The organism is Catonella massiliensis, assembly GCF_016651435.1.
GTDB lineage: Bacteria > Bacillota > Clostridia > Lachnospirales > Lachnospiraceae > Catonella > Catonella massiliensis.
The window spans coordinates 576714-692056 of record NZ_JAEPRJ010000001.1 but is presented as its reverse complement, the minus strand read 5'-3'; the positions used below and the strand labels follow the sequence as shown (position 1 = coordinate 692056).

Genomic DNA, 115343 nt, shown 5'->3' with positions numbered 1-115343 from the left:
CGTATCCATAACCTGCTTTGGCTCCACAAGCTTTGACTTAAACTTAACTACTGTCTTTGTCCTATTATCCGGAAGCGCCTCACCTTTTAGAGGATCCATCTTTAATTCAAGCAAGTGTCCTACCAGCTTATCTGCATTATCTCTTATAGCGTACACTTCGTACTCAATTCCTGAGTTATTTTCGAAAAGCGGTGAAGAAGGATTTACCAGCCTTTGATGATTCTGTGCATCCGCACTTACTACCTTATCAAAGGTAAGATTTGTTTTAAGTGTTTTTATGGTTGTGTCATTTAAGCCTGTTATCTTGTAGCCTGTCTCCAGACCCTTTCTATTTGCTTTTACATCATTGTCAAAGATAAAGGTATCGTAAATGTAGTAAGTATTAGTATCTGCATTTTCTCTTACAAAGTTTGCACTCCACTCGGTTTCAAATGCAGCCCTTCTTATCTTGACACCTGAATTCTCCTCAAGTCTTCTATCAGCTTCATTTTCAGTCTCTCCAGGTTCAAGCTCGTATATTTTGGCTATCTTTTCTAACTTTTTCTTACCGATTTTGGCAACTGCAGGGAGCTTGACTCTTTCATTCACTCCGCCCCAGCCTATGATGGCATCGTTCTTAAATTCATAATAGTTGTCCTGAAGGGTTAATTCATTAGTAACTATGGTAAGTCTTGTCTTTTTAGTCACGCTTGGGATGGTATACTCATCATTATCAGTACCGACAGGATTAACGTTATGTTTAGTTTCTGACCAATCTCCTTTAGTTTCATCCCATACCTGATAGTAGCTCTCTTTTCTTGTCTGAGCAATGTTTCCGATAGTTGAATTAGCAAGCTTGTCTTTAACAGTTACCGTCCCAAGGTTTGCATCAGGCTCATTGAACACAATGCTCCAGGTAATGCTTTTGTTATCTGCTGATGTAAGACCTTCCTTCTTTCCAAAAGGAATGAGCTTTACCCCTGCTTCATTAGTCTTACTTTCTAATTTTCCATCCTTGTATAGCTCTGCGCTATTTTTATAAACCTTGCCATACTTGTATTCATCATTTGATATATTGGTACTGAATTTAATTACTGCCCTTCCTATGTTAGGAGCTTGTACATCAGATGTCTTTATTGTGTATTTAAGCACCTTGTCTGTATAGCTATCCGGAGTTACTGTCTGTCCATTGATAGTCAGGGAGCCACTCTTATACTCACCAACCTTTGAAAGGTCGTCACTAAATACATAGTCCTTAAGGCTTAGCTGATAATTAACTGAGCCAAGTATTTTTTTATCGACGGTTACTGTCCAGTCCACAGTTCCGTTAGGAATGTTTAGTTCAGCTTTTTTCTCAGTCCTTAGGTCTTCCTTGGTATCATCTACGTCAACTTCGTAGTCTGAGATCTTTACCTTACTATTACCTGCAGGAGCCTCTAGTTTGTTGACATCTACTCTTAGCTTAACTACTGCTTTTATCTCAATCTCATCCTGGTCAAACATAACAGGATCAGCTTCTGAGAAATCAAATCTAACCTTAACCTTACCTTGTGCGTCTGTCACAAAAGAAGTCTTACATATATTCTTACCTCTAATTTCAACGGGACTTAGAACAATGTCGGGCTTAGTGTACTCTTCTTTACTAAGAACTCCATTAGGCAGTATAAACGGTGCACCAAGTTCATATTCTACATACGAATTATCGGTTATATGATGTGTAGCATTTTTATCAAATTTGAACTTGTCCTTGATTGTAGCCGTTATATCAGTGGTCAAATCTACTTTATTATTACCAGTCTGCGTGATTTCCTGTCCATTTTGGAAAAATACCATGCTGTGGGATAGAACGGCCGGAGTATTGGTTACATTATCCGTTGCAGGAGGAGCCGCACTTACATATGAAGGCACGCTAAGTCCTGATAAAACTAATCCGATTATAAGTATGAAGCTTAAAAAACTACCTCTATATTTTTTCCACATAAAATTCTCCTCTAGTTATCATAGTAAGTCATATTATAGTGATACAGATTGTAGACTTCTTAAGCTGCATCTTCATAAAGACTTGTTTTTTAGCAAAAATACATAAATATCATAATTATATATCGGATGATAATCCAAAGTAATTAATACTATCTATTGTTTTTCTCAATATTTTGCATATTTGTACATTTACTTTTTTTATGATTGTTATATAATTAGGTTGAGAATTTTTACTTTATTTTGTTCAGACCAGAAAGGAAATATTATGTCTTTTGATGGAACAGTGGTGGCAGGCATAACCTATGAGCTTCGCACCTGCCTTACCGGTGGTTATATTACAAAAATAGCACAGCCTGAGAAGGATGCCCTCGTGCTTACAGTTAAAAATAACAGAACTCAATATAGACTTTTTTTATCTGCAAATGCTTCTCTTCCTCTTGCATACATTACAGAGGAGAGCCGCAAGTCACCTATGACAGCTCCAAACTTTTGCATGCTTCTTAGGAAACATCTTGGAAGTGCTAAAATACTAGACGTCTCACAGCCGGGGCTTGAGAGAATAATAAGAATTAAGACCGAGCATTTGGATGAGATGGGCGACCTCTCAGTGAAACAGTTAGTCATAGAGCTAATGGGAAAATACAGCAATATCATCCTCCTTGATGATGAAGAAAAGGTAATAGACAGTATAAAGCATGTATCCCTTCTTGTTAGCTCAGTCAGGGAGATACTGCCGGGAAGAAGCTACTTTGTGCCTGAGCAGGAGGGTAGGATAAACCCCTTTGATGCTGATTATGACTACTTTGTAAATGTGATAGCAAAGAAGCCAAATGCCATAGGAAAGGCGATTTATACCTCACTTACGGGCTTCTCACCTCAGATAGCTAATGAAATCTGCTCTCTTTCAGGGCTTGATGCAGACCAGCCTACAGCCTCACTTAACGCAGAGAATGTAGATGAGCTTTTTAAGAATTTTAGTAAATTTATAAGTCTCATCCAAAACGGTGAATTCACCCCTACAATATACTATGGTAATAACCTCGAGCCTAAAGCCTTTGCTGCTTTTTCTCTCAGCATTTATGAGAATATGGAAAGCAAGACCTTTTCCAGTCTTTCATCCCTTCTTGAGGAGTTCTACAATTCAAAGGATAAGAATGACAGAATAAGGCAAAAATCAGCAGACCTAAGAAAGCTCATAACCAACGCCATATCAAGGACTGCTAACAAGCTTGATATATTTGCTAAGCAGCTTAGAGATACCGAAAATAGAGATAAATTCAGGATATACGGAGAACTGATAACTACCTACGGCTATCAGGCAAAGGAGGGAGATAAGGTGCTTACCTGTACCGATTACTATTCAGGTAAGGAAGTTAATATAAGCCTTGATACCACCATCCCTGTGATGGCAAATGCCAAGAAATACTTTGATAAATATGCCCGTCTTAAAAGAACTTATGAGGCTGTGATTTCACAGCAAGAGGAGGCCGAGGCTGAGTTAAGCCACTTAGAGTCAATCAAGATGTCACTTGAATTAGCAGAAAATGAGGAAGACCTTGCAGAAATCAGGAAAGAGCTTGAAAGTGCAGGCTATGCCAAGAAAACAGGAATAAACTCTAAAAAGGGTAAGGCAAAAGAAGCTAAGGGAACTCCACTTCACTTTGTATCAAGCGATGGTTTTGACATCTATGTAGGGAAGAATAATATACAAAATGATTATCTTACCTTTAAGTTAGCCACAAACAATGACTGGTGGTTCCATGCTAAAAAATGTGCAGGCTCTCATGTCCTCCTTGTGACAAATGGCAGGGAGGTTCCTGACAGAGCCTTTGAAGAGGCGGGAAAGCTTGCCCTTCACTACTCAAGTGTAAATACCTCATCCTCTCTAAAAGGTGACGGAACTAAGCATGACGTGGACTATGTACAGAAAAAAGAGATAAAGAAACCAAACGGCGCAAAGCCCGGCTTTGTAGTTTACTACACCAATTACTCTCTAACAACTGATTCTGATATATCAGAACTTAGACAGATATAGGAGGCAGATATGATAATAGCAGATATGCACACACATTCAGATTTTTCGGGAGATTCGGAAACCCCTATGGAAAAACAGGCTGAAAAAGCCGTTAAACTAGGTCTGAAACATTATTGTTTTACCGACCATGAAGACCTGTATTACCCTGAGGTTCAGGATGAAAATGGTAATCCCGTCAATATTTTTAAGTTAGACATTCCTACTTATACAGCAAAGATAAAAGAGGTAAAAACTGCGTTTGAGGGAAAATTGAACATCCTTACAGGCATTGAGCTTGGACTCTGTGAAAAGGCCTTACCTGAATACGAAGAGTTATTAAAGGAATATAATTTTGACTTTGTCATTGGCTCCATTCACCTGATAGACGGAATGGATCCTTATTATCCAAATTTTTGGCTATACCACGACAGTAAAAAGGCTGTGCAGAGATATTTTACTATAATGCTTGAAATGATAAACAAGTTCACCGACTTTGATACCCTAGGTCATCTTGATTATATCTTTAGATACATAAGGGATGAGGCAGGGAACCCCGGCGAATCCCACTATGCATACAGGGAATATGCCAGTCTCATAGATCCGATACTTAAGAGGGTAATCGAGCTTGATAAGGCTCTTGAGGTAAATACTGCAGGATATAAATACGGTCTTGGAGTGCCTAACCCACAGCCCGAGGTTCTTAAACGCTACATAAAGCTAGGTGGCACAAAAATAACCATAGGCTCAGATGGCCACAAACCTGAACATCTTGCCTATGATTTTAATAAATGTGAAGCCCTCTTAAAAGAACTGGGCTTTGACGGATATTATATTTTTGAAAATAGAAAGCCTATCAAAATTAGCTTCTGATAATTCTACCACCGCAGACAACTTCACCTGCCTCGTTGTAGACTACCAAGGTCTGCCCCGGGGCAGATGCTCTTTGCGGCTCTAGAAACTCTGCCACCACCCTCTCTCCATCAAAGGAGAGCTTACAGTCACCACCCTTGTGGTTATATCTTATCTTTGCCATATAGGTCTTGTTTAGCGCTTCAATTTCTTCTTTGGTTTCAGCCATAAAGTTAACTCTTTCAGCCACTACTCTAGTGCTAAAGAGACCTTCATTGTCAGAAAGAACCACCTCGTTAGTCTCAGGTCTTATTTCCTTTACAAACATAGGCTTGCCAAAGGTGATACCGAGGCCTTTTCTCTGACCTACAGTATAATGAACTATTCCTCTATGCTCTCCCAAAACCTTGCCACTCACATCTATAAAGTTGCCCTTTTTAGCCACTATTCCATATTCATTTTCAAGATAGGCTGCATAATCTCCATCAGGTATGAAGCAAATCTCCATACTGTCAGGCTTTGAGGCTACCTCTATTCCTGCCTTTTCTGCTATCCTCCTAACCTCGCTCTTTTCATAATCTCCTATAGGAAGCAGGGTTTTCTTTAACTGTTCCTGAGTAAGGTTACAAAGAGCATAGGTCTGGTCCTTTGCAGCCGTATGTGAGTTCGCTATGGAATATCTCCCATTTGGAAGTTCTCTTATCTTGGCATAATGGCCTGTAGCCACATAGTCTGCTCCAAAAATTTGGGCCCCCTTAAAGAGAGCCTCCCACTTTACCATTCTGTTACAAAGTGTGCAGGGATTTGGCGTTTGCCCATTTTTATACGAATCTGCAAAATAATCCATTACATTGTCTCGGAATTTCCCTCTTACATCAACTATCTCATAAGGTATGCCAAGATGGCTGGCAACCCTTGCCGCATCTTCCTTTGCCTTGCTTCCAAGACAGCCTCCGTTTACCGTATCGATAGCTCCTTCTGTCCATATATCCATCGTAACTCCGTAGACCTCGTAGCCCTCTTCCTTTAATAGATAGGCAGCTACAGATGAATCCACTCCTCCAGACATTCCAACTACTACTTTCTTTGACATATTACTCCTTTATCTTCTATTACATACCGGACTGGTATTCTTATCTACACCTTTTTCCTCTATCAGATGCTTGCCATCTCTTGCAAGCTCAGATATCATCAGGTTGTTTACTGCCTGATTTATACTATCCGATATCCTCTTCCATACAAATTTGGTTATACAGGTATCAGCACCCTCACAAAAGTCGCCTGAGCCATCTATTTCCGCACAGTCAACCGGGTTTAGGTCTCCTTCAAGAGCCCTAAGCACCTCGCCTACGGATATATCTTCTGCCGGCCTTGCAAGCACATAGCCTCCCTGGGCACCTCTTAGACTGTTGACAATCCCTGCCTTTTTAAGCATGGCAATCAGCCTCTCAAGATAATTCTCCGAAATACACTGTCTTGCAGCTATGCTGCTAACTGACGAAGCCTCATCATGCATAGCTATATCAAGCACGGCCTTGAGCCCGTACCTGCCTTTAGTAGAAATCTTCATTTAAATCTCCTATTTTTCACAGGTTCTCCCTGCTATATAAATATCAATAATGCTATGTTTCTTATAAATCCTGACTTAAAAAAGCGGTTCTTAATAAGGCTCACCCTTCTTCCTATAAATCCCCTGTCCTTAAGCTTTACAAATTCCTTAGTTATCCTTTTCTTATCAGGAGGGAGGCTGTCTCCAAAGTATGAGAGAAACTCCTCTGCCTGTTCTATATTCTGGTATATCCTCTGCCTTATTTCCTTAAGTTTGCTGATTCTGCTTATAAAATACGAGCCAAAAGTCTCTCCACCTACTACATTGCCTCCATGCTGCCTGTAGTATTCGGTAAAGCCCTTAACTTCTCCTACTCTCCCAAGTCCTGCAGCAATTAGTCCAAACCACCAGTCGTGCATCTTAGCCTTTTTATGTGGCAGAAGTCCCTTTTCTTCAGCTTTTAGTTCAGCATCCACCAAAGCCTTGTTAACCATAACAGTTCCCCCTATGAATTTATTTTCCATAAGGAGGTAATTAAGGGCTATCTTAGTATTGTCAACCTTTTCTGCCTTAAAATAAGAATCTGCCGTCACTTTAAGGTTTCTATCCGTAATTGCCACATCGGAAAACACAAGGGCAGGTCTCCCCCCTTCTATTTCCTTTATTTTAGCAAGTGAGCGGCTTAGTTTGTCCTCCACCCACACATCATCCTGGTCAGAAAAACAAAAGTACTCTGCCTCAGGCGCAAGCTCTGCCTTAACCCTCTTAGTTCCATTAAAGAAATTCCCTGCTGCCCCAAGGTTCTCTCTGTTCTTTTCAAAATATATCTTGTCAGGATAGCTTCTCACAAACTCCTTAACTATATTCTCGGTATTATCCTTAGAGCCGTCATCAAAGATGAAAAGCTTCCAGTCCTTACAGTCACCCGCTATTATAGAGCCAATCTGCTCTTTGATGTATTTTTCGCCGTTATACACACCCATTATTATTGCAATCATTTAAAATAATCCTTATTCATACAGAATTTAAGCACCAGCTTCTTTGGCAGCCTGTCATAGTTCTTGCCAAACTTATAACCTATCAGCTTGGCACCGCTGTGAAATACAAGCTTAGGAAGCAGATAAAACTTCCCCTTCCTTAATAGGTGGAGGGCGGTATCCTTTACAAGCCTGCCACCTTCCTTATATGAGGATACCTTTGAAAATACTTCTCTATACTCCCTGTGAGAAGCTCCCAGGTCAAAGTTCCTGCTAAACTGCTGCCACAGGCTGTATTCGTGGTAGTGAACCACCCTTGCATCTGCCTTATATACCACCTTGTAGCCAAGCTCCATAACCTTAGCCGCCATCAGCATATCTTCGTTAAACACCGTAGGATGTACAAAACCTCCTGCTTCCTCATAAATCTGCTTTTTGTAGGCAGCGCAGACATCTGAGCAAAACCAGGCCTTTATCCCCATAGTCTCTATATCTGACTTACTTTTCACCCTGTCTTTGTCAGGGTAATTATATTCTCTGGTGTATCTTTCTATCTCTCCGGCCTTTTCATCAGTTTCCTGTCTGGCATAGGATATTGCAACCTTTTCGTCATTAAAGGCTGAAAGCAGGTTAGAAAAAAGCCTGCCATCTTTAGGTCTTGCATCCTGCGTCATACAGACAAAAATATCAGACTCAGACATCTTAGCCCCAAGTCTTCTGGTAGCACCATGGTCAAATTCCGACTTCTTGATATGGGTTACCTTTACAGGCAGTATCTCCTCATATTCCTTTTTCCAGAATTTTTCTTCTGTGTTGATTATATAAATATTATCAGGCCTTAAGGTCTGGATGAGAATTCCCTTAAGTAGAGCCTTTAGCTCTTCTCCCGGTTTGTAGGTAGGTATAATAATATCAAAGGTCATAATTATTCTTCTTTCTCAGTTTTAACTTGGGTAATATAGGGTTGCTTCCCTATGATACTGTATTGCCATAGCTTCTCTTCTTACAGGTAAGCTTGTAGCCTACTAACTGTCTTTTATTCTCGTACCATAAAGTATAACAAATAGAAAACTGTCTGTAAACAGTTACAGGGCAAAACTCTATTAACCTATATATTTACTATGTTTACTTTTATTTTGTTATTATTCTTTGTTAAAATTTCCTATAGCAATTATTCAATATGTGTGATATTGTTAAATTGTGTTCAATTTAATAATGTATTTGATTAATACGGAGGAAAAATTATGTCAATTAGAGAAGCTTTATTAAAAAGAAGATCTGTATATGCACTGAACAAGGTTCTTCCTGTTTCTGAAGACGAAGTAATAAAAGCAATAGAAGAAACTGTATCCCTTGTACCCGATGCTTTTGACTGCAAGAGTCAGAGAGTTGTCGTAGCACTTGGAGAGAAACAGAATAAGCTCTGGGATGCTGTATACGATGCATTTGAAGGAAAGGTTCCAAGGGAGAAAATCGATAGTTTCAAGGCAGGAGCAGGAACTGTGCTTTATTTTACTGATGAGACAGTGACAAAGGGGCTTATGGATGCTTATCCTGCTTATTCATCTAACTTCCCGGTATGGAACGGTCAGGCAAATGGAATGCTTCAGATATCAGTTTGGGCAGCTTTAGCTGAACTTGGAGTAGGCGCAAGTCTTCAGCACTATAACCCCGTTATTGATGAGGCTGTAAGAAAGCTCTTTAATGTACCTGATAACTACAAACTAATTGCAGAGATGCCTTTTGGAGGAATTGATGCAGAGCCGAATCCTAAGACTGAAGAAGATATCTCAAACAGAGTGAAAGTTACAAGATAATGATAAGGGTGTAATATCCCTGCTCAACATGGAAAGAGCCACAAAGCATTGCTGCCTTGTGGCTTTTCTTGTTTATAGGGGAAGTTTTGTTGGGCAAAGTTATTAAATATATCTATTATCTCTTGAGGTTGATAAGCTCTTCAAGAATTGAATCAGTTGTTGTGATTGTTCTTGAGTTAGCCTGGAAACCTCTCTGTGTGGTAATCATATCTGTAAACTGTGCTGCAAGGTCTACGTTTGACATCTCAAGCATACCTGTGCTTATCTTGCCGCCTTCTGAGGTAACGTCTTTTCCAACACCGTCAAATCTACCTGAGTTCATAGTCTCTACGAAGTTACTGTTACCTACAGACTCAAGACCTGCAGGGTTCTTGAAGTTTGCAACTGCAATCTGAGCAAGGAGCTTAAGATCTCCGTTGTCATAAGAACCGTAAATCTTACCTGAGCTATCAATGGAAGCACCCTTTAAGGTACCCTTCATCTTACCCTTACCGTTACCGTCTACATCACCCATGGTTGACTCAATCTTAGATGATGTTGAGCTTGCAAACATTGTCATCTGTGAGAAATCAATCTCGATGTTCTTGAATGGGTTAGGTGACTTACCACCGATATTTAAGAACATTTTCTTAATTTTGGCGTTTTCATCAAGACCTGTTGAATCATAAGCAGGATCTGCTCCGTCAGCAGCAAGGCTCTTGAACTTACCTGTAGTTCCGTCAAATACAGCCATAAATGCAAAGTTGTCAGCAAAAGTAAGCTTGCCGTCTGTTATATCAGGTGCACCAACACCACTTAAATCCTGCTTTTCTGTGGTAACATTTGCACCCCAGCCTGTAGCCGTATATTCTGTAGTTCCAGTGTCATTGGTTGTAGCTGTATAAAGTATAGACTTACCATCTTTAAGTATATCCTTAAGCTCTATGTAGTAAGCATTGTCAGATACTGAACTCTGCTTCATATTAAACTTAGCTGTATACTCATATCCTAAGTTGTCATAGAAGTTAGTCTGGAAAGTACGGCCTGCTGAACCTGATGCAAGCTGTGTATCTGTCTTATCTATGTTTCCTGACATATAAGCCGCTGTTGTAGCTTCAGGATCTGTATACATATTTTCAGGTGCCATGATATTAAGGTTAGATACTGGGCCCGGCTTAGTCTTTGTCTTGTCATCAGGATCTACCTGCCATCCCTGAACCTTAGCTCCGTCTGAAGTTGTAAGTGTACCGTCAGCATCTACTGTAAAAGCACCATTCTTTGTAAAATAAGTTCTTCCTGCATTCTTAGTAATAAAGAATGAATCTCCTGTAAGCATACAGTCGAATGCGTTGTTAGTTGCCTGAGAACCGCCTGCTCCTGATATATTCTTAGATATAGCAGAAACTCCTGCACCAAGACCGATCTGCTTTGAGTTAATACCTGCTACATCTGATTCCTTGTTAGGACCTGATGAAGACTGAGTAGTCTGATAGAAAACATCAGAAAATACTACTGAACTGGACTTAAATCCTACTGTATTAACATTTGCAATATTGTTACCAATAACATCCATCTTGGTCTGGTGTACCTTAAGACCTGCAACACCAGAAAAAAGTGATCTCATCATAATAAATGACCTCCATATTAAACTTTTATTGTTTTGATAAGTGTTTCATCTGTCATTCAGAAACAAAAGCCTCCATAAAGGTCCGGCTTTAGCTTATCACAGCTCCATCAATATTTGTGAAAATCTTATCTTCACTATCTCCTACAGCAGTTACTACTGTGTTATTTTTTACATTTACTATAAATGCAAGCTCATCAACTACTATAAGTGATTCTTTGATTCCCTTCTGCCTTGCTCTGTCAGTTCCTTCTGAAAGTCTTAACATCTGTTCATTTGAAAGATTGATATTACGACTGGCAAGTCTCTCATTGGCATGCTTTGAAAACTTGAGTGTTCCTTCGTCTTTTTGAGCCTGACTTAGAAGTACGTCTCTAAAGCTATTTCCCTTAAGGGCAGCCGCATCTTGGTTTTTGTTTTCCTGCTTGCCAAGATATTTACCTCTAATCTGCTCAATGGAGCCCAAACTTCCATTATTTATATTCACATCCTCACCTCCACAAAGATAATATCGGCTAATCTATGTTAAAAGTTAACACCTTTTACCACTACTCCAAAATATTTTTCATAGGAAATATTATTGCAATCTCCTATGAAAAACTCTTGGGTTATTTCTGGCCTCAAAATATTCGTTATTCGTTCATTTTCATAAAGTGACTATATACTCTTGGAGCAGGTAGGACATATTTCCTTATATAATTAAGGAGTAGTTGTTGTATCTGCAGGCTTTGCTGGTTCAGCTGGCTTTGTCGGTTCAGCTGGCTTTGCTGGTTCAACTGGCTTTGTCGGTTCAACAGGCTTTGCTGGCTCTGCCTTCTTTGGAAGATCGCCCTCTGATATAGTTACCGATAGACTGGTATTGCTATGTGTTCCAAAGTCATTGTTAAACTTAACATCTATCTGATAATGTCCCTTCTTTAAGTCCTTAAATGCATCCGGATATACATTTACAATACCGTCTCCGTCAATAGTGAAGTTCTTAGCAGGTATGTCATTGCCGTTTATACTAAGTGCAAGACCTGTAGCCTTTCCCGCGCCTTGTCCCATATGTACCTGAAACTTCATAACTTCAGGGTGGTCTTTATTAAACTTCAAGTCCTTGTTCTCGACCTTAGGAATCACATTGCCCTTTATATAGTCAGGGTTGATGATTGACTGAAGGTCTGATGACGGATAGAGATTGCCGTCTATTGACAGATATGACTTGTTGCCCTTAACAGATACAAAGTCAACCTTTCCGCTTATTGTGGACTCTTTGCCATCAGCATTCTTGGTGGCTACTATTACATCCTGACCAATTAGGCCAAAAGCTTGCGAATTGGTCATTACAGCATTCATGTTCTGCATCTGCTCAAGTGTAGAGTAGGTAGCAAGCTGAGATACCCACTCGGTATTACTCTGTGGCTGCATTGGATCCTGATTCTCCATCTGTGCAACGAGAAGTTTAAGAAACGAATCTTTACCAAGCTTATTAAGCTCATCAGCAGTTTTAGTTTTTTCTATATTGTTGGTCTTGCTAATAACACCATCTATTACCTGTGCCTGAAGACCCTGGTCAGTTCTTGTAGAACTGTAATTAGTATTAAAATCGCTCATATTCTACCTTTCTATAATTATGCACCGAGGTTAATATTGCTTCCTGTGTCTCCATCAGTATAGGCTCTTATAGCATCCTCAGGCGAAGTAAGTGCATAGTCTATTGCATCTTCACCATCAATTGCAAAAGACCTGTTTCTTTTGCCGGAATTCTTTTTGCCTTCTTCACCTGTATTCTTTCCCTGATCGTTGCTTCCAATTCCATTTTCGCTAATCATGACAGAAACCTCTGATACCTTAAGTCCCTGATTTTCAAAATTTAATTTAAGATCTGCAATCTGGCTCTCAAGTGCAGCCTTTGCCTGTGCATTTTCTACCCTAAACTCTGCCTGTAATATACCATTTTTAGAGGATACATTTACTGCTACCTTGCCAAGCATGGCAGGTGTAAGCAGAAATTCAAGACTTGTCCTATCAGGTGCGTGTAAGTTCTTTATCTGGCTTGTAACCTGATTAAGTATGTCTCTTGTTGTAGTTCCCTCAGGAAGTGAGTTGGTTCCTTCAAGCTTTTCTATATTGGCCGCAATATTGTCAAATATATTATGAGCAGGAGCCGAAACTCCTTCTACTGCGGTAGTCTGATTGTTCCCGCGTGAATTAGAACTGCTCTGTTCAAATCCTGACTGAGTATGTGCACCTGCCACCGCATTTTTATCTGCCATAGCAGAAAATGTAGCAAGTTCTTCTGCGCTGCCGGTCTCATCTACTTCCTTGCCGGAAGTCTCATCCTCCTTGGGTGCGGCAGTTTCTACATTCTCGGCCTTTACAAACTTTGTAAGGAGCTCATCTGTTTTAACCGCAACCTCCTCAGGTATGACTATTGTTTGCGGTATCTGCGCTTCATCTGTGACTCCTTCTGTCATTCCGGAAGTCATTTGCCCCATCTCAGCAAGGTGAGCATTTATTATATCAGAAATGTTTCCCAAATCCTTAAATGCCTCATCATTTGTGAGTATAGCTGAAATATCCGTAAGTCCGTTAGCTTCAGTAACAAGACCTTTCCAGCTGTTAATGTCCAGCAAATCTGCAGATGTTAAATTGTTAGTGGCAATATAATCTTTGACTGTAGTTTCATCAATTCCTGTATTATTAGAAATCTGTGTAAACATACTTGCTAGTATTGCCATTAAAGACTTTGCCTTTTCATCCTGCCCTTCACCACTTTTTGTCTCTTCGACAGCCGTTTCAAGCGAACTATCCTTTGTGGTCTTATAACTATCATCTTTCGCCTTATAAGCCTCGTTTTTCTTGTCAGTATTCATCTTGTCATTTGGCTTATTAGTTGTCTGATTGCTATCAGCCTCTACCTTGCTGTCTTCCTTGTAGTACTTTTCAGAGACTATGCTGTTGTTTCCCTTAGACTCCTTGGCACCGCCCTTAGATGCTGATGCAGCACTCTCTTTACCTAAGATGTCAGAGAATGAGCCATCCGCTTTGACGGACTGTACTTTAGCTTTAGAAGAAACCGCCGGTGAAACAGCATTAATCTGAGCTGTTACCATAAAAAATCTCCCTTCTATCCGTTATACACAGGGCATATAATATACCCTACAACTTATATCGGATCAAAGGGAGTAAAACTTAAGTTTATCTTGATTGCATTATTGAAATTTTTTTCGTTATCTTGGCAGCCATATTTGTATCCATCTTAGCCAGTATGGCTCCGGCATCTTTAGTCTTCATATGAAGTAGAATATTGGCAACCAAGTCAAGGTCTCCACCCATACCGTTTAATATGGCTGCTGCTTCCTCCGGCTTCATATTCTTATACATTTCAGCCTGTTCTATAAGCTTCTTTTCAGTATCCTGCTGTTCAACCACCTGCCTGTATATCTCAGCGGCATTATCGGGATCTATAGATTCATAGTATTTCTTGTATTCTTCAGGATCAGGTGCCTTATCGTTAAAGACCACCTCTTTGTCAAACTTATCCTTCTCCTTCTGAAACTGGAGCTGGTTCTCTTCAAAGGTCTTGAGCCTTGCTACCTCAGCCTCCAGCTGGGCAAGGTAATTAGCATTGCCTTTCTTGGTTCCGTTTGCTGCAGCAAGCTCGGCTTCAAGCTCACTTATTCTATCCATTGCCTCAGGAAGATTTTTGTAAGGATAATTATTCTCCTCTGCCGCCTGCTCATCAGGAATATCAGGTAATATCTGATTTATGCCCGGTATGTCTTTAAGCATTGGCCTAAGCACAGTGGAGCCAAAGCCACCCACATCGTACTTTATAAGAAGGGCAAATATAGCAAGCCAAATGGCTACAATGAAAAGCACGATAATGATGGTAAGTATCCTGCTAAATATGCCTTCTTTTTCCTCACTTTTTTTCTTCTTGTCTTTCTTTTTTTCCTTAGACTGGCCTGAATCTTCTACTTCATCCAGATTATCAAGCTCATCCATCTCATCTATATCAGCCATCTATCCTCCATTTTTCTGAATTTACATCAGATCCATACTTATAAGCTACAAGCTCGTCTACCATAGCAGCTTCCTCGTATGCGACTTCTTTTACAAATCTGTTAAAATTCCGTTCTCTAAGCTTTTCCTGAATCTTTCTCTCCTTCATAGCCTCACCCATCTTGTCCTGTTCTATGGCAACCTTGCCGCGAGCCTTTTTTACTTCTATCTTCTGGCGGCTGATAACATCATCCATGCTCTCATAAGCAAGGGTACTCATCCTTATTTTATGGACATTTAGCTTATTTTTACAGGATTCACGCAAGGCTTCCTGATATTCATTTTTTCTTTCATATAACTCTTTAAGCTTGTCCTCTTCCTCATTTAGGTTGATTCTGGCTGCAGCCAAATCCATTTTCTGCTGTTCTTCAAGCTTCATCTTCAGTTCCAGGATGTTTTGCATCCTATACTTAAATTTCGCCATATTTCACCTTATTCTTTAATTGATGTTTCCGGGATGGGATAAAGACTTATTCAGCCTCCGCAAATATTGACCTTAACCCCTCTATCTCATCTTCAAACAAAAACTTTTCATCCGTACTCTGCATTAAAAACGCATTTACTTCCTTAATCTTACTAATGGCAAAATCAATATCAGGGTTAGCTCCTGCTTTGTACGCCCCTATATTGATAAGATCCTCCGCTCCGTTATAGGTAGCCATTACAGTCTTCATCGTACCTGCAAGTCTCTTATGCTCCTTGGTTACAATGGATGACATACATCTGGAGACGCTCTGAAGTACGTCTATAGCAGGATAATGGTTCTTCTGAGCCAAGGCCCTTGAAAGGATGAAGTGCCCATCTAGTATACCTCTTGCGGTATCAGCAATAGGCTCATTCATATCATCACCGTCTACAAGCACTGTGTATAAGCCTGTAATCGAGCCCTTGTCTCCATTTCCCGCTCTTTCAAGGAGCTTAGGCATCTCCGAATACACACTTGGAGGGTATCCTCTGGTTACCGGTGGTTCGCCGCTCGCAAGACCTATCTCTCGCTGAGCCATAGAAAAACGGGTAAGCGAGTCCATCATAAGAAGCACATCCTCACCCTTGTCTCTGAAGAATTCCGCTATCGCAGTAGCTGTCTTTGCAGCCTTCTTTCTGATAAGAGCGGGCTGGTCAGAGGTAGCCACAACAACTACGGAGCGTTTCATACCCTCTTCTCCAAGGTCACGCTCTATAAATTCCCTAACCTCCCTGCCTCGCTCTCCTATGAGGGCGATTACGTTGATGCTTGCCTTGGTATTTCTTGCAAACATACCCATAAGCGTACTCTTGCCTACACCTGAACCGGCAAATATACCCACTCTCTGCCCTTTACCCATGGTAAGGAGAGAATCTACAGCCTTCACTCCAAGAGGTAGAACTTCCTCTATCATCTGTCTTGCAAAAGGATCAGGCGGCATAGCCTCAACAGAGTAGCTGTCCTCTTTCTCAAAGGTCCTATCAGATGCTATAGGCCTTCCCAGTCCGTCTACAGCCATTCCAAGCATATCATAGCCTACTGCAACGTGAAAAGGAGCTCCTGTACTTTCAACAAGGCTCCCTATACCAACACCCTCAACATCTCCATAGGGCATCAGCAAAATACGGTTATCTCTGAATCCAACCACCTCTGCGTAGGTTCCCTTGCCAGATTTATTATTGGAATATATTATACATAAATCATTTATATTGGCACTAGGCCCAAGGGATTCAATTGTAAGCCCTATGAGTCTCGTAACCTTGCCGTACTTTTTTTCCAGTGGCTGGTCTAAAAGGGAATAATACTTATTTACGTTGAACAATACTATTACCCTCCTATCATTTTAATCATCCTTCTTTTTGCCTCCTCCTGCAAGAAGCCTTATGGAATTGACAAGAGTTGTAAGTCTTGTATCAAGTCCGGTATCAATAACGCAGGAGTCAGTCTCTATCTTACAGCTGTTAAGAGGGAGTACCGGATCCGCTATGATTTCGATATTTACACGGTCTCCCACTATCTCTCTTATATAACCCTCTCTAGAGCTAACATATTCGTACTGTTCCTTAGGCACATGAATGACATAAAAACGGCTGGAGTCCGCATTATTTATAGCTGCAACCAGCATATTGTAGATGACGGCCTCATACTCGTTGGCAACTATACCCGTAAGTCTTTCCACGTAGTTAATAACAAGGCCTGCAAATATAGGCTCAAGCCTCTCAACTTCCGCTTCAAATTCTTCCCTAAGCTTTGCCTTTTCATCCTCAATCTCTAAGAGCTTATTCTCATATTCTTCCTTAGCCCTAAGCTGTCCTTCCTTGTAACCTTCCTCAGAGGCAGCTTCTCTAAGGCTTTTCTCCTTTATTTTGGCTTCTTTTACAGCCTGATTCATTATCTGCTTTTTCTGCTCCTCAGCCTCTGCTATAATCTCAGCAGCACGCTTCCTTGCCTCCTCCTCAATCTCCTCAGGAGAAAGCTTTGGCTGTTCTTCTACTGCTATTTCAGGCGAAACTTCAGCCAAAGGCTCTATATTTCTTACTTCAGGCTCATTTGATGCCATTTCTTCCTGTTCTTTAACAAGATTTGAAAAATAAGAACCAACCCTTGAATTAGAGTCTATTACAAAGCTTGCAGCTTCTTCTCTGGCTCTTGAGCCTTTTATAATATTAGACAATTATCTCGTCTCCTCCACCACGTGAAATAATAATTTCTCCTGAATCTTCAAGCTTTCTTATGATGTTAACAATCTTCTGCTGTGCCTCTTCAACATCCTTAACACGCACAGGTCCCATAAATTCCATCTCTTCCTTTATCATAGAAGCAAGGCGCTTTGAAAGGTTGGTGAATATTGCAGTCTGAACCTCTTCGCTTACATTCTTTAGAGAAATTGAGAGGTCGTTGTTGTCAACGTCACGAAGTACACGCTGAATTGACTTGTTGTCAAGCAGCAGGATATCCTCGAATACGAACATCTTCCTGCGGATCTGGTCAGCAAGCTCAGGTTCTTCAATTTCAAGAGTCTCCATAATATGCTTCTCTGTACCACGGTCAACTGTGTTGAGGATTTCAACAATGCTGTCAACACCACCAACAATAGTATAATCCTGGTTGACAAGAGAATTCAGTTTCTTTTCAAGCACATCTTCCACTTCCTTTATAACATCAGGAGAAGTCCTATCCATAGTAGCTATACGCCTTGCAACGTCAGGCTGCTTCTCAGGTGGGAGTGAAGACACTACCGCAGCCGCCTGTGATGTTGGCAGGTAAGAAAGTATGAGTGCTATGGTCTGAGGATGTTCATCCTGTATAAAGCTTAAGAGCTGTGATGCGTCTGCTTTTCTTACAAATTCAAAAGGCCTAACCTGCAAGCTTGCAGTAAGCTTGCCAATAACTGTCTGAGCCTTGTCTGCTCCAAGAGCCTTCTCAAGAAGGTCTCTCGCATAACCGATACCACCTTCTGAGATATACTGCTGAGCCAGACATATTTCATAAAATTCATCTAAGACAGCATCCTTTATATCCGGAGCCACACTTCTTGTATTGGCTATCTCAAGTGTAAGCTCCTCTATTTCTTCATCTTTAAGATACCTAAACACTGATGATGATTTTTCAGGCCCGAGTGCAATCATAAGGATTGCACCCTTTTCAATACCTGTATATTCGCTATAAGTCTTGTTAGACATTATTTACCCCCATTCATCACTCAGCCAGTTACGAAGGAGCTGAGCTGTAGCCTCAGGATTCTCATCAACAAACTTCTCTATCATCTTTCTGGTCTCGGACTTATCAGAGAACTCAATATCGTCAAGTGACTGATTCTCCTTAGTTGTAGCAAGAAGCTGCTCAACAGAAAGTTCAGGTTCAAGTTCGACAACCTCAACAGGTGCAAGTCCCTTAAATACTACAAAGATGAGGAGAGCAACAATGAGAATTGCTAATACTAACATAAGTATGTTGGTAAATGTGAAGAAGCTTCCTCCCTCTTCAGGCTGGAATATAGGTACCTGCCAGGCCAGTATCTGAATATTAGCCTCAGGAACTCCCGTAGCCCTTGATACAAGGGTTATCACATTTGCCGGAACTGTAAGTTCTGTGGCAGCCTGATTGGCAAACATAAACTCATCAAAGGTTGTGCCGTCAAGCTGTCCGTTCTTCTTCATCTCTGCTTCATTGTAGTTCTTATAGGAAATGAGAGTTATAGCAATCGAAGACTCATTAGCCTTGATTGCGCCCATGGCAGCCTCTGTATTGGTTACCTTTTTATTTGGTAAATAGTCGTTTTCGGAGATTGCCACATTGCCCTTGGCGTTTGCGCCATCCTGAACCATGTAGTCTGTCTCACTGTTTGCATCTGTTCCCGGAGTTCCTCCGTTACCGTTGGAATTCTGGGCATCATAGGTATAGTCGTGTGACTTAAGTCCCTGCTCAGCACCCTCAGCAGGTGTATATTCAGTATATACAGAGCTGATTTTATTCATGTCAAATGCAAAATTGGCTGCTACCTTTGCATCATCATAGGCAGGAAGCCCAACGAGCAGCTTGTATATCTCCTCTTTCTTCACTCCGGTAACATTTTTCTCATAATCACTTATTGAGTTAATGCCTCCACTAAATACATCATTATCTGCACCATTAAAAAGCAGATTGCCATTTTGATCTGCTATGGTTATTGCCTTTGTGCTGTCATTACCTACAGCTCCTGCAAGAATATTCGCAATGGTCTTTGCATTCTCCTGCTTAAAATCACTGGTTACGGTAAGAATAACACTTACGGAAGTGTCCTTAGTTTCGGCAAAAAGAGTATTACCTGTTGTCGGTGATGTGATTGAAACAACGGCATTTTCAATATTGTCCATATTTAAGAGAACCTGTTTCAACCAATCCTGTTTATATATATTGGCTTTTAGCTTCTTTTCACTTTCCGTAGTCGAAAAGCTGTTATCAAAAAGTTCATCGATTGACATCCCAATTGACGGAATATCATTCTTAGCTAGCACCAATAAGGCATTAGAATAATCTTTTTCATTTACCGATACTGTCAGTGCATCTGATGATAGATCATAAGAAATCCCGTTATCCGTCAGGAGTTCGGTAATCTTTGCTGTATCAGCGGCTTTCTCAGCCCTGACCAGTGTCGTCATTACCGGTCTTGTGACAAAGTAGGATACCAATATGATTGCAAGAAAGACACCCACGCCCACAGCTATCATCAGTATTCTCTGCACAGGCGAATATTTATTCCAAAATTCTAAGAATCTTGCCGGAATCTTTCTCAATCGTTCTAAAAGCGTATTCATCTACAATCTTCTCCTCAGCAGTATATAAGTTAAATTAGAACTGAAGATTCATTATCTCTCTATATGCACTCATTACTGCATTCCTAATGGCTACCGTATATTGTAGGGAAAGATTAGCTTTTCTCTGAGCCACCATAAGGTCCGCTATGTTGTCTGAATTGCCAAGCGCAAATTTCATTTCTTCCTGTTCCGCTGCGTTAGTGAGGTCATTGGTTTGTTTAACCATGTCAAGAGCTGATTTGAATATACTTTCAAATCCTTCTGTACTTCCCTGTACTATGCCGGCCTCAGAACTCTTAGTATTAACACCGTTAATATTTTTAAGTGGAACTAAACTACCTATTGCAGCAATATCCATTACAATCATCTCCAATATAATATAATTAAATTACGGTAAACTTAGCTGATTACTGGCCTCCGCCCATTTCAAGCGCCTTTAATATCATATTTTTAGTCGCATTGAAAGCGGTTACATTTGCTTCGTAAGATCTTGTAGCATCTATCATATCAGTCATTTCCTGAACTGTATTCACATTAGGATACTCTACATATCCATCTTCATTTGCATCAGGATGTGAAGGATCGTATACTAGCCTTACAGGGCTCTCGGTATCAGTGTATATCTTAGATACCTTTACTCCATTGCCAACTCTTCCTGCAGTCCTAAGAAGAATCTGTGAAAAGCCTGTTACATCTTTTTCAACGAATACTACATTCTTTCTTCTGTATACATGGCCATTTTCGTCTCTTGTAGTATTTATATTAGCAATATTCTGCGCAATTATATCTGTTCTAAGCTGCTGTGCAGTCATACCTGTTGCGCTTATATCCATAGCTCCAAAAACTGACATTTCCTATACCTCTCTTTTTATAATATCTCCAATACTAATTTTACTGGCTGGTTGAAGTCAACGCTATCTTAAGTCTGGAAAACTCCTGTGTCATAGAATCTAAGAGAGTATAATATCTAAGCTGGTTCTCCGCCAGATAAGTATTCTCTGTATGGATGTCTACGTTGTTTCCGTCGGCTCTATAGCTGAGACTTGAATAGTCTGTATAAGCAATGCCGTCAAGTCTGTCGAGGTCTGTGTTAGCAACCCTGCTTCTTAGGTTGCCTCCTCTTATAAGTTCCATTGCAAGATAGGACTCAAACTGCACATCCTTGCGCTTATATCCCGGGGTGTCATTATTGGCGATATTATTCGAAATAATATTATTTCTCATCCAACTGGCATCTGCTGCCTTTCCCAGGACATTGATAAAATTATATGCATCCGATGCAATCATAATCATAACTCCTATACTATATACGTTTATATACCATTAAGGGTAAAATAGCACATGCCAAAAACGCATAGATATAGACATGCTAATTGTACCCTAACATATCTATTATAATATATTTTCTCAAAATTACAACCTAAAATGGAAATTAGTTTTAAAATATACAAAGGGATTTAGCAAAAACCAAATCCCTCTGTACATAAATACCTTATTACTTGTTTTTAACCTTGGTTAATTCATCAAATACTACATCATTAAGCACCTTTATGTAGGTACCCTTCATACCCGAAGACCTCGACTCGATTACTCCCGCACTTTCAAACTTTCTAAGAGCATTTACAATAACCGATCTTGTGATTCCGACTCTATCAGCCACCTTACTTGCAACCAAAACACCCTCGTTGCCGTTTAATTCACTAAGAATATGGGTAATTGCCTCAAGCTCCGAGAAAGAAAGAGTATTTACAGCTGACTTAACAATCTGAATCTTTCTGCTCTCTTCGGCATTTTCTTCATTGACAGACCTCATAATCTCAAGTCCAACTACTGTAGTGCCATATTCTGCAAGGATAATGTCGTCAATGTTGTAAGGTTCTTTTAACTTGTAGATAAACAGTGTTCCAAACCTATCACTGGCTATATCTATAGGAATGATTATAGCCTGATAATCATTAACTTCCTTGAATTCAAAGCCCAAGGTAATGAGGTTAACATTTTCTTTTGTTGACAGGATACTAAGCAGTCTCTCATTAAGGTCACTGTCTATATATGAGCCGACATTGTCCTTGATCAGTTCCTGGATAGCAGGAATGTCATCTCTGTTCTTAATTCCTAAAACCTTTCCCTTTTTGCTGAGTACGATGATATTTGAGTCTAGAATCTCGCTTAACACCCCGCAAATATCATTGAAAACCACCATACGAGAATCATTGTTGTGAAGTAACTTGTTGATTTTTCTGGTCTTATCCAATAACTGAACACTCATTTTGGCCCCTCCTGATGTTCTCTAAAAGAGATAAATTGAAGTTTACCATTCATTCAATATTGTTTTATGAAAATATAAAAACTTCTCATGAAGCAAATTTAGAATGAATATGTTTGTACACAATTATTGTACCACACAATTGTATTAATAATCAAGATAAATTAATTAATTGCTTAAATTATTAATTTATTTGTCCCATCCAAAAGCATTTATTAATATATCTTATAAATTTTTTAGCATTTTAATTCTGCTAAATCACACAATTTTAAGTACTTTAAAGCCCCGAAAATTGCAATTGTCATTCAGAGTGATGGTATTATTTATCCGCGTTTAGGAATCTCTCCCACAACTTTCTGACACTCTTTATTGGCACATACCAGTTTCCCGCCTTTTTCCACAGTATATGAACCACACATAGGACACTTTACCTCGGAAGGCTTCTGCCAGCTGATAAATTCACAGTCAGGACTCTTCTCGCATGAGTAGAAAGGTCTGCCCTTCTTTGTCTTTCTTATAACAACCTCTGAGCCACATATAGGGCAGGCTACGCCAATCTTCTCAAGATAAGGCTTGGTAAATCTGCACTCAGGGAATCCCGGGCAGGCAAGAAACTTACCGTGAGGGCCATATTTTATAACCAGGTTTCTTCCGCAGTTAGGGCAGATTTCATCCGTAACCTCATCCTGAATCTCGATTTTTTCAAGGTTTTCTTCTTCCCTTTTGACCTCCTGCTCCAAATCCGGATAGAAGTTACGTACTATCTCCTTCCACTTGATATCTCCCGCCTCAACCTTATCAAGAAGTCCTTCCATAGTTGCAGTAAAGTTGGTATCTACTATCTCCGGAAATGCTGCTACCATTATTCTATTTACTATAGTGCCGATTTCAGTAATGTAAATTGCCTTGTTTTCCTTAACCACGTACCTTCTTGCAAGAATTGTGGTAATTGTCGGTGCATAGGTACTAGGTCTTCCTATGCCAAGCTCTTCCAAGGTCTTTACAAGCGAAGCCTCGGTAAAGTGTGCCGGAGGCTGAGTAAAATGCTGAATAGCATCAAATTTATCAAATTTAAGCTCAGTCTTTTCATCTATGCTTGCAGATATGCTGTCCTCTTCCTTCTCAAAGTCAGCTTCTACATATACCGACATAAAGCCGTCAAACTTAAGCTTAGATGCCGAAGCCGTAAATATATACTTGCCTGCGGCTATCTTTACACTCTTCATGTCATATACCGCAGGCTTCATTCTGCTTGCTATGAAACGCTTCCAAATCAGGGAATACAGCCTAAACTGGTCTCTTGAAAGAGACTCCTTTACAATAACAGGCGAAAGATCAGTATGTGCAGGTCGTATAGCCTCGTGTGCATCCTGAATCTTCTTGCCTTTATTCCTTGACTCCTGCGTGTCTGCAAGGTACTTACTTCCATAAGCCTTATCTATATATTCTCTGGCAGCCTTGTCAGCTTCCTCCGATATTCTGGTAGAGTCGGTACGCAGATAGGAGATAAGTCCCACAAGCCCCTGTCCTTTAATCTCAACACCTTCATAGAGCTGCTGTGCTATACGCATGGTCTTCTGTGTAGAGAAGTTAAGGCTCTTTGACGCCTCCTGCTGAAGAGTACTGGTTGTAAAAGGAAGAGGTGCCTTTCTCATTCTCTCTGAGTTCTTAATCTCAGTAATCTTGTAAGAAGCCTTCTTAAGCTCCTTCATTATCTTGTCCATCTGGACCTTGGAATTAATAGCCAGCTTACCTGTCTCATCTCCGTAGAACTTGGCAACTACAGGCTTCTTAACTCCCTTAGCTAAAAGGTAAGCGTCTAAAGTCCAGTATTCCTCAGGGATAAAGTCATTTATCTTTTCTTCCCTGTCATATATAAGCTTAAGTGCAGCAGACTGTACTCTTCCTGCTGAAAGTCCTCTCTTTACCTTCTTCCAAAGAAGGGGGCTTATGCTGTAGCCCACCATTCTATCAAGCACACGCCTTGCCTGCTGTGCATCCACAAGGTCCATATCTATATCCCTTGGAGACTTTATAGCATTTTTCACTGCTGTCTTTGTGATTTCATTAAAAGTAATTCTTTTATATTTTCCTTCTTCAAGCTTAAGAGCATTGACAAGATGCCAGGAAATAGCCTCACCTTCACGGTCCGGGTCAGTTGCAAGATAAACTTTGTCAGACTTTTTTACAGCCTTCCTTAGGGTCTGAAGCAAGTCCCCCTTACCCCTTATGGTTATATACTTTGGTTCATAATCATGTTCAACATCGATTCCCATCTGACTCTTAGGTAAATCCCTTACATGTCCCATGGAAGCAATAACTTCATAATTGGTACCAAGGTATTTTTTAATCGTCTTTGCTTTTGCCGGTGATTCAACTATTACCAAATACTTAGACATCCTATTCTTCTTCCTCTCCTTAAATCCTTATCAAAACTTCAGACACCCTATGATACAGGGGTACTTAAACTTCTCTTTAATCAAATTCCATACTTTTTACTCTTGTATCATATATAAGACGGAAGAGCTACAAAGTACTCAAAGCTTGTCCGCCTCACATATCCCTTAAATTCCAGTCTGAGTAGTATAGTAAAAAGCTCTCCTTCATCAAGTCCCGTTTCAGATAAAATTTCAGAAATATGCTTGGGTATCAAACAGAGGGTAGAATACACTATTTTTTCGTTGCTTTCAAGTGTTAAATTTTGAAGGCATTCCTGTTTTGCATTTAAAATGGGGAAATCAAAGTCCTCGAGTATATCATTTACATCGCTTACAAGCTTGGCTCCATACTGAATAAGCTTGTTGGTACCACGGCTTAGAGGCTCCTCACTTCTTCCGGGCAGGGCATATATATTTTTACCCTGCTCAAGCCCCATGTCTGCAGTTATTAAGCTTCCGCTTTTCTCTCTGGCTTCTACCACAAAGACTCCATCGGATAGTCCGCTTATTATGCGGTTTCTTTGTGGAAAATTCGCCCTCACAGGCGCAGTCCCTATAGGAAATTCGGAGATTATTCCTCCTTTTTCAATAATGGACAGATACAGCTCTATGTTGTTTGCAGGATAGCAGATATCTACGCCACAGCCGAGGATTGCATAGGTCTTGCCTTTTTCCCCTTTTAGCGCACCTTTATGTGCAGAGGAGTCAATCCCCAAAGCCATACCGCTCACCACGCTTACTCCATAGTTTGAAAGCTCTTCAGATAACTTTCCTGCATAATATAAGCCTTTCTCAGTAGCATCCCTTGAGCCAACCACGCTTATTATTTTTTCTTCATTTTTTGGTAAGTTACCCTTATAAAATAATCCTATGGGAGCAGAGCATATATTCCTAAGCTTATCAGGATAGTCTTTATTAAAATAATGAGTATACTTTATTCCCTTTTCTACCATGTTTGCATACTTATCTTCTATTTCGGACATATTAGAGAGAAACCTGAGCTTTTCAAGCTGTTTTTCTCCAATCCCTTTTATTTGCCCGTATTTCCCTTTGCTTATGGCAGAGTGAGCCTCAGCTAAGCTCCCAAAATTTGCTTCAAGTATGTCAAGTTTTATCTTGGCTATATGCCCCTCCAAGGAGAGCCAAAACATAAGCAATTCTTCTCTCATCCCCAAAACCTCTCAATCATTTCACGATAGTGGATAGCTTCAGCCACTTCAAACTCACCCACCTCAGCCTTTTGCCTCATATCCGCTATGGTTCTTGCCACCTTAAGTACCCTGTAATATCCTCTAAGGCTTAGATTGATGTTTTTATATGCTTCTTCAAGGAGGGCTTTGGTCTTTTGGTCAATCTTACAGAATTCATCAGTCATCTTAGAATCCATCTGAGAGTTAAAATGTATTGATTCGTGCTTAAATCTCTCCTCCTGTATATCCCTTGCAGCAAGCACTCTTTTCCTTATCTCATCTGAGTTCTCACCAGACTTTTCTTCTTTATTAAAGATGCTGTCAAAGCTTATTCTTTTTACTTCAGCAACTATGTCAAATCTGTCAATCAGCGGTCTGCTCACCCTTGACAGATAGTTCTTTATCTGAACCTCATTGCAACGGCAGAATTTCCTGTCAGGATAGAAGCCGCATTTGCAAGGATTCATTGCGGCCGCAAGCAGAAAATCAGCGGGATATGTGGCTGTTCCACTTATCCTGCCTATGGTTATCTTCTTCTCCTCAAGGGGCTGCCTCAGCACCTCTATGGTCTGGCGGTTAAATTCAGGTAACTCATCTAAAAAAAGGACTCCATTATGTGCAAGACTAATCTCTCCTGCCCTTACTTTGCTTCCTCCTCCAACTAAGGCAGGAAGTGATATAGAATTATGAGGAGACCTAAAAGGCCTGGTTTCTATAAGCCCCCGCCCTTCCTCTAAAAGACCTGATATACTGTATATCTTGGTCACTTCAAGGCTTTCATCCACAGACATAGGAGGCATAATAGATGGAATACGGCTTGCAAGCATACTTTTCCCCGAGCCTGCCTGACCTATCATAAGTATGTTGTGCATCCCACTCACAGCTATTTCTACTGCCCGCTTAATACCCTCTTGTCCATGTACCTCAGAAAAATCGGGCAGCTTCTTATCATCGCTTATGGCTGGTTCTATATCGATGGTTCTACCCTTTTCTACTCTCTTTTGCACAGCCTCAATAGCTTCAAGTAATGAGGCTACACCTATGATTTCAATTCCGTCAACCAGCTTTGCCTCCCTATAGTTTGCCACAGGAAGAACAAACCTCCTAATGCCTGCCTCTTTGGCAGCACTAACCATAGGGAGCACACCTGTAACGGTCTTTATTTCTCCGCTTAGGCTAAGTTCACCTACAAAGGCCGTCTCTAAGAGGTAGTCATTGTCAAGGCTTAGCTGGGCTGCGAGTATGGCCACTGCCACCGCAAGGTCGAACGAAGTCCCGTCTTTTTTAATGTCTGCAGGGGATAAATTTACAAGAATTCTCTTAGGCTCCAAATAAAAGCCCGAATTAAGAACAGCCGCCCTAACCCTTTCTCCCGATTCTCTTACCTGCGTAGACAGAAAACCAACCATATTAAAGGATGGAAGTCCATTCCTTATATCTGCCTCTACGCTAGTAATAATACCGTTGATACCGGATAAGGCAACACTTTTTACACTAGAAAACATAATCTCACTTATTAGTGAATCTTAGAATAGTCAAGTCAATTATAATATCATTTGCGGACTTTGTAAACAAGCAATTGTAGTTTTGTGAATAGGCGAAAGAAATTTCCCCAAAACTTGCTTTCAATAATTTGGCTTTTGAGATTTTGATTATGATTTCATAATAAAACATCTTGCAACTGGTGCCTCATATAGTGTATGATACTTAAATATCACATCTATAAAAGGAGATTACATGTTAAAAACAATCGCAATTGCACTCTTTGTCCTAATGTATGCACTTATGATATTCCTTCCTGCAAAGCGAAGACCATACATTGCCTGCGGGACTGCTGCCATTTTCCTGGCGCTTGGAATACTTCCCATAGGCGACTTGTTTCACACCATAGACTGGAATATCCTTCTTATGATATTTGGTACGGTAATCATAGTGGATTATTTTATCCAGTCCAAGATGCCAAACCTCATAGCAGACCACATACTTAATCTTTCACCAAATGTCATGTGGACTACGATATTTATGTCCCTCTTTGCCGGCATTATCTCAGCCTTTATAGATAATGTGGCTACTGTATATATGGTTGCCCCTGTGGCACTTGCGATATGTAAAAAGCTTAAGATATCTCCGGTTGCTATGATAATCTCAATCGCTGTATCCTCGAACCTTCAGGGTGCGGCTACTCTTGTCGGCGATACTACTTCCATTATGCTAGCAGGTGCTGCCAAGATGGACTTTATGGACTTCTTCATCATGCAGGGTAAGCCCGGTATCTTCTTTGCAGTTGAACTTGGAGCCCTCTTTACCATACCTATTATGATGTTAATTTTCCGTAAGGACACAATGCCTGTATCTTCTGATGAGCATACAGAGGTTAAGGATATGATACCTACCATCGCAATGGTCGGACACATAGTTTTCCTTATAGCTGCTTCCTTCATCCCTAACAAGCCTGAGATAACCAATGGTGTCATCTGTATGGTCTGGGGAGTTGTCTGTGTGGCTTGGGAATACGTCGCAACCAAAGACAAAGAGACTATGATAGAGAATATAAAGAATGTGGATTATGCTACTATGGCACTTCTAGCCGGTCTTTTTACTGTAATAGGAGGTATTCAGGAGCAGGGCATCATCACAGACCTCGCTGATATCATTGTACATGTAGGAGGAGGCAATATCTTCGTTCTCTTTACAATCATAGTGTGGGGCTCAGTTCTTGTATCTGCCTTTGTAGACAATATCCCTTATGTAGCTACCATGCTTCCTGTAATAGCAAGCGTATCGGGTGAGCTTGGCGTTGCCCCATATCTGCTTTTCTTTGGTCTTCTTATAGGTGCTACCCTTGGTGGTAATATAACCCCTATCGGAGCTTCTGCCAATATTGCAGGTATAGGACTTCTTCGCAAGGAAGGCTACGAGGTATCATTTAAGGACTTTATGAAAATAGGTGTTCCTTTCACCTTTGCTGCTGTTGTTGCCGGATATTTATTTATCTGGTTTGTATGGAGATAAGAAATACTGCTTAGTTTATACTTTTGTTAGATAAATATAGCTTCAAATAATAGCCGCTCCTAATAATATTTTCAGGACTCACCAAGGGAATATTATTAGGAGATTTTTATATGATAATTTTGCCATTTTGTATTGCGTTTGTTCATACAACGTGATATAATCGACTAAAATAAGGAGGTAAAGTCTATGGCAAAGACTGCAAATATCAATATCCGCATTGAGCCTGAGACAAAGGCAACCGCAGAAAAACTTTTTTCAAGTTTCGGTATTACCATTACAGATGCTATAAATATTTTTCTTCATAAATCAATAATGGAAGGCGGCCTTCCTTTTGAACTGAAACAGCCTAACTTTAATTCTGAAACTAAGGCTGCAATAAATGAGGCCAAAATGATAATGTCAGGAAAGCTTCCTGCTAAACGTTATAATTCCGTAAATGAATTATTTGATGAACTTAACAGGGAGGACGATTAACTATGCTTAAACTTGTAACTACTGGCACATTTCGTAAAGACTATAAAAGAATTAAAAAGCGTGGTTATGATATTTCACTTCTTGAAACTGTTCTTGAACAACTTTTGTCCGAAAAAAAATTAGAAGAAAAATACCACGACCACGCCTTGGTTGGTAATTATGCAGGTTTTAGAGAATGTCATATCCTCCCAGACTGGCTACTGATATATGCAATAAATAATTCCGAACTTATATTAACCGCATCCAGAACAGGTACACATTCCGATTTATTTGATAAATAAACAATCAATTTCATCTGCATTTACGGAAATGATACATCTTTTAATTCCCCTTTTTCACAAATTCCATCCAATTTTTATATTTTTCAATTGCTTCCAAACTTACAGCCTCTTTGATGTATTCTAATGCAAGTTCTTCCGAATGTGGTGGTGTCAAATTACCGCCCTTCTTAATTATTCACAAAACGCTATTTTCAGAAAAAATCTCCGAATACTTATTGTAAATATCTTTTCTTAAAAAGACTTCTCCCTCATGAGTTATAATATATAATATACAGTTCCCGGTTTCTTTCTCTATAAAGCTATAATCATATTGGCCATTAAGAGCTGTATTGCAAATTGCACTCTCGATACTATTCTCTTCGAAAAAACTATTATATTTTTTCAAAAAAATCCTAACTTCACGAGTGAGCTTAAAAGAATATATATATAAAAACAGTGTCCTTTTCCTTGTTCATTCCTAGTCATCATTGGTTATGACTTTTATCTCTAATTTTAGCGATATTGTCTATACTCTGAGTAATCGCTAAAATTGTCAAAAATATAAACATGAATAAATTATCAGTATTGCGGATTCCAAGTAAATTCATTATTATTAGTGCTATTCCTGTAACAGACACAAATAATTGAAGAAAAGTTATTGCATATAGATATTTTTTACTCATAACTATTATCCTCCTTAATTATCTTTACTCGGTTACCTCCGACTCGGTTTGAACCGAGTAATCATTTTAATTATACTATATCCCACATCTTAATTCAAACTAAGCAAAAAGAGGCCAAGCATAAAGCCTAACCTCTCATCACTATGTCATTTACATAAGCACCTTACTTAAAAAGTCCTTAGTTCTTTCATTCTTAGGGCTTCCAAATATCTCTTCAGGTCTTCCTTCTTCTGCTATGATGCCGCCGTCCATAAAGAGAACCCTGTCGGAGACCTCTCTTGCAAAGCCCATTTCGTGGGTTACTATTACCGTTGTCATACCCTCGCTTACAAGGCTTTTAATAACAGAGAGCACCTCTCCCACCATCTCAGGGTCAAGGGCTGAGGTGGGCTCATCAAAGAGCATTACATCAGGCTCCATTGCAAGGGCTCTTACAATTGCAAGCCTCTGCTTCTGACCACCTGAGAGCTTGTTCGGCTTCTCGTCATATTTTTCAAGAAGCCCTACTCTATTAAGCAGCTCCCTTGCCTTTTCTTTAGCTTCCCTAGGGTTTTTCTTACCAAGTAAGGTGGGAGCAAGAGTGATATTTTCACCAACTGAAAGATGTGGGAAGACATTGAAATGCTGAAATACCATGCCCATATTCTGACGGTGGATATCTATGTTTACCGATTTATCAGTTATATTGGTTCCCTCAAAATATATCTCACCCTTATCAGGCACTTCAAGGAGATTAAGGCAACGAAGAAAGGTAGACTTCCCTCCTCCTGATGGCCCGATTATAGATACTACCTCACCCTTTTTGATATGCTCAGTCACTCCTTTAAGCACCTTAAGGTCTCCAAAGCTTTTATGTAAATTAACAACATCTATTAAATATTCATTATTATTAGCGCTCACCTGCCTTCATCCTCCTTTCAAGTACAGCAACTCCTTTAGAGAGGCTGAATGTAAGTACAAAATATATGATACCGATTATAATAAGCGGTTCCATTGTTAGGAAGGTTGCTCCTGATATGGTCTGGAACTGAGTCATAAGGTCTCCCACAAAGAATACAGACGCAAGAGAGGTTTCCTTAATCATCATAATGAACTCATTGCCAAGAGCAGGAAGAATATATCTTACAGCCTGAGGCAATACTATCTTAAGCATAGTCTGCCTTTTACTAAGTCCAAGCGACCTTGCCGCCTCAGTCTGTCCTTTGTCTACAGCTTCTATACCTGAGCGGATTACCTCGGATACATAGGCGGCCGAGTTCAATATAAGTGCTACAAGTATGCATACAAAGGTGGATGGCTTAAATGACGGAAAAGCTGCCGGTAACATAAACTTAAATATGTAAAGCTGTAAAAGTATAGGTGTCCCTCTGACTATCTCTATATAAGCTGTTACAATAGACCTTATAATTTGGAATCTGTTATTTTTAAGCATAGCCAATACAGAGCCTAATATTGTTCCAAAAAATACGGTTATAAGGCTTAATAGCAGAGTATATCCTGTACCTATTAAAAATAAATTACCATATTTTTCTATCAAAAAAACTATATTCTTAAAAATTCCCATTAATTATTAACCTCTACTCCTAGTGATTTAGCAAGCTCTACAGCCTTATCCTTCCACTGCTTATAAAGCCCCTTATCATTTACTTCTTTAACAATCTGATTTATAGCATTTACGAGTTTGGTCTCACCCTTTGTACAGCCAATAACATTCCCTTTTGATTCATACTCAAACTGAAAATCACTGATAGCAAGCTCTTTGTGAGTGTTAATCATTACCTTTGCAACTGCAAGATCAAGTGTAAGTCCATCAGCCTGACCAGTCATAATCTCCATCGCTCCATTATTTACATCTGCAACAGGAGTGCATTTAGCCTTAGGAAGCTGCGTTGTTGTTAGGTCAAACTGTACTGAGCCATTCTGAGCAAGTACTGTCTTTCCAGCAAAATCATCAGCAGTCTTTAACTTATCTGCATTTTCTTTAAGAATAACAATTCCCTGACCTTCATCCGCATCTGTATTACCAAAAAGGTCTGAAAGCTGCATATTCTTCGCACGATCCTCTGTATAAGCAAGCCCTGCTATTGCCATGTCTACCTGACCAGTGGTAACTGCAGCCTTAATCGCATCAAACTTCATAGGCACAATCTCAAGCTTTACTCCGAGGCTGTCAGCTATATACTGAGCAAGGTCCATATCACAGCCTACATACTTGGTTTCACCGCTGCTTATATCTATAAATTCATTGGGAGCAAAGTCAGGACTGGTTGCACAGGTTATAACTCCTGCCTTAAGAATCTTGTCAAGCTTGTCTCCTTCACCTGTAATATTTGAAAGATCAAGCTTCGTTGCTCCAGACGTATTAGCCGTTGTGCTACTTCCTGCGCCAGCACTTTCTGTAGTTGTGGCACTGCTTATCTTGGCTGTCGATGTTGTAACCGAGCCTGTCTTTGAAGCACTCTTTGCACTGTCTGTCTTAGTAGAGCTTCCTGAACAGGCAGTAAGCATAGTGGCTAAGGTAAGGGTTAAGGCTGCAACAAGTTTAACTGATTTTTTCATAGTGTATCTCCTCTCTGTGAATAAATATTCTTCATTTGCTTTGCGTTATACGGAGATTATAGCACAGTTATATGAATATTTAAAGAGAAATTTTGTATAAATATTCATTAGTTTTAAATAGTTATACTGTGTGATTTTTCAGAATTCCTTAATGATTTTTAAATATATTGGTGGTATAATTATAATAGTAGAATACTTAACTGCACTTTTCCTATATAAATCAGCCTTTGTATAGACGAATTCAGCTAAGTATTAGGCAAATTAGTATTTATAACACAGTCTGAATAACATATAAATACTATATTTAAATAGTACTAAACTAATTTAGGAGGGAATTTATGCTTAATTTTTTTAGTGATGATTGGTTTTCGGATACGGGTTTTACTATTTTTAGCATACTGCCATTTATGTTTGTTATAGTATTTGCAATAATTATTTTTGTAATAATAGCTTCTGCCGTAACCATGCTTCGAACAAAAGCAATAAATGATGCTGCGCCAAGATTAAAATCGCAGGCTAAGATTATATCAAAAAGAACAAGCGTACATGGAATGCAGGGCGGGCATACAACCACCGATTATTTCATTACATTTGAATTTGAAGCGGGCAGCAGACAGGAATTTCAAGTAAACGATTATGAATATGGTACATTAATAGAAGGAGACAGCGGTATTCTTGAACATCAGGGAAGCAGATATTTAGGTTTTGAAAGAAGATATTAACTCCATATTAATTAAACAGTAAAAATCACTCCAGACTATCTCCGGTCGGAGTGATTTTTCTTCTGTTTTTATATTCATTACCCCTGAAAGAACAGATGCTCTATCAGTATCTTAGTGCCAATAAGTATGAGCATGACTCCACCCATTATCTCTGCCTTGGACTTTAGTTTTTCTCCAAATACACTTCCAAGCTTAACTCCAATGAAGCAACAGACAAAGGTAATAAGACCGATGATGGATACCGCAGGAATTATACTTACCTTAAGAAAGGCAAAGGTAACTCCTATGGCGAGGGCATCTATACTGGTTGCAACCGCAAGTGTCAGCATAGTCTTTACATCCATAGAGTCATTTACAACGTCACAGGATTTCGCCTCCTTTATCATATTTATGCCTATGATACCAAGAAGCACAAAGGCTATCCAATGGTCAATGGAGCTAACCACATTCTTAAATCCGCTTCCAAGTAAGAAGCCTATAAGCGGCATCAGTGCCTGAAATACTCCAAAGTAGAGCGAACAGACAAGAGCCTTCTTTATATCCATCTTTTTCATAGCTAAGCACTTACATACGGATACCGCAAAGGCATCCATAGAAAGCCCTACTCCAATAACCAATATATCAACAATATTCATAACTTACCCCTAATATATTTAATACAAGTGCCAAAAGTATAGAAATTCGATGCAAGCTTGCCTGCAAGAGGATTTATTAACTTTTAACAACCACATCACAAGTATAAAAGATAAATATATATGCAATCACCTTGCAAAAATATTAATTATCCTTTGACACCTGCTCTTAGAAGATAAAATGCATAAATATCTTTCCTAAACGGATATTTATGCATTTATTCATCTTAAACTTCAAACAATATATCACTGTATGTCGGTACAGGCCAATAGTCCCTGCCAACAATAACCTCAAGACTGTCAATACTCTCACGAAGCTCTGTCATAGCCGGAGCTACCTTAGTGTTAAATGCTTCAGCCTGCTCCTTGCCCTCAGGAAGCTTCTTTGCATCTATTATCATATTTTCCATCTCATCTGCCTGATTACTAGCGGCAGCAAGAAGTGATGAAACCTTCTTAAGTAAATCTTTTTGCATAGAGCACTCAAGTTCCAAGCCTGTACTTTCCATCTCATTTATCGCCTTTGCAAGTACAGTCTGGTACTTAATGACAGCAGGGATGAAAAGCCTCCTTACCATATCAATCATGGTCTTCGCCTCTATGTTGATGGTCTTTGTGTATTTCTCATACTGAATCTCAGCTCTGGACTCAAGCTCAGTGCGGTTTAACACCTTTTCCTTCGCAAATACTTCTATAGTGTGGTCATCAATGAGTGACGGAATTGCCTCCACCATTGACTTTGTATTAGGAAGTCCACGCCTTGCGGCCTCTTTCACCCATTCCTCTGAATAGCCGTTTCCGTTAAATATGATTCTCCTATGCTCAGTCAGGGTGTCTATGATGAGGTCGTGTACAGCCTGATTGAAGTCCTCTGCCTTTTCAAGCTTGTCAGCCATGTCCCTAAATACACTTGCAACTATAGTATTGAGTACGGTATTTACTCCTGCAATTGACATTGACGAAGCCACCATTCTAAACTCAAACTTATTACCTGTAAATGCAAAAGGAGAGGTTCTGTTTCTATCAGTTGCATCCAAGAAGAGATTTGGCAGGCTGTGTACGCCGATATCAAGCTTCCTTCCCTGCTTGCTCGAAGTAGCTTCTCCAGTCTCTATTATCTGCTCAACAAGGTCTTCAAGCTGGTCTCCAAGGAAAATGGATATAATGGCAGGAGGTGCCTCATCTGCACCAAGCCTATGCTCATTCCCGGGATTTGAAGCTGAAAGCCTTAAAAGTACGGCATTTTCATCCACAGCCTTTATTATAGCGGCAAGCACAAGCATAAACTGCACATTCTCGTGCGGAGTCTTGCCTGGATCCAACATGTTTTTCCCTGTATCGGTCACTATAGACCAGTTATTGTGTTTTCCTGAACCATTTACACCTGCAAAAGGCTTCTCGTGAAGCAGACATTCAAGCCCGTGGCGCTTTGCCACCTTCTTCATTGTTTCCATAACAAGCTGATTGTGGTCAGTGGCAATATTTGCAGTAGTAAATACAGGAGCCATTTCGTGCTGAGCCGGAGCCACCTCATTGTGCTGGGTTTTAGCGTAGATACCAAGCTTCCAACACTCTTCATTAAGCTCCTTCATAAAAAGCTCTATACGTTCAGGAATATTGCCATAGTAGTGATCATCAAGTTCCTGAGTCTTAGGAGGCATAGCTCCAAATAGAGTGCGGCCTGTAAAGAGGAGGTCTTCTCTTTTTAAGTAATCTTCTCTGTCTATAAGGAAATATTCCTGCTCAGGCCCAACTGAACAGCTCACTCCCGTAACATCTTCATCTCCAAAAAGTCTTGCAATCCTTGTAGCCTGCTTGCTTATAGCCTCCATCGAGCGAAGCAGAGGAGTCTTCTCGTCAAGTGCCTCACCTGTATATGAGCAAAATGCTGTAGGTATGCAGAGGGTTACACCTGCTGTATCCTCCTTTAAGAAAGCAGGAGAGGTACAATCCCAGGCTGTATAGCCCCTCGCCTCAAAGGTTGCCCTAAGGCCTCCTGACGGAAAGGACGAGGCATCTGACTCTCCCTTAATAAGCTCCTTGCCTGAGAAGCGCATTATTATCCCGCCCTTGCCCTCAGGCTTTAGGAAGGAGTCATGCTTCTCAGCGGTAATCCCCGTCATAGGCTGGAACCAATGCGAGAAATGGGTAGCCCCTCTTTCCATAGCCCAGGCCTTCATAGCATGTGCTACTGCCCTTGCTATCTTCTCGTTAAGATCTTCGCCGTTATCTATGGTCTTTCTAAGCTCCTTGTATACATCACTTGGGAGCCTGTCTTTCATTACCTCGTCATTAAATACATTTTTTGCGAAATCCCTTGGCAGCGCAAATTTTTCCTCGGACATACTCTTCCTCTTTTCTTATAATACTCCTGATAATTCTCTACTCCAGATACCATTCGTCCTTATTCTCATTCTCTCCGTCTGTCTGTACCATGCCCATGCATTTTTGGAGCACCTTCTCCATCATTATAGAAATGAGGAGGTTGACAGTCACAGGTATAAACAGCATCGCAAGTCCGGCTGAAATATATACCAAAACAAAGCTTCCAAACAACAAAATGATAGAAACAACCGTTGTAAGCAGATGTCTTATCGCCAGATAAAATGACAGTCTAAACAGCCCTGAGAGCTTTAACGAAAACCTTGAAATAAGCGGGAAAATATATATTGCTATAAATGACATAACTATACCGATAACAATGTATAGGTAGCGCATATAGGTAAGGCTGTTTTTTATGTAATTAATAGCAAATTTAACGTCCACATACAGAATCAGTCCTACTACTACAAGAATAAGCCCTACTATGAAGCTTTGCTTAAAATCTCTCTTAAATGCCTTGAAAAATTCTTTGATAGGATAGCTCCTGTCTCGCCTTATTGATTTAACTGTTGAATAATAGAGTGCCGAGGTAGCAGGTCCTATGGTCACAATAGGAATACAGACCAAAACATAGACTATGCTAAGTGCCACTGTATCAAAAAGCTTCCCCATAAAGCGGAAGAAAAAATTGTTCATATTAAATAAATTACCCATAAAAATAACCTCTTTTTCTACTTTGACAATGTCTCACAACTATATAATTATCTATGTATTCGAACGAGATGTCAAGAGAAAAAATGTAGCATTACCAGCTGTTCTTCTCTACGTCTCCCCTAAAGAATAGATTCTCCTTTAAGTTCGGCTTTATCGCCTTTAGTCTTCCTTTGTCAATTAGATAAGTCAGATTCTGCTTTGAACAGCCTAAAATTTCGCAAGCCTTTGCTGTATCAACTATATTATCACCAACAAAACTATACAAATCTTTACCTGAAACATTTATTTTCTTACCTGACTTTAACAATAACCACTTTTCTATTTCAATAGAATCATTAAATGTTATGCTATAACCGCCAACCCCCACTTTTACTGACTTATATACATCCTTATTCTTTAATACTGAAGCTAGTTTCCCATTTGTATCCACAAGTTTCGTTAAATCTATCCGCCTTACAGTATCATCCCCAAATAAACAAATAACATCAGATTCTCCTGACGTAAAACACTCCAGTACATTATCTTCACTTCGCTTTCTAATAGCTAAAGGAACATCTTCATATTCTACTTTCTTGATATAACAATTATCCTGCGAGCATCTTCCCCCGGATAGTTCTAATAATTTCATCTCATCATAGGATTTCATTTTATGATTTTTCAATATGCTTCCGATGTTCTGTCTACCGCTTGGTATCACCCTTCCCTTTACCCAAAGCATGCTGACTTCTTTGGGTATTGTATAAATACTCTTCTCTACATAAGATGAAAATAATAATGGAGCTTCCCATTTGTCTAATTCTCGGTTTAATTCTATAATGAATTCATTACATTTATCATAATAGTATAAATATCCAATCGGGCATTTCATTTTCCATTCTTCATCATAAATCGCATAGGTCTTCATACTTACACCACCTTGAATATATCATTTCCCATATCTTATCTCTGTGTTTATTTGATATAGCTTCTTCTAAATCCTTAAACAAAATATTTCTGTCACTTTCTTTCAAGTGCTTCTTAAAAATGCTTTTCTTATCTTTTATTAGCTTTAAGTTGTCAAATGTTGACCTGCTTCCTATAAAGTTCTGGCATGGCTTATCTTCCATAACATCAAATTTTTCTATCTGCTCTTCGCTGTAACAGCTACATAAAAGCGATAGTCCATGGTCAAATAGCGGTGCGATTCTTAGAGAGTGTTTTCTGCTGTTGCGGAGCACTTCTATATTGGCACCATGCCTGTCTCTGTTTAGGATAAGAAAATCAATGGCTAACATCGTATCTATATATCTCTGCCAGCCGTTTTCTTTGCAAAATTCATAGTGTGAAATCCCCTTTCCTGCATTTATCTGATAATAATCGTCTAAAGCTACTTTAGATTCTCCCTGTGCTTTAAAATCTGCCGAAGCACACAGCCAGGTCTCGTATCTTCTTCCTTCTAATTCAATATCTGCATGAATCAGCTGATATTCCAAATGTTCAATCCCCAGTATAGTAAGCAGTCTATCCACAATAATCTCATTTACACATTCATGTCCAACCACTCCTTTTTCACTGTCAAAATTAGATAGCTTGTAATATATTTTTCTTCCGTCAATTGTTGACTGTGATTTTAAAAAGGTCCCTGCTGTTCCACTTGAATTTCTTGCGTGTGACCACAATAAATATGTCAAATCCTGCTTAGCTGTAATTACTTTATCATCCATACACTCTCACCTCTATTCTTAGCATGATTATACTGTTTTATTTGATGTATGTCAAATAAAATGCTATATATCTTTTGCAAGCATAAGGCTAAAATAAAAAAATCACACCTTAAAGTGGATAAAAAAGTTTATCTCTTCTAAGGTGTGAAATTGTGTAATTGATGTGCGTAGGTTGATAGGCTGTTGCTATGGCATAAAAGCATCTGTTTATCAGCCTTTTTTAGCATCACTGGATTAACTGTTATGCATCTCCTGAATCATCACAAGTCCAATAGTCATCCTTACTGATATTAATTGACCCGCTATTTTTGTCTATGGGGTAAAGTATCAAACTGTCAAAATCGCCTTTAATACGCATAATACCTACAGACTCATTTACAGCTTCTGCTCCTATTGAGGTATCTTTAATACCAGCACGAATAATAGGAACCTCAACAGTATCCTTTTTATCTAAAATGATTTCAACCTTTACATCCCTTAATTGACTATGGAATTCCTCAATATTAATATCACCAATAAACTTCATCTTTGAGCTTAACAGGTTATATTTAATTTCACCATCTATTATTATTTCACTTTGTTCACTAAGCACGCCTTTAATAAAATGTTTTATTGGCTTTTTTAAGGTTACTTCTCTCTTAAGGGGAAACAGAAGGACTCCCGCTACAGCCATTAGGCATATTATTATCCCTAAAATTCTATTTCTAATTGATACCACCTACTTTCTAAAACATCATATGTGCAACAAACCTCGGTGTATGAATTTTTATTTTAATTTTATTAGTTCGCATTGAGGTGCTATAAGCTGTATATGAATCTATACATCTAACAGCCTCAAAACCATTGGAATGTTGGTTTGCAATTGCTTTTGCATTGTCATAGTCTCCTCGTATATCATATGGACCAAAATCAAAACTTCTATTTATTGCATTACCTCTTACATTTAGTGCAAATGTTACAGTATGAGATGCACTCATTCGATTTGTAGACAATGAATATACCCAATTTTTTGAAGACTTATTCCATACAAAAACAAATTTTTGAACCACAACTGTGTTCAGAGTGACTACAGTAGCATTCCCTGTCGAAGATATTTCACTTGGCTTTGGTTTAGCTACTTCCAAGAGTTCATATGGTGTCCAACCTAATATTGGTATAGCCCCTATCCCCTTATAAGCATAAATTTTCACAATTTCTGAAATCCAATTTCTTGCCTCTCTAGTTCTCGGGCTTATTTTATTATAAATATACCCTGTCTGTGTTTTATTAAGATAAGGGTCTTTTCCAATACTCTCAAATATAACATGAGTTTGTTTTTTACCCCCATATGTTGTTTGATATTGCCATACATTATACACACCTTGAAATGTTCTAATGATATCGTCAGCTGGATTATTTGATACTCCATACGCTACAGTCATTCCTTTTTTAGTTCTAAAATCTCTATCACTTTTAAGTAACTCGTTAATACTTTCACTAGATGCCTTTTTCACGCCTAATGATAGTAGCTTTTGCTCGTACTTTGTAATATCATAATCAGTATCACCATCAAACATTCTTTTCAAGCTAACGTCATTTTTCTTATTTCTTAATATTGATAACTTTTCAATTATTCTTTCAGCGGTCATTGCCTCATTATCAGTCAATTCCCTTCCGTAAGCGTCCGCTCTTTGACTCAAAAATACTAAAACCACGAATACCATAAGCACCAAAAAATCTATTTTCTTTTTAAACATCCAATTCTCCCTCCTTTAGCTAGTCAGCAATTATCTACCAAATAGTTCTAACAACCAAGTTCTACTAAGTTTAGAATACATTTAATTCTATAACTAAACTCACTTTTAATTGTTCACGTAACATCATCTTAAGCAAAAAATCACAATTATGTATCTCCGTTTTTATACCTCATTGGAAACATCTTTACCATAATATCTTCACCTCTTATTTGTTTATACTTCTGACTATCCATCAATTGTTACATACTAAGCCATTTGAACTCTGTTGGGTTCGCTCTAATTAGCTCCCTTAACGTAGAATCAAAATTTGCAAATAATAGTAATTCACATATTTACAACAACATTCCAATAATTATTTATATCTAATTTTCTTTACAATTATCTTATTTAACTATATAATATTACTAAAAATATTAAATTTCAAGGGACATCGATGTCCCTTTTTACCGAAGGGAGCTTAATATGTCATATAACCTTAAAGTATTTAGCCAAAAGTTAAGGTCTATAAGAAAGTCATTAATGCTACATAAAGATTATATTGCAGATAAAACCGGCATCAGTATAAAAACCATAGTCCGCCTTGAGAACGGTAAATGCCTGCCTAACCTCGATACATTAGAATTACTTTCGCCTTTGTATAAGACAGACTTGGTTAGCCTATTGGTAGAATGCCATTTTGATGATTATTATACATTTACATCCATAACCAATGAAATAGAAAACAAAATAGATAATCGTGAATTTGATAAGTTAGAGTCAAGTCTGAACCTGTTAAAAGAGTTCTCCTGCTCTATAAGCAATGAGTATTATAAAACCTCTATCTCACAACAAATTATTTTTATAAACGGTATTTTAGAATATAGCAGAAAGGAATACCGTCTGGCACTTGATACCTACATCAAGGCTTTTAGGTTAACGGAACCCGATTTTACTTTAGAAGAATATTCTGGCTGTATTTTATCTGATGCTGAGGTTAGAATACTTATGAATATAGGCTTTACACTTGATAAACTGGAGGGGGCAAAAAAGAGCCTTGATATTATGCTCTTTTGCAAGGACTCTTTAGAAAATAATTCTGCCATGTATCCAAAAATATGCCACAATATAGCCGTTATTTATTCCAAGATGGAAAATTATTCTAAGTCTTTAGAGTACTATAACGAGGGAATAGATTCGTGTAGAAAGTCAAGGAATCCACTCGGTATGGGCTTATTATACTACGGTAAAGGCTATTCAGAATATAAGCTTGGCCTTGATAATTATCTCCACTCATTTAACACATCTATAACGCTTTGCAAGGCATTCGGACATGACGCGGTAAAGGAAATAATTATTTCTAAATGTAAGGAACACTGTGGAATAATCCTTGATTAAGTACTTCTTACCTTAAGTACTCCCTCTATATCATTAAGCGCATTTCTCATTTCATCTGTAACTATAGTATCTATGTCAAAAACAGAGTAGGCATAATCTCCCCTGCTCTTGTTTACAAGCTCCTCAATATTTACATTGTAAGAAGAAAGCACAGTTGTAAACTTAGTTATCATGCTTGGGATATTCTTATGTAATATGGTAATTCGTGAAACACTTGTATGCTTTGCTACCTCACAGTTTGGGTAGTTGACAGAGTTTTTGATACTTCCCTTTTCAAGGTAATCCACAACCTCCTTAACTGCCATAACTGCGCAGTTATCCTCTGATTCCTCAGTGGAGGCTCCAAGGTGAGGTATGGCAATAACACCCTTCATATTAGCTGTTTTTTCATTTGGAAAGTCAGTTACATACTTCTTCACCTTGCCACTGGCAAGTGCTTTTTCGATATCCTCATCATTTACAAGGGCATCTCTTGAAAAGTTTAAGATAACTACACCATCTTTCATAAGACCCAGGCTGTAAACATTTATCATGTGCTTAGTTGCATCCATAAGAGGCACATGTACTGTAATATAGTCACAGGTTCTATATATCTCTTCCACAGTTTTTACATGGATTACATCTCTAGAAAGGCTCCAGGCATGCTCTACAGAGATATAAGGGTCACAACCGTAAACCTCCATTCCAAGTCTCTTTGCTGCATTGGCAACAAGTACTCCTATGGCACCAAGGCCTATTACTCCAAGTTTCTTCCCCTCTATCTCATTGCCTGCAAAGTTTCCTTTTTCCTTTTCTACAAGCTTAGAAAGTCCTTCTGCATCCTTGTTCGCCTGCACCCAGTTAATTCCTCCCACTATATCACGGGCAGCAAGAAGAAGACCTGCTATAACAAGCTCCTTGACCGCATTTGCATTGGCTCCCGGAGTATTGAATACAACTATTCCCTGCTCTGCACATTTATCGAAAGGGATATTGTTAACTCCGGCACCTGCTCTGGCTATGGCAAGGAGATTGTCACCAAGTTCAAGAGACTTCATATCTGCACTTCTTACAAGAACAGCATCTGCCTCACTTAACTCTTCCGTAAATCTGTAATTTTCATCAAGCTCTTTAAGTCCTATGCCTGATATCTTATTTAATGTTTTTATTCTATACATAGTATTCCCCCCTAACAAGCTCCCAGATGCTCATATTTTGTCCTGTAATTTTAATATTTCCACAGATACATTTCAGCTGCACCTATTTAATATTTTTTAAGTCCTAAATATTACAAATATTTCAGCAGTTATCATTTAGACTATAGGTTTTCAGCCTCAAATTTCTTCATAAACTCAACAAGCTTTTCTACTCCCTCTATCGGCATAGCATTGTAGATGCTTGCTCTCATGCCACCAACACTTCTATGTCCTTTAAGGTTTACAAAGCCTACCGCCTGTGCCTCTTTGATAAACTTCGCATCCAGCTCTTCATTACCTGTTACAAAAGGTACATTCATTAAAGAACGGTCTTTTTTTCTGACTGTGCCCTTAAAAAGTTTGCTATTATCAAGAAAATCGTAAAGAATACCAGCTTTTTTCTCATTTTTCTCCTTCATCACACCAAGCCCACCCTGAGCCTTGAGCCATTTAAATACCTTACCGCATACATAGATACCGTAGGCAGGCGGAGTATTGTAAAGTGACTTATTATCTGCATGTATCTTGTACTTCATCATTGTAGGTGTACCGGGAAGTACATCTTCCGTAATCAAATCTTCCCTAATAATCACAATTACAGTTCCTGCAGGTCCAATGTTCTTCTGGACTCCTCCGTAAATGATACCGTATTTGCTTACATCCACAGGCTCGCTTAAAAAGCAGGAGGATACATCAGCTACAAGAGTCTTGCCCTTGGTATTAGGAAGAGTCTTAAACTTGGTTCCGTATATTGTATTATTTTCACATATATATACATAGTCTGCATTGTCCCTTATAGGCAGGTCGCTACAGTCAGGAATGTATGAAAAGGTTTCATCAGCAGAGGACGCCACTGCTACGGCATCACCATATATCTTTGCTTCTTCAAATGCCTTCTTTGCCCACTGACCTGTGATAATGTAGTCAGCTACCTTGTTTTTCATAAGGTTCATAGGAATCATAGCAAACTGGAGTGAAGCTCCGCCCTGCAAGAACAGTACCTTATAGTTATCAGGTATATTCATAAGTTCTCTAAGGTCATCTTCCGCAGTATTTATAATGCTTTCAAAGGCTTTGGAGCGGTGGCTCATCTCCATAACGGACATACCGGTTCCGCCATAATTCATCATTTCTTCCTGACACTCTTTAAGTACTTCCTCGGGAAGTACTGCAGGCCCTGCTGAAAAATTATAAACTCTTTCCATAAATGTTCCTCCTCTATGTATTGTTATTTATTTAACAAATAATATTACAACATTATACTGCTACAAATTTGACGTTATTTATGATACTCCTCTATTTTATCTCCATACTCATTTAGTAGTTGTCTCGAATAAATTTTTTCATTTTTTGAGTCTCTAACTTCTTTCCATAGAATAGCAGCAACTTTTAACTTGTCAGAATAATAGTCGCTAAATTCATCTGAGCAAAAATCCTTTAGGAATTGATTCCATTGACAGGCTGAATTATCATACTTAGCGTAGTCAGACTCGCCATAATATACTTTAAGCATATCTTGAATTGTAAAGTTTAAGTCATTTTCTGCTTTTACTTTTCTCCATGCAGTTGCCATATCAGCATTAAACTTAAATGGATTAATACCCGTTACAGCCGAAAAATACTCTCGAAATTTTTGGTTGAAGGAAAAACCACATTCAAACAATCTCGTGTTTAAGGTTATCGCTTTGGTTTGATTTTTGGTTAATTTCTTTACGGATTTTTCTACTCTATTTCCCTTAAAATATTGTTCTATAATATGATTTAGTTCTTGTTTTGTACATCTGTATTCTAATTCAAGAGACTTACAAATTTCGGCTAGTTCTTCTCGATACCAATAGTATCTACTAAATTCTACAAATGATTTTATATCTCTAAAATTGGGTCTACCTTCCTTCAAATGTCCTCCTCCACAAATTCAACTTTATAGAAAAGAAACAGCCCTACTTTATGCAAGTCTGTTTCTTTGATGTCAATCTCTATTTTTTAGCCTTAGCCTCTTTTTCCTTTACATCTTCCTCAGAGAAAGTCTCCTCAAGAGTAGCGCCAGCTGGCACCATAGGCCATACGCTTTCATTTTTGTCAATTACAACTTCTATGAATACTGGGCCTTTAGCCTTAAGAGCCTTCTTAATAACCTCGTCTACTTCCTCTTTCTTTGTTACCCTGAAAGCCTTTATATTCATTGACTCAGCAAGCTTTACATAGTCAATATCCTGAGAAAGCAGAGTCTGAGAGTATCTCTTGCCGTAGAAGAGAGTCTGCCACTGTCTTACCATACCGAGTACATTGTTGTTAAATACTACTTCAATAATAGGCACATTGTAATGTGCGGCAGTTGCAAGCTCATTCATATTCATACGGAAACAGCCATCTCCCGCAAGGTTGATAACCTGCTTGTTTGGGAGGCCTATCTGTGCTCCGATGGAAGCTCCAAGGCCGTAGCCCATGGTTCCCAGACCACCTGATGTAAGCAGGGTTCTTGGCTTACTATACTTGTAGAACTGTGCAGCCCACATCTGATGCTGTCCTACTTCTGTAGAAATGATGGCGTCACCCTTTGTAAGTCTGTAAAGCTCCTCTATGAAATATGGGCCTGTAAGTTCATTTTCGTGATATCTGAGTGGATATTTTGCCTGCATCTCTGCAATATGCTCCATCCATTCATCATGGGACTGCTTAGTAAGCTTCTTGTTAAGCTCCTTAAGTACATCCTTTACATCACCTTCTATGCTTAGGTCAACCTTAACATTCTTATTTATCTCAGCAGGGTCAATGTCTATATGAAGTATCTTAGCTCTCTTTGCAAAGCTCTTGGTATTGCCTGTAACTCTGTCTGAGAATCTTGCACCAAGTACCACAAGGAGGTCACATTCAGTTACTGAAAAATTGGCTGTCTTGGTTCCATGCATACCTATCATTCCCATATAACGCTTGTCAGTGCCGTCAAATGCTCCCTTTCCCATAAGGGAATCGCAGACAGGGGCATCCATAAGGTCAACCAAGGCCTTTATCTCTTTGTGTGCTTCTGAGATGATGGCACCGCCACCAAGGAAGATGACAGGGCGTTTTGCCTTAGCTATCATTTCTGCTGCCTTATCAAGCTCTTTTTCAGTAAAGCTTTTTTCTTTCTTGGCCTTATCCGCCTTTTTAACATCCTCTTTTTTGTATTCGCATTTATTGGCTGTTACATCCTTGGTTATATCCACAAGCACAGGGCCGGGTCTTCCGCTTGCAGCTATCTTAAATGCTCTTCTTATAGTCTTTGCAAGCTTCTTTACATCCTTTACAATGAAGTTATGCTTTGTAATAGGCATGGTCACGCCTGCTATGTCTACCTCCTGAAAAGAGTCCTTTCCAAGAAGATTGGTGCCTACATTTCCTGTAATTGCTACCATAGGAACAGAATCCATATATGCATTGGCAATACCGGTTACAAGGTTGGTTGCACCCGGACCGCTTGTCGCAAGGCAGACCCCGACCTTACCTGTTGCCCTTGCATATCCGTCAGCCGCATGTGCAGCCCCCTGCTCGTGAGAAGTAAGGATATGCTTTATTTCATCCTGATGGCGGTAAAGCTCATCATAGAGATTTAATACTGCTCCGCCAGGATATCCAAAAATAGTATCTACTCCCTGCTCCTTCAAACATTCAACAAGTATCTGTGATCCATTAAGTTCTGCCATATATTCTCCTTTTCATTTCAATCAAATAAATATATTACTGCATCTTAGGCACTTCAAGTATGGCTCCTCTGTTGCCTGATGTAACCATAGCCTGATATCTCTTAAGATAGCCCGTAACCTCAGCCATTTCCTTCGGCTTCCAATTCTTTCTTCTATTTTCGAGTTCTTCATCTGAAAGCTTTACATTAAGCGTCATTTCAGGGATGTTTATAGAAATAATATCCCCTTCTTCAATGAGTGCTATAGGGCCTCCGACTGCTGCCTCAGGTGAAACATGTCCTATGGAAGCTCCTCTTGACGCACCTGAGAATCTTCCATCAGTTATGAGAGCTACAGTCGAGCCAAGTCCCATACCGGCAATTGCTGAGGTAGGGTTTAACATCTCCCTCATACCGGGACCTCCCTTTGGCCCTTCATATCTGATAACCACTACATCGCCCGGTACTATCTTGCCACCTTTGATTGCTGCTACAGCATCTTCCTCTGACTCAAACACTCTCGCAGGTCCTTCGTGTACCATCATTTCCTCTACAACAGCAGAGCGCTTTACTACACTTCCGTCAGGTGCGATATTTCCCTTAAGTACAGCAAGGCCTCCTGTCTTGCTAAATGGATTGCTCACAGGTCTAATGACCTCTTCGTCCCTGTTGTAAGCATTTTTAATATTCTCGCCTATGGTCTTGCCTGTAACTGTCATACATTCGGTATTGATGAGGCCAATGTCAGCAAGTTCCTTCATCACCGCATATACGCCTCCTGCCTCATTTAGGTCTTCCATATAGGTGTTGCCGGCAGGTGCAAGGTGGCAGAGGTTAGGAGTTTTCTCACTAATTGGGTTTGCAAATGCTATGTCAAAGTCAAAGCCTATCTCGTGAGCGATTGCAGGAAGGTGGAGCATGGAGTTTGTAGAACAGCCAAGTGCCATATCCACTGTAAGTGCGTTGATTATTGCTTCCTTTGTCATTATATCACGAGGCTTTATATCTCTTCTAAACATTTCCATAACTGCCATTCCGGCGTGTTTTGCAAGCTTAATTCTCTCAGAATATACCGCAGGTATGGTGCCATTGCCACGAAGTCCCATTCCAAGTGCCTCTGTAAGGCAGTTCATCGAATTTGCCGTATACATACCTGAGCAGGAGCCACAGGTTGGACAGGCTTTATTTTCATATTCCAGTACATCTTCTTCGCTTAGGTTCCCTGCTGCATAGGCTCCTACTGCTTCAAACATAGAGGAAAGACTGGTTTTGCAGCCCTTCACCTTGCCCGCAAGCATAGGTCCACCTGATACAAAGACCGTAGGCACATTTACCCTTGCAGCCGCCATAAGGAGGCCAGGCACATTTTTATCGCAGTTAGGTATCATAACCAATGCATCAAACTGGTGTGCAAGTGCCATACATTCTGTAGAGTCAGCTATCAAATCTCTTGTTACAAGGGAGTATCTCATACCCACATGTCCCATGGCTATACCATCACAGACTGCAATAGCAGGGAAAACCACAGGCATACCGCCTGCTTCAGCCACTCCAAGCCTAACTGCATCTACTATCTTATCAATATTCATGTGCCCGGGTACTATCTCATTGTATGAGCTTACAATACCTACCATTGGCTTTTTCATTTCCTCGGCAGTAAAGCCGAGTGCATTAAACAAACTTCTTGCCGGTGCCTGCTTCATACCGGCTCTAGCGTTATCACTTTTCATCTATTATATCCTTTCTATCTCTCTGCTATCCAGTCACACAATATCTTAATAATAATGTCTCACATCATTTATCTCTATTGCACTTTAAACATAAGTATCACCTTACTTTGATATCTTATCTGCAATTCTATCTCCCATTTCTTTGCAACCAATTAGTGTCTTTCCCTCACTAAAGATATCACCTGTCCTATAACCCTCTTTAAGCACTGATTTCACTGCATCTTCTATGCTTTCTGCCTCTTTACTTAGTCCAAATGAGTATCTAAGGAGCATAGCTGATGACATTATGGTTGCGATAGGGTTTGCCTTGTCTTTACCTGCTATGTCAGGAGCTGAACCATGGCTTGGCTCATAGAGACCAAATCTTCCTTCTCCAAGGCTTGCAGAAGGGAGCATTCCTAAGGAACCTGTTACCATACTTGCTTCGTCTGAGAGTATATCTCCAAACATATTTTCAGTAAGAATAACATCAAACTGTGCAGGATTGGCTATTAGCTGCATGGCACAGTTGTCAACCAGCATGTTGGTAAGCTTTACTTCCGGGAAGTCCTTTGCAACCTCCGCTACGACCTGTCTCCAAAGCCTTGAAGAATCAAGCACATTTGCCTTATCTACACTGCAAACCTCTTTTCTTCTCCCTTGTGCAGCCTCAAAGGCTCTCCTTGCTACTCTTTCTATCTCATCCTCGGTATATACCAAGGTATCTACTGCCTTCCTTTTTCCTTCTACTACTGTAGTGCTTCTTTCTCCAAAATAGAGTCCTCCGGTCAGCTCTCTGAAGATGACGAAGTCAAAGCCTTTTTCTCCTGTAGACTCCTTTAATGGACAGGAATGTCTTAGTTCATCAAATAAAATCGCAGGTCTTATATTGGCGTAAAGCCCAAGTTCTTTTCTTATCTTAAGTAGTCCTGCTTCAGGGCGCTTTTCAGGCGGCAGCTTGTACCAAGGTGAAGTATCGGTATTGCCTCCAACTGCACCAAGCAAAACCGCATCAGCAGCCTTTGCTGTTTTTACCGCTTCATCTGTAAGAGGGATGCCATACTCATCTATCGAGCAACCACCCATAAGAACCTCATTATAGTTAAACTTATGACCATATAGGGAAGCTATTCTATCAAGCACTTTGACGGCTTCATTCACTATTTCAGGACCAATTCCATCACCTTTTATAAGGGTAATATTAGCTTCCATATATTTTCTTCCTCCTGCTTACAAATGTTTCCCATAATAATACAATATGACCGCCTTAAATGCAAGGGTGTACCATTTATTAAACATAACAGTTTGGAATATTACTTATACTTAGGAATTATGAAACTAATTATTACCAAAAAGATTGTGCTATGCAAGTCTTATAACGCAGATAAATCCCTCTCCTTCTCTTTTCTCAAAATATACTTTCCATCTGTGTAAGACTGCGATTTTTTTGACTATTTTAAGTCCTAAGCCATGGCTTCCGCTACTAGGTTCATTCGCATAGTTTCTGTCATTTAGCTTGTTTAGAACCTCTTCTGACACTCCCTTTCCATCATCTCCTACTTCCAGTAAAATGTGGCTTCTCTTATCCTTATACAGTCTGACTATGATATTGCAGCTATCTTCATTGTGCGCAATCGAATTGTGGACAAGATTAATTAAAACCCTTTCCACCAAATCTTCATTTACCGAAAGTTCAAGATTGTCAAGGCTTTCATCTATTTCTATGTCAAATTGAAAATGTTCATCCTCAATCTGATTTATAAATTCAGTAAGTGTTTTTCTAAGTAATTTGCTAATTATAGCTTTATTCATTTCAAACTTACCAAAGCTAAAATCAAGTTTACTTGACAGATTCATATTTTCAACCAATCTGCGGATGCGAAGTCCCTGTACCTTAATCTGTTGAACGTTCTTAGAGATGTCTGTTCCTGCTTCCGAATCAAGAATCATATCAGTATTCCCTAGAATAATGGCAAGAGGTGTCCTTATATCGTGAGATACACCTGCAATCCACTCTGTCCGTTCCCCTTCCCTGCGCTTTTGGTATTTTTTCTGTTGCAATACGGGAACAATAATTAGAACCAGCGCATTGATAAGCAGTATAAGAGGTGTCATAAGAATAACATTTCTAATATCATTTTTATTATATTCTAAAATATACTTCCATACCTGTTTTTCTTTATCTCCAATCACCAGAATCCCCTGCTTTACTATATAAGTATGAACCGGATATTCATCAAGGTAGTATCTTACAAATTTTACCACATCCTGAATACTATATTTCTTTTGCAATTCTTTAGGTAGTGATTCACTCCAAATAATCTCACCGTCCTTATTTAATAGCATGGCAAATTGGTTATTCTTTACGATTCTTTCTTTTTCTTTATTATCTAAACTGTAATTCCCATCTTCTACACGGATATGTTCTATAAGATTGCTCTCATTCCAGTGATCATCCGGTATATTTAAAACTATAATTACATATATTAAAGTATCCAAAATAAGAAGCACAAATGCCATTAGTATTATGCCTGCGAAAAACTGAAATTTTTCTTTTTTCCTTTGTCTCATCTGTTTTTCTCCAATTTATATCCAAGTCCGCGTACTGTAGTAAGAAATTCAGGCTTTGACGGATCTTTTTCTATCTTTTCTCTTAGATGGCGCATATGAACAATCAATGAACTTTCAAGTCCATAGTTGCCTTCAGGCCATACCGCATTGCATAGTGCATCCATAGTTACAATCTTTCCTCTGTTGCGGTAAAGTACCTGGAGCAAGGCAAGTTCTTTAGATGTAAGTGATACCTCTTTGCCCTCATGCTTTACAACTCCCGCATCAAGGTCCACTAATGCATCCCCGCACCTAAGTATAGCAGTCCCTTCTTCTAGTTTATATGTTCTTCTAAGAACAGCAGCAATCCTAAGAAGTAATTCTTTCGTAAGAAAAGGCTTTGTTATATAGTCATCTGCGCCAAGTCCCAGTCCTCTTAGCCTTGCTGTATCTTCATCTCTTGCAGATAAAAATATAACCGGTATTTCTGATAAATAACCTAACTGACATAGTTTCTCGTATAGTTCAAAGCCATTCCCATCCGGAAGCATCACATCTAACAGAATTAAGTGGTAACTGTTCCTAATGATATTATCCTCTGCCCCCCTACAGTCCTCTGCCACATCTATAGAAGAATAACCTTCTCTTTTTAATATACTTACTACCAGGTCTGCTAGCTTTTTTTCATCATCTACTAACAATATTTTACAAGTTGTCTTATCCATATTTTCACCTCTTATATATAATACATTTACTATACAGCATTTTATATCAATACTCAACGAATCCTGCATTTCTTAATCTAACCTTAATGTTAACGCAATGTTTACATAATCTTCTTAATGTATCCTATCACTCGTAAACATAATACATCTTAAATTTTTTGGAGGTAAGGTTATGAATTATATTCTTGAAACACTTAATCTAAGCAAAAAAAGTGGAAACACATACCGTGTAAAGGAGCTATCAATGCAAGTACCCGTTGGCTCTGTGTATGGTTTTCTTGGTCCTAACGGTGCAGGAAAGAGTACTACTCTTAAAATGATACTAGGGCTCATTCATCCTGACTCAGGCGAAATCAAGGTCTTTAATCAAAAATTAAACTCCTCAAACAAGCTTTCTATCCTTGGCCAAACCGGAAGCCTTATAGAGAACCCGGGAGGATACGGGCACCTTACAGGTCTTGAGAATATGCAAATCATACAAAAACTAAAAGGAGTAAACGAGGATGAAATCGAACGCTCTCTTAAGACAGTCAGGCTCTTTGAGCAACGTGATAAAAAGCTAAAAAACTATTCACTTGGTATGAAACAGAGACTGGGTATTGCTATGGCACTGCTTGGAGGTCCTAAGCTCTTAATATTAGATGAGCCCACCAATGGCCTTGATCCTGCAGGAATACATGAAATCCGAGAACTGATTAGTTCACTGCCAAAAGAAAGGGGTATTACGGTGATTATTTCCAGCCACCTTCTTAGTGAAGTCGAACAGATGGCTGACTATGTTGGCATTATTAATAAAGGAAAAATGCTCTATCAGGGAACTCTTGCCGAATTAGAAACAAAGGGTGAGGGGCTTGAAGATGCCTTCCTTAAGCTTACAGGCGGAAAGGAGTCATTATGACACATATAGTTGAACTTCCAAAATTAGTTCATATTGAATTTATGAAATCCCGTCATAAACATCATTTTCTACTGCTTATTGTAATGTTAGTATTAAATTACTTTCTTCTGTTTAAGGGTATAAAAAATGATGGTCATCAATGGTTGAATGTATTTTATGGAATTCCTTTAGTTAACAGCATTTTACTTTCAGTTTATATGGCAATTTTAGCCAGTCAGACTGTCGATATAGAGAACAAAGGCACTATGTGGAATCTTATATCTACCTTGTGTAGCAAACGCAATATATTTCTGTCTAAAAATCTGTATGGACTTATTCACATTGTATTATTCTGTATCATACAGATGAGTTGTGTAGGTCTTTTAGGCAGGTACCTTGGTTTTCAAGGAAATGTACCTAATTCGGTCATTATGATTACCTTTTTTGCAGAAGTTATAAGTGGCATGATTTTGTTTCAGGTGCAGTGTCTGATTTCTCTCTTGTTTCCAAGCCAGTTTGCAGCACTCTCCATAGGCTTCGGAGGCACCCTCACAGGTTTATTCCTTGCCTTTATAAGCAAGATAGCATGGACTCCTTGGTCAGTTCTAATTTCTCTTAGCTGTGTAAGGATGGATTATGAGGAATCAACCCGTACTACGAATGTATTCTGGGAACTGCCTACAACTACACAGATTGTTGTTGCACTAATTTATCTTCTTTGTACATTTTTGATCGGCCTGTACCTTTTCTCTGCAATAGAACCCGGAGAAGCACTTGGCAGTAGCGGCCGTGTAAGGGCAACACACTCTCTACACAGCAGTATTCCTGCGGAACTAATTAAGTTAAAACGCAATCCTGTATGGATTCCTTTTATTCTGATTCCTGTAATATCTGCCACAATTGGAACAATTAATTTTACACAGAATCAAGGTGTTCTTCATTTTACCTGGGGCGATTTGTGGACACAGCACTCCATTTTCCTAAGTTTCTTTTTCCTTGCGCCGTTAATAGGAGTTGTATGCAGCCTTCAGTGGAGGATGGAGCATCTGGGAAGCAATTGGAACCTCATTTTATCTGTGACATCTCCTTTTAAATTATTTAAGGATAAGTGGGCTGCCACCTCTTTTGTATCTTCGCTGTGTATCATATGGCTGGTAGTTATATATGTCGCTACCGGGAAAATTCTTGGTATTCCTGACAGCATACCTACGTTGTTCTGGAGCAGGATTCTTGCAATGCTTATCTCTGTGATGGCGATTACAGCAGTACAAAATTTGTTGTCACTTATATTACATTCTTTTGCATTACCTGTTGCCATAGCTTTCCTTGGGTGCCTAAGCGGAGTTGCTTTCATTATGAAGGGCTTATATTTTCTGACGCCATATTCTTTACTGATATATGGAGCAGGAAGCACATCAATTACAGAAAATCTTAATCTTCCTATGGTTTTGATTTCGGCTTCTATATGGATTTTCGCTTCCATCGCAGTCGGCATATTATTCATAAAAAACACCGATGTAAGAACGCATGTCTAATTTTTGGTATAAGAAAACCGGCAGAGGATAAAAGCTAATATCTCTGCCGGTATGTGTATGTATTATGAACGCTTGATTTCGTTAAGTGTTCAAATTACATCAAACCTCTATTCAAATGCATCTTTTGCGGTAATCTTAAATCTATCTGCAAATTCATCTATACATTTATCTCAGCCTCAAGTCCCAGCAGAGCCTTATTTTCCTCAAGTATAGGCCTTATAACCTCCTTTAAGAAGTCCTCTACCTGCTCTTTGGAACGGCCTGTGTACTTGGACGGATCCATCTGCTTTTTAAGCTCTTCTAGAGTGATGTTAAAGGATGGTTCGGCTGCAATTAGTTCAAGGAGATTGTTGTCAAGTCCTCTTTCCTTTACATTCCTTCCAGCCTCCATAGACAGGGTTCTTATCTTCTCGTGAAGCTCCTGCCTGTCTCCTCCTCTTTTCACCGCGTCCATCATTATATTCTCAGTAGCCATAAATGGAAGCTCAGCCATTATATGCTTCTCAATCACCTTCTCATAAACTACAAGGCCGTCAGCTACATTCATATACAAATCAAGGATGCCGTCTATAGCAAGGAAGGCCTCAGGTATAGACAGACGCTTGTTGGCAGAATCGTCCAGAGTTCTCTCAAACCACTGGGTAGCCGCAGTTATGTAAGGGTTCATCAAATCGCTCATCACATATCTTGAGAGGGATGCAATACGCTCACTACGCATAGGATTTCTCTTGTAAGCCATAGCAGATGAACCTATCTGGCTCTTTTCAAATGGTTCTTCCACCTCTTTAAGATGCTGCAACAGTCTGATGTCATTTGAGAATTTATGGGCACTTGATGCAATTCCCGCAAGTACATTAAGAACTCTTGAGTCCACCTTTCTTGAATAGGTCTGACCTGATACAGGGTAGCAATCTGCAAATCCCATCTTCTTAGCAATTAACTTATCTATTTTCTTTATCTTCTCTTGGTCTCCATCAAAAAGCTCGAGGAAACTTGCCTGTGTACCTGTAGTTCCTTTTGAACCAAGCAATTTCATGCTGTCTATAAGGTAGCAGATATCATCATAGTCAAGCGTAAGCTCCATAAGCCAAAGTGCGGCCCTCTTTCCTACAGTAGTAGGCTGTGCAGGCTGAAAATGAGTAAAGGCAAGAGTTGGCAGTGCCTTATATTTATCAGCAAAATCAGCAAGTTTACTCATTACATTAACAAGTTTTTTCTTAACGAGTTTTAGGCCCTCAGTCATTATGATAATGTCTGTATTGTCTCCTACATAGCAGGAAGTTGCTCCAAGATGAATGATTCCCTTTGCCTTAGGACATTGTACTCCGTAGGCATAGACATGGCTCATAACATCGTGGCGGACTTCTTTTTCTCTGGCTATGGCTACATCATAGTTGATATCGTTTACATGCTCCTTTAGCTCTGCTATCTGCTCTTCACTGATATTAAGGCCGAGTTCTCTTTCTGCTTCTGCAAGGGCAATCCACAGTCTTCGCCATGTGGTGAATTTCTTATCCTGTGAAAATATGTACTGCATTTCCTTGCTTGCATACCTCCCTGAAAGTGGGCTGATATAACGGTCTGTACTCATATTATCCTCCTGTATGTAGATGGTGTACATTCTAAGCCTGCGGCTTAATTATGTGCTTTCTTGATATTTCGTGAATAATTTTGCTTAAGATACTGAGTGTTCTTGATTGAAAAGCTTACTAAATATAATTGTACTATTCAGTGATTAGCAAATATAATCAAATCACTCGTTACTTTTTAGCTCATCACCCGACAGTTCTATGATATCAGTTAGTTCAGCTTCGGTCAAATTAGTATAGCTTGCAAGTTCTTTAAGTGTAGGTGATGAACCGTTTATTTCTTTCATTTTTTTGGCTGCGTCACTGACAAAGTTTACCTTTGCTACCATAGCGTTTGCTGTACTTTCTATCTCAAGGCTCTCTTCGATAAAGTCCTGCATTGCACTTTCTATTCTGCTTTCAATAAACTCAATTGGCTCTTTTTCATCTTCTAAAGCTTTTAGCTCAGCTAAACCCAATAGTAGTCCTACATTTCCTTCTGCTATCAGCTCCTTAAAATAATCTTCCGTTAGTTCAAATCCCCTCGCTAATTCCACTACTTTATGGAGTTTTCTTTCTATATAGTCTGCCTCAGCCTTTTCATCTCCGCTAAGTATGAGTTTAATAAGCTTTTCTTCTTCTTTTGCAGTCATTTTTTCTATGTCTCTTAATTCTTCCAGATACATATTTAAGAATTCAGAATGGAATTTAAGGTCCTTCCTGTTGTTTTTCTTTTTTATCCTGCTTTTTTTCTCGTAGCCTTCTCTTGCTGCTTCTTCAAGCTGTTCCTTCGCAGCGTTTTCATATTTTTTAACCTCAGCCTCAATCTCTTCTTTAGTTTCAAAACCTTCAATTGTAATATGTGATGCAGTAAGGTATGCAAAAATATGGTCAAACTGAGCATCATCAAGTTCTAAGTCTTCAAAAAATTCTTTTATATCACTTTCGTGAACCTTATTTCCGCTAATCTGCGCCTGAGCCACAAGGTCGGCAAGGCGGGTAGCAAATTCATATTGTTTATCTGCCATTTTTCCTCCAAAGAATCCCTCTATCTTTACGACTTGAGGGATTCACAATTTATATAATGACTTATGCAGTCTCTACAGCATATTTTTTATACTTTTTCTCTGCTGCATTTTTAGTGAGCTTAAATTCCTTGCAAAGCCTTTCTATTATTTTATCCTTTCCCACGCCATATGCTATTCCTGCTGTCACTGTAGTAAGCAGCGATGCCTCTGTCTTCTCCTTATTTGCCTTTTTTTCTGCTTGAGCAATCTTCTTTTCTGCCTTTTCCCTTTCTTCTTCACGAATTTCCTCGACAAACTCTTCCCATTTTGAACTCATAACTCTTCTATCTCCTTTCTCCTTAAAATATTCCAAGCTTTCTGCCAATTCCTTGTTATACATATCCTTTGAATTCTTTTCTTTAAGATCATGTATTAGTTTTCCAACTTCGTCATTTCCTTCATACTCCCCATTAACATATATAATATGCGAACCGTCAAGAAAATTTTTCTGTGTTTCTTTAATTACTCTATCAATACTATAAATAGGAAGTCCCTCTTTAAAATAATCCTTTTCTGTGATAAAAATTACATAGGAGTCCGCTAACTCCTTAAAATCCTGGCCTGCTTGTAACATCCTTGTATCAAGCATACAGCTGTGAAACCTGGCCCTATGTTCATCTGCTCCATCTTTACTCCTTTGGATTTCCACATTGTAACTTTTACCTTCACTATCTTCTGCAAGAATATCAAGTTTAATACTTCTTCCACCTATCTCATTGCTTTTTAAAACTTTCTGCCCTACCACCGATATTACTTTTATATCATTTTTTCTAAGTATAACCTTTAGCAATAGGGATGCTGCAGGTATGTTGTTATCAAATACCTGTGACATCATAATATCATCAAGCAGGGTTAGGTCAGCTAAAATATCCTTAAGTCTTTCTTCATTCAATTTGTTGGGCAAGTCTGCCTCCTTTCTTTATTTTGCAAACTATCCCAATAAAAATGAATCAAATCAAACAAACTGTAATTATTATACACTATTTAACAATAAAGAAAAAGAGGCTTTTATTAACCAAAAAATTGACAGGGAGACAAACAATATCTCCCTGTCAATTTTTATTTCGCCACTATATTAAGTATCTTGCCCTTTACATAAATCACCTTTCTTATAGGCTTTCCATCTATTGCTTTATTCACTGATGCAATCTCAAATGCCTCTTTCATAGCCTCTTCTTCCTCTGCCTCAGCACCGATTTCAATAGTACCTCTTACCTTGCCGTTTACCTGTACGCCTATCTTGACAGTATCTACTACAAGAGCTGCCTCATCATAGGTAGGCCAGGTTTCATAAGCTATTGTACCTGTGTGTCCGAACATCTCCCAGAGTTCCTCTCCAAGATGAGGGCAGATACAAGATATCAGCTTTACAAAGCCTTCAGCGTATTCCATAGGGCATTTACCCTTGGTTACGGAATTCATAAATATCATCATCTGGCTTATAGCTGTATTAAAGCCAAGAGTCTCAAAATCATCTGTTACCTTTTTAACAGTCTGATTGTAGATGAGCTTATGCTCTTCCAGCAGTTCGTTATAGCCCTCTTCTGTGGCTCTTACAAGGTTTTCAGGATTTGAGAAGTAGAAGAATACTCTTCCGAGGAATTTCCTTGAGCCTTCCACACCCTGCTTACTCCAAGGCTTGGATGCCTCAAGAGGTCCCATAAACATTTCATATATTCTAAGTGTATCTGCTCCGTAATCCCTGACTATGTCGCTTGGATTTACCGCATATTCAGGATAACGCTTACCCATTTTGATGCCGTTTGAGCCAAGTATCATTCCCTGATGCACAAGCTTCTTAAATGGCTCTTTAACAGGAGAAAGTCCCTCGTTGTAAAGGAAACGGTTCCAAATCCTTGAATACATAAGGTGTCCCACCGCATGTTCAGGTCCGCCTATGTAAAGGTCTACAGGGAGCCAGTGCTTTAGGAGTTCCTGGTTGGCAAATTCATCATTGTTCTTAGGGTCTATGTAGCGCATATAATACCAGGAACTTCCTGCACTACCTGGCATTGTAGAGGTTTCGCGCTTTCCCTTAATGCCGTTTTTATTGTATTCTTTCCACTGGGTAGCATTTTCAAGAGGTGCTTTGCCATTCTTTCCCTTGTAATCATCAAGCTCAGGAAGCACAAGAGGAAGCTCACTTTCAGGAAGAAGAACCACTCTGCCGTCTTCTGTATGGACTACAGGAATAGGCTCACCCCAATAACGCTGTCTCGCAAATATCCACTCCCTGAAGTGGTAGTTGACTTTCTTTCTTGCCACTCCCATATTAACAAGCTTTTCTGTGATTGCTTCCTTAGCCTCTTCTACAGTAAGTCCGCTAAATTCTTCAGAATTCATAAGCTTGCAGCCCTTGCCAAGATAATCCTGCTTTTCAAAGGCATGCTCACTCACATCACCACCGTCTATTACCTGTATCCTTGGTATATTATGTGCCTCAGAATACTCAAAATCTCTCTGATCGTGGCTTGGAACCGCCATAACAGCTCCTGTACCGTAGCTTGCAAGTACGAAGTCACCTATGTATACAGGGACTTCCTTACCGTTTACAGGATTTATAGCATATATTCCCTCAAGCACACAGCCAGACTTTGTTTTATTTAGTTCAGTTCTGTCCATATCGTTCTTTTTGAGGGTTTCATCTATGTATTTCTGTACTGCTTCTTTATTTTTAATCCTTGGCATAAGGCTCTTAACTGTCTCACCATCAGGGGCAAGCACCATAAAGGTGATACCGTAAATAGTCTCTATACAGGTTGTATAGATGGAGAATTCCCCACCACCGACTATCTTGAAATCAACCTCTACGCCCTCGCTTTTTCCTATCCAGTTTCTCTGCATTTCTTTGGTTGATTCAGGCCAGTCTATCTCGTTAAGGCCTTCCAGCAGCTCTTCAGCAAAGGCAACCTGGTCTATAGCCCACTGCTTCATATTCTTTCTAACCACAGGGAAGCCACCACGCTCACTCTTGCCATCAATTACTTCATCATTGGAAAGCACTGTACCAAGCTCTTCGCACCAGTTTACAGGCATATCCATATATTTTGCATAACCCTTTTCATAGAGCTTCTCAAATATCCACTGAGTCCATTTATAATAATTTTTGTCTGAAGTAGCTATCATCTTTGACCAGTCATAGTCAAAGCCAAGTTCTTTAAGCTGATTTGAAAATGACACTATATTCTTCTCGGTAAAGCCATTTGGGTTATTGCCTGTGCTTACTGCATACTGCTCCGCAGGAAGACCGAATGAATCGTACCCCATTGGATGAAGTACATTGTAGCCCTGCATCCTCTTCATTCTAGATACGATATCTGTAGCTGTATAGCCCTCAGGATGTCCTGCGTGAAGGCCCACTCCCGATGGATAAGGGAACATATCAAGTACATAGTACTTAGGCTTGCTAAAGTCCCAGACATCTGTCTTAAAGGTCTCATTTTTCTCCCAGTATTTCTGCCACTTAGGCTCTATCTCAGCAGGATTATATGGTTTTCTTTCATTATCAGGCATTTTCTTATCTCCTTTTATCTAAACTAATAAAATTGCATACATCTAAGCTAATCATTTTCATTGCTATCTTTTCCCACAAACATACTGATGAGGTCATTTGTTTTTCTTCCTACCCGGTTTCTTTCCCTCTGCCTTTGGGCAATGAATTTGCTTACTTCTTCCTGTCCTTCGGTTAACTTACAACCTACCAGGTTAGCCTTTTCATTTTTATCAACCACCCTTACTACTTCCCCCAAAAGGGTATGGAGTGAAAAGGTATAGTCTTCTTTTTGCTCATTGTATTTTTCAAAATTAAACTGAATCTCTATGGCATCTCCGACATTGACTTCATACTCTTTTTTGACGATGAGTCCGACACCTGTACTGCTTATGTCCTTCACCATAGCATCATGCTGGGCTTTGCTTCCTCTTAGTGCAATATTGCAGTGCTGTCCAAGCCATAGCCTAAAGTAATCTCTTCTGTTAAATCTCTTTCCTTCCACTTCCGACCTGATGATATGCGCCGTTCCGTATAGAGGAAGATTTATCTTATCTACGAATACTTTTTCAAATAAATACGGTTTTTCCTTGTGATTACCTATTAGAAAATAACTGACTCCCTCAGCAGCAAACTTGATTATCTTATCTTCTACTCTTATTGGCTCAACAATCACATAGTCACCTTTTAGAGTCTTTATATAATCCAGGTCCTCCTTCTCTTGAAACTCTAAAACAAAGCTTTCAAACCTGTAAGACTTATCACCCTTTCTGGCTGTCAGGCTTATCATTGCCCCCGGCAGCAGTTCATTTATATTAATAACTCCAGTATTGATTGCATCCATGCCCGATACCTAATTCCTTTCAAATAATAAGTACTGACTCTTCTCTAGTTATTATAACTATCAAAGCCTTATCTGTCTATCTAATTATGGAATTTTCCACATTTTAGTTTTACATCATCTACCTTTGCCACAGTAATAGTATCACTACAGAAATCACCTGTTTTATCCGATAGTATAAATATATGAGTTAATTGTTAGGAGGAATAACGGAGGAAATATGCCATTAGATATATCAAGAGTGCCAAACGGAGGGATTTCAAGCGGAAGGGAATCGGCATCAGTCGCAAAAAGCAGTGAAGTCTCTAAGATAGCTGTTTCAGGGGGCGCAGCGGGTGGAGTAAATTCAGACAGCTTGTCTAAGGGACAGGTATTGTCAGGTCAAGTGACCAACATATCCCCTGGGGAGCTGACCTTAGAGCTTGAAAATGGTCAAACTATGACAGCCAGATATGATAACAACTCTGAGCTTTCCATTGGTGATGTAGCTAAGTTTAGGGTGGTAGACAGCGAAGACGGACATATTATGTTAAAAACTATGCAGACAGGGACTACCCTTGAAAATGTAGTATATAAGGCTCTTGACGCCTCCGGTCTGCCATTTTCCCCTAAAAATGAAGAACTGGTCACAGCTCTCATTAAAAATGAATATCCCGTTAGTAAGCAGATGATAAATGGCATGCTCCAACAATCCCTCAAAAATCCTGAAATATCTATGACTAATCTCGTACTTATGAATAAGGCTGGCTTAGATATAAATCCTGAGTCTACAAAGCTCTTTGAAATGTACAGCAGTGGCAGAACCGAGCTTGCTGCTGCGACCGAGCAAAACTTCAAGGACATGCTTGGAATGATAGAGGGTCTGCTTTCTGATGGAAATATAGAGGGTGGTGCAAAGTTAGCCTCTGACCTCCTTGATATATTCAACATAGGTAAGGAGCCTGATGAGCTGGTACTTTCACTTGTGGCTAATGACGAGGCTAGTCTTCCTACCACAGCTCCTACAAATCTTGCAGAGCTTTTAGACAGTCTTGCAGGAGAGGGAGCTACAGTAACTGACCCTAGTATAATCACTGAGGATGGAGAACCTGTAAATGTCACATTAACAAGCGAAACTCCTATTTCATCCATATTAAATGAAGAACAACGCCTTGAAGTGTTTACCTTGTTTGAAAATGCTGACATAGACGTGGATGCAGCCAAGCTTCAAAACCTCATAAAGGGAGAGCTAAGTCTTAGTGAATTGTCAGACCTCTTAAAAACCCTGCCTGAAACTGACCTTTCAAAGCTTGATAATCTTATGAAGCAGGTAACTGACTTAACAGGAAAGGGACTTCCTGCCACAAATGATATGCTTGCAGGGCTTCTTCCCGAAAGTGCAACCCTTAGTGAGGCAGCTAATCATATTAAAGATATACTAAGTAACACCAATCTTCCTCCTGAGCTTAAGCAGGCGCTTCTTAAGTCAGATGATTTCCACAAAACTCTTAAGATGCTTGTTCATACTGATTGGACTCTGTCTGCGGAGGAGCTGACTGAAAAGGATGCCGTTCTTAATATCTACAAGAGGATGGATGAACAGATAGATAAGCTTAAGACTCTGGCTGACAATACAGCAGGGCAGGCCTCTGCCAAGCTTTCTACTGATTTGGGACAGACCAAACAGAATATGAATTTTATGAATGAAATGAATCAGATGTATAATTTTACGGAACTTCCTATAAGGATGAACGGTCAGACCACAACCGGAGATTTATATGTCTATTCCGACAAGCATAGAAAAAGGGTGGCAGGAGGAAATGGTATATCCTGTCTCCTCCACCTTGACATGAAGAGTCTCGGCGGAATGAACATAAGAATCGAGTTAAATGAGGGCACAGTGTCTACAAGGTTCTTCCTCAATGATGACAGCTCGGGAAAACTTATAACAGACAATCTTTTCGAGCTTGACAGTGCGCTTACAAAGCAGGGATTTAATCCAAAAAGCGAGGTCATAAAGACTACTGATAAAGAAGAGGAAAGAAGGCTGTTGTCCGGTGAATTTAACCCTATAAATGACTTCATCCCTTCTGAGGTTGAAAGCAATAATTTTAGCAGATATACCTTTGATATGAGGGCGTAATTTTATCTAATATGGAATTACCTAGAGATTCACAGCACATAGGCTACACCAACACATTAGCCTATGTGTAATCTCTTGAAATATTTTCCTGTCGCAAAAAAGAACCGGCTTAGGATTTGTCCCAGGCCGGTTCTTTAACTCTAACTACTCTTAACCTCAACTCTTCACTACATAGGCCACATATCGCATTCCACACAGTGTAGTAGCATAAATATTTTATTGTATGAGACTACGAGGTGATATCGCAAAAAGTCCAGATTTAATTACTTTTTCAAAGTTACAACAAATTTTCCAAGTTCCTTTGTACTAAATACAACTGACTTTGTCTTTTTGTCATACTTTGCCTTAATTTTCTTTCCTGTCTTAAGGTTAAGCACATATATACTGCCTTTTTTTGTCTTTCCTGCCTTAAGCGAAACGGTAAGAGCTGAAGCGGTTTTAGTGATATTCTTACCATTTACTACAAGTTTTACCTCATAAAGCCTCTTTCCGTATACCGCCTTAAACCCTGTGTGTTTTTTACTCTTAAGGGCTTTTTTGACTTCTTTCGCATTATTCTTTTTAACAATCTTTAAGTAAGATGAGCCTTTTATCGTATTTTTAAGCTCATTACCAGATAATGTGACCTCACCATTTTTAACTGCTATTGTTATGTTTCTTTCACTCTTATCTAAAGCTTTTAAAAATGCCTTACTTATTTTGAAAGTTTCTTTAGATGTAGAAAAGGATATTTTTTTAGAATTGCTCTGGTTTGTATTCTCCTTACTTCCACCAAGTGGAGTACCGTCTTTTGTTATATCCTTTGTCTCTGCGCCTGGCTTAATTACATTTTCAACAAAGTTTTCAGTTACAGCAGGTGCTATAGGAATTACTGGTGTTGAAGGGATTACAGGTGCGGTTGGTTCTATAACCGGTGCTTTTTCCTCATAAACAAACTGAACTGACTTAAGATTCTCTACATTCCCTTCATTAAGACCCGTCATAGGAGTGAGTTCTTCACTTCCATCCTTCCTATAGCCAAGTACTTTACAGTTAGCAAACTCCTTAGCTCTGATACCAAATGACCTAAGCTTTGACCATGAATAACCTCTCACCTCTGTTTCAGCCTCAAGAACCTTTCCTGTGTCGGTTACATGACTTACTTTTACACTTCTAATAAAGTCTTCAGTCATTTCTTTCTTGGTGTTTTTAGCTCCACCATCATAAGGAACTGTAACAGTTACCACAGTTTCTGTGTCGTAGTTCTTACCATCTACTGCGAGCTGGTATGTAAAGGTTTCTGTTGTAAGGATATTGTTCATACCTATTACTTCAAGCATCTGAGTATTGCCGTTACCGAAGATACCTGTTCCGTCTGAGCTAACCATGATGAAGTTGGAGGTACTGTCTGAAGTGCCCTCATTCTGAAGCGGATACCAGATAATTCCATTTCTGTCAATTATTCTTATCTTTGTTAAGCTCTTGTCAAGGTTTGCACCGAAGGCAGTTACCCAGGTCTTCTTGCTTTCCTGACCATTAGGAGTCTCTGTATGGGTAATGTCCGCCTCTTCTTTTCCACCACCCTGTGTACCATAAGAGGTAATTGACATAAAGCTAAGACTAGGCTTGCCGTCATTTTCGCCTGTAGGAAGAACTGAGACTACCAGTCTCTTCGCCCTATTTTCAAGGATATTAACTCCAAGTGCAGAGCTGTAGGTGAGTCCTCCGTCTAGGGAAACCATCACAGAATAAGTCTTGGTCTTTTCTGAATCATTGGCTGGAAGAGTAAATCCTATAGTCTGTTCTGTACCCTCTTCATTGGTAGTTATCTTAATCTTATCGCTATTTTCTTTTTTCCCTAGCTTAGTCACTATGCCATAGAGTTCTGTCTTTGATTTGTTATTTTCAAGCACCTTAACCAGAGTATTTACAGGAGTTTTCAAGCCTTGTAATGACTTCATAAATCCTTCTCCTGTAAGCTTAACTTCTACTTCTCCACCTTTGTTAGTAAGTACCTCACCTTTTGTAAATTCAGCAGAATTTATTATGGTCTTTGCTATTTCGACGAAGTAAGAAAACTTCCTAGCCTCATTACCTTTACTGTTTTTGAGCAGTCTTTCACCAATTTCAATTTTAGAATTAATTTCTCCATCAAAAGGAGCCTCTAAGGTAATGATAATTCTATTACCATCTATAGCCACCAGGTCATTTTCACTAAGCTTACGCTTGGTCTCTGTTCCATCTCTATTCTCTATTAGGGTTATGCCATTTTTTAGTTCCTTATAATCGTCAGATACAGCAAATATGTCTTCATCAAAATAGACAGTAATTATAGTCTTGTCTTTGTTGGTGTACACCTTGCTTGGAAGTATATCAAGTAAAGCACCTGCTACTCTTCCACCAACAGTAACTATAGCATTCTTGCCACCAATTGTTATGTTATAGGTATCAGCCTTATCAGATAATGTCTCTGGAAAGGTAATCATAAATACTGCTGATTTACCCCCTCCCATCTTGTCAAATTTTAATTCAACAGGTGTTGAAACACCTTCAACAATCTTTGTGATGGCAGGAACTAATTTATCTACATCAATATTTTCACCCCTAACAGTGATATTACTCATTCCTCCTGTCTTAGGAAGTGCAGGTGTTGAAGCCTTGATAGAATAGACAACCATTGCCTTTTCTTCCTCTATGCCTGTTCCCTCGACGGTCGCCTTAAATACAGGTGTTGACTGAAACTCTATCTCGGAGCCTTTAGCATTGAATTCAATCCTATATTCTACGGCATTCTTCCTGTCATTTTTAGGGAAGCTTGCACTTATATTAAACGACTTCCCATCATCTTTGAGTTTGTCTACACCTACTACTATGCCGGTAACAATCTCCTCAACACCATCATAGATTTTGGTAACTCTAGTTTTAATTTTATCCTTTGTAGTCTTCTCATTTGTATTAATGGTAATGGTTATACTTGCTCCCTCATTACCAAGTTCTCTTGTTGCTTTTTTAATAGAGATGACTTCTGCATTTGACTCTGGTGCCTTTCCGGGTACTTTTACAGCTACTGCCTTGTCTTCCAGAAAAGTCTTGCCACCATCTATACTGATATATATTTTGTAAGTAATGTCATTTTCTGTATTGTTTATAGGTAAAACTATGTTCTGAGAAAATCCTGAATCATAAATCTTTCCCCATTTTGCAGGGCTATATCCTTCTACGGCAGTACCGTCCTCGTTAGTTACCTTCTCCTTAAACTTCGCTCCAGTCAAGTCTTTTCCTTTAATTGACAGGGCAACCAATTCACCATACTGTCCTGTTACGGTTATACCACTAACCACAGGATTTTTAACTGGTGAAGGTGTTATCTCGGTATCTGTACCACTTCCGTATTTCCCTTTTACCATAATCTCTACAGGTTCGGCAGATAGATTGGATTCGTGTGCATCCTTCTTCTTATCATAGAAGGTTTTGCCTCCATCCACACTAAAGCTGACTACATAAACCTTATCTTCTGCTTCACTGTTAGCAGGAAACATAAGGTTTAGGTTAATGCTGCTTCGGAGTTCGTCCTCGTTTAAATCAGGTATTACAGATGCTAATGTACTACTAATATCAGCGATATCCTCTGCGCTTCCTTTTAAGGTAACCTTCGCCTTTGTGTCTTTAAGCTTTATATTGCTGCCTTTAAGCTTAAATGCCTTCTTGCCTCCTGTAGCAGGAACGGGCTCAGGTCTTGTAATGCTCACATCTGTAAGTGTTGCTGCCTCATCTGCAAGCACTGACTCTGCATTTATATTGAAACCACTTAAGACAAGGGTTAATGCCAATAAAAATGCAAACATTTTTTTGTACATCTTCATAACTTCTCCTTTACATTATATATTAGGCTAGATGCCCATTCCCCATCTTATCACGGTTAGTAGTTTCGTCAACACAAATGCAAATGGTTGTTTATTGTGTTTTAATATATATCTGTATAATTATATCAATTCTCTATCAAACGATGCCACTTTATGACTTACACACTGTCTAAGTCTCCATTGTATATGTTTAATTTGACAGATGATTACATATAGGCATTTGGATTAACTAAAAAAGACAGCAGGCAATTACCCACTGTCCTTATCTCTTTTTATTTTATTTTCCCATTTTCTCTGCTATCTTCTTTTCAAAATCATCAAAGATGTAGTTAAGTACTGAAGGAAAGCCTACAAACTCGCAGCCATAGGAATGTACTTTATCATCTACATATGATTTTCTTATAATCTTAACAACTGTATAAAATGCAGAGTGCAAGTCGTCTGTCACCTGAATTCTGGCATTAAAGTAGTATCCGACAGGCAATTCGCTCTCACTGTGAAATCCTATGCCTCCTCTTGATATATCAAGAACTTCAATAGGAGCATTTACATTTTTAATAAACTCATTGTCCTGTTTGAAAAGCTCTGATACTCCAAGTATAAGATCAATCGGAAGTCTTTCTGCCTTTCTTTTTTCCGTATATTCCATATACTGCCTCCTCAAAAATGATTTAAGCTAAGTATATAACAATAGCGGCAAATAATCAATCAAAGTTTTATCAACGTTTATTATCCCATTTTATTACCTACAAAGGTAGGCGTTGTAATACTTCCATCTGGATTAACTATTTTTATTAATTTAAATTCTCTGTATCTTCCCACGTATCTATACTTACCAAACCAACCAAGTTGTCCTAAAAACTTTACCTTTCCAACATAATGTGCCTTTGCTCCACTTGGTAATACTTTTACTTCTTCAACAACAACAGAATTACCTTGATAAGTATCATATATTCTTTCAATTTCTCGAATTTCTGTATATGGCATCACTTCTTCTTGTCTCATACTTTGATGAGTTGCAACGTCTGCTGCAAAAGCTCTTTTAGTAGGCGTAAATATCATAGAAACCGATAAAATTAACGTATTAATAATTAGTATTTTATTCATAAAAAATGCTCCTTTCACTACAAATCTTTTATCAAATTATATATATATCAGCCATCTATAATAAATTGGAGGGGTACCAAAAGCATCATAGCACTTAATATAACTGCTGAAGTTCCCGCAAATGCCAATGTTATTTGATTGGAATACATAAATATCATGTTAATTACCGCTACAACCATCAATATCCATCTTAGCCTTCTTTTATATACCAAGGTCTCAATATCGTCCAAAAGCTTATTTCTATGTCCTATTGGTGCATATAGCAAGAGTATAGTATTCGAAATTACCATCAACATAACACTTGAATATACATTCCATACAGATAGTTTTATACTACCAAGTGCAATTATCACAGCAATCACTGATATTAAATAGCACCTTAAAGGGCTGTTAGAGTGATAACCTCCTGAATATGATCTAATAAGCATCAGGCAAACAACAAATACTAAGCTCTCTGGAAGCATTCCCATACCAAAGCCTATTATAATCGTTGTAAATAAATTCAATAAAATTCTAAAAAGCTGAGTCAGCCCATACACGTATACGTCTCTGCTATAAGCTATGGGCTCTCCACCCTTAATGATATTTGTTATGATTTTCTCGGATAAAGCTTCCATAGCTAAAACCTGCGAAGTTTTTTGACATTTTCAGGCATCTTAGACTGATGAAATACAAAAACACAAGAAGTATTTGCGCTCACAAATGCAAAAAACAATGCACTCATACAAACTACCTTGTTCATAATTTTAGTCATTTTATTTCTCATACAATGTAATCTCCTATTCTATTTGGCAAATTCTTCATTAACACTCCAACATATTTTAGAAATACAAATAAAAACAACGTTTAATATGTTAGGTTTGAAAAATTTAAAATTACTTTACCTACAATGTCCTCTTTCTTGACATATGGATATTCCCAATATCTGGAATCAAAAGAGATATTTCTGTTATCTCCTAGTACAAAATATTCATTATCAGGAACAGAAAACTCACCGCTAAATATACGAGTATCTCCATCATCATATATGTATGTTTCCTTAATAATTTTATTATTAATACAAAGCTGATTATTTAAAATATCAATCTCGTCACCAGGTAAACCTATAAGTCTTTTCACATATTTCTCGTCATAAGCAGCTTCATTAGGATAAAATATACGATGATTAAAAACAATTATATCACCATAGCCTAATTCCTCTAAATTTATACGTGTTACCAGTAAAATATCTCCTTTATTTAGTGTATTATCCATAGATGAAGTAGATACTGTAACTATGAAGACAAATCTAGAGACTGTAAAGCATATTATTATACTTAAAAGTAACGGGAGCATCCAATTGAATATAAATTTCTTCATGACAGCCTCCATTCCTTTTCAAGTAAATAGTGTAATATTATGCTGTTGCACTAATGTAATAATATACAGTATTTTCCTTAATGCAACAGCACTAAGTACCATTCCAAATTAGTAACTATTAATATTTATTATCATGGCTTGTAGGTGTTACAACTGTACCATCTGGATTAACCATTTTGATAAACTTAAACTCGTTCAATTTTCCCAAGTACCTATATCTTCCAAACCACCCATCTCGTCTTAAAAATTTAACCGGCCCAATGTAATAGGCTTTTGCACCATTTAGTAGTTTTACTACTTCTTCAACAATGACTACCTCTCCTTGATATGTATCGTATGACCTTATCACGTCATTTCTAGTTGCTGACGGAGTAATTTCCACTAACTTAAACTTATTAGGGATTTCAGCACCAGCCGCAAAAACCCCTTGCATTGACAATAAGGTTATGGCAAGTGAGAAAGCTAATGTTTTTAGAATTATGTTTCTTTTCATACTAAGTTTTCCTTCCTATAATGTCAAGCCCTAAATCATTGAATTTTAGGCTTTTCTTTAAATTTTTACCTCGTAAAACAGAGCAAAAAATGTATGACAGTCATTGTATTTTATACTGAACAGCTAAAAGAGAGTGTGGTTTATAAAGCATCCCATTGTTTTGCTTTATAAAGGCTATAAATACTCTGTTAACTATGATGGTGAACCTTCCGTGTCTAAAGGGATCGTATCCCAACTTCCTTCGTCCCACCTGTCCATACACCGAGTGCCTGCTAAGCTTTCTAACAGGGTCATGCCCTACGGAGAGAACTACTGCAAGCTACAGCTCTTGTTTGTTTTTTGATTTTACTGACCTGCCTACTCCGCAGGGTACGGATATTCCGTGGACGCTTACCCTGCCTCGCTTTGCTGGTCATTGTGATGATGCAGCGCTTGTAGCACTCCATCGTTATCGGGTTTCCTTCCAGAACCCTGCCCGATCTCGGAATAATCCGACACCCGGCAAGGCTCTGGAATAAATTTTGCTGTCGACTGTTTTACGCTACAATAGCTTCCTTATTTTCCGGACGTCTGATGTCCATCAACATCTTCTTCGGAGCATATTTCGTACCAGTATTCAGAATCGTATAGATAATCCTCAGAAGCTTGCAGGCTATCACAATCAATGACTGCATCTTTTTCAACGGATTATCGGCTCGTGTCGTATAATACATATGGAGTTCTTTGAATTCCTCTACATGGGCCACTGCTGACTTTGCTGCCTGGAATAACCAATATCTGAGTCGTTTGCGTCCTCTATGACTGATTTTGGTTTCTCCCTTATGCTTTCCTGAACTGCATGCCACAAGGCCTAATCCGCTTAATTTCTGTATTTCCTTAACATCATCAAATCTTGAAATATCTCCCATCTCTGCAAGAATACCGGAAAGTGTATTTTCTCCAATCCCAGATATCTCCAGAACGTTACCTGTATGCGGTATCTCATGACATTTCTGGTTGATCTGGTTCTCTATAACAGCAAGTTCAACATCCAGTTCCATGATTTTCTGCACGAACCACTTTACAGCTGTCTTGCTTGCAATAGATCCATCCTTAATCCCAACACTTGCTTTTGCGTACTGTAAGATTTCTCTGGCTCTGCTGTACCCGCGTCCTCTAAGTTTAGCAGCATGCCAAATCTGTCTTATCCCTTCTTCTCCAAGTGCGGTCAGTTCATCCGGAAATGGTGCCTCTTTCAGCAGTTCAAGGCTAAATGCTCCATCGACTTTTCCCAATGCTTCCTTATACTCCGGGAAATATATCTTCATCTCCCTGTGCATCCGGTTGATTGTTCGAATTCTGTCTTCATTCAGTTGGTCTCTGAACATGGATAACCTACGAAGTTCAGCATAGATTTTTTCTGGAAGATATGGCATACCAAAGTTGCCATCCTTGACAAGATTTGCTATCAGTTTTGGATCCTTCCTGTCATCCTTCAGCTGGCTGTTATCTTCAACCTCCTTTGTCTGCTTAACAGCATAAGGGTTTACCTGAACAACACTGATTCCATTTGCAATCATCCAGGTAGCAAGGCAGAACCAGTAGTGACCGGTCGGCTCTAAGCCAAGTACTATCTGACTCTTATCATGTTCAGCAGCTATCTTTACTGCCCATTCTTTTGCACTCTGGAATCCCTCATAATCATTGTTGAAAGAATATGCGGACTTACTGAGTTCCCGTCCTCTGGTATCAATTGCTCTCACATAGTGCGTTTCGCTGCCTACATCACATCCCAAGATAAGCATGTCATCGCTGATAAAAGAGAGTTTTTTATTTTTATCGAACTTACCATTGGTTTCCAACTCACGCCAGGTTGAAGCTGTGAGATTTTCCTTAATCACCTCCGATTTTTTCAAAAGTTCCTGCTGTTCAAAAATATTTGCTGTTACTACTTGATTTTTTTCTTTGTGCCTTTAATATTCATTTTAGATACCTCTTGTGTTTTTTAGATTTTACCAACTGGCAGGTCAGTAATAATCTAAATTTACTTGAGGTATTTTTTTATGTCAATCTCTTGACCTATTTATAGTATACAGGAAGCTTTCTGATATGATTTTTACTGCAATTCTTTAATAATTCTTACTACACCATTGGAATCACCTCCTAGTATTCACTATTTATTAAGCTGTTTTCATTATACACTATTAAAAAGCTCTATGCCCAAAATGTAACGAAATATAGGTTTAAATGTAATAACTTATATTTTGAAAATATATTAACACAAAAAAATACTCCAATATCGCCATTTGTGTCGATATCAGAGCAGTATACTTTTTTGCAATCTCAACAATATAAAATTACCATTGCTTCAAACCTGTTATCTACAAGTTTCATATCTATCATTCCATTATATTTTTCAACAGTTCTTTCAACATTTAGCAGACCTATTCCATGTTTATGTTTATCTTTTTTTGTTGAAATAAAATACTTACCGTTTTTTATCTGTTCTACATGCTTATATGAATTCACTAACCGGATAATAAGTCTTCCGGATTTATACTGCATATCAATACTCAGATATTTATTTTCTTTGGTTTCTTTTACTGCTCTTACCGAATTGTCAAGTAGATTGCCAAGTATCGTAGTTAAATCAAAATCTGAAACTTCCATCTTATCAGGAATATTTGCATTCACTAAAAGTTCAATATCGCTCTCTCCTAGGCTTAAAAGTTTATAATTTACAATACTGTCAACTACAATATTTCCTGAATTTACCAGATTTTTTCTGCCTTCCATTTCTTTTAACAGTTCATTAACATAGCCTTCATATTCATCTTTTTCTTCATTATCATAAAGAGTTTTAAGCGCAAATATATGATTCTTCATGTCATGCTTAAGTCTCTCTACATTATTCATATTCTCTTTTACCAAATCAAACTGTTTCACGTAATATTCATTTTGCTGTTCAATTATAGCCTTTCTATTATTTTCTCTCATTATATTTAATGTACTGCTATATAAAAAGTAATTTGCAATATTCACCAGTGCTATGAGAGTTACTGCTAAAATAACCTCTATTTTATTATCAAGAGTAGAAATATTCAAAAATAAAATCAATAATACTAACGTAACTATAGGCACACTCACAATCCCTATCCACGAGGAAAAAGGAATATCATTCTCTTCTCTTTTGGTCATCATATAACCGTCTAAGATTATAACCACTAAATATGTGCATAATCTTACACTTATAACCATATACATTGACTTAAAATCATTTTTTAAAAAAATATTAAACCAAAGATAGTTTGCTGATATAAAAAATGAAACTTCACCCAATTTTTAAATCAGGTATGTGAAAACAACCGCCATTATCCTCTTTTTTATACTTATACTGTAATTAAGGCTAATAAGAAAATACATTAAAAGGTTAAATAACAGTAGAACAAGAGGTATATTTATATACATAAAATTCATACAGCTTAATAAATAATAAACAAAGTAGATTACGATTAGAGCTTTTTTACTCTTTATCATCTCAACACCACAAAATAACCCCATAAGTTTATATACTGTATAAACTCCTAAGATATTAATTATTACAAATACAATATTAATCAAGCTCATCTTCCATCCTCTTTTTCTCTATCCTAATCTGTATTTCCTTTATCGCTCTACGCCTAGACTGGCTTATAGGAATTCTGTCCCCGTTAAAAGTAATAATTTCATCCGGTTTGAATTGTTTAATCTGCTCATAATTTACTATATACGAGCGGTGAGGCTGTATAAAAAAATCAGGCAGTTGTTTTTTTACTTCCTCCATTTTCCCATAAAATCTATAGGTTTCTTTTACACAGATTATTTTAATTTCTCTCTTATAGCTTTCAAAGTACAATATTTCCGAATAAGGAACTTTTATAGTACTCTTAAAGCTTATAAACTTGAAAGTTTTATTTTCTCTATTTGAAATTTTAAGTGCCAGAAGAACAGCTTTGATAACCTTTTCCTTCTCAATAGGTTTACTTATAAATGTCAATGGCTGTACATCAAAGAGCTGTCTATCGTAGCTATTTTTGCCGGATATGTATACTATCTTAGTATTATAATCTTCGATTTCATCCCTTATTACATGCCCCACCTCCACACCATTAATCTCTCCAAGCTCAATATCTAAAAATATAAGATCATATCGTATATTATCTTTTAATTCTTCTATTAAAGCTATTCCATTATTAAATACATCAATGTGTAATTCTCCATTTTTTAGTTTATCACTGCTTAAAATAACACTCTTTAAATCATCACATACTGCTTTAACATCATCGCAGATGGCAATTCTAAACATTATATCCCTCCAATAATCACTATTTATTCATGCTATTTATCTCTTATCACTTAGTATTACAGAATTTAATGTTAGAATTATGTCATTTTCTAAAATTATCTATATATAAATCTCATAAATATTAACTTTTATTATTCAATTTCGCAAAGTAAATGAAGGATTAATTGCCTTTGACTTTATCTTGGGTCTGTAATAGAATTAAAGGATACGAATATTGTTAACATTCAATGATAAGTGATGAGAGTGTCAGAAGCATTTGGCACTCATATCAATACATATTTGATTCTAAGGAGATATCATGGCGGAGAAAACAGCTAGAATTTCTTATCGTATGGACATGACAGAAGGTCCGCTTACTACCAAAATAATTAAATTTACCATACCTGTAATGCTATCAGGTATACTTCAGCTTCTATTCAACACTGCTGATGTAATAGTTGTAGGAAGATTCACAGGAAAGACGGCGCTTGCAGCAGTAGGCTCTACAGGTTCACTTATCAATCTGCTTGTGAGCCTGTTTATAGGACTATCCATAGGAACCAATGTACTTGTGGCAAGGTATCAGGGTGCAAAGGATGATAAGGCAGTTTCAGAGACAGTACATACCTCGATAGCGCTTGGTATCGTCGGCGGACTCATTTTGCTCATCATTGGCATTGTGGCTACACGCCCGCTTCTAGAGATGATGGCTACTCCTAAGGATGTCATCGACCAGTCCACTCTTTATATGAGGATCTTGTTCTTTGGAATGCCTCTTAACCTCATACTTAACTTTGGTGCTGCCATACTAAGGGCTATCGGGGATACAAAGCGTCCTCTGTATTATCTGACTATAGCAGGTGTCATAAATCTCTTCCTCAATATTTTTCTTGTCACTGTGTTTAGTCTTGGCGTGGCAGGTGTTGCCATAGCAACCGTTATATCAGAGGGAGTTTCCTGTGTTCTCATACTGCTTTGCTTAAAGCACGAAACAGGTGCAATCAGGCTTTACTTTAACAGAATTAAGATTAATCCTTCTAAATGCGTTGATATTATGAAAATAGGGCTCCCTGCGGGTCTACAGGGCTGTATCTTTTCAATATCAAATGTACTTATACAGTCCTCTGTCAACTCATTTGGTTCAACTGTTATGGCTGGAAACACTGCTGCAAGCAATATAGAGGGCTTTGTGTATGTCTCAATGAACTCCTTGCACCAGACCTGCATAAGCTTCACCAGTCAGAACTTCGGTGCCGGGAAATTTAAGCGTATAAAAAAGGTGCTTATAAACTGCCTGATAATAGTTGCAATAACAGGACTTGTACTTGGTAATTCCGCTTATTTCTTTGGTAAGTTCCTGCTCTCTGCCTACAATAATGAGGCTGAGGTGATAAGCTATGGGCTTATAAGGCTGTCCATTATATCTACAATGTATTTCTTGTGTGGGCTTATGGATGTAATGGTTGGCGCAATGCGTGGTATAGGATATTCCATCCTTCCTATGATAGTTTCACTGGTAGGTGCCTGTGGACTTAGAATATTATGGATATATACTGTATTCGTGAAGTTTAGAACACTTGACATACTATTCATATCTTATCCGGTGACTTGGACAATTACATTTTTAAGCCATTTAGTTTGTTACTACATAGTTACAAGGAAATATAAGGATAAGTTTAGAGAAGGCTAAACAATGTTTTACTTACCTCGCAATAGTACTAATACATACTAAGAAATTTTTAAAAAATACTGATAAAGAAAAAATGATGACTGCGAATTACTCCCTGCCATCATTTTTTCTTTTTTCCTGCATAGAATAAAGTATGATATTCTTTGCGGCAGCTGCCTCCTCTTTGGATAGACTAGGCACTCCGCTAAGAGGATATTCCATTCCCAGTTCTTGATATTTATTTACTCCCATTGTGTGATAAGGAAGTACCTCGAGGCCAACTACATTGTTAAGTCCCGCCATAATTTCACCCACTCCCCGAAGCTCCTTTTTATTAAAGGTAATTCCAGGAACTACTACATGCCTGATTGAAATAGGAATTTTGTGTTCTTCAAGCGCCTTGGCAAAGGCTAAAACAGGCTCAATGGAATTGGCTGTAAGCTCCTTATGTCCCTCCGGATCGGAGTGTTTTATATCTAATAGAACCAGGTCCGTTACCTTAAAAAGTTCTTCAAATTCAGCCAATCTTTTTTCGTAACTCTTGTAAGCGCCGCTGCTTAGGTATTCTTCCTCTGTCTTTCCATTATTAGCAGGCTTAAGAGGATAATATATTCCTGAAGTATCCAGACAGGTATGTATCCCTTCCGACTTAGCCCTCTTAAAAAGGGCGGTTACAAACATAAGCTGTCCAAGCGGTTCACCACCTGTACAAGTTATACCTCCCTTTCTGTAGAATTCTCTCTTAGAATAATATCCTGCAAATATCTCATCAAGAGTCATTTCCTTACCACCTGCAAAGTCCCAGGTATCCGGATTGTGGCAGTATTTACAGCGCATCGGACATCCCTGTAAAAATATCACATACCTCGTACCCGGACCGTCAACAGTACCAAAGGTCTCTATCGAATGTACCCTGCCCTTAATCTCTTCATTTCCCATAACTGCCTCCAAAAAAGGCTGTCACACCAATACTTTAATGCGACAGCCACCTATACTTCTTAAACTCCTTCGTGGAAGGTTCTTGAGATAACCTCATCCTGCTGTTCCTTTGTGAGCTTTACAAAGTTTACTGCATATCCTGACACACGAACGGTGAGCTGTGGATATTTCTCAGGATGTGCCTGAGCATCCAGCAGGGTTTCTTTAGTAAATACATTTACATTGAGGTGGTGTCCACCTTTTTCTGCATAACCATCAATAAGGTTTACAAGGTTATCAATCTGAGCTTCACTAACTGACATAGTATTCTCCTTTCATTTTGTCTGTTTTACAGACCGTTTTTACCCCTTATGCTCCACAGACATCTGCAAAGTCAGGGTTGGTTTAATTAACTGTTCTTTTTATTCATCAACAGGTATCCGTATACCTGAAAGACTGCTTTATTCTCCCTCAGGAACAATGACATTAGGCTCATCGCAGGCACAAGCAAATTTATTGTCAAATTCAATCGAATCACCAAAGAATATCTTGTCTCCCTTGCCGAGTGCATCAGGAATAATTGAAAAAGTATTGGAAATACCATCCTGTGCGTCCTTAAACGGAAGCTTGCTAACTGAGCTAAGACTTGCCATAGCACCGTGGGTATCACGTCTGTGCATTGGGTTAGCTCCAGGTGCAAACGCTTCACCCTTCTTACGTCCGTCAGGTGTAGAGCCTGTTGCACGTCCATAAACTACATTTGAAGTGATTGTAAGTATTGATGTTGTAGGTACACTATCACGATAGGTATGGTTTCTCTTTATGTAGCCCATAAAAATGTCAACTACATCATAGGCAATATTATCTACTCTGTCATCATCATTACCATACTTAGGGAAGTCGCCTTCTACCTCGTAATCAACTGCAAGTCCTGCCTCATTGCGGATGACCTTAACCTTAGCATATTTGATAGCTGATAGTGAATCCGCAACAACTGAAAGTCCTGCAATACCGGTTGCAAACCATCTATGTACATTTTTGTCATGAAGAGCCATCTGGATTCTCTCATAGCAATATTTATCGTGCATATAGTGAATGATGTTGAGTGAGTTTACATATACTCCTGCAAGCCATTCCATCATGTCATTAAACTTCTCCCAAACCTCGTCAAACTCAAGGTAATCACCTGTAATAGGACGGAACTTAGGTCCAACCTGCTTACCACTAACCTCATCTGCTCCTCCGTTTATAGCGTAAAGGAGGCACTTTGCAAGGTTTGCTCTAGCTCCAAAGAACTGCATTTCCTTGCCAAGTCTCATAGAAGATACGCAACAAGCAATAGCATAGTCATCTCCGTGAGTTACCCTCATAAGATCATCATTCTCATACTGAATGGATGAAGACTGGATTGAGGTCTTAGCACAGAATCTCTTGAAGTTCTCAGGGAGCCTTACTGACCAAAGCACTGTGAGGTTTGGCTCAGGAGAGGTACCAAGGTTTGAAAGAGTATGAAGGTATCTAAAACTCATCTTTGTAACCATGGTTCTTCCATCTATACCCATACCTGCAATTGACTCTGTTACCCAAGTAGGATCTCCTGAGAAGATTTCATTGTAATCAGGAGTTCTTGCAAATTTAACGCAGCGAAGCTTCATTACGAAGTGATCGATAAATTCCTGAATCTCTTCTTCTGTATATTTTCCTGCCTTAAGGTCTCTTTCTGCATAGATATCGAGGAAGGTAGAGGTACGACCAAGACTCATCGCTGCACCGTTTTGCTCTTTAACTGCTGCGAGGTAAGCAAGGTAGAGCCACTGTACAGCTTCTTTGGTATCGCGAGCAGGTCCTGATATATCAAAGCCGTAGATTTTGCCAAGCTCCTTAAGCTCATTAAGAGCCTTAATCTGCTCTGAGAGCTCCTCACGAAGTCTTGTGATATTGGAGTACATGGTAGTTCTTGTTGTCTCTTTTTCTTTCTTCTTCTCTTCGATAAGTCTGTCTACACCATAAAGAGCAACTCTTCTGTAATCTCCTATTATACGGCCTCTTCCATAGGCATCAGGAAGACCAGTTATAATGTGGCTGCTTCTGCAGGCTCTCATTTCAGCTGTATATGCGTCAAATACACCGTCATTATGTGTCTTTCTATATTTGGAATAAAACTCTACTATCTGAGGATCAACTTCGTATCCGTTACTCTCACAGGCTTTCATAGCCATTTTGAGACCGCCGTTTACCTGAAGAGAACGCTTGAAAGGTACATCTGTCTGGAAACCAACTATAGTTTCCTTCTCCTTATCAAGGTATGCAGGTCCGTGTGAAGTGATTGTAGACACAATCTTGGTATCCATATCAAGCACTCCGCCTTTAGCTCGCTCTTTAAGGGTAAGATCCATTACCTGAGCCCACAATTCCTCGGTTCTTTTAGTAGGTCCTACAAGGAAGGTATCGTCTCCCTCATATGGGGTATAGTTTCTCTGAATGAAATCACGAACATTGATCTCTTTTTCCCAAATCCCCGGTGTAAAGCCGCTCCATTCTTCTCTCATCATTAACCTCTTTCACTTAGTGTATAAGTTTTGTTAAGTGTTGTTTTTTCTTCTTGACTTAAATATAGATTACACACAATCTAAAGTCAACTAATTTTGATAATGTTTATCTTTTAATACATAAAAAGCCCTGAAATACGCATATATTGTACTTTTAAGAGTACAATATATGACTTTTAGCACTTCATATTTAAGAATATATTTCACAGTGGTATGATAATCAAAACTTATTGTGATTATAAGCTTTTATAATAAATATGCCTCTTTATTGCGCATTTCTATTTGACTTATTTAAGTTATCGTGATAAAAGTACATGTTACATTTTGTAAATGAAAAAGAGAGTAAAGGAGTTCAAAATGGAAAAAACAAAGATTATCGCATTGGTAGCTGCACTTTCACTTACACTTGGTACCACAGGTGCAATAACAGGTTGTGGAAGCAAAAGCGATAGCACAATTAAGACTTCCACTGCAAGTACTGCTTCTGCTGTGGCATATCAGTATATTCCTGCTGCTGATGTATTAAAGGTAACAGACAGCCACATCCTTGATGTAAGAGAAGAAGAGAACTACAAGAAGGGTGCTGTTGAAGGTTCAGAGTGGCAGCCAATCTTCCCTCTTGATGATACTTCTCTTGAGTCAGCTATGAAGGAGTACGCTACTTCTAAGCTCAATGATGGAAAGAACATCTACATCGTATGTAACTCAGGTAAGAGAGGCGCTGAAAAGACAACCGGTATCTTAATTGAAGCCGGAATCGATAAGAGCAAGATTTTTACTGTGGAGGGTGGAGCTAAGGCTCTTGCTGAAATTGATGGAGCTCTTAAGCCTGTACAGTAATTATACTGATTATAGTTGGGATATGGACTTATGAAGGCTGTCTGCAGGTTTTATGCTTGCAGGCAGCTATTTTTATTACAGTTTTATTGATTGGATTTTGTGAATAATCTGTGTATTTTTTATCTATTTTATTGACTTTTTATTCTCAGAGTGCTATTTATTATAACTGTAATTTTCAAACAGGAAAATAACAAAAACACAAAAAGGAGATTAAAAAAATGAAAAAGACAAAATTAGTTTTAGCTGCAGCTCTTGTACTTGCTGTTGGTACAGCAGGTCTTGTTACAGGATGTGGAAAGAAAGAGACAACAACAAGCACTACAAATACTTCTGCTTCAGCAAATAAGAGCGCTTCAACAACAAGCAATGCAAATACTTCTGCTACAGGAAGCAAGACTTCTTCTACAGGAAGCACTACTTCTGCTACAGGCAGCACTACTTCTGCTACAACAAGCAGCTCAAGCACATCAGGCAACAAGTAATATTAGTTCTTTCTTAAGTGGTTCCCCGCTTGTCGGGGAATCATTTTTTATTTTGAAGCTTCTTCTTTAGTTTCTTAAGAAATTAACTCTCTCTTCGCAGAATACATACACTTTTTAATTTATTTTCTTATATCCTCTTGTAATTATTACTTTATTGAATTAAAATTTAGTAGGTAGTTTGGGAAATTTCAGCCAGTATATTCAGGAGGATATCATGTCAAAAGTAATAGTAATGGATCACCCGTTAATTCAGCATAAAATCGGTATTATGCGTGTCAAGGATACATCAACTAAAGAATTCCGTGACTTAGTTTCAGAAATAGCGATGCTCATTTGCTACGAGGCAACCAGAGATCTTCATCTTGCCGATAAGCTGATAGAGACGCCTTTAGAGAAGACAATAGCTAAGGAAATTGCAGGAAAGAAGCTTTGTATTGTACCTATTCTTCGTGCAGGACTTCATATGGCTGATGGTATTCTTAATCTCATACCTAACGCAAAAGTAGGACATATAGGTATGTATAGGAACGAAGAAACCTTAGAGCCTGTGGAATATTTCTGCAAGCTTCCTAAGGATGCTGATGAAAGAGATATTTTTGTAGTCGATCCAATGCTTGCTACGGGTGGTTCTGCAATAGCTGCAATCAACCGTCTCAAAGCAAGAGGAATAAAGAGTATTCGTTTCCTCTGCCTCATAGCTGCGCCTGAGGGTGTTGAGGCTCTTAGCAAAGCTCACCCTGATATAGATATTTACATTGGTGCAGTCGATAGACAGCTAAACGAAAATGGATATATTCTTCCGGGTCTCGGAGATGCCGGAGATAGAATCTATGGAACTAAGTAAGATTGAATGATGTTGGTGTTAAAAGTATTTAATTCCATTTGATATGAAAGGAATCAACACACTCAGATAAGTGTATTGGTTCCTTTTTCGTACAATTCTACGGATAGTAGAGCCATTTCTACATGTGCTCTACTAAGCATTATCTCACTTGCAATAGCTCTAGCGGTAATTTCAGACTAGCTCTGGCATCCACTTCGATTCTCCTGAAACACTTGCTTAGTCTTTGGTTATTTTGTATACTTTTTTCTCTAATTTTTGTGCACTTTACCGTTGCCAAATTTTATTTTTTACTTTATAATCATGATTGTCGGTGCGAGTTGCAATAATCACCTAAAGCATCATTCTTTTTATTGTATTATTTGTTTATTATCTGTATTCGATGCTAATTTATCTTAGATTGCTACAGTCTGCTTCTGATAATTCTTGCTAAAATACTATGTAAACCAATATCTGATATCAAGAAATTCTAATTATTGTAACCACATCCTACTTCTTTAGCTAAGTATCAAAATCTACTTAGCAGGAAAATCTATTTAACATTTTAACTTCTTCTGCTATAATAGCCATAGAGGCATTATAGCAAACCAGGAAAAGAAAGGACTATATGCCTACAAAGAAAGAACGAGACGAGTATTTAAGGGGACTAAACCCGATTGATGATCTTATGTTTCGAAAGATGGCTGAACATAAGGAATTCTGTGAAGAAATCCTAAGAGTTATCTTAGGTGATTCTGAGCTGGTTGTTACTGATAACATGCAACAGTTCGACATTAAGAATCTGCAGGGGCGCTCTGTAATATTGGATGCCAAATGTATAACCGGAGATAGGCGGTATATCAATATCGAAGTTCAAAAAGCAAATGATGACAACCATCTAAAGAGAGTCCGTTACAACGCTTCAGTTTTGACTGCAAATGTAACAGAGGCTGGAAAACAGTTTGAGTTTGTACCTGATGTCTGTATCATATTTATTTCAGCCTTTGATTTATTTAAGGGTAATCTTCCACTTTATCATGTAAAGAAGGTGGTTATGGAAACTGAGCAGATAATAGAAGATGGTCTTACTGAGATATATGTAAACTCAGCTGTAGATGATGGCTCTAAGCTAGCAAAGCTTATGAAGGTGTTTACCACAAATGATGCTTATAATGAAGCTGATTTCCCGGTCACTAGTGAAATTAAAGCCAGGTTTAAAAAGGATGAAGGAGGTACCATAAAAATGGATGAAACTTTACAGAAATGGAGAGATGAGTGGATTAGCGAGGGTGAAGAGCGTGGCGAAAAATTAGGTTCTAAAAATGAAAAAATTAAAATTGCCGGAGATATGAAGAAAAGAGGCTTCAAGGATGAGCTGATTGCAGAAATTACCGGTCTTTCAAAGAAGGTTATTATGGCGCTTTAAGAATCAGAACGGCGTGTGCCAATATAGGGTGGCTAAGCCACCCTTGTCCTTTGTTACAGTATTCTATTTAGCCAGCCGTCCCTCATGCATAAAGCTTAACTCGCCGCAGACCCGTAACTTTTTTCATTGATTGGCTATTTCCCTCCATTTCAAGTAATCCCCTCCGCTTCTTCAAATGCCTCAATATATTCTCTCGGATTATTAAGGACACGGAAAATAACCATATCATTTAAGGCAATCTCTTCTAAATCACATAATACTCCACCTCTAACAAATGTCTCGATATGATAAAAATACATACATTGTTTAAAAAATGCATTTAATCCCGCAGTTCTCCTCTTATATCCATGTTCACGTAGCAGAGTTCTAAGCTTCATTCTGATATAGTCTTTAGTGCCAAGAAATATCATTATAAGCCTAAGTTCCATAAAATATGACCTCAAATTGTAGTAATCTTCTTCTGAAAAATAGTTTATCTCACTTCCAATAGTCTGAAGATCATTATTTATAGTGGGGATTTCTTTATCAAAATCTTTTTTATTTATCCAATAACTTACTTCATCTAAAACATCAATCAAAAATTTTCTTTTATTAAATCTATAATTTAAAGGCAAATATAACCCCTCATAATTCCACACATTTGACAGAAATCTACTGATTTCTTTAGCTGATAAATTATTAACTATAATTATTCTTGCAAGTGTGTGCATATCATACAATAACTCATCCATTTCGTATCCACCTTTGTTTTAATTATCAATTATCGCTTTTTAACCCATTACATTGTCTGCAAAGAACTTGAAGATTATTTGCTAGAGTTTTTCCACCTTTATTCATTGGTATTATATGGTCTATCTGAAAAGGTATTCTGTTTGAAAATGCTCTTTTACAAATCGCACATTCATACATTCCTTTTTCATTCAATGATGCTTCAAAGGTTTTATCTCTCAACTCTTTTTCAATATTCGGCGCAATCTTACCAATTTCACTTAGAGACATATCTTCAATACTACGCTTACCATATTTTACATTATTTTCTTCAATAAAAATATTTTTATCAGTAATTTTAAGTATTTCAAGGTCCAACTGCTTAATAAAATATATCTTTCTTCCAAAGAAAAGCCTTAGCATAATATTATCATTGTTGTTCCAAATGCTTTCTAAATATTCACTTTTCTTCCTTGGTCCCATATCCTCATCCACTATGTGCTTAGCAATGATAGAAATATCAAGTTTATTCTTATCAATATCATCAAAGGTATAAAACCGAGGGGTTTCGTCAAATTGAGCGTAATATTTTAAAATATGTATTATATCTCTACCCTAATATGGTGGTACCATTTCACCACAAAAATATGATGATCTACATTGTTCTTCAAGTTCTTCTAGTAATTCTTCGCTAGGATACTCCTCATCTACATCATATTCCTTAAATAAATCAGGCAATGAATCCATAAGCATTTTATAAGCATCTTTTGTGCTATCATATACCATTACCTGATAAGTTATATCCATTCCATCTGCTGTCAAATATGTAAAAGCATACATTCCGATTGGTATTCTCTTAACAAATGGAATGTTTTCAAGAGCTGAAGTATCAATTGCATCATCAAGCATAGCTGCAAATTCTTCGACTTTTGAAATTGCAATCAAATTAATTTGGTACTTATTTCTATCAGTCTCAGTCTCATTAAACTCACCCTCTCCATTAAATAACGAAACCGGATTACACCACGCAATGTTTTCATTCCACTGATCTATAAAAGATACTATGTGAGCCTCTGCTGTTCCACCAGCAGCAGTACCACGAAGAGCTCTTCCAATCATCTGGGTCATCAAAATTTTCGAAACCGTTGGTCTCGCTAAAAAAACGGTTTTAGTTTGTGGTAAATCTACACCTTCCGTTAGAATATTGACATTGATTAGCACCTGTAATTTTCCATCCCTGTATTCTTGAAGCTTTCTTTCATTATCCTCTCTGGACAAAGTAACGCCGGTAATTTTGTCCTTAATAGAAGATACAATATAATCTGATTTGATTCCTGCTTTGGTGAATAATTTACTTAAAGCAATCGCATGCCAGATATTAACAGCAAATACAATGGTCTGTCCATATTCATTTTTATTTTCAATATAAGTATTCACTATTAACTTGTTACGTGCAGCATTTGATGCAATTTCTTCAGCAAGCTCATCCGGCAGTACATCCAATCTTTGAATACTCTCCAATGCGTTCAAGCCAAGGTTTACACCAAAGTCTTCTTCAGTATATTTACATTCAAAAATCGGTTTAGACAGAATTCGCGAACCAATTAAATCCTTTAGTCCTATTTGATAGGTTATACCTAAATCACCCTTTACAGTATTTCCGGATAGATCAATTCCATCCTTAAATATCTTGGCTAAAAGTCCTTGTTCTTCCTTTGCAGTTCTAAAAGGTGTAGCTGTGAGTCCTAGGATTTTCAAGTTAGGAACCTTATCTTCTAGATATTTTATTATTTTTCTATATGTTTTAGCTGTTGCATGATGGGCTTCATCAATAACAAGGTAAACCTCCTTCTCATCTTTTAGCCAGCTATCAAGTACCGCTAGATTTCTCCCTATACTATCTTTGCTTAAAATTAGAATGTTATCTTTTTCGGAAATATCAATACTTCTATCATGCTCGGCAGAACCCGAAATTATCCTGTATGTAAATTCATTTATATGTGGCATAGTTTCTATGTAAGCAAACTCCTGAAAAGACTTAGCTGCCTGGTCAAGTAATATTTGTCTATGTGCTATCCATATTATCTTTTTGTTTTTGTCTATAGCATTTTTTAATAGCCAAGTAGATGCAGTATAAGTTTTCCCTCCACCTGTTGGCAAAACCACAAGTGTACTAAATGATTTTTCCTTATCAATCAGACTAAGTTTAGACATTGCATCCTTCTGATGATTATAAGGTACTCTGGGATTTGTACCCTTTTTTGCCACTATTGTCCCATTAGATTTTACTTCAATATAATCCATACATCCATCCCCCATTTATGATAAAGAATTTTCTTTCATGATATCATCAAGATAGATTTAATACAATAATAAAAATAAAGTTATACATAACTAATTAATAACTAAGACTTCCCACACCAATACGGTGTGTTGAACCTTGAAAATTCAATATTTCAGCCAATAAAGAATGGCATAAACCTACCCAGTTTGGTATAATGGAATTGACAAGAAACCATTGTACAAAGGAGATTTATGCCATGTCCAGTATAACACAAAATCATTTCGATGAGAATAACTTAATTGACTGTGTTCGAAGATTTTTTTCCAGACATCATGTTGGCAGGCTTATTGCCAGATGTAATGGGATGAAAGAAAAAGGTGTTTCACCTGTTTCTTTGCTTCGTTACAAACTCAGCAACATTTTCGTTGGAAGAAGTATGTATATGCAACAACGTACCGGTTCTTTTAAGGAAGATTTTTCAAAGAACACTTTTTATCGTTTCCTTAATTCGGTAAAAACAAACTGGCTTCGTTTTACTTCTCTTCTTGCTGCTGACATCGTAAATAATGATCTCAAAAACCTAACAGATGATAAAAGGAAAAATGTTTTCATCATTGATGACAGTCTTTTCAATCGCACCAGCTGCAAGAAAACTGAGCTGGGGTCAAAGGTTTTCGATCACACGGATATGCATTTCAAAAAAGGATTTCGTATGCTTACCTTAAGCTGGAGCGATGGAAATACACTTATCCCGGTGAACAGCTGCTTGTTAGCATCTGCAAAAGATACAAATATCATCGGTCCTGTAAAACACTTTGATAACAGAACCCTTGCAGGTAAAAGGCGTAAACTTGCTCAGACAAAAGCTCCTGAAGCAATGATGACACTGTTGGATACTGCTCTCAGTGCAGGGCTGAAAGCTGATTATGTCCTTTTTGATTCCTGGTTTTCAAACCCCGCTCAAATCACAGCTATCCATTCAAAAGGTATGGACGTAATTGCTATGATTAAGAAAAGCAGTCGAATCAAGTATTCACACTGTGGTGAGCAACTGAATATCAAAGAGATTTATTCCCGGAACAAAAAGCGCCGTGGCAAATCAAAGTATCTGCTTTCTGTCTGTGTTATGGTAGGAAAGGAGAATCCAATTCCGGCAAAGATTGTTTGTGTAAGGAACAAAGCTAATCGCAAGGACTGGCTTGCTTTTATCTGCACAGATACTACCCTTTCCGAAGAAGAGATTATCCGTATTTATGGAAAACGCTGGCAAATTGAGGTTTTTTTCAAAACCTGCAAATCTATGCTGAATCTTATTGGAGAATGCCATAGCTTATCCTATGATGCACTAACAGCCCACGTAGCAATTGTGCTTACCAGATATATGTTAATTGCAATGGAGCAACGTCAAAATGAAGATCAGAGAACCCTTGGTGAGTTGTTCTTCTTCCTTGTCGATGAAATGGCAGACATTACTTTCAGCAGATCACTTGGCATCCTGATGGATGCCTTGATGGCAAGCCTTCAGGTAATCTTAAAGCTCAGTGATGAGCAATTGACTGCTTTTACTGCTGATTTTGAAGCAAGACTACCTGAATATCTGCGTAATGCGCTCCATCCGGAGGCTGTAGTGGCATAAATCGTTATTTTAGTAGCTGAAGTATTGAATTTTCAAGGTACGGATCCCATTTTAGGTATGGGAAGTCTTAGTTAATAAATATAAAAATTAACCATTTCACCTCATTTAGTCTCTCTTAGATATTTTATTTCATAGACAATTAGCCAAAAAAATTCCGCGTCTTCCAAAAGAAAACGCGGAATTTTCCGTTTTTTTATATTAGTTTTAAAAGCCAAATATTTAGTCTGCAAGTGCCTGCTCTAAGTCTTCGATGAGGTCTTCAATATCCTCAATACCGCAGGAAAGCCTAAGAATCTCATCTGTGACTCCGTATTTTAGTCTGTCTTCCTTAGACATACATTTATGTGACATGGTGGCAGGGTGAGAAATAATTGACTCAACACCTCCAAGGCTTACTGCGTAAATAGGTATTTTAATTCTCTCAACAAACTTATCCATATCTTCTTTATTGTGGAACTTGAAAGAAAGAACAGCTCCACCTGATGTTGCCTGACTCATCTGTATCTTATAGTATCTGCAGGACGGTATTCCCGGATAATATACTGTCTTTATCTTTAGCTGCTTAGCAAGAAACTCTGAGATAGCAGCTGCGTTAGACACAGACTTCTCCATTCGAAGTCCCATAGTCTTCATTCCACGAAGTACAAGCCAGGCATCCTCTACTCCCATGATAGCACCGAAGTTCTTCTGGAAAAGTCCCAAACATCCTATGTATTCATCACTGTTGGTTGCAATCATTCCTGCTACCACGTCACTATGTCCGTTTATGAACTTGGTCATGCTCTCTACAACTATGTCTACTCCAAGTTCAAGAGGACGCTGATAGAAAGGAGTCATAAAGGTATTATCTGCTATGGTTATTAGTTTATGCTTTTTAGCTATCTCTACAAGCTTCCTTATGTCCGTCACCTTAAGAAGAGGATTAGACGGAGTCTCAATGTAGAGTATCTTGGTATTTTCCTTTATTGTACTTTCAACTAATTCCAAATTGTCATAGTCTAGGAAGGAAACCTCCATATTAAGCCTTGGCATAACCTCTGTTGCAAACTGGAAGGTACCTCCGTACACTTCGCATGGGAAGATTACATGACCTCCTGCTCCTGCAAGCATAAGCACATTACTTATTGCCGCCATACCTGATGAAAATACGAGGGCATGCTTAGCGCCTTCAAGCTTAGCTACTGCACTTTCAAGTGCCATAACTGTAGGATTTCCGAATCTTGTATAGCTGTATTTCTTGCCATCTACATAACAGCTCTTCTGGTCAAACGTAGATGTCTGATACTTAGGTATGGAAGCCGCACCTGTATATCCGTCAATTACCGGATAACCGTGAAGCATCTTTGTATTTAATCCTTTCACTGCTACTACCTCCGGTTCTTATTTTTTCTTTGAATTAGAATTAACGTATACAGCTACAGGAAGCACTACATAACCTATTATCATAGCTATGATTGCATACCAGTTAATGCGTGAAGCTCCTGTTTCATCTGTAACCGAGAACTGTCCCTTCCAGTTAAACTTGTACAGTAGAATAACCGTGAGAATAACTGAAATTACCGGGAAAACCACATCTGTGATTACACTTTTTCTGGCATCGATAATCTCTTCTTTCTGCTTGCCCATAAAAAATACAATAACACCAAGAGGAACTATAATAAACTGGGCAAATCTAGCTATTGCACTAATTATCATTATTCCCTGCATATCATACATAAATGACATAGGTACAATAATCGCAAGGACTGCTGTAAGAACGAATGCATTGAGAGGAATATCATTGGCATTACGTTTTCCAAGGAAGGCAGGCAAAATGCCATCTTTAGCCATTGCTTCACATACTCTTGGAGAATGGAAGGAAGCGGCTACATTGATACCAAACATAGAAATAAGAGCACCTAAAACAATAATTCCTCTGACAATCTTATTGGAAAATACTGAAGCAAGTACCACTACCTCTTCTGACTGTACAAGGGCAACAGGATTTATCATCATTGCCACCAGCACGATACCAAAGTAAATTACTGCAATTATACCTATGGCAAGAGGAATAGCCTTCGGTAGATTCTTTTCAGGATTTTCCATATCGCTTGCACCAGAGGCTACACTCTCAAATCCTGTAAATGCATAGAAGGCTGATATGACGGCTGTTACAAACACAGTTGCGTCCATTGCAGGAATAAGCGGGCTTCCGTCAGCATTGGTAAGGAGTTCTACATCTGAAATATGGTTTTCTCCCGTTGTAACTATGATTACAATACCCACAACAATAGTTATTGCAAGCGCAGCCATCTTGCCTGCTGTAGAAAGGTCACTTATAAGCGTCAAGAAAGCTGTACCCTTCACATTTATAATAAATAAGAGGAGCATAAGCACTAAAAATCCAACGGTCACATTAACCATATTTTTAGAGTCCATTCCAGCTATTGAAAGTGCATTCTTTACTACACCTGTAGCCATAACTCCCCAGGCAATACTTGCAGATACATATCTGGTTACACCTATGAACATACCTGTATTGGCCCCAAACGCTGCCCTTGCATAAGAATAAGCTGCACCGTTTTTAACTACGTACTTACTTGCTGCTGCAAAGGTTACTGCCAGCACTGCTGCAAATATAGCTGCACAAATATAGATAAAAGGCGCCATGCTTCCTGCCTGCTTTGTAACTCCTCCCGGTGAAAGAAAGATTCCGGTACCGATGATTGAGTTGATTGTAAGAAGCACTATAGACCAGAATTTCATTTTTTTATTCATTCGCAGCCTCCTTTATGAAGCGTATAAATAACTTATTCATCATTTCCACTGTCAGGTGTAACATCTCAGGATGCCACTGTACTGCAACAAGGAAAGGATAATCAGTCTTTTCAATGGCTTCAATAACTCCGTCAGGAGCTTTAGCAGATACGGTAAGACCGTCTCCTACCTTTTTCACTGCCTGGTGGTGGAAGGAATTTACTCTTATATTCTCCTCGCCTAATATATCAAAGAGTTTTGAAGTCTTATCAATCATAACTGAATGCGTTACCATTGAAGGAGAATTCTCCTGATTGTGCTTAAGTACTTCCGTTCCTATGTAACTAAGATCCTGATAGAGGCTTCCGTTAAAATATGTGTTAATAATCTGAGCTCCTCTACAAATGCCAAGTACAGGCTTCTTTGCTTCAAGTGCAGCCTTAAGAAGACCGTATTCAAAGTCATCTCTTTCAGGAAAAATATCGCCAAGTTTTGGAGTAGGCTCTTCTCCATAATTCTTAGGAGCTACATCCTGTCCGCCTGAAAGCAGCAGACCATCTACCATTTCTATCTGTGCCTTAACAACTTCTTCATTCTCATTAAATGGAATGATAAATGGAATACCCCCATTCTTAATCACTGAGAGAATGTAATCATTGTTTACATAAGACCTCTTATAGCCTGCAAAGCTGCCTGAAGAGTCAATTATAAGACTTCCTGAAATTCCAATTACGGGCTTCTTCATATTTTTCATTTCTCCAATCAATATTATTTTTATTTATCTAATACAAATTCAGTTTACACTATTTTGGCGGTGTTGTAAAACAATATTAAATGTTTTTTAACAACAGATGAATTTATGCCATAAACTTAAATACTGTAGTGCTTCTATACTCCTCTCCCGCACTTATTATGCTTGATACAAAGTTTTTCTCATTGCAGGCATTAGGAAAATACTGTGTTTCAAAGCAGCAGCCTGACCTTCTGCCGTATATAGCTCCCCTTTTTCCCTTCTTATTCTCAAGGAAATTGGCTGTATATACCTGCATTCCGGGCAAATCTGTCATCACTTCCATGGTTATTCCGCTCTTTTCAGAGGAGAACTCTGCCACCTTTTCTATCTCACCGAAAGTATGGTTTAAGACAAAGTTATGGTCATAGCCTCCCACAATCTTAATATAGTGATAGTCTGAGTCAACTCCCTCTCCCACGGTTTTAGCTACTCTTAAATCCATAGGAGTACTCTCTACTTCCACGAGCTCTCCTGTTGGAATCATATCCTCTCCTATAGCTGTAAACCTATCCGCATTTACGTAGAGTTTGTGTCCGAGGATATCTCCCTCTCCGTCTAAATTAAAGTAGCTGTGGTTGGTAGGATTAATAACAGTATCCTTATCAGATACCCCCCTGTATTCTAATATAAGTTCATTATCCTCTGTAAGTGTATAGGTTACGCTTAATTCTGCCTTACCCGGGAATCCCTGTTCCATATCCTTAAATGTACGCATAAATCTAACTCTTACAGCATATTCATCTTCAAAAACTTCAGCGTCAAACATCATATAGTGAGAGCGGTCACTTCCACTGTGGAGATTATTCTCTCCGTCATTCTTTTCAAGTTCATAGGTAACTCCGTCTATGCTTACTCTTGCTCCACCGATTCTGTTTGCATTTCTGCCTACAAAGCTACCCAGAGCCTCGGCATTATCATAATATCCTTCCACATTATCGTAGCCTAAGTTTACATCTACAGACCTTCCATTTTTATCAGGTACAATTATATCTTTTACTATGGCTCCAAGATTTAAGAGATTTACCTTCATTCCTCCCTCATTGCTAAGAGAATAACATTTCACTACTGATCCATCTTTTGCTTTCCCAAAATCACTTATTTCTACTTTCATAGCTTTCTCCTTAATTAATTTCCCATAAAATAAAATTGGTATATAGGCTATAGCCACTACACAGCCTCATAACCTATATACCATTTATTTCCCTATTATTAACTAAACATCCTGTTCAGCCTTATAATCAATCCGCAATCTTAAAATATGATATATTTATAACTAATCTTCTTTTGCTTTAATCTCAATTCCCAGTTCATCAAGCTGCTTTGTATCAACCCTGCCCGGTGAACCAAGCATAAGGTCCATTGCATCCTTATTCTTAGGAAAGGCTATTACCTCTCTTATATTTTCAGCCCCTGCAAGAAGCATTACAAATCTGTCCACTCCATAAGCAAGTCCTGCATGAGGAGGCACTCCGTACTTGAAGGCATCAAGGAGGAAGCCGAATCTGTTATGAGCCTCTTCCTTAGTAAAGCCAAGGAGTTCGAACATCTTCTCCTGTACATCATCCTGGTATATTCTTACAGAACCTCCACCAAGCTCATATCCGTTTAATACTATGTCATAAGCCTTTGCTCTAATATTACCCGGATCTGTGTCCGCATTTATCCAGTCTTCTTCCATAGGAGCAGTAAAAGGATGATGCTCAGCCTGGAATCTGTTTTCATCCTCATTCCAGCTAAGAAGAGGGAATTCCACTATCCAAAGGAAGTTAAACTTACTCTTGTCTATAAGTCCAAGCTCTTCGCCAAGGTCAAGTCTGAGTGCACCTAAGATATTCCATACAAGGGAAGTCTTGTCAGCTGCAAAAAGAAGTAAGTCTCCCTTTTCACCCTTCATAGCCTGAACAAGCTTATCAAGCTCTTCTTCTGTCATAAACTTTGAGAAAGATGACTTGTAAGTGCCGTCTTCATTTACAGCAAGATATGCAAGTCCCTTGGCACCAAAGCCCTTAGCCTTGTCTACAAGCGCATCAATCTTCTTACGAGGCATAGCTGCCTGTCCCTTTACATTGATACCTCTTACACTTCCGTTTTTCATTTCAAGAGCTGAAGTAAATACTCCAAAACCACAGCCCCTTACTACCTCAGATACGTCTACAAGCTTCATCTCAAATCTTGTATCAGGCTTGTCTGAGCCATAGTCATTCATTGCATCCTTCCACTTCATCCTAGGAAGAGGAAGCTCTATGTCTATGCCCTTTGTTTCCTTCATAATATGCTTTATAAGACGCTCATTTACATCAAGCACATCATCTACATCTACGAAAGAAAGCTCCATGTCTGCCTGAGTAAATTCAGGCTGTCTGTCAGCTCTAAGGTCCTCATCTCTAAAGCATCTTGCTATCTGGAAATATCTGTCAAAGCCTGAAAGCATAAGAAGCTGTTTAAGCACCTGTGGTGACTGTGGAAGAGCGTAAAAACATCCCTGATTTACACGGCTAGGTACAAGGTAATCTCTTGCCCCTTCAGGAGTAGAGTTACACATAATAGGAGTCTCTATCTCTAAAAATCCCTCATCTGCCATAAAGTCACGCATAAGGCGGAGCACCCTGCTCTTTAGCATAAGCTTCTCCTGCATATCAGGTCTTCTTAGGTCAAGATATCTGTATTTAAGTCTTAATTCCTCCTTGGTCTTAAGGTCGTTTACTATCTCAAAAGGTGTTGTCTCTGCCTCAGAGAGTATCCTCGTTTCTTTAACTCTTATCTCTATATAACCCGTAGGTATATTCTCATTGACAGCTGTTCTCTCGGTTACTACTCCTGTAGCAGCAACAACATACTCATTACGAAGCTTTGCTGCCTTTTCAAATACTTCACTTCCGCAGTCCTGCTCCTCATATACAAGCTGTAAGATACCTGAACGGTCTCTAAGGTCTATGAAAATAAGACCTCCCTTATTCCTATATTTAGCGACCCAGCCCATTACCGTAACCATCTTACCCACGTCAGCCTTGCTAAGCTCAGTACATCTGTGGGTCCTTTTCATACCCTTCATTGATTCTGCCATTGTTTCATCCTCTTTTTATAAAGTTTTGTTAAGCCCATTACTCGGCTAAGTTTCGATATATCTTAAATCCCATGCCTCATTGAAAATAATTTATCATATAAATAAGGCATATTGGGAATATTATATGTCATTCCGTCCACAAATACTATTTCCATCCTTTTGCGTCTATAAAGAAAAACACTCTTAACCTGAGGCAGCCAGCCTAAGAAAAGCTGGCATTCCAAGTTGCCGTCAGGAAGTAAGTATGTCAGGATTTCCGTGGGAGTAAGCTCATTAAATATCTGCCTCTCAGAATCCCAAACCATCACGTTTCCGTCTCTGCCCATCATATTCTTATCTCCTTATCCGCAAATAAACTTTGCTTCCAAATCCTTTAGATTTACTTCAGTCTGGGTCCCTGTCTCCATTTCCTTTAGCATAACTACACCACTCTCTATCTCATTCTCACCAATAACCACAGCAAAGTCTACTCCAAGCTTATTCGCATACTTCATCTGTGCCTTTACCGAACGGTCGAGATAATCAGTTTCCACGATAATACCCTTATTTCTAAGCCTTGTAACTATTTCAAAAGCCCTGCCTCTAACTTCATCACCCATTACACCCACATATAGCTTAGGATGAGGCATTTCACCGAGGTTTACTCCCTCTTTATCAAGAAAATAAAGTATACGCTCGATACCCATACCAAATCCAACCGCAGGAATATCCTGCTTACCGTCTATTTCTTTGATAAGTCCGTCATACCTTCCGCCTCCACAGAGGGTGAAGCCATCCTTATCCACAAATTCAAATACTGTCTTAGTGTAGTAGTCAAGCCCTCTTACTATCCCCGTATCTACTTCATAAGGGATGCCTAGCTCACTTAGCATAGTCTTTAATTTCTCAAAATGCTCCCTACACTCTTCATCAAGGAAGTCGATTGTCCTTGGAGCCTTCTCGACTATAGCCTTACAGCTTGGTACCTTACAGTCAATTACTCTTAAAGGATTCTTCTTCATCCTCACCTTACAATCATCGCAAAGCTCATCTTCATAGTCTTTTAGATAGTTCACAAGGGCATCATTGTAATCCTTTCTACACTTTCCGTAACCTATGCTGTTAATGTGAAGCTTTACATCCTTTAAGCCAATTCTTTTAATAAATTCGCTTATAAGGGTAATAAGCTCAACCTCAACTATAGGCTCGGGAGAACCTACAAACTCCACTCCAAACTGGTGGTGCTGTCTAAGCCTGCCACTCTGCGGTCTCTCATATCTGAAAGCCTGTGTAAAGTAGAACATCTTGATAGGCTGTGGAAGCGCATAGAGATTATTTTCAAGATAAGCCCTTATAGTTCCCGCTGTTCCTTCGGGCTTAAGGCTTATTTCTCTGTCACCCTTGTCCTTAAAGGTGTACATTTCTTTTTGTACTACATCTGTAGTATCGCCCACGCTTCTGTTGAATAATACCGTATGTTCAAATGCAGGAGTAATTATCTCTCCCATATTGTAAGCAGAGCAAAGCTCTCTTGCTATAGCTTCTATCCTGGTGCGTTTCCACATATTTTCCCCAAACCAGTCCTGGGTTCCCTTCGGTCTGTTTGTAATCATATCTCTCCTTACCACAAATCTAAATTGACTGATGTTTTTTGATAAATGTTTTTGCTGCTCTTTTTGTTTTCTTCTATTATCTTAGAAAGCTTACCAAAGCTTTCGCTGTTTACTATCCTTTGTAAGGCTAGAAAACAAGCCATATCATAGTTCTTAATCTCCTTTATCATAAGCCTAATCGCCTTATCTACTGTAAAGGCATCCCTATAAGGCCTGTGTGCTACCAGAGCACCGAATACATCGCATATCCTAAGTATTCTTGCTCCAAGCGGTATGTTTTCTCCTTTTAGGTTGTTAGGATAGCCAGAGCCGTCATAGTTCTCGTGATGATAAAGAACTGCATCAAGTATGGTATGCTCATAGCCCTGTTTCTTTAGTATACCATAGCTTAGCACGGAGTGCATCCTTACATACTTAATTTCTTCAACCTTTAGCTCTCCATCCTTCCTTCCATAGAGATAGTTGGCTATGCGAAGCTTTCCTATATCGTGTAAAAGGCCTGCCTGAGCCATTTTTTCAACAAATTCAGGAGGCTCTCCTAACTCCTTTGCCACCATTTCAGCCAGATTGCTTACAACTATACCGTGTTTCATCAGGTCATCCAAATCAATTTCTAAAACAATTTCGTGGGACAGCTTACAGCCTGAATTGATATCAGCTTTAATCATTATAGCATCTCTCCAAATTCTTCTAAAAATTTTCTTTTACGCTCAATCATCTCATCAATTCGTTCAATATAGTCCATAACAAATTTTACATTTTCAGTACGCTCGATTCTACCTCCATCCCTAAATACAAACTTACAGGACGAGCCTGCTCCAAGTCCTATGATAGGGTGTTTTTCTTCCATAATAAGAACGTTGTAGAGGCCTTCCTTACCGGGTCTTGCATAGCCTACATTTTCAAGGTTGTCAGCTATATTTTTCTGCCTGTAAAGATAATATGGCTCATAACCGTTTTCCCTTGCATATTCATAAGTTAACTCCTGCTGCCTTGCAGTATCCATAGGGATGACATCTGAAAGTTCATCAAGCTTTAGCTTAAGTGATGCCGCCCTCTTTATTGCAAGTGCGTGTACTGTAAGATCATCAGGGTTTAGCTTTTTTATCTCAGATAATGTGTATTCGGTATCCTTTACACTCTCTCCCGGGAGCCCCACAATGAGGTCCATATTGATATCTTCCATCCCCTCTTCTCTAGCCATATGAAAGGCAGTCCTTACTGACTCAGCATCGTGCATCCTTCCTATGAACTTAAGTGTTTTATCAGACATGGTCTGAGGGTTGATGGACATACGCTTTACGCCAAGCCTTTTCATTACTTTAAGCTTCTCTCTCGTAATGCTGTCAGGTCTTCCCGCTTCTACGGTAAATTCCTTAACCCCTGCCATAGGAAACTTCGTATTGATGTAGTCAATTAGAATCTCTAACTCCTCCGCAGAAAGTGCGGTGGGAGTACCTCCTCCTATGTAGAGAGTTGTGAGCTTTTTATGAGGCAGGATTGTAGATGCAAAATCTATTTCCTTGAAAAGCGCCTTTAAGTACTCTCCTACCTTTTTCTTGTATGTACCAATTGGATAAGAGGTAAATGAACAGTATAGACAGGTAGTTGGACAAAATGGAATTCCTATATAAATGCTGTATCCATTTTTATAATCCATTTCCCTTAAAAGAGAATTCTCCTTTTTAGCTATCTCTATAGAAAGCTCTGTCTTCTCCTCTCCACATAGATACTGCTCGTGGTAAAACTTTCTTACTTCATCTTCAGACCTACCCTCTTCAATATAGTCACAGGCTATCTTAGTCGGACGGATTCCGGTAAGAGTCCCCCAAGGAAGCTCTTCTTTCGTATATTCTTTTAGTATAGCATATAGTACCTTTTTTAGTTCGTTTTTGTATAATCTTCTATCCTCTTCAACTTCGCTATACTCATATTTTTTTCTGACAGTTCTCTTTGCATCATCTTTGAACCACATTTCTATCAGTTTTTCATCATTGTGAACTGACAAAACAAAGTTCGAAACTGTGACATCTACCTTCTCAGGCTCTTCAAAGTCACATATAATGACCTTCATATCTTCCCTGCTAAAAAATGCTCGAACCAAAGGCCTTATATCCTGTTCAAAGGATGCGTCTTCAAGTCTGATTTCAATCATCCGATTATCTTTCTAAATTTATATTTCTTACGCTACTGAATGCTTTCACATTCATTTTTTAGTTGCACACCCTAAGTGAATAATCCTTTGGAAAGCTTCATTATCCCAACCCTAGGACTATCTCAAATATGGATTATGCATTATCTCTCTTTCAATGGTTGTGGCAGCTCCATGCCCCGGAAATACTGCTGTATCAGGAGGCAGCTTCTTAATCACTTCATTAAGCGTCCTTTTCATTGTGTCTTCATTTCCTGTAGGTAAATCAACCCTGCCCACACTTCCCGCAAACAGGGTATCTCCCGTAAAGGCAGCCTTCTTAAAAGCCTCATTATCAGCGAGGTCTTCCGTATAAAAGCTGATACTTCCCACAGTATGCCCCGGAGTATACAGGACCTTAAACTTAAGGTCTTCAAACCGAAGCTCATCGCCACCTTTTACATACTCGTCAGCCTCTAATGTAAAATCCTCTCCTAAGAATCTTCTCGAGAGATTAAGATTAGAATCCTCTAAGAGCTGCCTGTCAGCCTCTCCTGCATAGATTTTGATGCCATACTTCTTAACAAGGGCAGGCGCAGCCATAATATGGTCAAAATGGCCGTGAGTAAAAAGGATAGCAAGTGGCTTTGCCTTCCTCTCCTCAATGCAGTCTATTATCCTCTCTGCCTCATCAGATGGATCTATAATGAGGCAGTTTCCATTGTAAAATACTAAATATACATTTGTGCTTACCATTCCAAGCACCAGCTTTTCAACTTCTATCTTCATCAGCCTGCTGTCCTCTCTATATCGATTACTCCGTCAAGGCTTCTAAGCTTTGAGGTAAGACTGTTTAGATGGTTTCTTCCTTTTATCTCAAACATCAAATCAAGAGTAGCTATTCCCTGCTTATTGGTTCTCGCAGAAACCGAAGTTATATCGATGCCGGCCTCTGTAAACACTCTTGACACCTCAATAAGAAGTCCACTTCTGTTGTTTGCATACACCTTTATTTCAGTAGTGTAGAGCTTATCTGTCTGAGAAGTGGCCTCAGGCGACCATTCAGCCTCAATAAGCCTCTTCCTGTCCTCCTCCAGAAGATTCATCACATTGATACAGTCAGTTCTATGTATGGAAATTCCCCTTCCTCTGGTCACAAAGCCGACAATTTCATCACCCGGTACCGGAGAGCAGCATTTTGAAAAATGAACAGCCACGTCATGTATGCCCTTTACTACTATTCCGCCCTTAGAACGGCTGGTCTTTGCCGGAGTAACGGACTGGTCTTCATATTTATCAAGAATATCATCATCCGTTAGTTCAGATATTTCTTTTTTCTTCTTTTCTTCTACTAACTTGTTGATAATCTGCCCTTCTTTTAGGCCTCCACGCCCAACAGCGGCACATATAGACTCCCAGTCCTTAAAGCCATACTTCTGCATACAAACCTGCATAAATTCAGGCTTTAAGAGGTCACTTAGTACATAGGCATGAGACTTAGCGTAGTTAGCCATAAGCTCTTTACCGCGGGTTATGTTGTCTTCCTTAAGCTCTGTCTTAAACCACTGATTTATCTTAGACCGTGCCTGAGTACTCTTTACCAGCTTAAGCCAGTCAAGGCTGGGACCTTTTGAATTCTGGCTGGTTATAATCTCAATTCTGTCGCCGTTTTGGATAACATAGTCAATGGTCACAAGTCTGCCGTTTGCCCTTGCACCAACCATCTTATTACCTACAGCTGAATGGATGCTGTAAGCAAAGTCTATAGGTGTAGAACCAACAGGCAGATTCTTCACATCTCCTGTAGGAGTAAAGCAGTATACACTATCCGAGAAGAGGTTTAGGTCATCTTTAATGACGCTTAAGAACTCCTTATTATCAGACATGTCCTTCTGCCATTCAAGTATCTGTCTAAGCCAGTTATACTTTGCTTCCTCGCTGGCCTTATTGTTCTTACCGTCACTGCCTTCCTTGTATTTCCAATGGGCTGCAATACCATATTCAGCCGTTCTATGCATGTCGTAGGTACGAATCTGAATCTCAAAAGGCTGCCCCTTAGGCCCTATTACGGTAGTATGCAAGGACTGATACATGTTGGACTTAGGCATAGCTATATAGTCCTTAAACCTGCCTGGAATAGGCACATACATCTCGTGTATTACACCGAGGGAGGCATAACAGTCCTTGAGGCTGTCCACTATTATTCTGATTGCAAATACATCATAAATCTGGTCAAGGGTTTTATTCTGATTTACCATTTTCTTGTAAATGCTGAAATAATGCTTAACCCTGCCTCCGATAGTAGCTTCTATTCCTGCTGCCTTAATGTGCTCAGCCACTTCCTGTTCTATAGACTTTATAAATTCACCTTTTTCAAGGGCTTTTTCTCTGATTTTTTCATCCAAATCCTTGTATACATCAGGATGAAGGTATTTCAAGGATAAGTCATCCAGTTCAACTTTAATCTTGCTGATACCAAGTCTTTGTGCAATAGGAGAATATATGTCCATAGTCTCCCTGGACTTTTCTATCTGCTTTGCAGGAGACTGATACTCCATAGTACGCATATTGTGAAGTCTATCAGCAAGCTTAATAAGGATGACCCTTATGTCCTTTGCCATAGCAAGGAACATCTTACGAAGGTTCTCAGCCTGAACATCTACCTTATCTTTTGAATACTGTAATTGAGTTAACTTGGTAACTCCGTCAACCAGAAGAAGAACTTCTTCTCCAAAAATATCCTTTATTTCTTCAGGAGAACAGGCCGTGTCTTCAATGACATCGTGTAATATTCCTGCTATGATGGTTTCTTTGTCAAGCTCAAGCTCTGCAAGTATGATAGCTACGCATAGAGGATGGCAGATATAAGGCTCTCCGGACTTTCTAAGCTGTCCCTCGTGACAGCTGTCGGCAAGTTCATAGGCTTTTTTAATAAGGCTGATATCTGTTGAAGGATGATATTCGTATATGGTCTTAACTAACTTATCAAAAAGTTCTTCCTTAGGCGTAAATTCCGCAAACGAATCAAGCTCCTTTTCAGAAGCCATCATTTTTTTCTTAATACTCTCATTGGAAGACATGTAATCAGTTATCTTACTTCTTACCTCTTCCGCATCTTTTACAACTATTTTTTCGTTATCTGCCATATACCTTACCTAAGCCTAAAAAGACCATCCTTTCTTATCGGATATTTATGAAGACTATTATATTTCCATTAGCTCTAAAAATCAAGATTAGCGCAAAGCTTGGTAGATTATTACCACTATACCTAAAGCTATTCTATACCAGCCAAAAGGCATGAAATTCTTCTTTTTGATATAGTTCATCAATCCTCCTATTACAAATATTGAAACCACAAAGGCTGTAACAATGCCAATTATAAGTATCATGACTTCAAGACCGGTGAATGCTATCCCCCCTGCAAACAGATACTTTACAGTCTTTAAGAGGCTCGCTCCAAACATAACAGGAATAGCAAGGAAAAATGTAAACTCAGCTGCTACCTTTCTTGAGAGCCCCAACATAAGCCCGCCTATTATGGTAGCTCCGGACCTTGATGTCCCCGGGAATATAGCTGCCAAAAGCTGAAACACTCCTATTATGAGAGCTTCCTTATATGTTATGTCAGACAGCTTAGTTACCGTTGTTTTCTTCATATAAGCAAATCTTCCTTCAATAAGTATGAAGATAACTCCCACCACTATAAGTGCAGCTGCTACCATACTCGGATTGTAGAAATGTTCGTCTATGAAGTCATCGAGGGCAATACCTACTATAGCAGCGGGAAGGCAGGCAATAACTATCTTCGCCCACAATTTCATAGTCCCCATTTTGAGGTATTTTTTACCCTTTACTTCCTTAACAGGCCATAGTTTATTCCAGAAAAGTAATACTACAGCCATAATGGCTCCCAGCTGAATAACCACATTAAACATCTTCCAGAAGCCTTCAGATACATTTAAGGGCATAATATCCTGTAAGATTATCATGTGCCCTGTAGAGCTTACCGGAAGCCATTCTGTGATTCCTTCAACTACTCCAAATATAATAGCCTTTATTATTTCAACAATAACGCTCATATTTCCCCCGAATGAATATACTCTTAAGGTGCTTCTTTCACCCTGCCAAAACTCTCACAAAACAAAATGAGCGCCACAGAACTGACGCCCACTATAAGCAAATCTACTTTCCCGGATACTTTACTATAGAAACCATGTCATAGTTCTTAAGCTTCTCTCTCCCTTTAAGACCTTCAAGCTCTATAAGGAAAACTATCTTAGCTACCTTCCCGCCAAGCTTCTCAATAAGCTTACATATGGCCTCTGTAGTTCCTCCGGTTGCAATCAAATCATCAACGATAACAACCTTATCTCCGGGCTTTATCGCATCTTTATGGACTTCAAGCTCAGCTGATCCGTATTCAAGGTCATACTCTACAGATACGGTTTCTCCTGGCAGCTTACCCTTTTTTCTTACAGGTACGAAAGCCTTATGCATGTTGTAGGCTATAGGTACTCCAAAGATAAATCCTCTTGACTCAGGTCCGATAACAATGTCAAAGTCTTCATCACCGAGTGCAGCTGCCATCTGGTCAACTGCCATCCTTAGTCCGTCCTTGTCAGACAGGACTGTGCTTATATCCCTAAACATAACCCCTTCTTCAGGGAAATTAGGTATTGTTCTAATGTAGTCTTCGATTTTTTTCATTATGTCTGTAACTCCATTCAAAAGTTATTCATGTGATAACTAATTAGTCCTTCCACAGCAATGTTTGTACTTTCTTCCACTTCCACAAGGACAAGGATCATTAGGACCAATCTTCTTTTCAGCCCTTCTTACAGGTGCCTTACCTACAGATTCATCCTTGTTGGTTCCGGTTACCTTTACAACCTCTTCCCTCTCAACAGGCTCCTCAATCCTTACATGCATAAGGGCACGTACAGTATCTTCACTGATTGCAGTAGTCATGTCATCAAACATATCGTAGCCTGCAAACTTATACTCTACAAGAGGATCCTTCTGTCCGAGAGCTGCAAGTCCGATACCCTGGCGAAGCTGATCCATATCGTCTATGTGTGACATCCACTTGGTATCAATAACCTTAAGAAGGATAACACGCTCAATCTCTCTTAACTGCTCAGGCTCTGGGAACTCAGCCTCTTTCTCCTCATAAAGCTTAACTGCCTGCTCCTTAAGCTTCTGAACCAGGTCACTCTTTCTCATGTGCTTACGCTCTTCTTCTGTAAGCTTAATCTCTTCAAATGGGAAGATAGGCAAAAGCAAACGGTTAAGTTCAGCAATATCCCAGTCTTCTGCAACAGAATCATCACCTATGCACATATTTACCTTGTTCTCAACAGTTTCGGTTATCATCTTGTAGACAACCTCTCTCATGCTGTCTCCGTCAAGTACCCTTCTTCTCTCCGCATATATAATCTCTCTCTGCTCATTGTTTACCTTATCGTAATCAAGGAGGTTCTTACGGATACTGAAGTTGTTGCTCTCTATCTTCTTCTGCGCTCTTTCGATAGCGCCTGTAAGCATCTTGTGGTTAAGCTCCTCACCTTCAGGAAGCTTCATAGTATCAAACAAGGTCTTAAGCTTCTCTGAACCAAAGAGTCTCATAAGGTCGTCTTCAAGGGAGAGATAGAACTTAGACTCACCCACGTCACCCTGTCTACCTGCACGACCACGGAGCTGGTTGTCTATACGTCTTGACTCGTGGCGCTCAGTACCTATGATTCTGAGGCCTCCAAGTTCAAGCACACCTTCACCAAGCTTAATATCGGTACCACGGCCTGCCATGTTGGTCGCAATTGTTACATTTCCCTTCTGACCTGCCTCCGCAACTATCTCAGCCTCGAGTTCATGGAACTTAGCATTAAGTACCTTGTGAGGGATATGCCTCTTCTTCAGCATATCTGAGAGTTCCTCGGACTTTTCAATGGAAATGGTACCTACGAGTACAGGCTGTCCCTTCTCGTAAGCCTCTGCTATGTTATCAACAATGGCATTAAGTTTTTCTTTTCTTGTCTTGTATACGGCATCATCATGGTCAATTCTCTGTATAGGACGGTTAGTAGGAATGGTAATAACATCCATACCGTAGATATCCCTAAACTCCTTTTCCTCAGTAAGAGCTGTACCTGTCATACCTGCTTTCTTCTTATACTTATTGAAGAAGTTCTGGAAGGTAATAGTTGCAAGAGTACGGCTTTCCCTATTAACCTTAACCTTTTCCTTAGCCTCTATAGCCTGGTGTAGACCATCCGAATATCTTCTTCCCGGCATTACACGGCCTGTAAATTCATCAACTATAAGAACTTCGTCATCCTTAACTATATAGTCTTTATCCTTAAACATAAGGTTGTGCGCACGAAGAGCAAGGATGATATTATGCTGGATCTCAAGGTTTTCAGCATCAGCAAGGTTCTCTATGTTAAAGAATTTCTCTACCTTAGCCACACCATCGAGAGTAAGGCTTACATTCTTATCCTTTTCATTTACTATGAAATCACCTGTCTCAACTACATCTTCACCCATAATGGCATCAATCTTGCTTAGTTCCTTGTTTGCCTCGCCTTTTTTGAGCTGTCTTGCAAGAATATCACAAAGTTCATAAAGCTTGGTGGACTTTCCACTCTGTCCGGAAATGATAAGAGGAGTTCTAGCCTCATCAATAAGCACGGAGTCGACCTCGTCGATAACCGCATAGTGGAGGTCTCTCTGTACAAGCTGATTCTTATAGATAACCATGTTATCCCTAAGATAATCGAAACCAAGCTCATTGTTGGTAGCATAAGTAATATCGCAGTTATAAGCCTCTCTTCTTTCTTCAGGCTCCATATCATTTAATATACATCCAACTGTAAGCCCAAGGAAGGAATGAACCTGTCCCATCCATTCACTATCTCGCTTTGCCAGGTAGTCATTGACGGTAACTACGTGTACGCCCTTTCCTTCAAGTGCATTGAGGTAAACCGGCATGGTAGATACGAGAGTTTTACCTTCACCTGTACGCATCTCTGCAATTCTTCCCTGATGAAGAATGATACCACCCATAATCTGAACTCTGTATGGCTTCTGTTCGAGAGTTCTCCAGGCAGCCTCACGTACTACCGCAAAAGCCTCGATAAGGAGGTCGTCAAGGGTCTCACCCTTTGCGAGTCTTTCCTTAAACTCTGTTGTTTTAGCTTTTAATTCATCATCACTTAAAGCTTCCATTGCAGGTCCTAATTCTTCTATCTTATCCACTGCAAATTTAAGCTTCTTTACTTCTCTTTCACTATGACTTCCAAAAATCTTCTCAATAAAACTCATAATCTTCCTCTTTTGCTCGATTTTTCCCATTTTCTTGGGTTAAAATTTATATCGGTAAATCAGACTCACTTATATATCGTGATATATTTACTCATGCTATCCATTCTATCATTACTTTAGCAATGTTTCAATAAAAAAATGCCCCGAAGGGCATTTTTTACATTTTGTTCACAATCTCAGATTAAAATTCAGGCTCGATAAGACCGTAGTCTCCGCCTTTTCTCTTGTAAACAACATTCACTTCATCTGTTTCTGCGTTCCTAAATACATAGAAGCTATGGTTAAGAAGCTCCATCTGTACGCAAGCCTCTTCAGGATCCATAGGCTTCACTGCAAACCTCTTAGTCCTGATAACCTTCACATCCTCATCCTCATAGTCATCTTCCTGCATAAATTCGGAGGTAAAGCTTCCTACATTCTGCTTTGAATCAACTATCTTTGTTTTATATTTTCTAAGCTGTCTTTCGATTATATCTTCTATAAGATCAATAGATACATACATATCATCGCTTACCTGCTCAGCTCTTATGATATGTCCCTTCACCGGTACAGTTACCTCAACCTTCTGCCTGTCTTTCTCTACCTTAAGGGTAACATGAACCTCTGTATCCGGTGCGAAATAATGTTCAAGCTTACCAAGCTTCTCTTCAATAGCACTCCTAAGTCCGTCTGTAACGTTGGTACCTCTTCCTGTTATAACATATTTCATACAATACCTCTTTCTGCTGTAATACTTTGTTACAGCCTTGGTTTATACCCCATTAAATGGGTTTCGGGCTATCTTTATTATACAATAAAGTAATATAAAAATCAAATATATCTTAAAAAATTTTCTGCTCTATTCTATTTATTATCTGAATATTACTGTTATTATATCTAAAATGTTTCAAATAATATCTGTCAAGTCTGAATATACTTTTTTAGTGCATTTACACATTTTTATCAATACAGACAAAACAGATTTTCATCCTTGACAGGGTGGATATACCTTAAATTTTTGTGGATATTGTGGATAACTCTGTGTATAACCATTAATTGACTTAGTTTCGACATAAATCCTGTGGATAAACTTTGATGATTATCCACCTCAGAAATATTTATAACCTTGATACGCACAATTTAATTTTACATTTTTTGTGCAATTTATACAAAGCAGCCTTTGTCAAGTTTATTATAAACTTTCTTTAATTCAGAATATTCAGAACACTATTCTTAAGCAAGAAATGCCCGCTTCATAGGATTTACCTTTCCGCAACAGACTGCACAAGTATGTCTGCACATCTGAAAGGTATAAAGAATGCTGCTATATCTGAGTGTAAAAGAACTACCATATTTTCATAAAAAAAAGCTACCATATCTTTAGAATATCCAAATGGATAAATCTATAGATATGATAGCCTATAAAATTTCTATTTAATTACTTAACAATTCTTCTTGCGCAGCAAGGTGTCTGATGATATACAGATGATACTATGATACCTGTACGAGGAGTACTTGCGTGTACAACTCTTCCACCACCGATATAGATAGCAACGTGTGAAATGCTTCTTCCGTTGGCTGCATAGAATACTAAGTCTCCAGGCTGTAATTCACCCATGCCAACCGCATAGCCGTTAGAAGCCTGTGCTCTTGATGTTCTATTGAGGCCGATACCGAAGTTTGCGTATACTGACATTACAAATCCTGAACAGTCAGCACCTCTTGTAAGGCTTGTGCCGCCCCATACATAAGGATTGCCTACAAAGTTAAGTGCGAAGTTTGCGATATTCTGACCCTTTCCGCTTCCTGCTGCACTTGTCTGTACCTTAGCCTGTGTTTGTGTCTGTGCTACAGCCTTCTGTGTATTCTTGGTCTGTGCCTGAGTCTGTCTCTGTCTCTGTGCAGTCTGTCTCTGTGCTGCTGCCTGAGCCTGTGCCTGCTGTGCTGCCTGCTGCTGTCTTGCAGCTGCTGCATCCTGCTCAGCCTTAAGTGCTGCCTGCTGTGCCTCTAACGCTGCTTCAGCCGCTGCCTGTCTTGCTTCCTCAGCCTTTTCTTCCTTTATTGTAATAGCGTGCTTCCACTGAATCTTAACCTTTACATAGTCAGCTAAAACCCAACCGGTAATTTTGTCCTCGTCACCATCGCCATCGCTGACAGCAACCTCATACCAGTCACCCTTCTGCTTTAACACAAGGAGCTTCTCCCCTGCAGGAATCTGAGTTGCAATTCTTGAATCTGTATTTGCTTCAAATCTAACGTTAAGAGTCTCAACCTTAACCTCAGCTACCTTTGTACCATAATCATCTATAAGCTTTTCAGCATCAAAGCCTCTTGCTAAATATTCTGCTTTGATGAAGCCCTTGGCATTACCGGATTCAATCTTAACCCAGTCACCTTTAGTCTCAAGAATATCGCACTTGCTTCCTTTATAAAGCTTACCGATAATCTCGCTGTCTTCGCCTGCTTTCTTTCTTATATTTACATAAGGATCTGCGATTGAAATACCGATGTTCTCATACTTAGACTTAACTTCATCTTCAGTTGATTCCATCTCGTCGGCACTCTTATTTTCTTCCTCACCATCGTCAGAATCATCAGATGTCTGATCTGCACTTATAGCAGGTGCTGTAGCTGTCTGGTTATCCTCAACCACGCCTTCAAGTGTTTCAGTATCTAGACCAAATGCAGAAACTAAATCAGAATTAAAAGAACTAAGAACCTTGTCAACAGGAACTACTGAGTCAAGCTTAGCTTTAACTACTCTGTTCTCTCCCTGTACATAAGCGTTATCTACAAAAAGTGAAATACCTGCAAGTCCGCTAATCTTAGCGTTACTGCTAGCCTTAACTTCCCCATTATTTGAAAGCATTGCTGCTGATACTGCAACAACTGCCATTCCCATCCCACATCTGCGGATAAAATCTTTACGACGCATAAGTTTCCTCCTTGAAAAGAACCTTCATAACTTAATTTACAATCAATATGTTACAAATTTATTAACTGTACAAATGAAATAATACCACAGTAAAATTCTTTTGTCAACCTTTTGTAGATAATTTTTGAATTAAATCATGTAATTTTTGTAATAAATGTGTAATTCTTCCGCACCGGCTTTAGCTAAAACAATCCAGTATTTAAGCCTTATAAGAGATATAACCTGCCTTCTTAATATTTTTTTAATATTTGTAATATTTATATTTTTTCTTACTACGTTTGTAGAATTAATAATTTATAATATTTTATTCTACACGCATAGAACAATATTTCTTTTTCCTTTTGACTGTCACTACTCATTGTGTTATTATTATTATATACCCTAGCAAGGGATTAGATAAGATACGGGGGACTTTGGCATGAACATTACTTCCTTGGTAATAATGGCCGCAGGCATGGGGAGCAGATACGGCGGTATCAAGCAGCTTGACTCCTTTGGTCCGGGCGGTGAAATAATAATGGATTATTCTATTTTTGACGCCGTTAAAGCAGGCTTTGATAAGATTGTAATTATAATAAGAGAAGATATATATGATGATTTTATGGAAGTTATAGGAAAAAGGATAATGGAAGCTGCAAATGTTCCTATACATATTGCCTTCCAGTCCTTAGAGGACCTTCCAGATGGATATGACATTCCTAAAGGCCGTACAAAGCCTTGGGGCACCGGCCAGGCCATACTTTCCGTTAAGGAATACATAGATGAGCCTTTTCTTATAATAAATGCCGATGATTTCTATGGAAGGGAGCCTTATGTAAAATCCCAGATTTTCCTTTCAAACACAATACTTAACTTGGAAAAGCCAAGGTTTTGCCTGGCTGGTTATACCCTTAAGAACACTCTAAGCGACAACGGAAAGGTGACCAGGGGCATATGTAAATGCGATGAAGATGGAAAACTTATATCTATAGAAGAAACTTATGGTATAGAACGAGAGGGTGACACGGTGGTTGGGCTTGATGCTTTTGGCAATAAGCGGAGTCTCTCGTTAACTGATACCGCTTCAATGAATATGATGGGCTTTACCCCTTCAATCTTTCCTCTGCTTGAGAAAAAGTTTTTGGACTTTCTCGATAACCTTGATAAAAATGATCCTTTGAAGGCTGAGTTTCTAATACCAAATGCAGTTAATGAGCTCTTAAAAGACGGCGAGATAGATGTAGAGGTGGTAAAAACTTCAGCTAATTGGTTCGGAGTTACCTTTAAGGAGGATAGAGAGAAGGTGAAGGCGTCTCTAAATGACCTTATAGAGCATGCCGTCTACCCTACGCCACTTTGGAGGTAGTATGTTTAAGAGACTGCTTAATCTGTTGTATCCTACAAGATGCCCTGTCTGTGATGACATCGTTATACCAAGGGGGAACAGGGTATGTGATACGTGCAAGGATATACTTAAGCCCGTAGCTCCTCCTCTTTGCTACAAGTGTGGAAGACAGATAATATCGGAGACGGCCGAGTACTGCGATACCTGTTCCAACTACAGCTTTAGCTTTGAGAGGGCTTTTTCTCTGTGGCCGTATAACAACACGGTTAAGGCTTCATTATCCGCCTTTAAGTACAAGGGCAGGAGGGAATTTGCAGACTATTACGCCGACAAACTATACGAATATTTTGCCCCTATTATAGATAAACTGGAGGTAGATATCCTGGTTCCGGTTCCAATCCATGCTGACAGACTTTTGACTCGTGGTTTCAATCAATCAGCACTGATTGCGGTAAAGTTAGCAGATAGGCTTGGACTGCCTGTCTCCGAGGATTATCTTCTCCGCTCAAAGAACACTCTTGCTCAAAAGAACCTTGACCATGTAGCGAGGCGCGCAAACCTAAGAGATGCCTTCAGTGTAAATAAAAATTCAAAATATTACGGAAATTATATAAAGAATGTCCTCCTCATTGACGATATTTATACCACAGGAAGTACAGCCGATGCCTGTGCGAAGGCACTTAAGGATGCAGGCAGTGACAAGGTTTACGTACTTTGTGTGGCCTCAGTAAGAGCTACATAGGCTAACGAAGCAGGTGTTAACGGGATTTAAGGCTTCATTATCCTTTGCGGCCCTCATCAGTACCGCATTATAATATTTGGAAAGGAATGATTATAGATGGAAGTAACAAACTGCAAAGCTTGTGGCAATCTGTTCAACTACACCTCAGGTCCAAGGCTATGTCCTAATTGTATGAAAAAGCTCGAGAAGAAGTTTGCGATAACTAAGGATTATATTCGCGAAAATCCTCATGCTAATATAAATACCGTAGCCAAAGAATGTAAGGTTTCTATTCCTCAGATTAAAAAATGGATTAGGGAGGAACGCCTTTCCTTCTCGCAGGAATCCGGTATCGGACTTGAGTGTGATAACTGTGGCAAGATGATTAGAACCGGACGTTTTTGTGCGGAGTGCAAGGCTAAGATGATAAATAACCTGGATAATGCCTATGAGAAGCCAAAGCCTGTAGTTCAAAAGAAAAAGGAAAAAGAAAAGGAACGTATGCGTTACCTTGATAAATAATTTAGATTTATGCAAGTGTGGGAAGTATAGAATTCGATTAGCTCTTGCTTGCAAAAGAGTTCAAAAAACGAGGAAGTATATGCTTCCTCGTTTTTTACGTTTTATCACATTAGGCATCCGCCACCCAAAAAAGCTCTCGGTGGACTGTGGAGATTTAATATACTCCTACAAAAGATATGGCAGGTGCTATTCTTGAATCTGTTATTTCTATCTTTATGCCCGTAACTTCTCTTCCACTTAAAACAACAATTCTCTTATAGCCTATTACAGTTCCATCATAGACCTCTTTATAGCCCTCACCCTTAACTTCCTCATATACTTTGAAGGACTCCACTCTTTGACTTAGAAGTATATTCTCTTTTAATACCAGGTAAGAAGCCTTTACTCCTTCTTCCCATTTAAGCTCTATGCAAAGCTCTCTTTTTCCATCCTCAGTCTTAAAGTAAGTCTCGTAGTCATCAGCCCTTATACTGCTTATATTCTCTCCTCTGTCTCCCTTTTCAGGTACCGAGATAATTTCTGCCTTATCAGCTAAATTATCCTTAAAGCTTTCCCTTATGAAGTCTCCAAGCTCTGCAAGCCTCTTGGTGTCATTTTCGTGGAATCTTCCGTTTTTCATAGGGCAGACATTGAGAAGAAGGGCTGTATTGCCTCCTACTGATTTTAGGTATATATCCTTTAAGTTCTCAAGGCTTCTTACCTTATCGTCCTCTTCAGGATGGTAGAACCAGCCGGGACGAATGGATAGGTCAGTCTCTGCAGGATACCAGGCAAGTTCAGGCTCATTTTCCAGTACTTCCCTGCTTCCAAGCTCTTCATTGGTTGGGTCTATCGCTCTTTTTCTAAATTCTTCGTTGTCTTCTTTCTGACTAAGCTCTGCTGTAAAAGCCGGAGATGTCATAAGCTTTGATACTACGCTCCATTCGCTTTTTCTCACTACACCGGCTTCATTACCACACCAGCGCACATCAGGACCACAGATTGATAGTACAGCCTCAGGCTGTAATTCCCTAACCTTAGCATAATATCTCTCCCAGTCATATACCTGTTTCTTGCCGTTAGGACCTTCACCGCAGGCCCCATCCATCCAGAAGGTATAGACATCTCCGTAGTTTGTAAGAAGTTCAGTCATCTGATTGATATAGAAGTCATCATATTCCTTTCCTGTACCGTATACTGCACAGTTTCTATCCCAAGGAGACAGATATACCCCAAATTTAATGCCATACTTCTTGCAGGCATCTGATAATTCCTTAACTATATCTCCCTTACCATCCTTGTATGGAGAATTCTTTACACTGTGTTCTGTATACTTGGATGGCCAGAGGCAGAAGCCGTCATGATGCTTGCAGGTAAGGATTAGCCCCTGCATTCCTGCACTTACAGCAGCCTTCACCCAGCTCTCTGCATCTAGGTCATAGGGATTAAATATCTCGGGCGATTCATCCCCAAGGCCCCATTCCTTATTGGTATATGTATTTACCGTAAAATGGATAAATCCATAAAATTCTCTCTGTTGGTACTCCACCTGTCTTTTCGATGGAACAACGCTTACAAGCCTCTTATCAAGCTCTTCGTATTTGTAGCTCATATTCTCTCCTTTCTCTTAATCAACCCTTAACAGCACCAACCATAATACCTTTTACAAAATACTTCTGCATAAAAGGATAGAACAGGAATATTGGAAGGGCCGCAAGTACAGTGATAGACATTCTTATACCTTTTGAAGAGATTTCCTGCATAAGTACACTTGCATCAGCACTTGAAGTAGCATTTCTAAGCTGTTCTGCTATTCTCTGTGCTTCATTCAAGTAATTGTACAGAAGGTACTGTAAGGTCTTTAGCTCTTCAACGCCTCTTGTATAAATGTGGTTATCAAACCATGAGTTCCACTGGCCAACTGCCACAAATACCGCCACTGTAGCAATAATAGGCTTTGAGAGAGGGAAAATTATCTTTGTAAATATAGTGAGGACTCCTGCACCGTCAAGCTTGGCTGATTCCTCAAGGGAAGCAGGAAGAGACTCCACATAGGTCTTAATAAGAACTACATTATACGCTGAAATCATACCAGGTATGATGTACACCCAGAAGGTGTTAAGCAGTCCATAGCTCTTGATTACAATATAGGTAGCTATCATTCCTCCGCTTATATACATAGTAAGTATGAGGAAACGGTAAAGGAACTTTCTAAAAGGCATATTCTCCTTTGAGAAAAGGTAGCCTAGGAAGGAACAGCTTCCAACACTGAGTACGGTTCCCGCTACTGTTCTTGCAAATGAAATTCCAAGAGAAGGCAGAAAGCCGTTCAATGTGAGTATCTGCTTGTAGTTTTCCAAAGAAAATCCCGATGGTATGAGTACAGGCGGAACCTCTCCGGCCTTTGAAGGGTCCGAAAGCGTGTAAATCACAACATACCAAAACGGATATATACATATAAATGTTATAAAAAGCAGAAATATATAGTTAAATACCTGAAACACACGTCTTGAAGCAGAGCTCTTAATATGATTGTTCATAATCTCCTCCTATACTACCGCACTGCCGCGCATCTTTTTAGCTACCAGATTGGCAAAGGTTACTAAGACAACGCTGACTACGGATTTGATAATACTAATAGCAACACCGTATGAATAATCCATATTTTCAAGACCTATTCTATAAGCATAAAGATCAAGAACCTCGATATTATCCGCTGTAAGCGAATTCTTAAAAAGTAGGTACTGCTCATATCCTGTATTTAAGAAATTACCTATGTTTAGGATAAAGAGTACAACAAAGGTTCCTATCATTGCAGGCATGGTTATATGAAGGGCACATCTAAAGTATCCTGCTCCATCCACCTTGGCTGCCTCATACTGCTCCTGGTCAATGCCGGCTATGGCAGCAAGATATATGATTGAGCTCCAGCCAAGTCCCTTCCAGAGTCCAAGCAGTGACTGGAAGATATACACCGCATTGCCGTCACCAAGGAGGTTTTGTCCCTCTGTTCCTATTCCTATCTTTAAGAGAAGAGTAGTAATAAGTCCATCTGATGAGAACAGTGTAAATGCCAAAGAGAAGATGATTACCCAGCTGATAAAGTTTGGAAGGGTAGTAAATGTCTGTACTATCTTTCTTACAGGACCGTTTTTAACTTCGTTTAGGAGTATTGCAAAGAACATTGGAAGTGGGGAAAATAATATGCCCAAAATAGCAAATATAAACGTGTTGCCTAATGATCTCCACACGTTTGCATCAGTGAATATGAGCTTGAAATATTCAAGGCCGACAAATTCGCTGTCTTTTAACTTAACGCCCGGTACATAATCAAAAAATGCATATATCCAACCAAATATAGGTACGTAGTTAAACAATAACACTATTATCATAAATGGAATGGCATAGTATAAAAGTTTATAGTCTTTTCTTGGTTTTGCCGCAGTTAAAGCTTTTGATTTTGACATCAATTCCCTCCGTTTCATATACAAACGGCGCGTGTTTTAAGACGCGCCGTAATACTTTTTATTTCATGCTGTCAAGGTTAGAAACTGCTGTATTCCAGTTCTCTTTCCACCAGCTTACTGACTTCTCAACGTTGGCTGCCTTTAAGTCTGCCATAAGCTTAGCCTTTGCTGCATCAAATTCAGCATCTGTCTTAGCCTGTACAAGGCTTGGAAGAGCCTTAATTGTGATTTCTTCTACGTTACCGTCGATACGGTTGATATCCTTTGTAGCTGCCTGAATTACCATTCTGATAGCTGACTTGGTATCTCTCATATCGATATTCTTGCCCTCAGCTATACCATTCTTAAGAAGGTCAGATGGAAGTGTAATCTTAAGTGTCTTACACATATCCTTTTCAGCTGCTGTAAGTGTATCTGCAAGTATGTCATTTGCAAGGAAAAGGTTGACCATACCGCCGTCAGCTAAAACTGCATTATCTGCATATCCTACGCTGCTGTACATATTGCTCTCGCCGATACCTGACTTTGTAAGCTCTTCAGCTCTTGCACCATCGGACTTGATTGTCTTTGTATCGTCCTTAAGAACTGCTTTGCCGTCCTTAACTTCCCATCTGCTCTCAACACCTGAGTTTGTATCTCTTGATGCTTCAGGGCTCTGAAGGTAATCAAGTACCATAACTGCTCTCTCAATGTTAGGAGAATGTGAAGATACGAAGTAGTACTTTCCGCTCCATCCTGCTTTGTTAGGCTCATTTGCCCAACCCATATAAGAAGGAAGTAAAACGAATTCTTTTAATGTATTAGGATCTTTCTTTCTCTCGTTGCTGTTGTAGTCGCCAAAGTACCAGTTGTTCTGACC

At 38.9% G+C, this 115343-nt stretch carries 102 protein-coding genes (2 of these 102 cut by a window edge); 20 read left to right on the top strand and 82 right to left on the bottom strand.

Annotation, left to right across the window (positions count from 1 at the left end; genetic code table 11):
• Positions 1-1959, bottom strand: the beginning of a protein-coding gene (locus JJN12_RS02975) for a SpaA isopeptide-forming pilin-related protein (protein ID WP_208428307.1). 2115 nt of this gene lie to the left of the window's left edge; 1959 of the gene's 4074 nt are visible here — the first part of the coding sequence; its start codon is at positions 1957-1959; its stop codon lies off the left edge, out of view.
• Positions 1960-2224: 265 nt separating this feature from the next.
• On the opposite strand from JJN12_RS02975, the gene JJN12_RS02970 reads away from it, so the two are divergent.
• Positions 2225-3994 carry an Rqc2 family fibronectin-binding protein gene (locus tag JJN12_RS02970; protein WP_208428306.1) on the top strand — a complete coding sequence of 590 codons (1770 nt, stop codon included), beginning with the start codon at positions 2225-2227 and terminating at the stop codon, positions 3992-3994.
• A 9-nt stretch (positions 3995-4003) separates the two neighbouring features.
• Entirely contained in the window at positions 4004-4843 is an 840-nt protein-coding gene (locus JJN12_RS02965) for a histidinol-phosphatase HisJ family protein (protein ID WP_208428305.1), read from the top strand.
• Here the strand turns inward: JJN12_RS02965 and mnmA are convergent.
• From mnmA to JJN12_RS02945, 4 genes are read right to left on the bottom strand one after another with little or no spacing between them, the layout of a single operon-like run.
• Positions 4833-5915 (bottom strand): tRNA 2-thiouridine(34) synthase MnmA, encoded by a 1083-nt coding sequence (gene mnmA / locus JJN12_RS02960; protein ID WP_208428304.1) that lies wholly within the window; start codon positions 5913-5915, stop codon positions 4833-4835. The genes JJN12_RS02965 and mnmA overlap by 11 nt on opposite strands.
• A gap of 9 nt (positions 5916-5924) precedes the next feature.
• Positions 5925-6392 carry an RrF2 family transcriptional regulator gene (locus tag JJN12_RS02955; protein WP_208428303.1) on the bottom strand — a complete coding sequence of 156 codons (468 nt, stop codon included), beginning with the start codon at positions 6390-6392 and terminating at the stop codon, positions 5925-5927.
• 32 nt (positions 6393-6424) lie between these two features.
• Positions 6425-7369 (bottom strand): glycosyltransferase family 2 protein, encoded by a 945-nt coding sequence (locus tag JJN12_RS02950; protein WP_208428302.1) that lies wholly within the window; start codon positions 7367-7369, stop codon positions 6425-6427.
• The gene (locus JJN12_RS02945; RefSeq protein WP_208428301.1) at positions 7366-8271 is read right to left on the bottom strand and encodes a glycosyltransferase; all 906 of its coding nucleotides are present in this window, start codon (positions 8269-8271) and stop codon (positions 7366-7368) included. The genes JJN12_RS02950 and JJN12_RS02945 overlap by 4 nt, the downstream gene beginning before the upstream one ends.
• A 321-nt stretch (positions 8272-8592) precedes the next feature.
• Between JJN12_RS02945 and JJN12_RS02940 the strand changes: the two genes are divergently transcribed.
• Positions 8593-9165, top strand: coding sequence for a nitroreductase family protein (locus JJN12_RS02940; protein ID WP_208428300.1), 573 nt, complete (start codon positions 8593-8595; stop codon positions 9163-9165).
• A gap of 115 nt (positions 9166-9280) precedes the next feature.
• Here the strand turns inward: JJN12_RS02940 and JJN12_RS02935 are convergent, their stop codons facing one another.
• The 17 genes from JJN12_RS02935 to JJN12_RS02855 form a co-directional block, all read right to left on the bottom strand.
• On the bottom strand, positions 9281-10771 hold the full coding sequence (locus JJN12_RS02935; RefSeq protein ID WP_328706785.1) for a flagellar hook protein FlgE: 1491 nt from the start codon (positions 10769-10771) through the stop codon (positions 9281-9283).
• Between the two features lie 88 nt (positions 10772-10859).
• Positions 10860-11255 carry a TIGR02530 family flagellar biosynthesis protein gene (locus tag JJN12_RS02930; protein WP_208428299.1) on the bottom strand — a complete coding sequence of 132 codons (396 nt, stop codon included), beginning with the start codon at positions 11253-11255 and terminating at the stop codon, positions 10860-10862.
• A gap of 212 nt (positions 11256-11467) precedes the next feature.
• A complete protein-coding gene (locus JJN12_RS02925; protein WP_208428298.1) occupies positions 11468-12364 on the bottom strand; it encodes a flagellar hook capping FlgD N-terminal domain-containing protein in 897 nt (298 codons plus the stop codon).
• A gap of 17 nt (positions 12365-12381) precedes the next feature.
• Positions 12382-13866 (bottom strand): flagellar hook-length control protein FliK, encoded by a 1485-nt coding sequence (locus tag JJN12_RS02920; protein ID WP_208428297.1) that lies wholly within the window; start codon positions 13864-13866, stop codon positions 12382-12384.
• Positions 13867-13951: 85 nt separating this feature from the next.
• Positions 13952-14779, bottom strand: coding sequence for a MotE family protein (locus tag JJN12_RS02915; RefSeq protein WP_236013665.1), 828 nt, complete (start codon positions 14777-14779; stop codon positions 13952-13954).
• Entirely contained in the window at positions 14772-15242 is a 471-nt protein-coding gene (gene fliJ, locus JJN12_RS02910; RefSeq protein ID WP_208428296.1) for a flagellar export protein FliJ, read from the bottom strand. Before fliJ ends, JJN12_RS02915 begins: the two co-directional genes overlap by 8 nt.
• Before the next feature lie 46 nt (positions 15243-15288).
• Positions 15289-16605 carry a flagellar protein export ATPase FliI gene (gene fliI / locus JJN12_RS02905; RefSeq protein WP_208428295.1) on the bottom strand — a complete coding sequence of 439 codons (1317 nt, stop codon included), beginning with the start codon at positions 16603-16605 and terminating at the stop codon, positions 15289-15291.
• 21 nt (positions 16606-16626) lie between these two features.
• Positions 16627-17457: a FliH/SctL family protein gene (locus JJN12_RS02900; RefSeq protein WP_208428294.1), complete on the bottom strand. Its 831-nt coding sequence runs from the start codon at positions 17455-17457 to the stop codon at positions 16627-16629.
• On the bottom strand, positions 17450-18466 hold the full coding sequence (gene fliG, locus JJN12_RS02895; protein ID WP_208428293.1) for a flagellar motor switch protein FliG: 1017 nt from the start codon (positions 18464-18466) through the stop codon (positions 17450-17452). Before fliG ends, JJN12_RS02900 begins: the two co-directional genes overlap by 8 nt.
• A 3-nt stretch (positions 18467-18469) precedes the next feature.
• A complete protein-coding gene (locus JJN12_RS02890; protein ID WP_208428292.1) occupies positions 18470-20080 on the bottom strand; it encodes a flagellar M-ring protein FliF C-terminal domain-containing protein in 1611 nt (536 codons plus the stop codon).
• Between the two features lie 34 nt (positions 20081-20114).
• A complete protein-coding gene (locus JJN12_RS02885) occupies positions 20115-20438 on the bottom strand; it encodes a flagellar hook-basal body complex protein FliE (RefSeq protein ID WP_208428291.1) in 324 nt (107 codons plus the stop codon).
• Between the two features lie 49 nt (positions 20439-20487).
• Positions 20488-20931 carry a flagellar basal body rod protein FlgC gene (gene flgC, locus JJN12_RS02880; protein WP_208428290.1) on the bottom strand — a complete coding sequence of 148 codons (444 nt, stop codon included), beginning with the start codon at positions 20929-20931 and terminating at the stop codon, positions 20488-20490.
• A gap of 40 nt (positions 20932-20971) precedes the next feature.
• Positions 20972-21367 (bottom strand): flagellar basal body rod protein FlgB, encoded by a 396-nt coding sequence (flgB, locus tag JJN12_RS02875; protein WP_208428289.1) that lies wholly within the window; start codon positions 21365-21367, stop codon positions 20972-20974.
• A 208-nt stretch (positions 21368-21575) separates the two neighbouring features.
• Positions 21576-22349, bottom strand: coding sequence for a GTP-sensing pleiotropic transcriptional regulator CodY (gene codY / locus JJN12_RS02870; RefSeq protein WP_208428288.1), 774 nt, complete (start codon positions 22347-22349; stop codon positions 21576-21578).
• 320 nt (positions 22350-22669) lie between these two features.
• Positions 22670-24745, bottom strand: coding sequence for a type I DNA topoisomerase (topA, locus tag JJN12_RS02865; protein ID WP_208428287.1), 2076 nt, complete (start codon positions 24743-24745; stop codon positions 22670-22672).
• Between the two features lie 107 nt (positions 24746-24852).
• Positions 24853-25953 (bottom strand): DNA-processing protein DprA, encoded by a 1101-nt coding sequence (gene dprA / locus JJN12_RS02860; protein ID WP_208428286.1) that lies wholly within the window; start codon positions 25951-25953, stop codon positions 24853-24855.
• Entirely contained in the window at positions 25950-27479 is a 1530-nt protein-coding gene (locus JJN12_RS02855) for a YifB family Mg chelatase-like AAA ATPase (protein WP_208428285.1), read from the bottom strand. Before JJN12_RS02855 ends, dprA begins: the two co-directional genes overlap by 4 nt.
• A gap of 232 nt (positions 27480-27711) precedes the next feature.
• On the opposite strand from JJN12_RS02855, the gene JJN12_RS02850 reads away from it, so the two are divergent.
• The 3 genes from JJN12_RS02850 (at position 27712) to JJN12_RS02840 (ending at position 29741) form a co-directional block, all read left to right on the top strand.
• The gene (locus JJN12_RS02850) at positions 27712-28986 is read left to right on the top strand and encodes an ArsB/NhaD family transporter (RefSeq protein WP_208428284.1); all 1275 of its coding nucleotides are present in this window, start codon (positions 27712-27714) and stop codon (positions 28984-28986) included.
• 186 nt (positions 28987-29172) lie between these two features.
• A complete protein-coding gene (locus tag JJN12_RS02845) occupies positions 29173-29460 on the top strand; it encodes a type II toxin-antitoxin system RelB/DinJ family antitoxin (protein ID WP_208428283.1) in 288 nt (95 codons plus the stop codon).
• A gap of 2 nt (positions 29461-29462) precedes the next feature.
• Positions 29463-29741: a type II toxin-antitoxin system YafQ family toxin gene (locus JJN12_RS02840; protein ID WP_208428282.1), complete on the top strand. Its 279-nt coding sequence runs from the start codon at positions 29463-29465 to the stop codon at positions 29739-29741.
• Positions 29742-30205: 464 nt separating this feature from the next.
• On the opposite strand, the gene JJN12_RS02835 is transcribed toward JJN12_RS02840, so the two are convergent.
• From JJN12_RS02835 to JJN12_RS02820, 4 genes are all read right to left on the bottom strand, one after another.
• Positions 30206-30403, bottom strand: coding sequence for a hypothetical protein (locus tag JJN12_RS02835; protein ID WP_208428281.1), 198 nt, complete (start codon positions 30401-30403; stop codon positions 30206-30208).
• Positions 30404-30553: 150 nt separating this feature from the next.
• Positions 30554-31303, bottom strand: a complete 750-nt coding sequence (locus JJN12_RS02830; protein ID WP_208428280.1) for an amino acid ABC transporter ATP-binding protein — start codon at positions 31301-31303, stop codon at positions 30554-30556.
• On the bottom strand, positions 31293-31967 hold the full coding sequence (locus JJN12_RS02825) for an amino acid ABC transporter permease (RefSeq protein ID WP_208428279.1): 675 nt from the start codon (positions 31965-31967) through the stop codon (positions 31293-31295). The genes JJN12_RS02830 and JJN12_RS02825 overlap by 11 nt, the downstream gene beginning before the upstream one ends.
• The gene (locus JJN12_RS02820; protein ID WP_208428278.1) at positions 31967-32962 is read right to left on the bottom strand and encodes a transporter substrate-binding domain-containing protein; all 996 of its coding nucleotides are present in this window, start codon (positions 32960-32962) and stop codon (positions 31967-31969) included. Before JJN12_RS02820 ends, JJN12_RS02825 begins: the two co-directional genes overlap by 1 nt.
• Before the next feature lie 338 nt (positions 32963-33300).
• On the opposite strand from JJN12_RS02820, the gene JJN12_RS02815 reads away from it, so the two are divergent.
• A complete protein-coding gene (locus JJN12_RS02815; protein ID WP_208428277.1) occupies positions 33301-33684 on the top strand; it encodes a DUF2500 domain-containing protein in 384 nt (127 codons plus the stop codon).
• Between the two features lie 77 nt (positions 33685-33761).
• Here JJN12_RS02815 and JJN12_RS02810 read toward each other — a convergent pair whose 3' ends face one another.
• The 7 genes from JJN12_RS02810 to JJN12_RS02780 all read right to left on the bottom strand — a co-directional run bounded on the left by JJN12_RS02810 (position 33762) and on the right by JJN12_RS02780 (position 40791).
• Positions 33762-34319: a manganese efflux pump MntP gene (locus tag JJN12_RS02810; RefSeq protein WP_208428276.1), complete on the bottom strand. Its 558-nt coding sequence runs from the start codon at positions 34317-34319 to the stop codon at positions 33762-33764.
• 224 nt (positions 34320-34543) lie between these two features.
• Positions 34544-36661, bottom strand: a complete 2118-nt coding sequence (locus tag JJN12_RS02805) for a glutamine synthetase III family protein (protein WP_208428275.1) — start codon at positions 36659-36661, stop codon at positions 34544-34546.
• 37 nt (positions 36662-36698) lie between these two features.
• Positions 36699-37352: a YesL family protein gene (locus JJN12_RS02800; RefSeq protein ID WP_208428274.1), complete on the bottom strand. Its 654-nt coding sequence runs from the start codon at positions 37350-37352 to the stop codon at positions 36699-36701.
• Positions 37353-37443: 91 nt separating this feature from the next.
• Positions 37444-38256, bottom strand: a complete 813-nt coding sequence (locus tag JJN12_RS02795) for a helix-turn-helix domain-containing protein (protein ID WP_208428273.1) — start codon at positions 38254-38256, stop codon at positions 37444-37446.
• A complete protein-coding gene (locus JJN12_RS02790) occupies positions 38234-39055 on the bottom strand; it encodes a HipA domain-containing protein (protein WP_208428272.1) in 822 nt (273 codons plus the stop codon). Before JJN12_RS02790 ends, JJN12_RS02795 begins: the two co-directional genes overlap by 23 nt.
• A gap of 241 nt (positions 39056-39296) precedes the next feature.
• Positions 39297-39773, bottom strand: a complete 477-nt coding sequence (locus JJN12_RS02785) for a hypothetical protein (RefSeq protein ID WP_208428271.1) — start codon at positions 39771-39773, stop codon at positions 39297-39299.
• A 7-nt stretch (positions 39774-39780) separates the two neighbouring features.
• Entirely contained in the window at positions 39781-40791 is a 1011-nt protein-coding gene (locus JJN12_RS02780; protein ID WP_208428270.1) for a hypothetical protein, read from the bottom strand.
• Between the two features lie 462 nt (positions 40792-41253).
• Between JJN12_RS02780 and JJN12_RS02775 the strand changes: the two genes are divergently transcribed.
• Positions 41254-42165: a helix-turn-helix domain-containing protein gene (locus JJN12_RS02775; RefSeq protein WP_268905549.1), complete on the top strand. Its 912-nt coding sequence runs from the start codon at positions 41254-41256 to the stop codon at positions 42163-42165.
• Here the strand turns inward: JJN12_RS02775 and JJN12_RS02770 are convergent.
• From JJN12_RS02770 to JJN12_RS02735, 8 genes are all read right to left on the bottom strand, one after another.
• Positions 42162-43322: a phosphoglycerate dehydrogenase gene (locus JJN12_RS02770; protein ID WP_208428268.1), complete on the bottom strand. Its 1161-nt coding sequence runs from the start codon at positions 43320-43322 to the stop codon at positions 42162-42164. The two genes, JJN12_RS02775 and JJN12_RS02770, sit on opposite strands and share 4 nt — an antisense overlap.
• Positions 43323-43462: 140 nt before the next feature.
• The gene (gene serC / locus JJN12_RS02765; protein ID WP_208428267.1) at positions 43463-44545 is read right to left on the bottom strand and encodes a 3-phosphoserine/phosphohydroxythreonine transaminase; all 1083 of its coding nucleotides are present in this window, start codon (positions 44543-44545) and stop codon (positions 43463-43465) included.
• A 74-nt stretch (positions 44546-44619) separates the two neighbouring features.
• Positions 44620-45237 (bottom strand): SAP domain-containing protein, encoded by a 618-nt coding sequence (locus JJN12_RS02760; RefSeq protein ID WP_208428266.1) that lies wholly within the window; start codon positions 45235-45237, stop codon positions 44620-44622.
• 79 nt (positions 45238-45316) lie between these two features.
• Positions 45317-47023, bottom strand: coding sequence for a biosynthetic-type acetolactate synthase large subunit (gene ilvB / locus JJN12_RS02755; protein WP_208428265.1), 1707 nt, complete (start codon positions 47021-47023; stop codon positions 45317-45319).
• A 34-nt stretch (positions 47024-47057) separates the two neighbouring features.
• A complete protein-coding gene (ilvD, locus tag JJN12_RS02750) occupies positions 47058-48731 on the bottom strand; it encodes a dihydroxy-acid dehydratase (RefSeq protein ID WP_208428264.1) in 1674 nt (557 codons plus the stop codon).
• Positions 48732-48833: 102 nt separating this feature from the next.
• Positions 48834-49922, bottom strand: coding sequence for a 3-isopropylmalate dehydrogenase (gene leuB / locus JJN12_RS02745; protein ID WP_208428263.1), 1089 nt, complete (start codon positions 49920-49922; stop codon positions 48834-48836).
• Between the two features lie 150 nt (positions 49923-50072).
• Entirely contained in the window at positions 50073-51281 is a 1209-nt protein-coding gene (locus JJN12_RS02740; protein ID WP_208428262.1) for a sensor histidine kinase, read from the bottom strand.
• Entirely contained in the window at positions 51278-51985 is a 708-nt protein-coding gene (locus JJN12_RS02735) for a response regulator transcription factor (RefSeq protein WP_208428261.1), read from the bottom strand. The genes JJN12_RS02740 and JJN12_RS02735 overlap by 4 nt, the downstream gene beginning before the upstream one ends.
• Before the next feature lie 172 nt (positions 51986-52157).
• Here JJN12_RS02735 and JJN12_RS02730 point away from each other — a divergent pair, with 172 nt between their 5' ends.
• The gene (locus tag JJN12_RS02730) at positions 52158-52883 is read left to right on the top strand and encodes an ABC transporter ATP-binding protein (protein ID WP_208428260.1); all 726 of its coding nucleotides are present in this window, start codon (positions 52158-52160) and stop codon (positions 52881-52883) included.
• Positions 52880-54397: an ABC transporter permease gene (locus JJN12_RS02725; RefSeq protein ID WP_208428259.1), complete on the top strand. Its 1518-nt coding sequence runs from the start codon at positions 52880-52882 to the stop codon at positions 54395-54397. Before JJN12_RS02730 ends, JJN12_RS02725 begins: the two co-directional genes overlap by 4 nt.
• 157 nt (positions 54398-54554) lie before the next feature.
• On the opposite strand, the gene purB is transcribed toward JJN12_RS02725, so the two are convergent.
• The 5 genes from purB to JJN12_RS02700 form a co-directional block, all read right to left on the bottom strand.
• Entirely contained in the window at positions 54555-55988 is a 1434-nt protein-coding gene (purB, locus tag JJN12_RS02720) for an adenylosuccinate lyase (RefSeq protein WP_208428258.1), read from the bottom strand.
• 162 nt (positions 55989-56150) lie between these two features.
• Positions 56151-56993, bottom strand: a complete 843-nt coding sequence (locus JJN12_RS02715; RefSeq protein ID WP_208428257.1) for an RNA polymerase sigma factor RpoD — start codon at positions 56991-56993, stop codon at positions 56151-56153.
• Positions 56994-57054: 61 nt separating this feature from the next.
• Positions 57055-57936 (bottom strand): PD-(D/E)XK nuclease family transposase, encoded by an 882-nt coding sequence (locus tag JJN12_RS02710; protein WP_208428256.1) that lies wholly within the window; start codon positions 57934-57936, stop codon positions 57055-57057.
• A gap of 155 nt (positions 57937-58091) precedes the next feature.
• On the bottom strand, positions 58092-60545 hold the full coding sequence (leuS, locus tag JJN12_RS02705) for a leucine--tRNA ligase (protein ID WP_208428255.1): 2454 nt from the start codon (positions 60543-60545) through the stop codon (positions 58092-58094).
• Between the two features lie 47 nt (positions 60546-60592).
• A complete protein-coding gene (locus tag JJN12_RS02700; RefSeq protein WP_208428254.1) occupies positions 60593-61366 on the bottom strand; it encodes a PilZ domain-containing protein in 774 nt (257 codons plus the stop codon).
• 217 nt (positions 61367-61583) lie between these two features.
• Between JJN12_RS02700 and JJN12_RS02695 the strand changes: the two genes are divergently transcribed.
• On the top strand, positions 61584-63485 hold the full coding sequence (locus JJN12_RS02695) for a flagellar hook-length control protein FliK (RefSeq protein ID WP_208428253.1): 1902 nt from the start codon (positions 61584-61586) through the stop codon (positions 63483-63485).
• Between the two features lie 263 nt (positions 63486-63748).
• On the opposite strand, the gene JJN12_RS02690 is transcribed toward JJN12_RS02695, so the two are convergent.
• The 10 genes from JJN12_RS02690 to JJN12_RS02645 form a co-directional block, all read right to left on the bottom strand.
• On the bottom strand, positions 63749-67327 hold the full coding sequence (locus tag JJN12_RS02690; protein ID WP_208428252.1) for a hypothetical protein: 3579 nt from the start codon (positions 67325-67327) through the stop codon (positions 63749-63751).
• 277 nt (positions 67328-67604) lie between these two features.
• On the bottom strand, positions 67605-67976 hold the full coding sequence (locus JJN12_RS02685) for a PilZ domain-containing protein (RefSeq protein WP_208428251.1): 372 nt from the start codon (positions 67974-67976) through the stop codon (positions 67605-67607).
• An 80-nt stretch (positions 67977-68056) separates the two neighbouring features.
• Positions 68057-68434, bottom strand: a complete 378-nt coding sequence (locus JJN12_RS02680) for a hypothetical protein (RefSeq protein WP_208428250.1) — start codon at positions 68432-68434, stop codon at positions 68057-68059.
• A gap of 47 nt (positions 68435-68481) precedes the next feature.
• The gene (locus JJN12_RS02675) at positions 68482-69051 is read right to left on the bottom strand and encodes an accessory gene regulator ArgB-like protein (protein WP_208428249.1); all 570 of its coding nucleotides are present in this window, start codon (positions 69049-69051) and stop codon (positions 68482-68484) included.
• 2 nt (positions 69052-69053) lie between these two features.
• A complete protein-coding gene (locus JJN12_RS02670; RefSeq protein WP_208428248.1) occupies positions 69054-69200 on the bottom strand; it encodes a cyclic lactone autoinducer peptide in 147 nt (48 codons plus the stop codon).
• Positions 69201-69280: 80 nt separating this feature from the next.
• On the bottom strand, positions 69281-69793 hold the full coding sequence (gene lepB / locus JJN12_RS02665; RefSeq protein ID WP_236013663.1) for a signal peptidase I: 513 nt from the start codon (positions 69791-69793) through the stop codon (positions 69281-69283).
• 118 nt (positions 69794-69911) lie between these two features.
• Entirely contained in the window at positions 69912-70286 is a 375-nt protein-coding gene (locus JJN12_RS02660; protein WP_208428246.1) for a hypothetical protein, read from the bottom strand.
• Between the two features lie 536 nt (positions 70287-70822).
• A complete protein-coding gene (locus JJN12_RS02655) occupies positions 70823-72181 on the bottom strand; it encodes an IS110 family RNA-guided transposase (RefSeq protein WP_236013661.1) in 1359 nt (452 codons plus the stop codon).
• A 427-nt stretch (positions 72182-72608) separates the two neighbouring features.
• On the bottom strand, positions 72609-73466 hold the full coding sequence (locus tag JJN12_RS02650) for a sensor histidine kinase (RefSeq protein ID WP_208428245.1): 858 nt from the start codon (positions 73464-73466) through the stop codon (positions 72609-72611).
• 412 nt (positions 73467-73878) lie between these two features.
• The gene (locus tag JJN12_RS02645; protein ID WP_208428244.1) at positions 73879-74610 is read right to left on the bottom strand and encodes a LytR/AlgR family response regulator transcription factor; all 732 of its coding nucleotides are present in this window, start codon (positions 74608-74610) and stop codon (positions 73879-73881) included.
• A gap of 298 nt (positions 74611-74908) precedes the next feature.
• Between JJN12_RS02645 and JJN12_RS02640 the strand changes: the two genes are divergently transcribed.
• Positions 74909-76279, top strand: coding sequence for an MATE family efflux transporter (locus JJN12_RS02640; RefSeq protein ID WP_208428243.1), 1371 nt, complete (start codon positions 74909-74911; stop codon positions 76277-76279).
• 87 nt (positions 76280-76366) lie between these two features.
• Here the strand turns inward: JJN12_RS02640 and pflA are convergent, their stop codons facing one another.
• The 3 genes from pflA to pflB all read right to left on the bottom strand — a co-directional run bounded on the left by pflA (position 76367) and on the right by pflB (position 79725).
• A complete protein-coding gene (pflA, locus tag JJN12_RS02635) occupies positions 76367-77197 on the bottom strand; it encodes a pyruvate formate-lyase-activating protein (RefSeq protein ID WP_208428242.1) in 831 nt (276 codons plus the stop codon).
• 59 nt (positions 77198-77256) lie between these two features.
• Entirely contained in the window at positions 77257-77499 is a 243-nt protein-coding gene (grcA3, locus tag JJN12_RS02630; RefSeq protein WP_208428241.1) for an autonomous glycyl radical cofactor GrcA3, read from the bottom strand.
• Positions 77500-77637: 138 nt separating this feature from the next.
• Positions 77638-79725: a formate C-acetyltransferase gene (gene pflB / locus JJN12_RS02625; RefSeq protein WP_208428240.1), complete on the bottom strand. Its 2088-nt coding sequence runs from the start codon at positions 79723-79725 to the stop codon at positions 77638-77640.
• 357 nt (positions 79726-80082) lie between these two features.
• Between pflB and JJN12_RS02620 the strand changes: the two genes are divergently transcribed.
• The 4 genes from JJN12_RS02620 to JJN12_RS02605 all read left to right on the top strand — a co-directional run bounded on the left by JJN12_RS02620 (position 80083) and on the right by JJN12_RS02605 (position 83293).
• A complete protein-coding gene (locus tag JJN12_RS02620; protein WP_208428239.1) occupies positions 80083-80565 on the top strand; it encodes a rhodanese-like domain-containing protein in 483 nt (160 codons plus the stop codon).
• A 218-nt stretch (positions 80566-80783) separates the two neighbouring features.
• The gene (locus JJN12_RS02615) at positions 80784-81047 is read left to right on the top strand and encodes a hypothetical protein (RefSeq protein WP_208428238.1); all 264 of its coding nucleotides are present in this window, start codon (positions 80784-80786) and stop codon (positions 81045-81047) included.
• 214 nt (positions 81048-81261) lie between these two features.
• Complete coding sequence (gene upp, locus JJN12_RS02610; protein ID WP_208428237.1) at positions 81262-81891, top strand: uracil phosphoribosyltransferase; 630 nt, start codon at positions 81262-81264, stop codon at positions 81889-81891.
• 604 nt (positions 81892-82495) lie between these two features.
• The gene (locus tag JJN12_RS02605; RefSeq protein WP_208428236.1) at positions 82496-83293 is read left to right on the top strand and encodes an Rpn family recombination-promoting nuclease/putative transposase; all 798 of its coding nucleotides are present in this window, start codon (positions 82496-82498) and stop codon (positions 83291-83293) included.
• 149 nt (positions 83294-83442) lie between these two features.
• On the opposite strand, the gene JJN12_RS02600 is transcribed toward JJN12_RS02605, so the two are convergent.
• From JJN12_RS02600 to JJN12_RS02595, 3 genes are all read right to left on the bottom strand, one after another.
• Entirely contained in the window at positions 83443-84024 is a 582-nt protein-coding gene (locus JJN12_RS02600) for a hypothetical protein (protein WP_208428235.1), read from the bottom strand.
• Positions 84025-84049: 25 nt separating this feature from the next.
• The gene (locus tag JJN12_RS14445; protein WP_328706784.1) at positions 84050-84484 is read right to left on the bottom strand and encodes an HNH endonuclease; all 435 of its coding nucleotides are present in this window, start codon (positions 84482-84484) and stop codon (positions 84050-84052) included.
• Between the two features lie 132 nt (positions 84485-84616).
• A complete protein-coding gene (locus JJN12_RS02595) occupies positions 84617-86305 on the bottom strand; it encodes a DEAD/DEAH box helicase (RefSeq protein WP_328706783.1) in 1689 nt (562 codons plus the stop codon).
• Between the two features lie 236 nt (positions 86306-86541).
• On the opposite strand from JJN12_RS02595, the gene JJN12_RS02590 reads away from it, so the two are divergent.
• Positions 86542-87921, top strand: coding sequence for an IS4 family transposase (locus JJN12_RS02590; RefSeq protein ID WP_208428234.1), 1380 nt, complete (start codon positions 86542-86544; stop codon positions 87919-87921).
• A 219-nt stretch (positions 87922-88140) separates the two neighbouring features.
• Here JJN12_RS02590 and JJN12_RS02585 read toward each other — a convergent pair whose 3' ends face one another.
• The 16 genes from JJN12_RS02585 to JJN12_RS02510 form a co-directional block, all read right to left on the bottom strand.
• Positions 88141-89283, bottom strand: coding sequence for a trans-sulfuration enzyme family protein (locus tag JJN12_RS02585; RefSeq protein ID WP_208428233.1), 1143 nt, complete (start codon positions 89281-89283; stop codon positions 88141-88143).
• Between the two features lie 18 nt (positions 89284-89301).
• Positions 89302-90678, bottom strand: a complete 1377-nt coding sequence (locus JJN12_RS02580; RefSeq protein WP_208428232.1) for an APC family permease — start codon at positions 90676-90678, stop codon at positions 89302-89304.
• Positions 90671-91411 carry a gamma-glutamyl-gamma-aminobutyrate hydrolase family protein gene (locus JJN12_RS02575; RefSeq protein WP_208428231.1) on the bottom strand — a complete coding sequence of 247 codons (741 nt, stop codon included), beginning with the start codon at positions 91409-91411 and terminating at the stop codon, positions 90671-90673. Before JJN12_RS02575 ends, JJN12_RS02580 begins: the two co-directional genes overlap by 8 nt.
• 103 nt (positions 91412-91514) lie before the next feature.
• Positions 91515-92561 carry an aldose epimerase family protein gene (locus JJN12_RS02570; RefSeq protein WP_208428230.1) on the bottom strand — a complete coding sequence of 349 codons (1047 nt, stop codon included), beginning with the start codon at positions 92559-92561 and terminating at the stop codon, positions 91515-91517.
• Between the two features lie 162 nt (positions 92562-92723).
• Positions 92724-94514, bottom strand: a complete 1791-nt coding sequence (aspS, locus tag JJN12_RS02565) for an aspartate--tRNA ligase (protein ID WP_208428229.1) — start codon at positions 94512-94514, stop codon at positions 92724-92726.
• A gap of 62 nt (positions 94515-94576) precedes the next feature.
• Positions 94577-94843, bottom strand: coding sequence for a hypothetical protein (locus tag JJN12_RS02560; RefSeq protein WP_208428228.1), 267 nt, complete (start codon positions 94841-94843; stop codon positions 94577-94579).
• Positions 94844-94855: 12 nt separating this feature from the next.
• Positions 94856-96106: a histidine--tRNA ligase gene (gene hisS, locus JJN12_RS02555; protein WP_208428227.1), complete on the bottom strand. Its 1251-nt coding sequence runs from the start codon at positions 96104-96106 to the stop codon at positions 94856-94858.
• An 8-nt stretch (positions 96107-96114) separates the two neighbouring features.
• Positions 96115-96774: an HD-GYP domain-containing protein gene (locus tag JJN12_RS02550; RefSeq protein ID WP_208428226.1), complete on the bottom strand. Its 660-nt coding sequence runs from the start codon at positions 96772-96774 to the stop codon at positions 96115-96117.
• Positions 96774-98261, bottom strand: a complete 1488-nt coding sequence (hemZ, locus tag JJN12_RS02545; RefSeq protein ID WP_208428225.1) for a coproporphyrinogen dehydrogenase HemZ — start codon at positions 98259-98261, stop codon at positions 96774-96776. Before hemZ ends, JJN12_RS02550 begins: the two co-directional genes overlap by 1 nt.
• Before the next feature lie 117 nt (positions 98262-98378).
• Positions 98379-99026, bottom strand: coding sequence for an MBL fold metallo-hydrolase (locus tag JJN12_RS02540; protein ID WP_208428224.1), 648 nt, complete (start codon positions 99024-99026; stop codon positions 98379-98381).
• Positions 99026-101317: a RelA/SpoT family protein gene (locus tag JJN12_RS02535; RefSeq protein ID WP_208430291.1), complete on the bottom strand. Its 2292-nt coding sequence runs from the start codon at positions 101315-101317 to the stop codon at positions 99026-99028. The genes JJN12_RS02540 and JJN12_RS02535 overlap by 1 nt, the downstream gene beginning before the upstream one ends.
• Positions 101318-101470: 153 nt before the next feature.
• The gene (locus JJN12_RS02530; protein ID WP_208428223.1) at positions 101471-102316 is read right to left on the bottom strand and encodes an undecaprenyl-diphosphate phosphatase; all 846 of its coding nucleotides are present in this window, start codon (positions 102314-102316) and stop codon (positions 101471-101473) included.
• A 103-nt stretch (positions 102317-102419) separates the two neighbouring features.
• Positions 102420-102944 (bottom strand): adenine phosphoribosyltransferase, encoded by a 525-nt coding sequence (locus tag JJN12_RS02525; RefSeq protein ID WP_208428222.1) that lies wholly within the window; start codon positions 102942-102944, stop codon positions 102420-102422.
• 39 nt (positions 102945-102983) lie between these two features.
• The gene (secA, locus tag JJN12_RS02520; protein ID WP_236013658.1) at positions 102984-105557 is read right to left on the bottom strand and encodes a preprotein translocase subunit SecA; all 2574 of its coding nucleotides are present in this window, start codon (positions 105555-105557) and stop codon (positions 102984-102986) included.
• Between the two features lie 181 nt (positions 105558-105738).
• Positions 105739-106266, bottom strand: coding sequence for a ribosome hibernation-promoting factor, HPF/YfiA family (gene hpf, locus JJN12_RS02515; RefSeq protein WP_208428221.1), 528 nt, complete (start codon positions 106264-106266; stop codon positions 105739-105741).
• A 708-nt stretch (positions 106267-106974) separates the two neighbouring features.
• The gene (locus tag JJN12_RS02510; protein ID WP_208428220.1) at positions 106975-108471 is read right to left on the bottom strand and encodes a C40 family peptidase; all 1497 of its coding nucleotides are present in this window, start codon (positions 108469-108471) and stop codon (positions 106975-106977) included.
• A 418-nt stretch (positions 108472-108889) separates the two neighbouring features.
• Between JJN12_RS02510 and JJN12_RS02505 the strand changes: the two genes are divergently transcribed.
• The 3 genes from JJN12_RS02505 to JJN12_RS02495 all read left to right on the top strand — a co-directional run bounded on the left by JJN12_RS02505 (position 108890) and on the right by JJN12_RS02495 (position 111038).
• The gene (locus JJN12_RS02505) at positions 108890-109816 is read left to right on the top strand and encodes a nucleotidyltransferase family protein (protein ID WP_208428219.1); all 927 of its coding nucleotides are present in this window, start codon (positions 108890-108892) and stop codon (positions 109814-109816) included.
• Position 109817: 1 nt separating this feature from the next.
• Positions 109818-110537 (top strand): ComF family protein, encoded by a 720-nt coding sequence (locus JJN12_RS02500; protein WP_208428218.1) that lies wholly within the window; start codon positions 109818-109820, stop codon positions 110535-110537.
• A 96-nt stretch (positions 110538-110633) separates the two neighbouring features.
• Positions 110634-111038 (top strand): flagellar protein, encoded by a 405-nt coding sequence (locus tag JJN12_RS02495; protein ID WP_208428217.1) that lies wholly within the window; start codon positions 110634-110636, stop codon positions 111036-111038.
• A 154-nt stretch (positions 111039-111192) separates the two neighbouring features.
• Here JJN12_RS02495 and JJN12_RS02490 read toward each other — a convergent pair whose 3' ends face one another.
• The 4 genes in view from JJN12_RS02490 to JJN12_RS02475 are tightly spaced (at most 58 nt apart) and all read right to left on the bottom strand, a layout consistent with a single transcriptional unit that may run on beyond the window.
• Positions 111193-112629 (bottom strand): alpha-L-fucosidase, encoded by a 1437-nt coding sequence (locus JJN12_RS02490; protein ID WP_208428216.1) that lies wholly within the window; start codon positions 112627-112629, stop codon positions 111193-111195.
• A gap of 19 nt (positions 112630-112648) precedes the next feature.
• The gene (locus JJN12_RS02485; RefSeq protein ID WP_208428215.1) at positions 112649-113557 is read right to left on the bottom strand and encodes a carbohydrate ABC transporter permease; all 909 of its coding nucleotides are present in this window, start codon (positions 113555-113557) and stop codon (positions 112649-112651) included.
• A gap of 9 nt (positions 113558-113566) precedes the next feature.
• Complete coding sequence (locus JJN12_RS02480) at positions 113567-114484, bottom strand: ABC transporter permease (protein WP_208428214.1); 918 nt, start codon at positions 114482-114484, stop codon at positions 113567-113569.
• A gap of 58 nt (positions 114485-114542) precedes the next feature.
• On the bottom strand, positions 114543-115343 hold the end of the coding sequence (locus tag JJN12_RS02475) for a type 2 periplasmic-binding domain-containing protein (protein WP_208428213.1). The gene runs 996 nt beyond the window's last position; 801 of the gene's 1797 nt are visible here — the last part of the coding sequence; its start codon lies off the right edge, out of view; the stop codon is at positions 114543-114545.

What these genes read in the sequence shown, in the direction of transcription:
- JJN12_RS02970 (WP_208428306.1), top strand. Translation starts at nt 2,225, where the DNA reads ATGTCTTTTGATGGAACAGTGGTGGCAGGCATAACCTATGAGCTTCGC.
- JJN12_RS02965 (WP_208428305.1), top strand. Translation starts at nt 4,004, where the DNA reads ATGATAATAGCAGATATGCACACACATTCAGATTTTTCGGGAGATTCG.
- mnmA (WP_208428304.1), bottom strand. Translation starts at nt 5,915, where the DNA reads ATGTCAAAGAAAGTAGTAGTTGGAATGTCTGGAGGAGTGGATTCATCT.
- JJN12_RS02955 (WP_208428303.1), bottom strand. Translation starts at nt 6,392, where the DNA reads ATGAAGATTTCTACTAAAGGCAGGTACGGGCTCAAGGCCGTGCTTGAT.
- JJN12_RS02950 (WP_208428302.1), bottom strand. Translation starts at nt 7,369, where the DNA reads ATGATTGCAATAATAATGGGTGTGTATAACGGCGAAAAATACATCAAA.
- JJN12_RS02945 (WP_208428301.1), bottom strand. Translation starts at nt 8,271, where the DNA reads ATGACCTTTGATATTATTATACCTACCTACAAACCGGGAGAAGAGCTA.
- JJN12_RS02940 (WP_208428300.1), top strand. Translation starts at nt 8,593, where the DNA reads ATGTCAATTAGAGAAGCTTTATTAAAAAGAAGATCTGTATATGCACTG.
- JJN12_RS02935 (WP_328706785.1), bottom strand. Translation starts at nt 10,771, where the DNA reads ATGATGAGATCACTTTTTTCTGGTGTTGCAGGTCTTAAGGTACACCAG.
- JJN12_RS02925 (WP_208428298.1), bottom strand. Translation starts at nt 12,364, where the DNA reads ATGAGCGATTTTAATACTAATTACAGTTCTACAAGAACTGACCAGGGT.
- JJN12_RS02920 (WP_208428297.1), bottom strand. Translation starts at nt 13,866, where the DNA reads ATGGTAACAGCTCAGATTAATGCTGTTTCACCGGCGGTTTCTTCTAAA.
- JJN12_RS02915 (WP_236013665.1), bottom strand. Translation starts at nt 14,779, where the DNA reads ATGGCTGATATAGATGAGATGGATGAGCTTGATAATCTGGATGAAGTA.
- fliJ (WP_208428296.1), bottom strand. Translation starts at nt 15,242, where the DNA reads ATGGCGAAATTTAAGTATAGGATGCAAAACATCCTGGAACTGAAGATG.
- fliG (WP_208428293.1), bottom strand. Translation starts at nt 18,466, where the DNA reads ATGTCTAACAAGACTTATAGCGAATATACAGGTATTGAAAAGGGTGCA.
- JJN12_RS02890 (WP_208428292.1), bottom strand. Translation starts at nt 20,080, where the DNA reads ATGAATACGCTTTTAGAACGATTGAGAAAGATTCCGGCAAGATTCTTA.
- JJN12_RS02885 (WP_208428291.1), bottom strand. Translation starts at nt 20,438, where the DNA reads ATGGATATTGCTGCAATAGGTAGTTTAGTTCCACTTAAAAATATTAAC.
- flgC (WP_208428290.1), bottom strand. Translation starts at nt 20,931, where the DNA reads ATGTCAGTTTTTGGAGCTATGGATATAAGCGCAACAGGTATGACTGCA.
- flgB (WP_208428289.1), bottom strand. Translation starts at nt 21,367, where the DNA reads ATGATTGCATCGGATGCATATAATTTTATCAATGTCCTGGGAAAGGCA.
- codY (WP_208428288.1), bottom strand. Translation starts at nt 22,349, where the DNA reads ATGAGTGTTCAGTTATTGGATAAGACCAGAAAAATCAACAAGTTACTT.
- topA (WP_208428287.1), bottom strand. Translation starts at nt 24,745, where the DNA reads ATGTCTAAGTATTTGGTAATAGTTGAATCACCGGCAAAAGCAAAGACG.
- dprA (WP_208428286.1), bottom strand. Translation starts at nt 25,953, where the DNA reads ATGAGAGAAGAATTGCTTATGTTTTGGCTCTCCTTGGAGGGGCATATA.
- JJN12_RS02855 (WP_208428285.1), bottom strand. Translation starts at nt 27,479, where the DNA reads ATGTTTTCTAGTGTAAAAAGTGTTGCCTTATCCGGTATCAACGGTATT.
- JJN12_RS02850 (WP_208428284.1), top strand. Translation starts at nt 27,712, where the DNA reads ATGTTAAAAACAATCGCAATTGCACTCTTTGTCCTAATGTATGCACTT.
- JJN12_RS02845 (WP_208428283.1), top strand. Translation starts at nt 29,173, where the DNA reads ATGGCAAAGACTGCAAATATCAATATCCGCATTGAGCCTGAGACAAAG.
- JJN12_RS02840 (WP_208428282.1), top strand. Translation starts at nt 29,463, where the DNA reads ATGCTTAAACTTGTAACTACTGGCACATTTCGTAAAGACTATAAAAGA.
- JJN12_RS02835 (WP_208428281.1), bottom strand. Translation starts at nt 30,403, where the DNA reads ATGAGTAAAAAATATCTATATGCAATAACTTTTCTTCAATTATTTGTG.
- JJN12_RS02825 (WP_208428279.1), bottom strand. Translation starts at nt 31,967, where the DNA reads ATGGGAATTTTTAAGAATATAGTTTTTTTGATAGAAAAATATGGTAAT.
- JJN12_RS02820 (WP_208428278.1), bottom strand. Translation starts at nt 32,962, where the DNA reads ATGAAAAAATCAGTTAAACTTGTTGCAGCCTTAACCCTTACCTTAGCC.
- JJN12_RS02815 (WP_208428277.1), top strand. Translation starts at nt 33,301, where the DNA reads ATGCTTAATTTTTTTAGTGATGATTGGTTTTCGGATACGGGTTTTACT.
- JJN12_RS02810 (WP_208428276.1), bottom strand. Translation starts at nt 34,319, where the DNA reads ATGAATATTGTTGATATATTGGTTATTGGAGTAGGGCTTTCTATGGAT.
- JJN12_RS02805 (WP_208428275.1), bottom strand. Translation starts at nt 36,661, where the DNA reads ATGTCCGAGGAAAAATTTGCGCTGCCAAGGGATTTCGCAAAAAATGTA.
- JJN12_RS02800 (WP_208428274.1), bottom strand. Translation starts at nt 37,352, where the DNA reads ATGGGTAATTTATTTAATATGAACAATTTTTTCTTCCGCTTTATGGGG.
- JJN12_RS02795 (WP_208428273.1), bottom strand. Translation starts at nt 38,256, where the DNA reads ATGAAGACCTATGCGATTTATGATGAAGAATGGAAAATGAAATGCCCG.
- JJN12_RS02790 (WP_208428272.1), bottom strand. Translation starts at nt 39,055, where the DNA reads ATGGATGATAAAGTAATTACAGCTAAGCAGGATTTGACATATTTATTG.
- JJN12_RS02780 (WP_208428270.1), bottom strand. Translation starts at nt 40,791, where the DNA reads ATGTTTAAAAAGAAAATAGATTTTTTGGTGCTTATGGTATTCGTGGTT.
- JJN12_RS02775 (WP_268905549.1), top strand. Translation starts at nt 41,254, where the DNA reads ATGTCATATAACCTTAAAGTATTTAGCCAAAAGTTAAGGTCTATAAGA.
- JJN12_RS02770 (WP_208428268.1), bottom strand. Translation starts at nt 43,322, where the DNA reads ATGTATAGAATAAAAACATTAAATAAGATATCAGGCATAGGACTTAAA.
- serC (WP_208428267.1), bottom strand. Translation starts at nt 44,545, where the DNA reads ATGGAAAGAGTTTATAATTTTTCAGCAGGGCCTGCAGTACTTCCCGAG.
- ilvB (WP_208428265.1), bottom strand. Translation starts at nt 47,023, where the DNA reads ATGGCAGAACTTAATGGATCACAGATACTTGTTGAATGTTTGAAGGAG.
- ilvD (WP_208428264.1), bottom strand. Translation starts at nt 48,731, where the DNA reads ATGAAAAGTGATAACGCTAGAGCCGGTATGAAGCAGGCACCGGCAAGA.
- leuB (WP_208428263.1), bottom strand. Translation starts at nt 49,922, where the DNA reads ATGGAAGCTAATATTACCCTTATAAAAGGTGATGGAATTGGTCCTGAA.
- JJN12_RS02740 (WP_208428262.1), bottom strand. Translation starts at nt 51,281, where the DNA reads ATGAGACAAAGGAAAAAAGAAAAATTTCAGTTTTTCGCAGGCATAATA.
- JJN12_RS02735 (WP_208428261.1), bottom strand. Translation starts at nt 51,985, where the DNA reads ATGGATAAGACAACTTGTAAAATATTGTTAGTAGATGATGAAAAAAAG.
- JJN12_RS02730 (WP_208428260.1), top strand. Translation starts at nt 52,158, where the DNA reads ATGAATTATATTCTTGAAACACTTAATCTAAGCAAAAAAAGTGGAAAC.
- JJN12_RS02725 (WP_208428259.1), top strand. Translation starts at nt 52,880, where the DNA reads ATGACACATATAGTTGAACTTCCAAAATTAGTTCATATTGAATTTATG.
- purB (WP_208428258.1), bottom strand. Translation starts at nt 55,988, where the DNA reads ATGAGTACAGACCGTTATATCAGCCCACTTTCAGGGAGGTATGCAAGC.
- JJN12_RS02715 (WP_208428257.1), bottom strand. Translation starts at nt 56,993, where the DNA reads ATGGCAGATAAACAATATGAATTTGCTACCCGCCTTGCCGACCTTGTG.
- leuS (WP_208428255.1), bottom strand. Translation starts at nt 60,545, where the DNA reads ATGCCTGATAATGAAAGAAAACCATATAATCCTGCTGAGATAGAGCCT.
- JJN12_RS02700 (WP_208428254.1), bottom strand. Translation starts at nt 61,366, where the DNA reads ATGGATGCAATCAATACTGGAGTTATTAATATAAATGAACTGCTGCCG.
- JJN12_RS02695 (WP_208428253.1), top strand. Translation starts at nt 61,584, where the DNA reads ATGCCATTAGATATATCAAGAGTGCCAAACGGAGGGATTTCAAGCGGA.
- JJN12_RS02690 (WP_208428252.1), bottom strand. Translation starts at nt 67,327, where the DNA reads ATGAAGATGTACAAAAAAATGTTTGCATTTTTATTGGCATTAACCCTT.
- JJN12_RS02685 (WP_208428251.1), bottom strand. Translation starts at nt 67,976, where the DNA reads ATGGAATATACGGAAAAAAGAAAGGCAGAAAGACTTCCGATTGATCTT.
- JJN12_RS02680 (WP_208428250.1), bottom strand. Translation starts at nt 68,434, where the DNA reads ATGAATAAAATACTAATTATTAATACGTTAATTTTATCGGTTTCTATG.
- JJN12_RS02675 (WP_208428249.1), bottom strand. Translation starts at nt 69,051, where the DNA reads ATGGAAGCTTTATCCGAGAAAATCATAACAAATATCATTAAGGGTGGA.
- JJN12_RS02670 (WP_208428248.1), bottom strand. Translation starts at nt 69,200, where the DNA reads ATGAGAAATAAAATGACTAAAATTATGAACAAGGTAGTTTGTATGAGT.
- lepB (WP_236013663.1), bottom strand. Translation starts at nt 69,793, where the DNA reads ATGAAGAAATTTATATTCAATTGGATGCTCCCGTTACTTTTAAGTATA.
- JJN12_RS02660 (WP_208428246.1), bottom strand. Translation starts at nt 70,286, where the DNA reads ATGAAAAGAAACATAATTCTAAAAACATTAGCTTTCTCACTTGCCATA.
- JJN12_RS02650 (WP_208428245.1), bottom strand. Translation starts at nt 73,466, where the DNA reads ATGATGACCAAAAGAGAAGAGAATGATATTCCTTTTTCCTCGTGGATA.
- JJN12_RS02645 (WP_208428244.1), bottom strand. Translation starts at nt 74,610, where the DNA reads ATGTTTAGAATTGCCATCTGCGATGATGTTAAAGCAGTATGTGATGAT.
- JJN12_RS02640 (WP_208428243.1), top strand. Translation starts at nt 74,909, where the DNA reads ATGGCGGAGAAAACAGCTAGAATTTCTTATCGTATGGACATGACAGAA.
- pflA (WP_208428242.1), bottom strand. Translation starts at nt 77,197, where the DNA reads ATGGGAAATGAAGAGATTAAGGGCAGGGTACATTCGATAGAGACCTTT.
- grcA3 (WP_208428241.1), bottom strand. Translation starts at nt 77,499, where the DNA reads ATGTCAGTTAGTGAAGCTCAGATTGATAACCTTGTAAACCTTATTGAT.
- pflB (WP_208428240.1), bottom strand. Translation starts at nt 79,725, where the DNA reads ATGAGAGAAGAATGGAGCGGCTTTACACCGGGGATTTGGGAAAAAGAG.
- JJN12_RS02620 (WP_208428239.1), top strand. Translation starts at nt 80,083, where the DNA reads ATGGAAAAAACAAAGATTATCGCATTGGTAGCTGCACTTTCACTTACA.
- JJN12_RS02615 (WP_208428238.1), top strand. Translation starts at nt 80,784, where the DNA reads ATGAAAAAGACAAAATTAGTTTTAGCTGCAGCTCTTGTACTTGCTGTT.
- upp (WP_208428237.1), top strand. Translation starts at nt 81,262, where the DNA reads ATGTCAAAAGTAATAGTAATGGATCACCCGTTAATTCAGCATAAAATC.
- JJN12_RS02605 (WP_208428236.1), top strand. Translation starts at nt 82,496, where the DNA reads ATGCCTACAAAGAAAGAACGAGACGAGTATTTAAGGGGACTAAACCCG.
- JJN12_RS02600 (WP_208428235.1), bottom strand. Translation starts at nt 84,024, where the DNA reads ATGGATGAGTTATTGTATGATATGCACACACTTGCAAGAATAATTATA.
- JJN12_RS14445 (WP_328706784.1), bottom strand. Translation starts at nt 84,484, where the DNA reads ATGGGACCAAGGAAGAAAAGTGAATATTTAGAAAGCATTTGGAACAAC.
- JJN12_RS02595 (WP_328706783.1), bottom strand. Translation starts at nt 86,305, where the DNA reads ATGGATTATATTGAAGTAAAATCTAATGGGACAATAGTGGCAAAAAAG.
- JJN12_RS02590 (WP_208428234.1), top strand. Translation starts at nt 86,542, where the DNA reads ATGTCCAGTATAACACAAAATCATTTCGATGAGAATAACTTAATTGAC.
- JJN12_RS02580 (WP_208428232.1), bottom strand. Translation starts at nt 90,678, where the DNA reads ATGAATAAAAAAATGAAATTCTGGTCTATAGTGCTTCTTACAATCAAC.
- JJN12_RS02575 (WP_208428231.1), bottom strand. Translation starts at nt 91,411, where the DNA reads ATGAAAAATATGAAGAAGCCCGTAATTGGAATTTCAGGAAGTCTTATA.
- JJN12_RS02570 (WP_208428230.1), bottom strand. Translation starts at nt 92,561, where the DNA reads ATGAAAGTAGAAATAAGTGATTTTGGGAAAGCAAAAGATGGATCAGTA.
- aspS (WP_208428229.1), bottom strand. Translation starts at nt 94,514, where the DNA reads ATGGCAGAATCAATGAAGGGTATGAAAAGGACCCACAGATGTACTGAG.
- JJN12_RS02560 (WP_208428228.1), bottom strand. Translation starts at nt 94,843, where the DNA reads ATGATGGGCAGAGACGGAAACGTGATGGTTTGGGATTCTGAGAGGCAG.
- hisS (WP_208428227.1), bottom strand. Translation starts at nt 96,106, where the DNA reads ATGATTACAAACAGACCGAAGGGAACCCAGGACTGGTTTGGGGAAAAT.
- JJN12_RS02550 (WP_208428226.1), bottom strand. Translation starts at nt 96,774, where the DNA reads ATGATTAAAGCTGATATCAATTCAGGCTGTAAGCTGTCCCACGAAATT.
- hemZ (WP_208428225.1), bottom strand. Translation starts at nt 98,261, where the DNA reads ATGATTGAAATCAGACTTGAAGACGCATCCTTTGAACAGGATATAAGG.
- JJN12_RS02540 (WP_208428224.1), bottom strand. Translation starts at nt 99,026, where the DNA reads ATGAAGATAGAAGTTGAAAAGCTGGTGCTTGGAATGGTAAGCACAAAT.
- JJN12_RS02535 (WP_208430291.1), bottom strand. Translation starts at nt 101,317, where the DNA reads ATGTCTTCCAATGAGAGTATTAAGAAAAAAATGATGGCTTCTGAAAAG.
- JJN12_RS02530 (WP_208428223.1), bottom strand. Translation starts at nt 102,316, where the DNA reads ATGAGCGTTATTGTTGAAATAATAAAGGCTATTATATTTGGAGTAGTT.
- JJN12_RS02525 (WP_208428222.1), bottom strand. Translation starts at nt 102,944, where the DNA reads ATGAAAAAAATCGAAGACTACATTAGAACAATACCTAATTTCCCTGAA.
- secA (WP_236013658.1), bottom strand. Translation starts at nt 105,557, where the DNA reads ATGAGTTTTATTGAGAAGATTTTTGGAAGTCATAGTGAAAGAGAAGTA.
- hpf (WP_208428221.1), bottom strand. Translation starts at nt 106,266, where the DNA reads ATGAAATATGTTATAACAGGAAGAGGTACCAACGTTACAGACGGACTT.
- JJN12_RS02510 (WP_208428220.1), bottom strand. Translation starts at nt 108,471, where the DNA reads ATGCGTCGTAAAGATTTTATCCGCAGATGTGGGATGGGAATGGCAGTT.
- JJN12_RS02505 (WP_208428219.1), top strand. Translation starts at nt 108,890, where the DNA reads ATGAACATTACTTCCTTGGTAATAATGGCCGCAGGCATGGGGAGCAGA.
- JJN12_RS02500 (WP_208428218.1), top strand. Translation starts at nt 109,818, where the DNA reads ATGTTTAAGAGACTGCTTAATCTGTTGTATCCTACAAGATGCCCTGTC.
- JJN12_RS02495 (WP_208428217.1), top strand. Translation starts at nt 110,634, where the DNA reads ATGGAAGTAACAAACTGCAAAGCTTGTGGCAATCTGTTCAACTACACC.
- JJN12_RS02490 (WP_208428216.1), bottom strand. Translation starts at nt 112,629, where the DNA reads ATGAGCTACAAATACGAAGAGCTTGATAAGAGGCTTGTAAGCGTTGTT.
- JJN12_RS02485 (WP_208428215.1), bottom strand. Translation starts at nt 113,557, where the DNA reads ATGAACAATCATATTAAGAGCTCTGCTTCAAGACGTGTGTTTCAGGTA.
- JJN12_RS02480 (WP_208428214.1), bottom strand. Translation starts at nt 114,484, where the DNA reads ATGTCAAAATCAAAAGCTTTAACTGCGGCAAAACCAAGAAAAGACTAT.